Genomic DNA, 114091 nt, shown 5'->3' on the forward strand with positions numbered 1-114091 from the left:
GCCCGCCACCAGGACGGTGACGCTGCGCAGACGCGGGTCGGAAGGCCTGCGCGCCAGCAGGTAGAGCACCACGGCCAGCGCGGAGAACGCGACGATGCCCTGGGTCTCCTTGAGGTACTCCACCTACAACCACCCCAGGCGGTCCGCGAGCGACTTCGACATGCGGCGCGCCGGGCCTTCCGACGCCCGCGGCGCCACCTTGTCCAGCACCGACGCCCACTCCAGGATGATCGTCGCCACCGTCTCGGCCTCGCGCTCGTGGTCGGAGTCGTAGGAGGTGCGTCGCAACGCCCGCCGCACCGCGTCGGGTTCGAGGTCGGGGTAGAGGCCCGCGAGCAGGTCGTCGTCCTGCTCGTCGCTCGTGTGACCGGCCAGCAGGTGGCCGAGCTCGTGCAGGATGATGTGGTTCTGGTGCGCCTTCGACGTCTCCTGCTGGTACAGGATGTAGTCGGCCTTGGAGGTGGCGATCCACACCCCGTACGGGCCGGGCACCGGGATCGGGTGCGCGATCAGCCGGATCGGCTTGCCGCGCTGGTCACCGACGCGGCGGCAGAGCTCCTCGACGTCGAGCGGCGGCTGGATGTCCAGCTCGTTCAGCAGGCGGCGGCACCGCTTGCGCAAATCTCGTTCGGCCACGAGTCATCCTTCGCCGCGCTCGGCCTGTTCCTGTCGGTAGACCACGTCGAGCAGTTCCATGACCAGGCGGCGGCGGTCCGGCGACAGCTCCCCCGCGCGCATCGCCATGAGCTGCGCGTCGCTGCCCGAAGCGATCTCGTTGAGCCTGCTCTGCTCGTCCTGCAACGACTTCAGCTGCTCGTCGACCCGGTCGGTGACCTCGTCGTCGAAGAAGTAGCTCACGGGCACACCGAAGAAGCCTGCCAGTGCCTGCAGGTGCTTGAACGTCGGGTTGTCCTTCTTGGCCTTGCGCAGCTGCCAGATGTAGCTCTGGGAGATGGTCACGCCGGTCTCGGCGATGGCCGCGGCGACCTGCTCGTTGCTGTACTCCTGGCCGGAGCGGGCGGTGTGCCGGGCGAAGAGGTGGTTGAGCTTGTCAGCCAGGGACCGTTCCCCCGCCATTGCCGCCTCCCCGTCGCGCGCCGTGAGTTTCTCCACCCATGGAAAGGGCTATCTGGGTGAGTGGATTTTCACCAGTTGAAAGCCCTCCAATGGCCAACATAGACTCCGGTCCGTGCCTGCCTCAACTTCGGAGGATCTGGGAGATGGCGCTTGCTGAACGACAGGGGTCGTTTCACCGCTCGGTGATCGACGTCGTCTACAAGACCATGGACCAGCTCGCACGGACCGACTCGCCTCACGAGGTCTTCGAACTGCGCGAGCAGCTTCGTGACGCCCTGCCGTGGTGGCGCGGGCTGCTGCGGATGCACGAGCCGAACGAGCGGCATCGGTGCAGGTCGTGCCGCGCCTGGTACGGGCGGCATCGCGCGTGGCCGTGCCCGGTGTGGCGGGACGCGGTGCAGGCGCTGCACCAGCTCAACGACATGTACGGGTTCCTCGGGGCGGCGCACCCGGCCGACCCGGTGCCGGGGGAGCGGGTGGTCGTGAGTGGTCCCGGCCGCCTCGACGACCAGAACCACTCACGGTCCTCCTGACCCCGATCAGCCGATCTTGAAGCTCTGCGCCGCCGACCCGGTGCAGGTCGCCTGGACCAGCTGGACGCCGTCGGCGGAACTGGCCGGCGCCGACAGGCACTTGTTCGAGTGCCGGGCCGTGATCGTCGAGTAGCCGTCCGCGCCCGTGGTCACCCGCCACTGCTGGTTGGTGCCGCCACCGTAGGTCCAGAGGTGGATGCCGGCGTTGTCGGCGGTGGACACGTTGCTCACGTCCAGCACCTTGGCCGGGTCGTTGCGGTACTCGACGCGGGAGTAGCCGTCGGTCGTCGCCACCGCGCGGAAGTTCTGCGCCGTGGTGCCGTTGCAGGTGTACTGCTGGACGACGGTGCCGTTGTTCACGCCCGCGGCGGCGGCGTCGACGCACTTGCCGTTGCCGCGGTTGACGACCGTCTTCCACTCACCCTGCGGCGGCGGGGTGCCGCCACCGCCCAGCCACAGCAGGCTGTCGATGAGGAAGTCGTTCTGGGTGGGGCTCGCGAACGTGGACGACAGCGGCCGGTTCGCCGCGTAGTCCATGGCGTTGTGGCCGAAGTTCGCGTAGATCATCTTGTAGTTCTTGTTGGTCCACATGATCGGGTAGTAGCCGCTGCGCCACTGCTGGTTCGGGTCGGTGCCGAGCGGGAAGCTCGACGGGTCGACGCTCGCCAGGACCTGGATGCTCGGGTTCTGCCGCAGGTCGCGGTCCCAGCTGTACCACTCGCTGACCGCCGACGTGAACTTCTCCGGCAGGCGCAGCGTCGAGGGGTGCGTGCGGGTCTCGACCTTCAGCACCGCGGTGGTCGGGCCCCACGTGTTGCTGACGAAGTTGCCCTTGGCCAGGAACGTGTTGTGGTACCACGGCCACTCGGCGGCGTTCTGGGTGAACGCGCTGACGTGGAAGCCGAAGAACCCGCCACCGGCCTCGATGTAGCGCTGGAAGCCCGTGCGCGCCGCGGCCCCGGTGGGCGCGTCGTCGAGGAAGATCACGACCTGCGCCTGGGCGGGTGTGAGCGTGGTGAGCCGGTTCCAGTCACGGGTCGACTCGTAGGTGAAGCCGTTCTCCTGGCCCGCGCGGGTGAGCCAGGGGTTCGCCTCGTTGACGAACGCGATGTGCGCCGCGTCCCAGGTGCCGTTGTAGAACGCGAGGACCTTGAACGGTGCCGCCTGTGCCGAGCTCGTCGCCGAGAGGGAGACCGGGACGAGGGTGGCGGCGAGCATTGCCAGCAACGCCAACAGTTTTCGAGCCATTCGGGTACACACCTTCGTCTAGCAGGGGTTGCGCGCCCGAAGATCATCGTAGGGAAGGTCTAGACCTGTTGGGGACCGGGACGTTCACAGAATTCTTTTGCGCCACAACAGGAACCCGCCGAGCACGGCGAGCCCGCCCAGGGCGGCCACCACCGCCGACATTCCGAACCTCGTTGCGCTGGAAGGAGGTTGTTCGGCACTCGACGCAACGGGAACGGGTCGCGGGATGCTCGAACTCGGCGTGGCCGGCTTGGCCGACGGCGCCGCGGAACTGGTCTGGGCCGGAGGCGCCGCCTTCACCGGTGGCGCCGCGGCGGGTGCGGGCTGGGCCGCCGGCGTGACGGGCTTCGCGGGTGCCGCGATCTCCACGTCCGTGCACGAGTAGTAGGTGTCGGGCGTGTCCGTGTTCTGCCAGACCGTGTAGATCAGGTGGCGTCCGGTGCGGTTCTTCGGCAGCTGCACCTTGAACTCGTACGAGCCGTTGACGAGCGGTGGAGAGGGCACGTTCAGGAACTGGTCGAGGTCCGCCCACCGCAGCGGCTGGTTCGGCGAGTAGCCGTCGCGCGTCACGTAGAACCGGAACGAGCCCTGGTGCGGGATCGTCGCCTTGTACGTGAAGTCCGTGCTCTTCAGCTTCGTCGCCGGCCAGGCGGCGGACGGCAGGTCCAGCCCGCCGTACCTCGCGAGCCCGGCGCTGCACAGCTTGCCGTCCGGAACCTTCTGCGCGTCCTGGCCGCGCACGTTCGGGAGCCGGATGTTGTCCCACTCCGTGGACGGCAGCCCCGCCGCGATGGCGCTGCGGCAGGGCGGGGATGATGCTGTGGGTTGACCTGGCGAACACAGGAAAGCCCTGCTCGCGGGGTCGGTGGGCGCGCCATGAGCGTGCGCGGGAACCACAGAGAGCATCATGAGCAGCGATAGCACGCCCAAAAGGCGAAACACAGGCACCTCCCCTGTCCTTCTAGGGGTACGCGTGCCAGACCCAAGTCGTTCACGGAAGATGTATTGACATGTCCTTCGCTGATGAGGTGTCCGCGGCCGCAGCCCGGCTCGGTGGTGTCGCACGCACGACGCCGCTGGAGGTCAACCAGCGGTTGTCCGAGAGGACCGGCGCGCGCGTGTGGTTCAAACGCGAGGACCTCCAGGTAGGCCGCTCGTACAAGCTGCGCGGCGCGTTCAACCTGCTGTGCCAGACCGAGTTCGCGTTCGGCGGCGCGGTCTGCGCGTCGGCCGGCAACCACGGCCAGGGCATGGCGTACGCCTGCCGCCGCCTGGGCATCGAGGGCCGCGTGCACGTGCCGCGGACCACCCCGCGCCAGAAGCGCGACCGCATCCACGCCCTCGGCCAGGGCATGGTCCAGCTGGTCGTGGACGGCGACACCTACGACGACGCGGCCGCGCTGGCCAAGGAGTACGCGCAGAGCACGGGCGCGACCCTGGTCCCGGCCTTCGACGACCCCCGCACGGTCGCGGGCCAGGGCACCGTCGGCCTGGAGATCGTCCAGCAGCTCGGCGGCGCCCCCGACGTGGTCGTGGTGCCCATCGGCGGCGGCGGACTGCTCTCCGGCGTCGGCACGTGGTTCAAGGAACGCTTCCCGCGCACCCGCATCATCGGCGTCGAGCCGGCCGGTGCCGCGAGCATGATCGCCGCCATCCAGGCGGGCGGCCCGGTGACGCTGCCCGAGGTCGACTCGTTCGTGGACGGCGCCGCGGTCCGCCGCGCCGGCGACGTGACGTTCCCGATGGTGCGCGACAGCGGCGCGGAGCTGCTCACGGTGTCCGAGGGCGCGGTCTGCACGGAGATGCTGGAGCTGTACCAGATCGACGGGATCATCGCGGAGCCCGCGGGCGCCCTGGCCTCGGCCGCGCTGCTGGAGGAGATCTCCGTCGCGCCGGACTCGACGGTCGTGTGCCTGCTGTCGGGCGGCAACAACGACGTGTCGCGCTACGCCGAGATCGTCGAGCGTTCGATGATCCACCGCGGCCTGAAGCACTGGTTCCTGGTCGAGTTCCCGCAGGAGCCCGGTGCGCTGCGGAGGTTCCTCGACGACGTGCTCGGCAAGGACGACGACATCGTGCAGTTCGAGTACATGAAGCGGGACAACCGGGAGACCGGGGCCGCGCTGGTGTGCATCGAGCTGGGGCGCCGCGAGGACTACGACCTGCTGTGGGGGCGGATGAAGGAGTCCCCGCTCAAGATCCAGCACGTGGAGCCGGGGTCGACGGCGTACCGCTTCCTGATCTAGTGGCGCGACTCGGAACGTTGGCGAGGTGATCCACGCTCAGCAGGGCGCCTCGCGGCGCCGCCCCATCCAGTACGAGGACGTGGGGGCGGCACCACGATGCACCCGTCTGACCGCGCATTCCCCCGGCAACGTTCCGAGCCACACCACTAGTAGAGCGTCGCGGCTATCTCTTGGGATAGCGATGGCGGCAGGTTGCTGATTTTCGATCATGAAGATCGCGCTCTCATGGCTGTCACCTGCGCGGTTGGCGGTAGTTGGGGTGATCAGCAAACGTTTGCGCCGGCAGTTTTCTGCCGCCAGCTCGGCGGCGACGTGCGTGAGCGCGCGACCATCCGGGCTTCGGTAACGACCGACCAGGCCGCCCAGCCCCGTGCGCGACTCAACGCAGCACAGCTAAGCCGCGACGCTCTACTAGGCCGTGCTCACGCGGTGCAGCACGGCGCCGGTCGCGACGTCGATGATCTCGACCAGGTGAGGTGACCGCTGCACCGCCACCCACGGCAGCTCGTAGTGGCGGGTCACAGGACCGTTGAACTCGACGACCGTGCGCACGTCCTCCGCGGTCCGCGCCCGGATGACGCCGTTCGCACGGGTCAGCAGCGCGGGCCGCTCGTGGATCTCGGTCAGCCCCAGCACGTCCTCACCGGTTGGCACCGGGACGACCCTGTCGTCCCCCTTGTACCCCCACACCGTCCAGCCGGTGTCGCGCAGCCCCGCGATCCAGCCGCCCGGTCCGAACAGCACCTGGCCCGCACCGTCGAGCCTGGTGTGGAACGGAAAGCTGTCAGGCTGGTGCAGCTTGGAGTTCGACGGTTCGAGCAGCACGTGGCCGGGGGACCAACGCAGCTCCCACCACTGATCGGCGCGGCGGAAGTAGACGCGGACGTCCCAGAACTCGACCGAGTGGAGGTAGAGCGGCGACAGGTCGTGCTCCGCCTCGTCCGCGACGCTGAAGTCGATCGGGATGCGCAGCTTGGTCAGGTCCGTGTCCCCGTCGCCGACGTGGTGCACCAGCAGTTCGCCGTCGACCTCGATCAAGGCGATCAGCGCGTTCAGGTGTGACTTGGACACGTAGGTCGCGGCCAGGACCGGGCCTGGCAGCCGGAGCCAGGCGGTGGGCAGGCCGAGTCGCCACAGCACCAGTTCGTCAGGCTCGTTCCCCCGCGCGAGCAGGAACGGGCCGGGGCTCGGCATGACGGGGAATCTCAGCGTCGCACCCTGTGCTCCGGCTTCCAGCAAGCGTCGGCATTCCTCTTCGGACGGGGGCTGGAACTCGAACCGCGTCTCTCCGACTGTCACGCGAACGGCTCCGCCCGGGCTCTCGGCCACGGTCGCGATGCGCTCGCGGGGCTGCTTCTCGCCCTTGAGGAAGGTGAGGCCGGGAGAAGGTTCTTCCCGGGAGAGCAGCCACCCGTGGTCCGGCAGGTACCCGGAATGGTTGGTGACCGGGACGGGGTGCACGCTCCTGCCCACTCGCTCCAGCGCCACGAGCACCGCCAGTCGCATCAGGTCCAGCCGCGCCGACGAGTCCGGCAGGTCGTCGAGGAACACCGGGATGTGCGGGTAGCGCGGCTCCGGGAGCACCGCGGCGATCGCGTCCACCGCCGCGTGGAACGCAGGTCCTTGGTCCACTCCGGACAGTGCGTGCAGCTTCATCAGCGTCCCCCCAGACGTCGTGAGGGACTGATCTTCTCAGAAGAGGGGCGTGCCGGGCACCCCGTTCGCGGAATGCCCGGCACCTAGCGGGTACTACGGCCTGGGAGGACAGACCTTCCACGCGAAGTGGTAGGTCGTCTCGATCGATCCGTCGGTCGAGTCCATCGCGATGAAGCTGGTGAGCTTCTTGTCGGACGTGCCCGCCATGACGCGCAGCTCCGTGTTGATGTTGAAGTTCCGCTTCTCACCGCACGGGTGGTAGACGATGGCGGCCACGTCGGTCGTGTCCGTCGCCTGCCAGTCGTCGCTGAACGGGCCCTTGTAGTTGTGCTGCTTGTACTCGGTCTGCGACATGCCCTGGAAGTAGTAGTTGGCCTTCTCCAGGGCCGTGGCGCCGCGTTCGAGGTGCGCGAAGCCGCGGTAGTCGGTGGACGCGATGCCGTAGGTGAAGCCGGACGGCACGTTGACGCGCAGGTTCAGCTGGCAGTTCTTGCGGAAGTCGGTGGGCAGGGCCTGGGGCCCGACCTGCGCCATGAACTCGCTGTAGGTGACGGTGAACGCCTTGTTGTCCGGGCTGACGGCCACGGCCGCGGTTCCCGCCCGGCAGCCAGAGCCGTTGATGGTCACGACGTCGATGGTGATGTGGTCCGGAGGCGGGGTGTCACCGGGGGCCCCGCCGGGCGGGACGATGATGGTCGACATCGCGAACACGGCCGCGGCCAGTGTGTTGAGCATGGGGCACCTTTCCGTCTGGGGTCCAAGGAAATGAACGGGCGGCGGCAATCGGTGCCTGGATCAGCAGCGCTTCCAGGAGAACTGGTACTTCGTGCTCACACTGCTGTCCGTGGAATCCATCGTCATGAAGCTGTTCGCCTTTGACGCGGTCCCCGCGTTCACGCGCAGTTCGGTGTTGATGTTCAGGTGCCGGACTTCTCCGCAGGGCGCGTAGATGATTTCCGAGACCGTCGCGCGGTCGGTGGCCTGCCAGTTGTCGCTCTTCGGGCCGGTGAACGTGTGCGTGCGGCTCGCACTCTGCGACATGCCTTGGAAGTAGTAGTTTCCCTTCTCCGCGCCCGTGGCGCCCTGCTGCAGGTTGGCGAATCCGCGGTAGTCCGCCTGGGCGATGCCGAACGTGAAGCCCTGCGGGTAGCTCACTCTGATGTTGAGCTGGCAGTTCTTGCGGAAGTCGGTGGGGCCTGAGCCCTGACCGGCCTGGGCGAGGTACTGGCTGTACGTGACCGTGAACGCCGTGCGGTCGTCCGCGGCCGCGACGGCCGCGGTGCCGGCGGGACAGCCGGATCCGTTCACGGTGACGACGTCGATCGTCACGAAATCAGGAACATCGGATGCTGCGTGGGCGGCCGGCGCGGTCAGGACCGCGGACAGCGCGAGGGCAGCAGCCGCCACCGTTTTCAGCATGGCCAGCCTTTCTAAACATGACTGCGGTAGCGGCGGCGGAAATCAGACGATATCGGAAACTCTGCGTGGTGACGGGCCGCCGAATGGGTGACTGAATTCGGCGGGAACGCATTGATAAATGCACGACCAATTGCACGGACGAAATCTTCGGCCGTGCGCGAACTATGCTCACCCACGGTGTGCCGAATTGACCTGACGATTGTCTGACGATCGCCGCCGGCTGCTCCGGACGAGTGAGGGGCGCCTCTCCCCGGCCCGGGAAGAAGCGCCCCTCGTCCAGCGTTGATACTGACGACTTCGTCCGAACCGATGAGGAGTGCGCCTGATGGCTCCCGACCAGCTGACCGTCTACTCGACCTCGTGGTGCGGCTACTGCCGGATCCTGAAGAGTTCGCTCGACCGCGAAGGCATCGAGTACGTCGAGATCAACATCGAGGAGACGCCCGGCGCGGCCGACTTCGTGATGAGCGTGAACGGCGGCAACCGCACGGTGCCCACCGTCCACTTCCCGAACGGCTCCGCGCTCACCAACCCGTCGCTGGCCCAGGTGAAGGAACAGCTCGCGGCTTAGGGCTGCTCGTACAGGGACGCCGTGGTCGACTGACCGTCCAGCGTCTCGCGGAGGATGTCCGCGTGGCCCGCGTGCTGCGCGGTCTCCCGGATCAGGTGCAGCACGATCCGCCGGATCGACATGGGCCGCGGGTCCTGGTCCCAGGGCGCGGAAGGCAGCGGCACCAGCTTGTCGAGCGAGGCGGTGCGCACGGCCTCATCGGTCGCGCGCACCGCCTCGTCGTACGACGCGAGCAGTTCCCTGAAGTCGTCGCCCGTCCAGGTGTACTGGTCGAAGTCCAGCATTCCCGGTGGGGGCAGGGGCTGTTCGGTCAGGATGTGAGTCCAGCCGCGCTCACACCAGGTGAGGTGCTTGAGCAACCCACCCAGCGTGAGCTCGCTGACCGTCGTGCGCTTCACCGCTTCGGCGGCGGTGAGACCCCGCATGGTGACGCGGAAGGTCCTGCGCTGGTCGTTCAGCTCGTGCAGCAGATCGTTGAGCTCCATGGTCATGCAGTGAAGCTATGACCGAACTAGGACCGCTCGAGTCCTAGTGAGGCCGGCCACTAGCAGTAGAGGTTCGCACCCGTCGGCACGCCGAGGATGCCGGTGAACCGCTGGTAGTTGGAGACGCGGCTCTGGACCTGCGCCGGGTTGCGGCCATCGCACTCCAGCGAACCGTTGATGCTGCGGATCGACTGGCCGAAGCCCGAGCCGTTGGTCATGGCCGCGTGTCCGGTCATCGGGCCGGGCCCGTTCTGGGTCATCCAGTACCAGATGCCCGTCTTCCACGCGATCTCGGCTCGCTGTGCCACCAGGTGCGGGTAGAGCAGCAGGTTCTCACCGATGTAGTCGCCGGCGGCCTTGTAGTTGAAGTTCCACGACAGCTGGATCGGACCACGGCCGAAGTACTTGTCGGCACCGGCGGGGCAGCCGTAGGGCCTGGTCTCGTCGCAGTAGTCCCCGGTCTGGTTGATCTCCTCGACGTACCGGAGACCGCCGGTCTCGTGGGAGATGTTCGCGAGGAACGCCGCCGCTTCCTGCTTCGACACCGTGTCGCCACCGGTCTTCGCGAAGGCCGGGAACGCGCTCAGGGCCGCGACGAGGCCGCTGTAGGTGTAGAAGCCGTTGCGGGACGCCGGCGGGAACATCTGGTCGAACTGGGTTTGGCTGACGACGAAGCCGCCACCACCGCCTCCGCCACCGTCGCAGCTGTGCGGTTCCCAGAACCAGGTGGAGACCGTCGGGTCGTAACCGGGGTTGTCGTGCTCGGCGATGTAGTAGGAACCGTTGTACCGCACGATGTTGCCGGTGTAGTACTGCCGGCCCGCGACCCAGTCCGTGGCACTGGTGCAGGTGCCGCCGCCACCACCTCCACCGCCGCCGTCACAACTCGTCGGCTCCCAGTACCAAGTGGAGATGATCGGGTCGTAGCCGGGGTTGTCGTGCTCGGCCACGTAGTACTGACCGTTGGTGTACTTCACGATCGAGCCGGCCGTGTACCACGTGCCCGCTGCCCAGTTGGTGAACGAGCAGGCCTGTGCGGACACTTCCGCCTGTGCTGACGCGGTCGGTGCGATGACGGCCATGGTCGCCGCCATCGTCACCGCCGCGAGAGACGCCAGAATTCGTTTTCTCAGCAAGGTCACTCACTCCTGGAGTCTTTGCGCCCGGAGGATCAGGTGTGTGAACAACGCTGAGGTTGGCATCGGTGGTTCAGACCAGTCAAGGGTCTAGACCTTTTTCGTCACCAGCAGTACAGGTTCGATCCCGTTGCGGCACCAGCGGCCACTTCGTGTTATCGCTCTCACGGTGGCAGGCAACCGGTTCGTCAGGAGCCGGAGCCGTACGGGCGGGTGATGATCTCCAGCGCGTGACCGTCCGGGTCGTTCCAGTAGACCCCGCGTCCGCCGTCGTTGCGGTTGATCTGCTGCGGCTGGGAGTGGAACGGGTCGGCCCAGTGGTCGAGGCCGCGTTCCTGGATGCGGCCGAAGATCTGGTCGAACTCCTCCTCGGTCACGAGGAACGCGTAGTGCTGCTCGGTGATCGGGCCTTGTGCGGTGATGTAGTCGAGGGAGACGCCGTTGGCGACCTCGACGACGAGGAACGGGCCGTAGCGCACCGGGTCTGGCAGGCCGAGCAGTTCGGTGAGGAAGCGGGCGGAGCGGTTCTGGTCGCTGGCGTGGACGATGGTGTGGTTGAGCTGTACGGGCATGGGTCCTGCTTACTCGCGTGTCAGCGAGTTGTCAGCGGGAATGTCGATGATCACCTGCATGAAGAGGGCAATCATCGGCATCGCGTTCGTGCTGCTCGGATTCGTGTTCCCCGGTGTGGCCAACGCCGAGACGCCGCCCGGTTGCGCGAGTGCCGCGCAGATCGGGTCGACCGGGTACGTCAAGTGGCGTGGCGACAACATCGCGTCCGTGAAGCAGTTCGCCGGGTGCGGCTCGAACTACTCCTACGTCTACGTCTGGGAGAGCTTCCGTGCCACCGGTCGTCACTGGGGCACGCAGACCGCGATCGCCGTCTACGGCAGCGCCGGTGACAGCACGCCGGACTCCTACAAGGGCGGCAACAGCAGCCAGTTCGCCCCCGTCGAGCTGTGGGGCAAGCCGGCCGCCACCCTGTCCAAGTGCACTGCCGCCTACGGCATGATCAGCGTCCAGCAGGACGACAACTTCACCGCGTTCTCCAGCAAGCGCTGCTAGGTCCTGGACAAAACGAGACAGGAATCGGCAACGCCACGGCCAAAGCGCGCATCGCCGCACGCCGGTGGGTGACGGGGCGGCGACGATCGGGCAATACTGCCTTCCATGCGGACACTGGTTGTAGCGGGGCTGTTACTGGGTCTAGCAGTCCCCGCGCACGCGGCACAGGTCGACGAGGACCCTTCGTCGTTGGTGAACCCCTTCGTGGGCACGCAGAACTTCGGCAACACCTTCCCCGGCGCCTCGGTGCCGTTCGGAATGGTGCAGGTCAGCCCTGACACGGGAGGTCAGGGCGGGTACGACTACAAGGCCACCTCCATCTACGGCTTCTCGCAGACGCACCTGTCGGGCGTGGGCTGCGGCGTCATGGGCGAGCTGCCGGTCATGCCGACGGTCGGGTCCGTTGACAACGTTGACATCAACGCCTACAAGTCGGACTTCAGCCATTCGGACGAGGCCGCGCAGCCCGGCTACTACCGCGTCGGCCTGCCGCGCTACGGCGTGAACGCCGAGCTCACGGCCACGCAGCGGACCGGCTGGCAGCGCTACACGTTCCCGTCCTCCGGCGCGGCGAACGTCCTGTTCAACACCGGACGGTCGAACCAGACGGTGCTGGACTCGGAGATCCACGTCGTCGGTGACAGAACCATCGAGGGCCGGGTGCGCAACGGCCGGTTCTGCGCGGGCAAGGACGAGCACACCGTGTACTTCACGGCCACGTTCGACCGCCCGTTCGCCTCCTTCGGCGCGTGGCGCGGGAGCGTTCCCACGCCGGGAGTCCGGGACGCCGCCGGAACCGGCGGGAACGGCGCCTGGGTCACGTTCGACGCGACCGCCGACCGTGATGTCGTGCTGAAGCTCGGCCTGTCGTACACCGGCATCGAGGGCGCGCGGAAGAACCTCGCGGCGGAGGCTCCCTCCCACGACTTCGACGCCGCGGTGGCGGCCGCCAAGGACGTGTGGAAGAAGCAGCTGGACGCCGTGCGGGTGTCCGGCGGGCCGCGGGACCGGCAGGTCGCGTTCTACACCGCGCTCTACCACTCGGTGCTGCACCCGAACCTCGCCGGCGACGTCGACGGCAGGTACATGGGCTTCGACGGGAAGGTGCGCACGGCGTCGGGTTACACGCCGTACCAGAACTTCTCGCTGTGGGACACGTACCGGCCGCAGAACCAGTTGCTGCAGATCCTGGAACCGAAGGTCGCCCGTGACGTCGCACTGTCCGTCGTGGCCAGCGGGCGCGACGGCGGATGGTTGCCGCGCTGGGCGCTGGCGTCGTCCGAGACCAACATCATGACCGGCGACCCGGTGACGCCGTTCCTCGTCGAGGCCTGGTCGAAGGGCCTGCTGAAGGGGTACGAGGAGGAGACCTACAACCTGTTGCGCGCCAACGCCACCTCGCTGCCTCCCGCGGACTCGCCCTACAACGGACGCTCCGGTGTCACCTACTACTCCGATCGCGGGTACATCCCGTCCGGCCTGGAGCTGGGCAAGGACTGCGCGCACAAGGGCGGCGACAACGACTGCGTGCACCCGGCGTCCGCGACCCTGGAGTACTCGGCGGCGGACGCGTCACTGGCGCTGATGGCCAAGGGGCTGGGCAAGAAGGCCGACGCGCGCATGTTCGCGGATCGAGGCCAGTGGTACCGCAACCTGTGGGACTCGTCGATCGGCCAGTTCCGGCCGCGCACCACCGCCGGCACGTGGCTGACGCCGTACAACCCGGTCGACGCGTCGCACCAGTTCCACGAGGGCGGTGCCTACCAGTACCAGTGGCTCGTGCCGCAGGATCCCGCCGGACTCGTGTCGCTGATGGGTGGCCGTCGTGAGACGGAGAAGCGGCTCGACTCGTTCTTCGCCTACGACAAGCTGCTGGTCGACCCGGCCGGCACCGCGCGGCACGACTGGATCACCGAGCCGTACGACTACTACGGCAAGCCGACCTACAACCCGAACAACGAACCGGACCTGCTCGCGCCCTACATGTACCTGTGGTCGGGCACGCCGTCGAAGACCGCGACGGTCGTGCGGGCGGCGATGACGTTGTTCACGACCGGTCCGGACGGCATGACCGGCAACGACGACCTGGGCACGATGTCGGCCTGGTACGTCTTCTCGTCGCTGGGCCTCTACCCGACGTTCAACGGCGCGGACTTCCTGGCCCTGTCCTCGCCGCAGTTCGAGTCCGCGACCGTCCGGATCGGACAGCACGGCTCGCAGGGCGGGACCCTGAACGTCTCGGCGCGAGGGGTGTCCGACACCAACCGGTACATCAAGAGCGTGTCGTTCGGCGGTCGTGACGTCCGCAAGACGTGGTTGTCCTGGACCTCGTTGCAGCGCGGCGGAAAGCTGACGCACGAGGTGTCGGCGAAGCCTTCGTCGTGGGGCACCGGCCGCGGGGACGAGCCGCCGTCGCTGAACGACGGCAACGCGGACTCGCGCCGGGCGTTGTCGGCGTCGTTGCGGAACTCCGAGATCGTGGTGCCGACGTCGGACTCCGCGCAGTCGCTCACCTTGCAGCTCGACGTGCTGGCCCAGTCGCCCGGCGCGACGTCCGTGCGGCCCGTCGTCACCGCTCCGGACGGCTGGAAGGTGAGCGGTGCCAAGCCGTTCGTGATCGTGTCGCGGCACCTGCCGACGCAGAGGACGGTGCCGTTGACGCTGTCCGTGCCCGCCGGTGTGGCCGCGGGCTCGTACGAGGTGTCGGTGCAGGTCGAGTCGGTGACGGTGAAGGCCGTCGTCGAGGTGAAACCGGCGGCTGTGTGCGCGTTCTCGTCGTGTTCGGTGGATGTCACGCCGGAGCTGAACCACGACGGCACCGCCACGGTCGCAGACTCCGCCTCGGGCAACTTCGACGGTGGCGGCTGGAGTTACGACGCGGCACTGCTGCCGTCGGCCGGGCCCGTGACGTGGGGCGGCATCACCTACCAGGCGCCTGATCCCACCGGCACGGCGCCGAACTTCGTGGAGGCGCACGGGCAGGCGCTCCTGCTGCCCAGCGGCCAGTTCTCGTGGCTGCACGTCGTGGGCTCGTCGCACAACGGACCCGTGTCGGCCGGCTTCACCGTCTGGTACACCGACGGCACCTCGGCCGAGGTCTCGGCGTCCATCTCGGACTGGGCGGGTGGCGGCCCGACCGTGCTGGAGATGCCGCACCGCATCAAGGCGGGCCAGGGCGTGGACGGGCCGCCGGTCCGGTTGTTCGGCCAGTCGCTGAGGCTGGACGCCACCAAGACCGTTCGTTCGGTCACGCTGCCCGACGATCCGCGGGTGGAGCTGTACGCGCTGACGCTGGCGTGACCGGCGCTGGTCGAGGTGCCCCCTTGATGAGCCGTTCCGCGGGCACCTCGACCAGCCGGTACAGCAGCCACGCCCCGAGCATCGACACCACGAACATCCCGAGCGCCGCGGCCAGCGGGAACGCGTGCACGTCGAGGAACTTCTCGCTCACCCGGATGACGATCTGGTGGACCATGTAGAACGCGAACGACACGGTGCCCAGCCACACCATCCACTTCGAGCGCCACGGCGAGGACCTGCCGGTGAGGTCGGCCACGGCGGCGGCCGGGATGAGCAGCGCCAGCGGGACGACGGTGCCCGCGACGTAGGGGAACGACGCCGGCAGGTACCAGGAGCCGACGTACGCGACGACGAACAACGCGGTCGCGGGCCAGAGCCCTACTCCGATCCACTTCCCTTGTTGGACCACTCGGGCCATTGCCATTCCCAGGATGAACTCCAGTGCGCGCACTGGCGGGAAGACGAACACGAACCAGTATTCGAGCGGTCCTGGCATGGTTAGTGCAATCGCCGGAACGGTGATGATCGCGATCGTTGCCGCCGATGCGACCAACCACGGTCTGCGCATCTGCCACTTGATGAGCAACGGGAAAGCGAGGTAGAACGCCAATTCGCACGACAACGACCACGCGGGAGTGTTCAGGCTGAAGTAGACGTTCTCGCCCGGAAACCAGGCCTGGACCAGCGACAGGTTCGCCAGCGCCGTCGCAGGGGTCACCGCGGCGGCCGCGACCAGCACGACGAGCCAGGTCGCGACGTGGTTGGGGAAGATCTTCGCCACCCGGCGCCGCCAGACGGTCACCGGCGGGGTGCCCGGCCTGGCGGACCAGGTGAGCACGAACCCGGACAGGATGAAGAAGAAACTCACCCCGGTCGCACCTTGACGGAACGGCACGTCCAGATAAGGCCACAAGCCTGCCGCGTTGATGTGGAATCCGAACACGATGAACGCCGCGATGAATCTCATCCCGGTCAGCGAAGGCAATCGCCTCAGGTTCGCTTCCGTCCCATGGTTCTGCACGACGGTGGATTCGGCCGGATATCTGCCGTTGTTACAGCATTGCGCCGAATGGAAGAATCATTCGTGGCATATTCTTTGCAGGTGTGGAATAGTTGTTTCCGTGCAGCGGCTCAAGAGCGGTGAGCGGTCCCGCGTCTGGGTGGACGGGAACCGGATCATCAAGCAGGTGGTCGGTGATCAGGCGGCGTTCGAGCGCGAGGTCACCGCGCTCCGGCTCGCCGAGCACACCGGCGTGGTGCCGCGTGTCCTCGACGTCGACCACGAGAAGCGGACCGTGGTGCTCGAACGGCTGCGCTCCGACCCGTTCGGGGAGGACTGGGTGATCGCCTACGCCCGAGGCCTCGCCCGTCTGCACATGGCCACCGGACCGGAGCACGCCGGGCTGCTGCCACGCCAGGTGGTCCCGGACCCCGTCCCGTTCCTGCGGTTCGTGCGGGCGCTGGAGGTGGAGATCGGGGGCGCCGAGGCCGAGCTGGTGTTCGAGGACTCCGGGAAGTTCGACCTGCTGCACGGTGACCCGTGTCCCGGCAACGACATGTACTCACCGCAGGGCGCGAGGTTCGTCGACTTCGAAGGCGCGGCACTGGGCGACGGGCTGACCGAGGTCGTCTACCTCCGCATCGGCTTCCCGACCTGCGCGACCGTCAGCGAGACGCCCGGGGAGCTGCGGGAAGCCGCCGAGCAGGCCTACTTCGAGGAACGCGGCTTCACGGCCGGGCTCGAAGACGCGTGCGTGCGGTGGTTCGTGAACGGCGACGCGCTGGTGCAGCGCTCCGAGCGGGACGGGACCGACCACCTCGCCAGGGCCGTCGACGAGGACTGGTTCTGGTACAGCACGACCGCACGTGGCCGGCTGATGTTCCGGGCGCGGGTCGTGGCGACGTTCACCGAGACCCACCCGGAGATGAGCGCGCTGGCGCGGCGGTTGCTCGACCGGATGGGCCACATCTGGGAACCGCAGCCGATCGAGACCCGCCGCACCCACGTCTCATGACCAGGCGGACAGCTTCAACCCCGAGGTGAACGACCGGTCGACGCCCGAGATCGGGTCCACGAAGGACAGCGTGTGGGCGAGCAGCTGCAACGGCGAGGAGAAGTCGTCGAGCGGACGGTCCCGCAGCACCGGGTAGAAGTCGTCGTTCACGATCGGCACACCGAGCCCGGACATGTGCAGCCGCAGCTGGTGGGTGCGGCCGGTCAACGGCTTCAGGTGGTAGCGGCCCAGCGCGCCACGATGCTCCACGAGGGACACGTGCGTCTCGGCGTTGGGCTCGCCGTCGACCTCGAACGCGGTGATGATGCCGCGTTCCTTGATGATCCGGGAGCGCACGACGCGGGGGAGTTCCAGCGCGGGGTCGTACGGAGCGATCGCCTCGTACTCCTTGCGCACCAGCCGGTCGCGGAACATCGTCTGGTACTTGCCGCGCAGCTCGCGGCGCACCACGAACAGCACCAGCCCGGCCGTGACGCGGTCCAGCCGGTGCGCGGGGGAGAGGTCCGGCAGGCCCAGTGAGTCGCGGAGCTTCACGAGCGCGGTCTGCATGATGTGCGCGCCGCGCGGGATCGTCGCGAGGAAGTGCGGCTTGTCGGCGACCACGATGTCGTCGTCCTGGTGGACCACGCCCACCTCGAACGGGACCGGCACCTCCACGGGCAGGTCGCGGTGGAACCAGATGTAGGAGTCCGGCACGAACGGCGCGTCGGCGCCCAGCGGGCCGGCGACACCCCAGATCCGTTCCTCGGCCAGCATCTCGTCGATGCGCGCGGCGGCCACCCGCGGCAGACGTTCCACGAGGTGGTCGCGCAACGACGGCCAGGTGCCCTCGGAGGGCAGCTTCAGCCGGGCCGCGTCCAGGCCGTGGCGCTGGGGCAGAGGGGAGGAGGGTTTGCGTCTCATCGCACCGGCCAGTCTAAATGTTCGGAAAAACCGAACGATATACCTCGCAAACGTTCGCTGTACTGAATGGACTGAGGAACCGAGACTGGACGCATGGCGGTCTTCCTGGTCCTCGGCTCGGTCATCTCACTTCAGTTCGGCGCGGCGTTCGCGAGCCAGCTCTTCGGGCAGATCGGCGCGCCGGGTGCCACGGCGCTGCGGCTCGGCATCTCGGCGCTGATGCTGGCCGTGGTCGCCCGGCCGAAGATCCGCCAGGAGACGATCGTGCTCGGGCTGACGCTGGCCGGCATGAACGGCACGTTCTACCTCGCGCTCGACCGGATCCCGCTCGGCGTGGCCGTGACGATCGAGTTCCTCGGGCCGCTCGGGCTCGCGGCGGTCCTCAGCAGGCGGCCCAGGGACTTCGTGTGGGTCGGGCTGGCGCTCGTCGGCATCGTCGTGCTGGGCGTGCGCGAGTACACCGGCGCGAAGCTCGACCTCATCGGCGTGGCGCTCGCGTTGTTCGCGGCCGCGTTCTGGGCCTGTTACGTGCTGGCGGGACGCAAGGTCGCGACCGCGGGGCTCGGCATCGGCGGCGTCGCGGGAGCCAGCCTCATCGCGGCCGCGCTCACCCTGCCGTACGGGCTGTCGGCGGCCGGCGCCACGCTGTTCGACCCGAAGATCCTGCTGCTGGGCACGCTGGTGGCGCTGATGGCGTCCGCGATCCCGTACGCGCTGGAGATCAAGGCGCTCAGGACGCTGGAGCCGGGCACGTTCGGCGTGGTGCTCGCGCTGGAACCCGCCGCGGCGGCGCTCGCCGGGGCGGTGCTGCTCGGCCAGCACCTGAGCGTGATCTCGTTGTGCGGCATGGCCCTGGTGATCACGGCCGGGGTCGGAGCGGCGCTACGGACAGCGCCAGCGCCTCGCGGAACGCCCGCACAGCGGGATGCTGACCTCGTCCTGCCCGTGCCGCAGTGAACAGCAGCCGGGACATCGGCACCGGCAGGTCGTGCAGGTCGACGGTGATCTCGCGGTCGTACCAGATGAGGTCGGGCAGCAACGCGACCGCGAGGCCCCGCTCCACGAACCGCAGCTTCACCAGCACGTCGGTCGAGGAGGAGCGCACGTCGGGTTCGTAGCCCTGATGACGGCACCAGTTCACGTTGAACGTCCGCTGCGGGAAGCCGGCGGGCTCCATGATCCACGGATGCGTGCCGGCCTCGGAGACCGGCAGTCCACGTGGGACGGCCAGCCGGATGGGGTCCCGGACCAGTTCCCGGTACTCCAGCCCGGCGAGCCTCGCCTCCGGCTGGTCCGGCCACTCCTCCACGAACACGAGGTCGAAGTCCCTGGCGTGCAACGCGGAAAGCGCTTCCGCCGGGTCGAGCACCTGGAACTCGATGCGCAGTGACGGATGCTCGTCCCTCATGCGGGCGAGCGTCGCCGGGATCAACGCCAGCGCCGCCGTCTGGAACGTCGCGACCCGCAGCGTGCCGGTGATCTCGTGCAGCGACGCGGCGACCTCCGACTCGGCCTGGTCCAGGCGGGCGAGCACCTCTTCGGTGTGCCGCACCAGAATTTCGGCCTGAGGGGTGAGCTTCACCCGCCGCCCGACCGGTTCGAGCAGGGGCACCCCGACCTCGGTCTCCAGCAGCGACAGCTGCTGCGACACCGACGACGGGCTGTAGTTCAGCGCCTGCGCGACGGCGGCGAGCGTTCCCCGCTGGGAGAGCTCGCGCAGCAGTCGCAGACGATGGAGGTCGAACATCCGATCATTATCGGCTACGCTCCCGATACCGCCCCCTGAGAAAACGTGCTGTCTTCAGCACGCTTTGAGGAGGTATCGGTATGTCCAAACGACTCCGCGGTGTCGCGGGGATCGCGCTGGCGACCGGTCTGCTCGTGTCGGTCTCACCGGCACAGGCCCAGGTCGAGACGGGTCCGTGGACCAGCTACTCGCCGTCGTTCACCGTTCAGGAACGCGGCTGTGGCAACGTCAGCAACCTGACGTTCCAACTCACCTGCTCCACCGCGAGCGGTGACCAGCGTGCCGAGCGGCGTTACGCCACTTACACCGGCGGCACGCGCCAGTTCGAGGGCAGCTTCCGGATCACGAGTCTCGGCGGCACCCGCATCAGTCTCAAGCAGACGTTCCGGGAGGCCCCCACCGCGGGACCGTTCTGGATGCTCGCCGTGGAACGCGGCGGACGGCTCTACGCCGTGCACGGGGGCGACACCATCGCCACCGGTGCGACCGTGGGGACGACCGTGCGCGTGAACACCGTGCACAACACGGCCACGGAGCACCGCACGTACATCAACGGCTCGCGTGCGCACACCTACGCGAGTTCCGGTACGAGCTTCTACGACAAGTTCGGCGCGTACAGGACCTCCAGCGGCCAAGGACCTGCCACGGTCACCTGGAGCAACATCCGGTTCTGGCGCAAGTGAGCCGTCTTCTTTGACCAGAAGCGGCTTGCCTTCGGTACTCCTGCTGTTCCTGGCTGCCTGTGGCCAGGAACAGCAGGACCCCGTGCTGACGTCCGAGCTGACCTCGCCGATCGACGTGACGCTGCACTGGCGTCCGGAGGCGGGGTCGGCCGGGCAGGTCGTCGAGTACGCGAACACCCGGGACGGCGACTACACGATCCTGGAGTTCGCCTCGGCGGCGAAGAACACCTACGAGCATCCGGACCTGATCCCGGAAACCGAGTTCTACTACCGGGTCCGGCCGTACACCGGACCTGCCTCGGCCACCGTGGACGTCGTGTTACCCCCTGGCGACGACGTGCCGGAGATCGAGGGACCGGACTGGACCGCGCCGGTCAAGGCCGGCGGGGGCAAGGCGCCGGTGGCCTCGCCCGAGGCGGCGGCATCGGAGGTGAAGGCGGAGGTGAAGCACGCCAACGGGATCCTGTTCACCTGGCAGGACCGTGCGTCCGACGAGGACGGGTACCTGATCGAGGTGAGGCCCGCGGGCGCGGCGGACTACCGCGTCGCCGTGCAGCTCGACCCGGACACCACCTCGTACGGGGTGATCACACTTCCAGACGAGAAAACCGCGACCTATCGGGTGCGGGCGTTCCGGTTCGGATCACCGTCGAACCTGACGCACCAGACGACGGGAAAGGCCTGAGCGCCTGTCTGGCACTCCACGCGCTCGCGGCTAGAAGCAATGCCGCGAGCGCGTAGGGCCAGGTCGTTCTCTCCGTGACGGCCAGTGCGGCGTTGATCATGGCGAGCAGGCCGAACACGCTGCTGAGCAGCCACCAGGTCAATCGGTCTTCAGGCGAGTGAGCAGTCATTCGGGTGGGCTACCCGTTCTCGACCTCTTTCACACCTTCTTCCTCTTCTTTTTTCTCACCGCGCCGGCGCATGAACGAGAAGCCGGGGATGCCGAGGATCGCCTGGCGCATGTCGCTGGTGACTTCGAGCAGCTGGTGCACCTCCGGGCCGACCTTGTCCAGGGTCGCGAGGATCGGCAGGATGTCGCTGATCAGGTGCTCCGTCAGCACCGGCAGCTCGTCGACCAGCTTGATCGCGGCCTCGACCTCGTGCGGGGAGAGCTCGTCCACGAACCGCTTCGCGAGCGGCTGGGCCTGCTTGGCGAGCGGCTCGTACATGGCGATCAGCTCGCCTGCCGTGTGCGCGGTGTGGCCGGCGGTCGTGACGACCAGCCCGGCCCGTTCGGCGACGTCGCTCGCGCTCGCCGTGATCGCGCGGACCTCGTCGACGGCCTTCTCCGCGTCCGCCACGACATTGGCGGTGCGGTCCACCAGTGTGCCGGCCTTCGCGACGATGCCGTCGACGGAGTCGATCGTGCCGTTGACCTTGCGGACGAGCTGTTCGACCTCGCCGAGCAGGCTCAGCACGCGGGCCGGAACGGCCGCGACGGCCACTGTCGTGCCGAGGGCGGTGTTGAGCGCCTGCTTGGCAAGTCCCATGCCGGGGATTTCCATGCGTCCACTCTGCCTTACGCGTTGGTCGGGTTGGGGGAACGCCATTCGGTTTTCAAAACTGTCAGACCCCGCGATTACCGTTCCTGATGTCTGCCAGCCGGCTGACCGGGCGAACCGGGAACCATGCGCCGCCCGAAGTTGTCAGAGCCGGGGGCTAGCATGCCCGGCGGGCGAGGGGAGGGCGCGTTATGTCTTGGTGGCACCGGATCAGACGCATTATCTCCGGTGGAGGGCGGGAATCGGCGAGTTTCGTCGCGGCACTGCTGGGTGTTCTGGTGCTCGCGGGCGCCGCGCTCGGGCAGGGCATCTCCCGCACGTCGGTCGCGGTGTCGGACGGGCTCACCTGGCTCGGTGACGACCAGCGCGGCGAGGTCGTGCAGATCAACCCCGGTTCGGGCAAGCCGCAGACCCGGTTGCAGATCAGCGGCCCCGACTCGCAGCTGGAGATCGCGCAGGAGGACGGCCGGCTGATCATCCTGAACCGGCGCACCGGCGAGATCACCGTCATCGACCTGGCGACGCTGCTCGCCTCCGGCCGCCGGCAGGCGCCGCCCGGAGCGACGAGCAAGGTGCTGGTGTCGAACGGGATGGTGTTCGTCGTCGACCGCGCGACCGGCACCGTGCACACCGCCGACCCGCTGACGCTGGCCGACGTCGGGCAGACCTGGCAGGCCGGTCAGCCCCTCGCCGACGCCGTCGTGGACGAGCGCGGGGTGCTGTGGCTGGTCGACCACGGCGGCACGTTGCGGTCGCTCGACTGGTCGGACGACGAGGAGCGGTTCGAGGAGCGCTCGAAGCGCCAGGTCACCGGAGCCGGGCCCCGCACCGTTCTCGTGCCGCACGACCAGGGCGTCACGCTCATCGGTCTCGACGGCGGTGTCGTCGTGCGCGACGGCACGGGGGAGGACGTGAACTCGTCCACCGACCGCTCGGACGCCGAGGTGATCGCCGCGCAGTCCTCGCCGATCGACCTGGTGCCCGCGTCGGTGCCGTCGTCCTCGGTCGTCGTGCTGGTCGTCGGCCGTGACGTCCTGCGCGTCGACGTCGGCGCGATGGGGTGCCCGAAGCCGGGGCGGCCCGCGGTGTTCCGCGACAAGGTCTACGTGCCCTGCAAGGGATCCGGCAAGGTCATCATCCTCGACCGCGGCGGCAGCCGCGGTGGCGACGACGTCCGCACGTCCGGTGGCGCCGACCCCGAGCTCGTGTTCGACGACGGCCGGTTGTTCGTGAACGTGCCGGGCTCGTCCTCGGGCGTGCTGGTCGACGCGGACGGCGCGACGCGCTCGCTGACGATCCGCAGCCCCGAGCTCCCGGTGAAGGACCCGGACCGCTCGCCGCCTCCGTCCGTGCCGCCGCCTCCGCCGCCGAACCCCGACGAGCCGCAGAAGCCGCCGCGCAACAACGGCAACAACGGCAACGGCTCGACGACCGAGGTTCCACCACCGCCGTCGGTTCCTTCCACGCCGCCCTCCGCCGGCAGCGCGGCTCCGGCCGCGCCCGCCGGGGTGACGGTGCGGGAGAAGTCGCGCACCGCTTCCGCCCTCGTCGTGACGGTGAGCTGGACCGCGGCCGTGTCGGCCGATCCGGTCGTGGGCTACACCGTCGCGGGCTCCGGTTCGTTCAGCGGTGGCTCGGTGTCGGCGCAGTCGGCCGGTACCTCCGCCGATCTTTCGGTGCCGTGCGCGGGTTCCACGTTCTGCTCGGGCGGCAGGCTCGACGTGACGGTGCGCGCCTCGACGGCGTCGACGGCCGGTGCCGCGGGCATGGCCGCGTTCACGGTCACGCCGCCGCCCCCGAACAACCCGCCGCCCAACAATCCGCCGCCGACCACGACCACCACGCCTCCGCCGCCTCCCCCTCCGCCGGTCACGACGACGACCACGCCTCCGCCGCCTCCTCCGCCGCCCTCGCTGCCGAGCGCGGGTGCCGTGGTGATCTCGTCGATCACGGGTGTGCGCACGAACCCGACCCGGCGGGTCACCCTGGCGCCGCCCGCCGACTGGGCGAGCCACAACGGGCGCTGCGAGGTCGTGAACAAGACGTACGGGTTCTCCGTCGGAATCCCGTGCAACGCGACGTCGGCGACCATCGACGTGGACGAGGGCAGCAACGCGATCGTGGTGCGCGCCTTCGCGGCCTCCGGAGCAGGCCAGGTCGACTCGGCGCAGAAGAACGCGCTCTTCACCTACGACGAGTGCGCGGGCAAGCCGAGCTGCATCCCGCGCATGGCGCCGGCCGGAGCCGGTACCGCGCCGATGGGCGCGGGCGGGCTCGGTCTGCTGGCGTGCGCGTTCCTGCTGCGCATCGGTGTCCGTCGTGGAGAAGAGGAAAAGTGATCGACACCGGTGAGGTCTCCGCCTTCCGCGACCTGCACACCCGTCTCGCGGACGCGGTCGAGAGCGCCGTGCGCGGCAAGCGCGACGTGATCGACCTCGTGCTGGTGGCGATGTTCGCGGGCGGTCACGTGCTGCTCGAGGACGTGCCCGGCACGGGCAAGACGACGCTGGCGCGTGCCGTCGCGGGCGCGCTGGGCGGGGTGTCGCGGCGCGTGCAGTTCACGCCCGACCTGCTGCCGTCCGACGTCACGGGCACCTCGGTCTACGACCCGCAGACGGGCCAGATCCGGTTCCGGCCCGGTCCCGTGTTCGCGAACATCGTGCTGGCCGACGAGATCAACCGCGCGGCGGCCAAGACGCAGTCCGCGCTGCTGGAGGTCATGGAGGAGCGGACCGTCACGATCGACGGCGTCGGGCACGCCGTGCCCGACCCGTTCCTCGTGGTGGCCACGCAGAACCCGATCGACCTCGACGGCACGTACCGGCTGCCCGAGGCGCAGCTCGACCGCTTCATGCTGCGCACCTCGATCGGCTACCCGTCGGTCGAGGACGAGCTGGAGGTGTTGCGTCCCGGCAGCGGTGCGGGCCGGATCGCCGACGTGCGCACGGTGTCGTCGCCGCGGGAGATCAGTGCGTTCAGCGCACGGTTGCAGCTGCTGCACGTCGCCGACCCGATCCTGCAGTACATCTCCGCGCTGGGCACGGCCACGCGCACCGACGAACGGCTGCGGCTCGGCACCTCGACGCGTGGCCTGCGGACGCTCGTGCGCTGCGCACAGGTGTACGCGGCGTCGAAGGGGCGGCATTTCGTGGTGCCGCAGGACGTTCAGGACATCGCGGACCCGGTGCTCGCACACCGGCTGGTGCTGACGCGCGAGAGCGTTCTGTCGGGCGTCACGACGTCCGAGGTGCTGGCCGACGTGCTCTCGCGCGTGGCCGCGCCCAAGCCCGCGACGCAATGAGACTCACCGTGCGCGGCACCGGAACCGCGGTGCTGGGCCTGCTGATGCTCGGGGTCGGCCTGTGGTGGCGGTACGCGGGCATGGCGGCGTTCGGCCTGGCGCTGACCGCACTGGTCGTCGCCTCGATCGTCTCCGTGCTGGTCGCGTCGCCGCTGTCGGTCTCGCGCACGGTCCGCCCGCGCACGGTGCCGCGGCTGGCGCGGTGCAGCGGCAGGCTGGAGCTGTTGTCCACCGGTCGCTGGCCGGTGGCGCTGGACGCCGTCGACGTCGTGGCGGGCTCGCCGATGGACGTCGACGTGCCGTTGCTGGCACCCGGCGCGGTCGAGGCCGTCGACTACGCGATCCCGACCGAACGGCGCGGTGTGTTCGACGTCGGTCCGTTGACGTTGCGGCGCAAGGGTCTGGCCGGTCTGGCGCAGGCACGCACCGTGCTGGGCGAGGTCGTCCAGGTGCGGGTGGTCCCGCGCGTGCTGCCGGTCAGGGGCCTGCCCTCCGGTGCCCGCCGGGGCCAGGTCGGCGCCGACGAACGCGTCGAGCGCGGCGGTACCGACCTGGTGGGGCTGCGGGAGTACGTGCCCGGCGACGACCTGAGGCGCCTGCACTGGGCGACCTCCGCGCGCACCGGCACGCTCATGATCCGCGAGGACGCCGACCCGGCCCGTCCGCACCTGGCCGTGCTGCTGGACGACAGCGCGTCCTCGTACGCGGAGGAACAACGCTTCGAGGAGGCCGTCGAGGTGGCGGCGTCGCTCATCACCTCGGCCCTGGACCAGGGGCACCCGGTGCGGCTGCTGACGTCGTCGGGCGGCACCGACATGGAGGAGCAGCAGGACTCGGCGCCGATCCTGGCCGCGCTGGCCGACCTCGCGCTGCGGGACGTCGACGGCCGGCCGACCGTGCCGGTGCGCGACCTCGACGTGGTGGCCGTGATCAGCGGGACCTCGGTGCCGGCCCTGGTGCTGGAGGCGGGACGGGCCGCGTTCGGCGTGGTGCTCGTGGTGGACGAGAAGCGGCCGGTGAGCGCTGCCGGGTCGGTGCTGGTGGTCAGCGGGTCGCGGGCGGAGGACCTGGTCGACTCGTGGAACGCGGTGGTGGCGCGGTGAGCAACTCCCTGCTGAAGTACGGCTGGGTCACCGCCGTCCTCCTCGTCGGCGCCCTCCAGCTCTCCCAGGCCTGGGACGGCGCCACCCTCTACTTCGGACTCGCCGCGCTCGCCGGATTCGCGGCCCTGCCGCTGAAGCGGATCGTCCCGGCCGGACTCGCCGCCCTCGCGGTCATGGTGCTCGCGCTGACGGGCGGGTTCTTCCTGGCCCGCGGCGCGTCCCCGGACCGCGACCCCACGTGGGTGCTGCTCGACACCGTGCCGAGGCTGCTCACGGCGGCCCGTCCGGCGCCCGCGACACCCGAACTGCTCGTGCCCGGCCTGCTGCTGATCATCGGCGTGTCCACCGGCATGGTGCTGTCGGTGACCAAGCGCGGCACGGCGTTGTTCGTGCCGGCGCTCGGCGCGGCCACGCTGTACGTGTCGGCGGCGTTGCTCACCACCGGCCGTGCGGACCGGTACGGCCTCGTCGCGCTGACGCTGGTCGTGGTGCTGGCACTGGGCTGGCTGATCATCGACCGGCGCGGGCCGGTGCTGCCGCCCGCAGTGCTCGCCACGGCCCTGGCCGCACTCACATTGCTCGCTTTCGTCTTACCCACCAACGGTTTCGAGCCGCGCAAGCTCGTCACGCCACCGGTCACCGGCATCGACATCTCGAACCCGCTGCCGCAACTCGCCGCGTGGGCGGCGCAGGGGGACACGGAGCTGTTCCGGATGCGCGGGCCCGAGGTGCCGGTGCGGCTGGTGACGCTGAGCCGGTACTCGGGCGCGTCGTGGGAGGCGGCCTCGACGTACGGGCCGCTCGGTGTGGTCGACGCGCCGGACCTGCCGACCGGCGGGAAGTTCCAGGACGCCAGCGCGGACCTGCGGATCACCGGACTGCAGGGGGAGTGGCTGCCGGGCGTCGGGAAGCCGCAGGCGGTGTCCCTGAGCAACGCCATGGTCGATCCCGACACCGGGTCGCTGGTCGTGGCCGAAGGGCTGAAGGCCGGGCTGAGCTACACGGTGCGCGGCGTCGTCGAGACCCCGGCCGACACGGATCTCGTCGAGGCCCAGGTCCCTGCCGCCGCAACGAAGTACACGGCGTTGCCGCGGTTGCCGTTCACGCTGGCCGAGTACGCGCGGCAGGCGACGCAGAACGCGCGCACGCCGTACGAGAAGGCCGTGGCGCTGGAACAGGTCGTGCGCCTCAACCGCAGGCCGGACGCCGAGGCGCCGGTCGGCTCGTCCTACGCGCGGCTGGAGACGTTCCTGTTCGGAGCGGCGGGCGAGTCCGGTGCGGGAGCGGGGACGGCGGAGCAGTTCGCGTCGGCCTACGCGGTGCTCGCACGCTCGGTCGGGTTGCCGACACGGGTCGTGGTCGGGTTCCAGCCGGTGCCCGAGCAGAACGGTGAGCGGATCGTGCGGGCCGCGGATGCCACCGCGTGGCCGGAGGTCTACTTCAGCGGGTGGGGCTGGGTCGCGTTCGATCCCGTGTCCGGCAACGGAAGCGGGCCGAGCGCCGCCTCGAAGCGCGAGGTGCTGAACCGGCTCGCGTCGACCACCGCGAAGCCGCCGCCGACCTCGCTCGCGTCGGTGCCGCCGCTGGTGCAGCCGACCGCGGTGCGCGACGACCGGGCCGCCGCGCCGCAGGCTCCGAAGGGTTTCCCGTTCTGGGCGTTCACACCGGTGCTGGTGCTCGTCGCACTGTTCGTGGCACGGACTTCGCGCCGCGTCAGGCTGCGCGCGGCCGGTCCGGTCGGCGCGTGGAACGAGGTGCTGGACTCGTTGCAGCTCGCCGGGCTGCGGCCGAAGCCGAGCCGGACCGTGCCGGACGTCGCGCGCGAGTGGGGTGAGGCGGGCGCACAGCTGGCCGTTCTGGTCGACCAGGCCGCGTTCGCACCGCGGCCGGTCGAGCACGAGAACAGCTGGCGGCTGGCCCGGCAGGTGAAGAAAGCGGTGCGGCGCAAGGCTTCCTGGTGGCGCAGGGTCGTCTGGGCGGTCGACCCGCGGCCGTTGTTCCGGCGCTGACGGATCAGCGGACGACCTGTGCGGGGATGCAGTTCTTCCCGGTGACCTTGAACAGCGCCTCGCACAGCGCGGGAGCGGTGTCCGACGGGAACGGGCCGAGCCAGATGAACTGCGTGAACCGGGTGTCCTCCGGAACGATGACCGGGCAGACGTCGTCGCGTCTGCTCAGCAGCGCGGTTTGGCCGCGCAGCGCCGGGTTCGCGCTCTCACGGTGCCGCACCCACATCGTCTCGTAGTCCAGCAACACCCTGACCTCGCTCTCCGGCATCGCGCCTTCCAGCGAGTGCAGGACGAGGACGGACGAACCGGGGTCGCACGGCATGTCCGTGTATTCGAGCTGATCGGGCACGGCGGGCGTGGTGGTGGTGACACCGGTGTTCTGATGGGACTGGGACTGGAGGTTGCCGCCGATCAGCATCCCGATCCCGATGCCGACGACGAGCGGAACGGCCGCCAGCACGAGTGTTCGGCGCTTTCGCCCACGAGCGAACATCGGTGGGCCGGCATAACGAGCGCTCTGCACCGGGGGACCGTACGCCAGTTCGTGCACCCGCAACAACATCGGTCCGGAACATTCAGTTCCTGTTGGCACAGACCTTTGCGGAGCTGCCGCGTTCGCCGTTGTAGCCGAGCGCCGCGATCTGGAAGCAGCGCCGGTCGCCACCACCGTCCTCGACGACGTACTTCGTGCCGCCACCCGTCACCGTCGTGAGCGCGTTCGGCTTGGTACCGGTCACGTCGACCACCACGAACTGGGCCTGGCCGTCGCTCGGATCGGTCCACTCCAGCTCGATCGACCTGCCCTTGTACTCGGCGCGCTTGAGGACCGGGACGAACTTCGGGTCGGTGTTCGGTGACGGCCCCGCGTCGGCGGAGTCCGACGTCGGCACGGGCGGTGTCGTTGTCGTCACGGGTGGTTGAGCCTGCTGACCGCCGTTGTCCCGGTTGAGGACGATGCCCGCGGCGAGCCCGCCCGCCACCGCGATCACGGCCAGCAACGCGAGGACAGCGCCGCGCTTGCTCTTGCGGACCGGCGCCGTCATCGGTTCGACGGGAGGGAGGTCCACGCTCGGCAGCACCGCGACCGGAACAGGACGCGGAGGTGGTGGCGGCGGGACGAGGTCGTGCTGCCGGTAGGTCAGGTCTTCGAGCCTGCCCCGCCACGAGTCGTCGCGCTCGGGCTCGGGTTCCGGTTCGGGTTCCGGTTCCGGCTGGAAGCCGCGCGGGCCGAAACCGGGTGCCTCGGTCGGGCCCTCCGGGTAGAAGTCGGGGCGTTCGCCCAGCATCGCCGTCGCGTCGGGGTCCACAGTGGACAGCACGGTGCCGGAGTTGGCCGCCATCAGCGCGTCGCGCAACTCCAGTGCCGAACCGAAGCGCTCGGCCCTGTCCTTGCGCAGGCAGCGGTCGATCACGGCGACCAGCCACGCCGGCACGTCGAACCGGGTGAGCGGCCGGGGTTCGCCGCTGCTGACGCGGCCGACGTAGGACAGCAGCGTGTCCTCGTCCGGGTTGTCCGAGGCGAACGGCGGCTTGCCCTCCAGCAGCGTGAACAGCGTCGAGCCGAGCGACCAGACGTCGTCGGCGAACGACGGGGTGGCGCCCTCCAGCATCTGCGGGGCGGCGTGCCGGTAGCTGACCATCTGCAGCGACGCGGAATGCCCCGCGTCGGCGCCGCGCGCGATGCCGAAATCGGCCAGCACGTACGAAGTCGGGAGCACCAGGACGTTCTGCGGTTTCACGTCCCGGTGCAGGATGCCCTGGCCGTGCGCGAACGCCAGCGCGTCCGCCACCGCGATGCCCGCCGCCACCACGTCCTGCACGGGCAACGGGCCCATGGCGCGCAAACGGTCGTGCAGCGAACCTCGTTCGTAGAACTCCATGACGATGCACGGGCGGCCGTCCGGCAGTGTGCCCGTGTCGAGCACCGTGACGATGTGCGGGTGCTGGCGGCCGAGTTCGACGGTGATCGCCAGTTCGCGGCGGAACCGCGCGACCGTGGCCGGGTCCGTCACCTGCAGCACCTTGACCGCGACGTCGCGGCCCAGACCGTCCTGGCGGGCCCGGTAGATCGTGCCCTCGCCGCCCTGCGCGATCACGCGGAAGGCGCTGAAGCCGGGCAACGCGATCTCGGGCGCCTGCGCGGCGCTCTGCGCGGGCGCCCAGGCCATCAGATCGTCGTCCACCGGCGAATCCTATCCCGGAGCGAGGGGGTCACCGCTGAACGTTCGTCGGGAAAGGCGTGGAGGGTTCGAATCAGTCGGTGATCACTTTCACCTGGAATCCCAAGGACTGCAGCATTCCGGTGAGCATCACCCGCGTGTTCTCCTCGGCGCGGGTGAGCAGCTCCGACTGCTTCGCCGCCTCCGCCAGCTTGGCCTCCGCGGCGACGTAGAACCGTTGCTGGTCAGGAGGTCCCGCCAGCGCCTGCAGGTCGTTGATCAGGCCGCGTTCCTGGCTGAAGACGTACGAACGGTCGTGGTGCAGGTTCGGTTTGTCCAGCTGTGCCTTCGGCACGCGCAGCTCGACGGTCTTCCCATCCGCCGACACGACCAGCCCGTCGTCCTTCAGCGTCCCCAGGTCCACGAAGGCGTTGACCGACCCGGCCGCGACGAAGAGCGTGCGTTCACCCGCCAGCGCCGCGGGTACCCACTTGACGTCGTTCTCGATGTCCAGCACGACCTGGAACTCGCCGGCCGCGGCGTGGTACTGGCTCAGATCCCGCACCGATTCGAGCATGGCGGGCTGGCTGCGATCGATGGATTCGTCACCGAAGGGCCTGAATTGGCCGAAGACGTACACCGCCGCACCGAGGAGAATGACTACGGCCGCGACCACAGTTCCACGCATCACCCAGCGCCTGTCCACCGCGTTGGAGTACCCGTGAGGTGATGCGCGCACACGGTCCGTATGGGCTAATCGACCCGTGCGGAATCAGTTCCGTGTCCACGTGGTTGGCTTTGGACGAGACGAGAGCGATTGATCAGGAGGCGTGCGGTGGACCCGGAGAACCTGTACGAGGTGGACTCGGAGGTGCCGGACCTGACAGGTGCGGTGCTGCTGCACCACTTCGAGGGCTTCATGGACGCCGGCGCCGCGGGCCGCCTGCTCTCCGAACACCTGCTCGAGACGCTGGAGAGCCGCGTCATCGCGCGTTTCGACGTCGACGGCCTCATCGACTACCGCTCGCGCCGCCCGCTGATGACCTACGCGACCGACCACTGGGAGGACTACGCCGCCCCGGAACTGGTCGTGCACCTGCTCTGGGACAGCGCGGGTCACCCGTTCCTGCTGCTCAAGGGCCCGGAGCCGGACCGCGGCTGGGAGGCGTTCATCCAGGCCGTGCGTTCACTCATCGACCGCTGGGGCGTGCGTCTGACCGTGGGCTTCCACGGCATCCCGATGGGCGTGCCGCACACACGGCCGTTGAACGTCATCGGCCACGCCACCCGCCCTGAGCTGGTCTCGGAGTACCAGCCGTTCTTCAACCGCGTGCAGGTGCCGGGCAACGTCTCCGGACTGCTGGAGTTCCGCCTCGGCCAGGCGGGCCACGACGCGATGGGCTTCGCCGCCCAGGTGCCGCACTACCTGGCGCAGTCTCAGTACCCGACCGCCGCCGTGACCCTGCTCGACGCCCTGGCCCGCGCCACCGGCCTCGCGCTGCCCATCGGCTCGCTGGTCGACGCCGCCCAGGCCGCCGACGCCGAGATCCACCGCCAGGTCGCGGAGTCGGAGGAGGTGGCCCAGGTCGTGGAAGCGCTCGAGCGGCAGTACGACGCGTTCATCCAGACTGTCGGCAACACCGACCTCCCCAGCGCGGACGAACTGGGCGCCGAGTTCGAACGGTTCCTGGCCGAGCAGCAGCGTCCGCCGGACCACCTGTAGGAGCTTGTGATGGCCACCTGGGACGACGTGCACCGGATCGCCACCTCCATGCCTGATGTCACGGAGCGGGTGCGCGAGGGTGTCGTCGACTGGAGGGTCAAGGACAAGCTGTTCGTCTGGGAACGGCCGCTGCGCAAGACCGACCTCTCGGCACTGGGCGCCGCGGCGCCGTCCGGGCCCATCCTGGCGGCCCGCGTGCCCGACCTGGGAGCCAAGGAGGCCCTGCTGGCCTCCGATCGTTCGGTCTACTTCACGACGCCGCACTTCCACGGGTATCCCGCGATCCTGGTGCGGCTGGAGCACATCGAGGTGGGGGAGTTGGAGGAGTTGATCGTGGAGGCATGGCACGCTCGGGCACGGCGCCGGTGACGCTGACGAAGTGGATCCGCGAGGTCGCGGACGAGCCGTTGCTGCTGACAGGTGATCTCCTGGCCCAGGCGGAGGAGAACACCTGGTCGCTGGGCAGGGCCAAGGGGGAGACACCCGTGGCGGCGGAGGTGGTCGCCGCGTTCGAGGAGACCGCGCGACGGCTCGGTGAGCGCGTGACCGCGATGGAGCGGACAGCGACCTTCTACGTCTGGTACGACGCGCAGGCAGGGCACTTGAAGTGTTCGACGAGCTCGGCGAAGAAGGACGCGCTGCCGTTCGGCGCCAAGGTCGATCCGGACGCGACGCTCGCGGCCGTCGTCGGCGGTTACCTCGCCGGCGCCTCGCCGGCAGCGGACGAGGATGTCGTCCTTCCCGTGTGGACCGCCGAGGTCGGGCTCTAGTGGAGTTCCTCTATTACCACCGGGATCGGCCCGGTTCGATGCCGCTGCGCTCGGCCCTGGTCGAAGAGCACTGGTCCTACATGGACGGGTTCTCCCTCATCGCTCGCGGCCCGACGTTCGCGGACGGCGTGCTCACCGGCAGCGTGCACGTCGTCGACGTGCCGGACGCGGCGGCGGCCCGTGCGTTCGCGTTCGAGGAGCCCGTCTACCAGGCCGGTGGCTACCGGGACGTGCTGGTGCGCAGGTGGCGCAACGTGCTCGGGCGCACGATGTGGGATTTCCCCGGCGGCCGCGAGGGTGGCGGCCACCTGGTGCTCGGGTTCGGCTCCGGAGAGCCCGCCGACCTCGTCCCTGCGATCCCGGAGGAGCTGATCGCGTACGGGCCGATGCTGTCCGATGACGGTGCCGCCTGGCTGGGCACGGCGGCGCTGGTCAGGTCGGCCGACCCGGCGGCAGTGCTGACCCTCGACCGGTACGACGCGGTCGAGGTCCACGAGTGGGAGTTCGGCAGCCGACGCTAGTAGAGCGTCGCGGCTATCTCTTGGGATAGCGATGGCGGCAGGTTGCTGATTTTCGATCATGAAGATCGCGCTCTCATGGCTGTCACCTGCGCGGTTGGCGGTAGTTGGGGTGATCAGCAAACGTTTGCGCCGGCAGTTTTCTGCCGCCAGCTCGGCGGCGACGTGCGTGAGCGCGCGACCATCCGGGCTTCGGTAACGACCGACCAGGCCGCCCAGCCCCGTGCGCGACTCAACGCAGCACAGCTAAGCCGCGACGCTCTACTAGTAGCTGACGAACCGGTAGTGCAGGCCGCTGCTCGACTCCAGCCACTCGCCGACGCTGACCGGCTCACGATCCACGGCGGGGGCGAACGTGTCGCCCTCGAACGACTCGCGGATCTCCGTCACCTCGACGCGGTCCGCGAACGGCAGCGTCGCCGCGTACACCGCAGACCCGCCCATCACCCACAGGTCACCGGTGACGTCCGCCAGAGCCTTCTCCAGCGAGGAGAACGTCTCCGCACCCTCCTGGGGAGTGCGCGACAGCACCAGGTTGCGGCGGCCCGGCAGCGGGCGGAAGCGCGGCGGCAACGACTCCCAGGTGCGGCGTCCCATGAGGACGGCCGAACCCGCGGTGATCTTCCGGAAGCGCTTCATGTCCTCGGGGATGCGCCAGGGGATGGCGTTGTCGCGGCCGATCACGCCGTTCGCGGCCTGCGCCCAGATCAGCCCGATCACACCGCCACCGGAGCCTTGATGCCGGGATGCGGGTCGTAGCCCTCGATCGTGAAGTCCTCGTAGGCGTAGTCGAACAGCGAGGCCGCGGGAGCCAACTTCAGCGTGGGGAACTCGCGCGCCTCGCGGCTGAGCTGCAGCTCGACCTGCTCGACGTGGTTGTCGTAGATGTGGCAGTCGCCGCCGGTCCAGATGAAGTCGCCGACGCCGAGACCCGTCTGCGCGGCGATCATGTGCGTCAGCAGCGCGTAGGAGGCGATGTTGAACGGCACGCCGAGGAACAGGTCCGCGCTGCGCTGGTAGAGCTGGCAGGAGAGCTTGCCGTCCGCCACGTAGAACTGGAAGAACGCGTGGCACGGCGGCAGCGCCATGTTCGCGATCTCGCCGACGTTCCACGCGGAGACGATGATCCGGCGCGAGTCCGGGTTCGTCCGCAACGTCTTCAGCACGTCGGCGATCTGGTCGACGTGCCCGCCGTCCGGGGTGGGCCACGAGCGCCACTGCACGCCGTAGACCGGGCCGAGCTCGCCTTCGGGCGACGCCCACTCGTCCCAGATGGACACGCCGTGCTCCTGCAGCCACTTCACGTTGCTGTCGCCGCGCAGGAACCACAGCAGTTCGTAGGCGATCGACTTGAAGTGCACGCGCTTGGTCGTGATCAGCGGGAAGCCCGCGGCGAGCGGGTAGCGCAGCTGGTGGCCGAAGATGGACCGCGTGCCGGTGCCGGTGCGGTCCTCCTTGCGCACGCCCTCTTTCAGGACGTGGCGGAGCAGGTCTTCGTACTGCGTGTCGGGCATGCCCGCACCCTAACTCCAGCGGTTGAACGCCGTCAGCTCCGACACGTCCCGCCGCACGGCCACGGAGAACCTCTCGGCGGGGTGTCCGAGCGGCACCATCGCGGCGATCTCCCACCGGTCGGGCACGCCGAGCAGCTCCAGCGTCTCGGCGTGGTGCACCCTGATGACCGTGGTCAGCGTGGTGCCGAGGCCCAGCGCACGGGCGGCCAGGCAGAAGTTCTGCACGGCCGGGTAGACCGACGCGTGCACCGGCCCGATGTCGATGCCGTCCACCAGCGACGGCAGGCGCGGCATGAGGAAGAACACGATCACCGGCACGGACGCGAGGGTGTCCGCGAGGTGGTTCGCGGACCGGCCGATCCGCAGGCCGACGGCGTCGGTGCGCTCCGGTGCCATCTCGGTGTAGCGGGTGAACGCGCTGCGGTACAGCTTGCCCAGTTCGGTGCGCACATCCGGATCGGTGACGACCAGGTACCGCGTGGGCTGGACGTTGCCGCCGGACGGCGCCTGCTGGGCCGCGCGCAGGCACGTCCACACGTCGTCCTCGGCGACGGGCTCACAGGTGAAGCGGCGGATCGCCCGCGTGGTCATGATCGCTTCGAGGGCGTCCATCAGAACCTCGTCATGTCCGGGCCGAGGCCCAGCTTGAGCATCGAGTACGTCTCCAGCATCCGGCGCGACACCACCGTGTGCTGGGCGGCCACGTGCGCGTCGCGCAGGCAGCGCTGCAGGGCGGACGACTCGAACACCGAGCTGCCGCCGCCCGCCGCGAACGCCTTCTGCGTCACGTCGGTGGCCTCGCCCGCGGCGAACGAGCAGGCCAGCCGCAGTCGTGCCTTCACCGCGTCCGGGGCGGCCTCACCGTTCACCGCGTGGTCCCAGGCCACGCTCAGCGTGTCGTGCAGGAACGCCGTCGCGGACGACAGCCGGGCCTCGATCAGCGCGAGCTCGATCTGCACGCCGGTCTGCTCGGCGAGGCGGGTCGTCGCGTACTGCGGGGTCTTCTCGGCGGCCAGCGCCTCGATCTCGTCGATCGCGCGGCGGGCCACACCCAGGCACACGGACGCGACGCCCGCCGCGAGGAAGCTGAAGTACGGGAACACGGTGATCGGGCCCTCGATGCCGGGCGTGATGCCGATCGGCCGCACCGCGCGCCTGAACGGCAGGAACGCGTCCGTGAGAGAGAACTCGTGCGAACTGCTCGCGCGCAGGCCGGCGGAGTGCCACGTGTCGTGGATCGTCACGTCCGAACGCGGATACACGGCGAGACGGGGACCGACAGGCGTGAAGGTGCCGCCGATGACCCACGACGCATGGGTGACTGCGCTGCCCCAGCCCCAACGGCCGGTCACGCGGTAGCCGCCGTCGGTCTCCACGGCTTTGCCCAACGGCGCCGCGGTGCCCGCGATCAACGCGCGCGGATCGCTGAACACCTCGTCGGCGGCGTCCACCGGCAGGTACCAGGCCAGCGACGACGAGATCGTGGTCGTCATCGCGGTCCAGCCGGTCGAGGCGTCCGAGCGCGACAGCTCCTGGATCTCCCGGCTCCACTCGGGCAGGCCGAGTTCGGCGCCGCCGTAGCGCTTCGGGGCGATCAGGCGGTGCACGCCGTGGTCGATGAGCGCGGCCAGCACCGGTTCGGTGAGGGCGCGCTGCTGCTCGGCCAACGGCGCCTCGGCGCGGATCAGAGCGTGGAGATCCATGCGCGCGATCTTGCTCCAGCGGCTACAGCTTGGCGAGCGCCTCAACGAGTGGCTTCAGCTCAGGAGCGCCGGAAGCTTCATCGAGGGAGTCGGCGAGCACCTGGTCGTGCGTGGGACGGGCGAGCGCGAGCAGTTCGTGGCCCTTGTCGGTGACCTCGGTGTAGATGCCGCGCCGGTCGGTCGGGCAGAGGTAGCGCGCGAGCAGGCCGCGGTCCTCGAGCCGCGTGACCAGGCGAGTCGTGGCCGACTGGCTGAGCACCACGGCGTTGGAGAGCTGGTTCATCCGGAGGTGGAACCCGTCCTGGCGGTTGAGGACGTCCAGAACGGTGTACTCGCTGACCGAGAGGGCGTGTGCCTTCTGCAGCGCTCTCTCGAGGCGGTCCTCGATGCGCGCGTGCAGCGCCGCGAGCGTGCGCCAGCCCTGCGCGCGCGCCTGGACGGCGTCGTCGTCCAGTGACATAGCTCAACCCTTCTCGAATAGACAGCGTGTGCAACTATTGCGTACGCTTGTAATCGTCTTCAGCAAGTCTACCGGGGAGAGACATGGATCTGTCGGGACGCACGGCACTTGTGACGGGCTCCACCGCGGGCATCGGCTTCGCCGCGGCGGAGGGCCTGCTCAAGGCGGGTGCCACCGTCGTCATCACCGGCCGCACCGAGGAGCGGGTGGCCGAGGCCGTCGGCAAGCTCAGCGCCGGCGGTGACGTGCGCGGCGTTGCGGCGGACCTCGCGACCGCCCAGGGCGCGGCCGGCCTGGTCGGCCAGGTGCCGGACGTGGACGTGCTGGTCAACAACCTGGGGATCTACGGCGCGAAGCCGGTCTTCGAGATCGACGACGCCGAGTGGCAGCGCTACTTCGACACCAACATCATGTCCGGTGTCCGGCTGGCCCGGCACTACACGCCGCGCATGGTCGAGCGCGGCTGGGGCCGGGTGATCTTCGTGAGCAGCGAGTCCGGCGTCTTCACGCCGACCGAGATGGTCCACTACGGCATGACGAAGACCGCGCAGATCGCGATCTCGCGCGGCATGGCCCAGGAGGTCAAGGGCACCGGCGTCACCGTGAACTCGGTGCTGCCCGGCCCGACGCTGACGCCCGGTGTCGAGGAGTTCATCCGCGACCGCGTCGGCGAGGGCGGCGAGGCCGAGTTCGTCCGCACCGAACGCCCCACGTTGCTGCTGGGCCGCCTGATCCGCCCCCACGAGGTCGCGAACCTCATCACCTACGTCGCGTCGGACCTGTCGTCCGCGACGACCGGAGCCGCTTTGCGCGTCGACGGTGGCACCGCCCCGACGCTCATTCCGTAAGCACTACCGTGAGGATCTCGCTTTGAACACCGTGAAGCTCAACAACGGCGTCACCATGCCCCAGCTCGGTTTCGGCGTCTGGCAGGTGCCCGACGCGGAGGCCACCCCGGCCGTCGCGGAGGCGCTGAAGGCCGGTTACCGCAGCATCGACACCGCCGCCGCCTACGGCAACGAGGCCGGCACCGGTGCGGCCATCGCCCAGTCGGGCCTGGACCGCGACGACGTCTTCGTCACCACCAAGCTCTGGAACGACGACCACGGCTACGACGCGACGAAGCGCGCGTTCGACGAGTCGCTGCGCAAGCTCGGCCTCGACGTCCTCGACCTCTACCTGATCCACTGGCCGACCCCGGCGCGCGACGACTACGTCGACACCTGGAAGGCGTTCGTCGAGCTGCAGAAGGAGGGACGCGTCCGCGCCGTCGGCGTCTCCAACTTCCAGCCCGAGCACCTGCGGAGGCTGATCGACGAAACCGGTGTCACGCCGGCGGTCAACCAGATCGAGCTGCACCCGTACTTCCAGCAGAGCGAGCTGCGCGCGTTCCACGCCGAGCACGGCATCCAGACCGAGGCCTGGTCCCCGCTCGGCCAGGGCGGCGAGCTGCTCAGCGATCCCGTCGTGCAGAAGATCGCGCTCGCGCACGGCAAGTCGGCCGCGCAGATCGTGCTGCGCTGGCACCTGCAGATCGGCAACGTCGTGATCCCGAAGTCCGTGACGCCGTCCCGGATCCAGGAGAACATCGACGTGTTCGACTTCGAGCTGCCGCAGGCCGAGGTCGAGCTGCTGTCCACTTTGGACCGCGACGGCCGCATCGGCCCGCACCCGGACGAGCTCAACTAGTTCAGGGAAGTACGAAGCCCCGGCCCGCGTCAAGCGGTCCGGGGCTTCGCCGGCAACGGGCCAGGAAGTGCTGTGGCCGCCGACCTTCACCGCGTGTTCCGGCGCTCAGCAGGGCACCTCGCGACACCGGCCCCACACCCCCACATGCCCGATATGAGGGCGTGGGGCCGGCGCCGCGATGCACCCGTCTGACCGTCGAAACACGGGGCAAAGGCCGACGGCCACAGCACTTAGGCCCGCATGACTGTGGCGATCGGGATCCGCGCCGCCCGGATGGCCGGGATGAGCCCGCCGAGCACACCGGCGACGAGACCCGCGATCACGCCGGCGACACCTGCCTCCCAGGGGAAAGTGGTGCCCTGCAGCGACGGGAACCTGCTGCCGAACATCATCAGCGCCACCTGCAACCCGGCGGCACCCGCGCCGATCGCCAGCGCGGCGGTCAGCAGGCCGGTCAGCAACGTCTCCGCGAGCACGATGCCCGCGAGCAGCATCCGCGACATGCCCACCGCGCGGCGCAGAGCGAACTCCTCGACGCGCTCGCCGACCGTGGCCAGGCCGACGTTCAGGATGCCCGCGACACCGATGAGCAGCACCAGGAACGCCATGCCGAGGAAGATCAGTCGCATGATCTTCAGCTCGGACTGCATGCGCTCCTTGGAGTTCACCGTCTGGAAGTGCATCTGGTTCTGCTGCAGGCCCGCGCCGGCGAGCTTCGCCTTGATCAGCTGCTGCAGGTCGTCGGTGCCCGGCTGCAGGTAGAGCTCCAGCTGGGTGCCGCCGCCGCGGAACTTGTCGGCCTCGGTGGTCGCGGCGGCCGACGGCATCCAGGTGCGCAGCTCGTCGAGGCGCATGTACACGCGCGGCTGCATGTTGCCGTCCTGCACGACGCCGATGATCTGCGGTGACACGTGGTGGGTGGCGCCGTCGATCATCATCTCGCCGGGGACGCGGTACTGCTTGAGGCCCTTGGCGGCCTCCTCGTTCAGCACGATCCGCGGCGCCAGCGACGGCGCGGTGCCGAACTCCAGCCAGGTGCCGGAGACGGGGCGGAACGGCTTGAACGGGCGGATGTCGCCGGTCAGCGCGACCATGCTGACCTCGATCGCCTGGCCGGCCGGCTTCTTCTCCTCCTGCTTCTGCTCGGTGCAGGTGCCGTTGGAGTCGCAGTACACCATCGGGCCGGAGTAGTCGCCGCCCCTGCCGACGTACTCGAACGGCATGCCGCCCTCGTTGATCGGCCGCACGCCCGGCTCGCCGATGATCGCGCGAGAGCTGATCATCGCGACCGCGTCGGAGCGCCCTTTCAACGTGGACTCGACGATGCCCGGCGCGCCCTTCTCGCCGGGGACGTAGCCCATGATCGTGCCGTCCTTGCCGGCCTGGAGCTCGACGTCGGTGAGCATCGCGCGTTCGGCGATCTCGGACCCCGCCTGCACGGCCACGACGGCGAGGACGCCGAGGAACAGCGAGACCATCGAGAGGAACGTGCGCAGTTTTCGGGCGCGGATGCCCTGTCCGCCGATGACCAGGGCGGACCGGAACTTGCCGGAAAGCATCAGTTGAACCGCCCGTCGCGCAGCTCCATCACGCGGCCCATCTTGGCGGCGTGGTCGTGGTCGTGCGTGACCAGCACGAGGCCGCAGCCCTGCCTGGTCGTGTTGAGCAGCACCTCGACGACGAGGTTGCCGGTCTCGGTGTCGAGCGCGCCCGTGGGTTCGTCGGCGAGGATGATGCGCGGCTGCCGCACGAGTGCGCGGGCGATCGCCACGCGCTGCTGCTCACCGCCGGAAAGCCTGGTGGGCTTGGACTTCGCGAGGTGCGCGATGCCGACCTGCTCCAGTGCCTCCATCACCTGCTGCTTGCGCTTGCGCCGCGCCGACCAGCCCTGGCCGTTCACCAGTGCCATCGCCACGTTCTGCGCCGCGGTGAGGTGCTTGAGCAGGAAGAAGCGCTGGAACACGAACCCGAACTCCGCGCTGCGCAACGCCGCCGCCCTGCGTTCGGGGAGCTTCGTGATGTCGTTGCCGTGCAGGAAGTACTTGCCCTCGTCGGCGCGGTCGAACAGGCCGATCAGCGACAGCAGCGTCGACTTGCCGGAACCGGAGCGGCCGAGGATCGCCACGCTCTGTCCAGGGTGGACGGTGAAGTCGACACCGGACAGGATGGTGCGCGGTTCCCCTTGCCCCTTCAGGACTTTCGTGATGCCGTTGAGCTGGAGCAGCGGTGCCTGGACCTGCACCGTGGGTTGTTCGAAGGACTGCGTCATCACGGTCCCGTCGGCTTGGTCTGGTCGCCGCCCTGCTGCTGGCCCTCTGGCAGGTTCGGGCCCGGCACGGCGAGCTCCTCGTCACCGGTGAGACCGGACTTGACCTCGATGACCTTGCCGTCGGTCAGGCCCAGCACCACGTCGATGGTGCGGCGCGAGCCGTCGGGCTGGATGACGTCGACCTTGCCCTTGCCCTGCTGACCCGCCACGGCCTCGACCGGAACGACCAGCGCCTGCGCCGACTTGCCCGTGGTGACCTCGATCGACGCGGTGGCGCCGTTGATCATCTGCACGTCCGCCGGCGCCGTGCACACGATGCGCAGGCCGGTGGAGGCACTCGGCTGCTGCGGCTGCTGCTGGGGTTGTTGCGGCTGCTGCTGCGGCTGGTCCTTCTTCTCGTCCTTGGTGTCCGGCGTGACCGGCGGCTTCTCCGGGACGGTGCCCTGCGGCAGCGCGGCGATCGTGCCGAGCACGGCGCACGGGAACGGGCCGGGCCCGTTCTTGATCTGCACCACGACGTCGGTGAGAGCGCCGTTGATCTTGTAAGCCTGCTGGCCGTCGATGTCGCCGACGATCGCGTAGCCGACGTGCTTGGCCGACGCGATCGGCATGCCCGCCGTCACCGTCGCCTTGTCGTCGACGAGCCGGCCGCTGAACGTGGAACCCGCCGGGACCTCCACGTAGTTCGGCTGCTGGTCCTTCCACACCGTCGCGACCCGGATGGGCTTCGTCGGCGTGCCGTTGGGCGCCGGGACGTCGAAGTACCGCACCTGCCCCGCGACCGGCGCGACGAGCCCGAACGTCGGGTTCATCTCGACCTTGCCGGAGATGCTGAGCTTGGTGGTCAGGTCCTGCCTGGTGGGCTTGACCTTGGTCATCGGCGTGCCCCGCGGCGCCAGCTCCGGATTGGTCTGTTCCGGACCTGACGGACTGCACGCCGCCACGGCCACCGTGACCAGCGCGCACAGCGGCGCGAGAACAATTTTGCGCACGAACGTCCCCCATGTCGTTTCGACCAACCTACCGATAAGGACACCTGAAACGTCCTGGAGGTTGCATCGGTCTTTCGGCCGATGCCCATCGACGTTTCGGCCCTGATCGAAACGTCGACGTCCCAGCGCCGGTGGCGTGGGCGGAAAGCGCTTACGTCCGGGCTGATGGCCGTCCGAACGGCGTCAGCGCGGAGGTGCGAAGGCGGCGTCAGCGGCCCAGCGCGGCGGCGTAAGCGGAAAGCGCTTCACGGTCGGGCTGGCCGGTCTTCGCGATGAGCGAGGCCACGTGCTTTTCCACCGTGCGCGGCGAGATGTGCAACCGCGTGCCGATCGCCTTGTTGCCCATTCGGTCAGCCAGCAGCACGAACACCTCGAACTCGCGGACGGTCACGCCGTGCCCGCGCAGCTGTCGCGGCACCTGGTCCGTGCCGCTGCGCCGCTGCTGCACCGGTGCTCCCGCCTGCCGCAACAGGCCCCGGCACGCCGATGCCACCGCCGGGATCGTGGCCTGGTGGAAGTACTCCTCGGCGGAACGCAGCCAGGACACCGGATCGCCCCACCCCGCCGCCTCCTGGGCCACGAGTCGCCGGCCGAGATGACGGGCCAGCGGATACGGTTCCGCGGCCTCCTGGGCGCGCTGGAAGGCTTCCAGGGCCTCGGTGCAACGGTCGTCGCGGCCGAGGAGGACGGCGTGCGCCAGTTCGGTGAACTGGCGGTTCCACCGCATTCCCGAGGCGGACGCCGCCGTCAGCGCGTGGTAGTCCGACCAGCCGAACCGGCCGTCGAGCACGCCGAGCAGCACCCGCATGCCGTGCGTGCCGGACAGGTGGAACGTCGTGGGGTTCTGCGACTCCAGCGCGAGCGCGTGGTCGAGCTCCGTCATCGCCAGCGCGTGGTTCTCCTCCAGCAGCGCGCAGAACGCGCGGGCGAGCCCGAAGCACAACGGGTACTCCTGCGCCCCGTTCTTCGCGACCGCCTCGAACTCGCTGATGGCGTCCTCGGTCTCGGCGCGGTTGCCCCGGTGTCCGGCCAGCACCGCCTTCGTCATCAGCAGGTAGCGGGTGAGCGCGTGGAACCGCAGGCGCGTGGTGGTGCGCAGGCACCGCTCGATCTCCCCGGCGGCCGCGGCGTGGTCGCCGGTCAGCACCGACTGCAGTGCGAGGATCGCGTCCACGTTGTGCGCCACCGTGATCGCGCCCGCCCGGCACGCCTCGGCGTGCGTCCGGCCGAGGGACGCGGTGCTGCCGTGCTGCAGCCATTCGTTGCCCGCCAGCCGGACCAGCGCGTAGACGTGCTGGATCGGCATGTGGTGCGTGCCCGCGAGAGCGAGGGCCTTGCCGAAGCAGGCGTTCGCCTCGTCGATGTCGTGCTCGCGCGCGATGATCCCGAGCAGCTGCCAGGCCTCGCACGCCACCGTCGGCAGTCGTGCCCGGTCCGCCGCCAGTGCCGCCTGCCGGGCGAGGTGCGCGGCGGACGAGATCCGGTCGGCGCTCGGGATGTTCAGCGTGAGGTACGCGGAGTTGACGTCCAGCTGCGCGGCCAGCTCGTCCGGTGCGTCCGGGCCGAGCAACGTCCGCGCGATGCGCACCTGTTCCACGCCTTCGGTGAACCAGCCGGCGAGGTAGGCGACGCGGGACAGTCGCGTGTGGAGCTTCGCGCGCAGCGAGGCGTCCAGCCCGTGGAGGTCGTTGATCTGCAGGGCGAAGGCGCGTTCGAACTCGCCGGTCTCGGCCAACGCCGGCAGCAGCGTGTCGAGGACCTCGGCGCGGACCACGACGTCGTCGGTGAGCAGGCTTTGCGCCCGGTCGAGCAGCGTGACCGCCGACTCCGCCGCCCCGCCCGCCAACGCCCGCCTGCCCGCCTCGGCGAACAGAAGTCCCGCCTGCGTCCGGGATCCGGCGTCGAACCGCAGCTTCGCGACGAGCGGGCACCAGTCGCCGGGCAGGCCGGGATGCAGGTCCTCGACCGCGTCGGCCGTGCGCGACGACAGGTCCACGCGGTCGGCCGGGGTCAGCTGGGCCAGCAACGCGTCCGCGGTGAGCGGGTGCCGGAACGCGTACCAGTCGGGGGCGGGCTCGTCCGGGGTCACCAGTTGCGCGGCCACTCCCGCGTGCAGGTGGCTGAGCAGCTCGCGGTCGTCGATGCCGGTGACCTTCTGCACCAGGGAAAGCGGGAACCGGTGGCCCAGCACCGCCGCGATGGACAGCACCTCACGGCCCTGCGGCCCCAGCCTGTCCGTGCGGTGCGCGACGCTGCGCACGAACGCGGCCGGCACGGGCAGCTTGAGCTCGCCCAGCACCTGCCAGCCGTCCGCTCCGGCCACGAGCAGGCCGCCGCTCACCATGCCGTGCAACAGTTCCTCGATGACGAACGGGTTCCCGGCGCTGTCCGTCCACAAGCGATCGACGAGTTCCGCCGGGACCAGCGCGCTGTCCAGGCAGGCGACCGTCATCTGGCCGACCTCGTCCTGCGAGAGCCGGTGCAGCTCCACCAGCCTGCCGGAGCCGCGTTGCACCATCCTGTGCACGAGTTCCAGCGCGTGGCCGGGTTCGGTGCGGATCGTGGCCAGCAGCAGAACCGGCTGGTCCTCCAGGTTGTCCGCCAGGTACTCCACGACCGCGAGCGTCTCCGCGTCCGCCTCGTGCAGGTCTTCGAGCACGAGCAGGCACGGCGTCTTGCGCGCGACGGACGCGAGCAGCCGCAGCACCGCCTCGGCCAGCACGACGACCGACTCCGTCGTGGACCGGTGGTCGTGCCACTCCGGGATCAGCGTGCCCAGCACCGGTTTGTACGGACCGAGCGCGGAGTCGTCCGGGGGTTCACCTCGGAACAGGCCCAGCAGGGCCTCCGCGATGGGCCGGAACGGCACCATCGGTCCGATCGTCGTGCCGCGCCCTTTGAGCACCCGCATGCCCTCGTCGTACGCCTGGCCCGCCGCGTACCGGGCGAGCCGCGACTTGCCGATTCCCGCCTCACCGGTGAGGAAGACGGCGCCACCGCGGGACTGGCGGGTGCGCGCCAGCGCCCCGGTGACGGCCGTGATCTCGCGATCACGGCCGACCACTTGGGGCGCTCGGGTCTGCATGTCTGGACACTAACGGTCCTGTGCGGTTCGCCGTATCGCCTGCCAGGCGTATTCGTGGCGAAAGTGTCCCTACACGACGCTCACCGTGGTGTCCGAGAGGGCGGGCGTGAGCGCCACGAACGCGCTCGTCGCCATGGTCAGGCCCATCAACGCACGGGCGCGTGCACCCACGGCGGTCTTCGGCGCGAGCTCCATCTCCCCGATCGCGTGCTCGGCCGGTTCGGGCTGGTCGGCCGTGCGGTGCAGGGATTCGTTCATCGGGTGGACTCCTCTGTGTCGGGTGACGCTTGCAGTAGCAGGACTGACGGGATCGCGAACCCGTGCCGCAGCAGGCCGTGGCCGATGCCGGCCAGGCCCGTGAGCAGCCCGGGGGAGGGAACACCGCCCGGCGTGGCGCACCGCGCACCGTGTTCCTCCAGTGCGCCCAGCAACAACGCCACACGGCGGGTCGCGGCGCTGGGGTGGTGGACGGCCAGTGCCTCGACGACGCCCAGTTCACCGTGGCAGAGACTCATGTCCCGCAACGGTTCCCTGGAGGCCAGCAGACCGGCCAGCCGCTCGTCGTCACGGGCGAGCGAGACGCCGGCCAGACCCGTGCACCAGCCGGTGTCGGTCGGGTCGATGGTGTCGCTCTCCAGGAACGTCCGTGCGGCCACATCAGATATCTCGTCACGAACCGTTGCCGCGTAACGCCTCAGCGCCCATCCGATTCCGGCATCGCCGCGCGCGAAACCATCCGCGGGGCAAATGGCGCCACGCAGGGCGGTGGCGTAGCGGTCGGCGAGCGCGAGGGCCTCAGGCGTGCCCACGGACAGCATCGCGGCCAAGGAGCCGGCCACGCCGTCCACGACGGTGAAAGACGAATCTTCCTCGGGCATCAGCCGCACGGCCTGGGTGAGCAGCGCGGGGTCGAGGTCGAGCAGCCGCGTGAGGCGGGCCAGCCCGTGACAAATGCCGCCGAGGCCGTGGATTCCGCCCCCGACCGCCGTGACCAGTTCCGGTTCCGAGGCGAACATCTCCAGCAACGACGGCAACGGCCGCAGCGCGTCGCGCGCGAAGTCGACGTACCGCGCGGCGCCGGTCAGCGCGCCCAGTTCGGCGAGGAACAGCGCCACACCCGTGTAGCCGTTGGTGAGACCGGCGCCGAGCGGCTGCACCGACCAGTGCCGGTCGTCGATCAGTTCGAGCCCGAGCCAGTTGACCCGGTCCTCACCGGTGACGGCGTGCGCCAGGATCTGGTCCGCGATCCCGCACGCGGCGACCAGCAGCCGGGCCGGATCCGGGTCGACCGGCGCGACGTGACCGGGCACCGCGACGCCGCTGTGGTGCGACACCGGCCGCGGCCGCGACGCCAGCAGCGCCGTGATCACCCACTGCTGGTCGTGCCGGTCGACCTCGCTCATCGCCAGGACCTTGCGCGTCACGGCGTGCAGTCCGGGCTCCGGCAGCATCCCCGGCAGCCGGAGCCCGGACGCGGTCCACAGGTCGGTCGACCCCGGCCGGCACGTGAACAGCGGCACGTCACCGCGCCACAGGTCGGACACCTCGAACGGCACCAGCCGGTCGAGCAGCGGATCGTCGGCCACGAGCACACCGAACGCCAGGTCGCGGTCCAGCGCGTCGGCCAGCACGGACGGATGCGTCGACTCGTCCAGCAACCGCGCGTACTGCCGCGTCGCACGCGCCACGAACCGCACTTCCTCGTTGACGCACTTCCGGATGAGCTGCAGCAGCTCGTTCCTGTGCGCCACTATCGCGTCGTAGCCCGCGCGGAACCCGGCCAGCAGCGAGTCCTGGTAGTCGGCGGGTTCGGCGGGGATGCCGCCGAGCAGCGGCCTGTTCGACGCCCCCGGCGCCGTCTTGGGGCGCCTGACCAGCCGCATCCGGTCGGTGCCCGCGTCGGCCCAGTCGACCGCGTTCAACGGCGACAGCACGCCGTGGTCGCCGCCGACCCCGGACACGTCCGCGACCCCGTTGTCGCCCATCAGCACGTGGGGGAGCAGGGCCGTGCGGTGCACCGAACGCACCAGTGCGCGCGTGGCGGGGTCCGCGTCGGGCGGTGTCAGCGTGGGGTGGAACAGCGTCTCGACGTCCACGAGGACCGGCTGGTCGCCGCACGCGATGAGGTTCTCGTAGTGCATGTCGGTGCCGTCGACCGCGTAGAGCAGGGCGAGCAGCGCGCCGAGCCGCTGGTAGAAGTCGGCGACCCCGGCCACGTCCGCGCACGGCTCGTGGGCGATGTGCTCGATCCACCCGTAGCCGTCGCGGGGGAGGAGCTTCGGCGCCCGCAGCTCGATTCCTGTTCGCGTGGAAAGCCACGCGAGCTGCTCGGTGAACCGCGCGTGCAGTCCGAGCGGTCGTGGCCGGTAGACGAGCCGCCGGCCGGACTCGAAGGTCAGGACGGCGACGGTCCGGCCCTGCTGGTGCGCGTCCCCCTGCCCCGTCTCGATGGAGATCAGCGCACCGGGGTCCGCGTTCGCGAAGATCGTCCGGACGATCTTCGCCCGGTCGCGGGTGAACCGCGACGACAGCTCGTGGTGCGTGGACACCGCCTGCTCACAGGCCTGCGCGAGCAACCTGGCCAGCACCGGGTAGCGGTTGAAGACGGACGAGAGGTTCAGCGTGCGCGTGAACTCGGTGAACCTCTCGGCGCTCGTGGGGCTGGTCAGCGTGTCGCGCGCCTCGTGCAGCTCCAGCACGAGCGTGCGCGCCGCGATCGCCACGAGCCGGCGCCCCAGCTGCTCGGCGAAGGCCGCGTCGAACGGAGGCGCGACCTCCGTGCGGGACGCGTCGATCAGCGGGCGCAGGGCGTGGGCGAAAGCCGCTGTCCAGCTCTCACCGGTGCTGGTCTCGGCCGCGGAGGTCACGCGGCCAACCTCGCACGCGCGGGCGGGCGGCACATGGGGACCAATCCCCCAGATTTGCGCGCGGACGTGAATATGGGGGTTCGCCACCCATGTTTCGCCGCCCGATCGCCCCGAGACTCGGAGTCCGAGGAGGGGACGGGCATGAGGGAGTTCGGAGAACTGCTGCGCACGCACCGCATCGGCGCGGGCCTCACCCAGCAACAGCTGGCTGACTTCGCGATGGTGAGCGTGCGGGCCATCCGCGACCTGGAGTGCGGCCGCACCCGCTCACCGCGGGCGGAGACGGTGCGCCTGCTCGCGGACGGGCTGCGGCTCGACGAGGAGAGCCGCGCGGACCTGCAGCAGGCAGGAGGGCGTGCCGCCGGCCGGTCCACGGTGGCGCCACCCGCGCCGGCCGGGCCCGGCGGGCTGATCGTGGGGCGGGAGGCGGAGGCTGCGGCGCTCGCGGCATCGCTGACGGAGGGACGGCCGGGCGCCGGTCACGCGGGGCAACGGCTGGTCACCGTCACCGGGGTCAGCGGCGTCGGCAAGACCCGGCTGGCCCTGGAGGTCGCCGGCGAACTGCACTTCCGGCACGGCTGGTCTGTGCTGTGGCACCCGTCCCAGTCGGTCCCGTCGATCAACGACGAGCAGGACACCGTCCTCGTCACCGACCGCCGCCCCGACCCGTGCCTGCTGGATGCGCATCCGCGGCTGCGGATCGTCGTCACGGCGCTGGCGCCGACCGAGTTGCCCGGCGAGCTGGTGTTCCCGCTGGGCGCGCTGGCCGACGACGCCGCGGTGCGGTTGCTGCTCACGCACGTGCACCGGGTGCGGCCCGCGTTCAGGCCGGAGCCGGCGAACCAGGCCGCGCTCGTGGGCCTCGTCCACGAACTGGACGGGCTGCCGTCGGCGCTGGAGTTCGCGGCCGGGTGGTTCATGGTCTACTCGCCGCAGCACCTGCTCGAACGGCTGCGGTCCAACCCGCTCGACCCCACGTCGGCACACCTGCGCGACTCGCTGCGCCGTTCGCTGTCCACTTTGGACGTCGACGGGCGCGAGCTGCTGGTGCGGATGGCCGAAGGTGAGGATCCGGGGCACAGCCCGTACGTCAGGGACCTGTGCGTGCGCGGGCTCGTTCGTCGCACCGGATCACGGTACGAGGCGCTGAACCTCGTGCGTGCGGCGGTGCTGGAACCGGTGTCAGGGCCGCACCTCGCCGGAGGCGTGGCCCTGACCTGGCCCGTCTAGCGACTCAGAACGCTGCGGTCAGGCACGCAAGGCGGTCACCGGCGGTGCCCGCCTTGCCGTGCTCGGTGCTGGTGTGCGCGGCGTGCACGACGACCGAGTTCGCCTCGCCCTTGCGGAACTCCCACTTCACCGTCGCCGTGCCGGTCGCGGCACCCTGCGCGTCGGTGGTGAAGTCCAGCCAGATCTCGTTCTCGGCGTTGGCGAACTGCGGGTCGACGCTCGGCGACACCGGGTCCTTCGTGTTCTGGTAGTGCGGGCCCGAGTCGGCCGGCTTGGCACCGCACGGCTTGGTGTGCACGTGCGAGCCGTACTTGGTGTTCGGCAGCAGGCCCGACACCTTCAGCTCCACCGTCGTCTGTCCATTCGCGACGAACGAGCCGGTGGAGAGCTTGGCTCCCAGTGGGATTCGCGCGACGTCGTACGTGATGCCTTTCGGCTGGTCACCGGAGGCCGCGGGTGCGGCCACGTCGGTCTCGGCCACCGGCTTGACCGCCGGTGCGGAGGGCGGCGCGGCGGGCGGAGCCCCGCTCGAACAAGCGGCCAGCCCTCCGGCGAGCAGTACGGCACCCACGAGGGTCGCCACAGTCGTGCGCATGTTTCTCCTTGAGTCAGCTGCGTTCCAGGTTCCCATCCCCTCCACGTCCACGATCGGGTGACCGGTTCAGTTCGAGCGAGACGAGCTCCGTGAACGCGTCTCGGTAGGCCGCGCACAGGTGGTAGTCGCCGTGGGTCTCCACTTTGTCCGGTGACCCGTCCGTCTCGTTCGCGCGACGGTCGAGGTCGTTGTCCTCCCAGCCGTGCACCGGGAAGCCGAGGTAGTCGGTGCGTCGCCACAGGTTGATCCAGCTCGGCCCCAGCAACGACGCCAGCCCGCACTCCGGTATCTCGCCGGGCTCCCGGCGCCACGGATCGCACGAGAACATCGCGCCCGCCCGCACCGGCGGCGTGCCCAGCACGGCGGGCCCCAGCAGTTCCGGGAAGATCCGCCCGAAGTAGGGCCGCAACTGCACGCCGTACGTCAGCAGCTGGACCCGTTGCAGATACCCGGCGGGCAACGCGTACAACGCCGCCACGGCCAGCACCGCGCCCAGACTGTGCGCGGACAGCACCACGCGATGATCGGGCGACTCGTCCAGGAACTCACGCGAACGATCGGCGATCTCCGGCACCGCGCGCTCGGCGTAGCAGGGCGGCGCGAACGGGTGGGCGGTGCGCGGCAGGAAGCACATCAGGTCCCACAGCAGCCCGAGCGGCCGCCGGTTCGTCAGCATCCCGGCGCCGACGAACGACCCGATCACCGCGACCCCGGCGAGCCCGGTCACCCAGTCGCCCTTGCCCACCACCCACGTGACGGCGGACGACTGACCCCAGTCCGGCGAGGCGAACGTCAGGTAGCAGGTCAGCAGCAACGCGAGCACGCCCAGCACCGACAGCACCCCGGCCACGTTCTCGGCCCGGTGCGTCACCGCGACCACGTGCCGCGCCCGCACGACGAGCGCCTCGCCCTCTCCGTCCAGCACCGCGGGCGTGATCAACCGGGACAGCAACACGAAGGCCTGCAGGAGAACCAGCAACACCAGCGGGACCAGCGCCACGGCGAACGCCGCGCTGAACCACGAGTAGAACACCGGTGCCCGCAGGCCGGTGCCGACCCAGCCGCGGAACGTCAGCACCAGCACCGTCGCCATCATCACCGACGACACGAGCGACAACCCCAGCAGCACACCGGGTCCGGCGCCGCGCCAGGCCTGCCACTCGTCACCGGCACGCGGCCGTGCCCGCCACGCCAGCACCCCGCCGAACACGGCGGCACCGATCCAGGCGAGTGAGACCCAGTGCGTGGCGACCATGCAGGCCACGAACAGCACGAGCAGGACCAGCGGTCCCTTGGCGTCGTTGCGCCGCCAGGACCACGCCGCCAGCACCGACCCCAGCAGCGCGACGGTCACCGCCGGCGGTCCCCACGTCGTCAGCCACAACGGCCTGTCGAACGCCGGCGCGATCGCGTACAGCCCGAACCCGTGCGCCACCAGCACGATCACGGACGAGATCATCAGCAGCCACGACCACAGGCCGCCCTGCTCGGTCGACGGCACGTCCGGGCAGTCGGTGGCCGTCACCACCACCCGCGCCATCACCACGGCCAGGACTGCGGCGGCGAGCACGGACAGCACCAGGAAGAACACGTGCTGCCACACCTGCGTGCTCGTCGCCAGCACCACCACGCAACACCCGGCCGAGAGGTGCAGCCGCGTGAGCCGGCGGATCCGCGGGCTGCCCTTCCACATCGACGCCCGGCTCAGCATCACGCCTTCCCGCCGCTGCGGTGTGCGCACGGACGTCATCTCGTACCTGCTGCGCGACAACGAGGTCAGCGCCAGCAACCCGAGCAGCAGCAACACCGGCACGGCGGACGCGGCCAGCACCCGGACGTGGCGGGCGGGATCACCCAGCACGTCCAGGAAGTCCGGCAGCCGCTTGCACGTGGTGCCCGGCAGCGAACACTGGACCGCGTAGACGTCGATCGCCACCTCGCACACCGCGAGCACCAGCAGCACCGTCAGCCCCAGCCCGAACAGCCGCGTCGAGGCCGCTCCGCGCCCGGCGTTCCACCACACCATCCGCCGCGCCGGGGGAACCGAGTCGTCGGGCAACTTCCGGGACCAGTACGCGACGTTCGCCAGCCCGAACGGCAGCAGCAGCGCCCACCCGACGCGCCCCAGCGCGTTCGCGAGCACCGACGGCACCCCGCTGCCCGGCACACCGGGGCTGCTGCGCGCCATGCCGCCCCACGAGTACGCCTCGCGCCGCACGCCGGCGGGCACCTGTCCGGGGTGATCCGGTGGGACGTCGGCGAGCCTGTCCGGTCGCGGGCGCCAGAAGCTGCCGAACCGATCGCCGCGGAACTGCTCGACGGCGTGGTCGGGAAGAGCCAGCATCGCGTCCGGGGGCGTGTTGTTGACCCCGTGGATGCGCAGTTCCAGGACGGGTGAAGTCATCGCCGGCCTCCCCTTTACTCCAGTTGTCGTCAACGAAACTGCTCCAGTTAGCGGCCGAACGGGTGAAAAAGGTGTATCCAGGCGCCCTGGAAAGCCTCTACTGAGCAAGGAGGCCCCACCATGACCACAACCGCTCACCCGAACGTCGCAAATTCCGTCGGACTCGCCGAGTTCCTCGCCACCGCGGGCACGCTCACCCTGGCGCAGCGCAAGCTCATCGTCGACCAGGCGCTGATCGTGCTGGAGCAGAACTACGCGCACCTGCCTCTCAAAGTCGCGATGCACGCGGTGAATCCCGTGCAAAGACTCAGAGTCCTGAGAGCGAGACTCGAACGGCAGACCGACGCCACGGCCGAGCCCGAGTGGCAGTTCCACCGCGAGCTGTCGAGCACGTTCCACTCGGTGCGCGACCTGCACACGAACTACCTGCTGCCGGCGCCGTTCGCGGGCAAGATCGCCTTCCTGCCGTTCCAGCTGGAGCGCTGCTTCGCCGAGGACGGCACCGAGCAGTACCTCGTCGCCCGCACGGTCGCCGGTTTCGACGGCCTCGCGGCCGGTGCCGAGGTGACGCACTGGAACGGCACGCCGATCGCCCGCGCGGTCGCGTTGAACGGCGCGGTCTTCGCCGGCAGCAACACCGCCGCGAACCTCGCCCGCGGCCTCGAGTCGCTCACGTTGCGCCCCTTGGTGATCCAGCTGCCGCCCGACGAGGACTGGGTCGTCGTGACCTACCGCGACGAGACCGGCGTCGCGGGGGAGATCCGCGTCGACTGGCAGGTCACGGAGAACCTGCCGCCCATGACGGACGTCGACGAGCTGTCGCCGGCGGCGGCCGCCCAGGGCGTCGACCTGGACTCCGACGAGAAGGCGCGCGCCAAGAAGTTGTTGCACGCGCCCAAAGTCGTGCAGGCCGAAGCCTCCGGTGGCGCGGTCGCGATGTCCGCGCAGGACGTGCCGACGACGATGCCGGGCGTGTTCCGGGCCCGCCCCGTCGTCACGCCGTCCGGCACGTTCGGGCACCTGCGGATCTTCACGTTCAGCGTCGACGACCCGGACGCGTTCCTCGCCGAGTTCGTGCGGCTCGCGGCCCTGCTGCCGCAGAACGGGCTCATCGTCGACGTGCGCGACAACGGCGGCGGCCACATCTTCGCCTCGGAGTTCCTGCTGCAGACGATGACGCCGCGGCCCGTCGCGCCGGAGCCCGTGCAGTTCCTGAGCACGCCGCTGAACCTGCGGATCTGCCGCCGCCACGCCGAGGACCCGACCGGCCAGATCAACCTCGGCCCGTGGTTCCCGTCGCTCGACAGTTCGACCGAGACGGGGCAGGCGTTCTCCTGCTCGCACACGATCACACCGGTCGACGGCGCGAACGCCGTGGGCCAGACCTACCACGGCCCGGTCGTGCTGATCACCGACGCGCGCTGCTACTCGGCCACCGACATCTTCGCCGCGGGCTGGGCCGACCACGACCTCGGCCCGATCCTCGGCGTGGACGACAACACCGGTGCGGGCGGCGCGAACGTGTGGACGCACGGGCTGCTGTCGACGCTGCTGAAGATCCCGGCGCCGGTCGACGCGGAGTCGCCGTACAAGCCGTTGCCCAACAAGGCGAACATGCGCGTGTCGATCCGCCGCACGTTGCGCGTCGGCAAGCTCGCCGGCACGCCGGTGGAGGACCTGGGTGTGCGCCCGACGCACCAGCACAAGGTCACGCGCGCGGACCTGTTGCAGGGCAACGTGGATCTCCTCGCACGAGCGGGAGAGCTGTTGCAGGAGCAGCCGGTGCGGCGGCTCGGGGTGGCGGTCGCGGGCACGACCGTCTCGCTGGACACCGTGAACCTCGACCGGGTGGACGTCTACGTCGACGGCCGCCCGGCGACCTCGCTGGACGTGACCGACGGCGCGCACACCGCGACGCTGGCCGCGACCGGGCGCGAGGTGCGCGTCGAGGGTTTCGCGGACGGGCAGCTGGTGGCCGCGCGCAAGGTCACCAGCTGATCGAGCGGGCGCTTCCGGTGACTCCATGACCGGAAGCGCCCGCTCTCACTTCTTGCTAGCGGGTGAACGTGTACGCGCGGTCGGAGGCCACGGCCGCCAGCTGCGCCTCGGTGCCCGGCGTCCAGCTCTGCGCCCAGACCACCTCACCGTTGCGGCGGAAGTTCCACGCGATCGTGATGCCGTGCTGGTCGTTCTTGGTGAAGACCGTCACGCCACCGCGGTGGTCGCTCGCCCTGCCGGTGCACTTGTCCCGCTCGCAGAGCTGCCTGGGCGACTCCTGGAAGAAGCCCGGAGCGTTGACCTGCATGAACACCGTGTTGCTCTGGCCGTCGACGGTGAACCCGGTCCAGTTGGTCACGTACTGCATGTCGTCGAACAGACCCTCGGCCTCGCCACCCCAGTTGCCGGGCGAGACGTCCTGCGCGCCGCGGAAGACCTTCGGGAAGGTCTGCTGCTGGCGCGCGGAGAACCCGGCCGTCTGCTTCTCCAGCTCCGCCTTGGTCTTGTGGACCGGCGTGACGTCCTTCGGCGGCCACACGAGATCCCCGGAACCCGATGCCGACGCCGATGCCGTGCCCGCGAGACCGATCAGTGCGAGGCCCGTCAGGGCAGCCGCCATCACCTTGCGCATGCGCATTTGTTGAATCCCCCTGTGAGTACGTGCTTGCACAGAGTGAGACGCCGAATGATCACCTGAGGTTGCGTCGGGCTACGGCCAACCCTGACGGCCTTCAGCCAACCTTGACGGCCTTCAGCCGACCCTGCCCTTCCGCCCGCGGGGCAATACGCCTCGCTCTCGCGCCTTGGCCACCCACTTCCGCACGGTCTTCGGCGACACGTGCGCTAGTTCAGCGATGGTTGGCGCTGGATGAAGGCCCTTGAGGATGGCGAGCCGATAGGCCGTAACGACGGTCTCCAAGAACTCGCGGGTGATTCGGCTGCCGGCAGGTGGAGTGATGATGGGGAACTCCTCAGCTTCCACATCGACGCCTTCGCTCTCTCTTGCCGCAGGAGCCTGTTTCACGGTCGAGTTGCGGAACTGCGCGAACCAAGCCTCTGCCACCCAGTTCTGCATGGCCTCTTGAATGCCCTGTTTGCGACGCCAGCTGCCGCCCTTGAGCGGTCCCCCGCAGGTGTCACACGACCGACCGTCGTGGGTCGAACCTCCCCAAGAGGTGGCGTAGTGCCTTGCGAGTCGCCGGAGATCAGGCCCCGGAATCCCGAGGCGGCTCTCCAAGTGATCTTGTTCGCTCACTACGACCGACGCAAGCAGGTTGGCTGGCAATCCGCGGACTGCATCTGTTGGGAGAGGCTCACCTGCACCATCGAGGTAGAGCTCGTACAAACGCCAAGTGCCATCGACATGTTTGCCGAAACGTGCGTAGACCGCACCAGGAAGGCCCGCACCGTTCAGACGGACCCAGCCGCCATTTCCGTATCCGATCAGCACAGGGGTAAGTCTGTGCCTTAGATGGGTAAGTTTGGGAGTCTTACCCCTCTAACGGGTCAACTACCGTCGGTCCTGCAGTGCCTTGAACGCACGACCGTTGATCGGAGTTGGACGTGATACTGGTACTCCTCGCCCTTGCGGTCGTGGCTCTTCCGACTTTGATCGCGGTATGCGGTTCCGTCGTACCGCAATCTGCCAGGCGCCGACGTGACGCATTGCGTGCTCTGGAACTGCTGACGCGGAACCCACGAGTCAAGCGATCTCGGCGTGAACTGAACTGAGGTTGCGTCGGACTACAGCCAGCCGCGCCGCATCGCCTGGACGCCCGCCTGGAACCGGGTCTGCGCGCCGCACCGGTCCATCAGCTGCCGCACCCGCCGCTGCACCGTGCGGGGCGCGAGCCCCAGCTGCCGTGCGATCGACTCGTCGGTCAGCCCGGCGGCGAGCAGCCCCAGCAGGTTCGGGTCCACGTCGGCCGCCGCCGCGTAGATCCCGCCAGGGCTGAACGGGATCCCCTTGTCCCAGTACAGCTCGAACGTCGAGCGCAGCACGTCCAGCAACGCGGACGGCCGGATCAGCAGCACCTTGTCGACGATGTCGCCGTTCACGACGGGGAGCACCGCCGCGTGCGTGTCGATCACCGCGAGCTTGAACGGCAGCGTCGGCGTCACGCGGGCGCGTTCGCCGGCCGCGACCAGGTCGATGATCTCGGTGACCCGGCCGGGGATGTCGACGGCCGAGCGGTCGTAGACGACCCGCCACTGCACGTCCCGTTCCCGCGTCTCGTCCTCCAGAGCGACGTGCTGGCCCAGCGGCGTCACGTACGGCGGCTGGTCGAGCACGCAGACCTCCCCGCGGGCGCCGCGCAGCAGGGCGTGCCACAGCTCGCGGACAGCGTCCACACCGGACACCACCTCGACGAACGCGTTGTCCGCCAGTTCCTCGTCGCGGTTGCGCAGGTACAGCTCCATCAACGGGCCGATGTCCGCGCGGGCCCGCCGGTTGGCCTCCTCACGCGCCGCGATCAGCGCCTCCACGGCCAGGTCCGGCGCCACGGCCTGCCACACGTCACCGGGCAGGTGCCGGACCAGGCCGAGCTCCCGCATCTCCTCCAGCACCGGGACCGCGACGCCGATTTCGTCCGTCGTGCGGCTTCCACCCGTTACCAGAAGCTCGTAAACGGCCGTTAGCTCCGGTGCGACGCCCAAGTGTCCGAACACGGCCACATTGTGCGCCATTCGGCGCAGTACCCCTGTCGTGAACACGCCAGTGTCGTCAAACGGACTCCACTAGACCTGTTTTCGCAGGTGTGGCCCGGCTTACCGTCCTCCCACCTCCGCAGCCGGTTCAGAACACTGACGCCCTCAACGGCACGCGAAGGCCCCTGCGTGGAAGGACCTCACGTGAACGGATTGCGACGCACGAGTGTGTGCGCCGCGGCAGTTTCCGCCGCCGTGCTCAGCGTTGTCGCCCCATCGGCGACCGCAGCCCCCGCCCAGATCCAGTCCCAGCCGGACTCGACCCAGGTGAACCGCCCCTTCGAGCGGCTGATCGTCGGCTACAAGCCCGGCACCGCCGAAGCCTCGTCCGACTCCGCTGCCTCGGACGACGCCCGCAGCAAGGGCAAGTCCGTGCACCGCCGCATGGCGAGTGGCGCGGTCGTCGTCGACCTCGGCGCGAAGACCACGAACGCCGACAACACGATCCAGGCGTTCAAGAACGACCCGAAGGTCGCCTACGTCGAGCCGGACCTGCTGATGCAGCCGTTCGCCGACCCGAACGACACCGACTACTCCCGGCAGTGGGACCTCTTCGAGGCCACCGCGGGCATGAACGTGCCCAGCGCGTGGTCCAGCACCACCGGCTCCGGTGTGACCGTCGCGGTCATCGACACCGGCTACGTCGCGCACAGCGACCTGGCGGACCGGGTCGTCGCGGGGTACGACTTCGTCTCCGACGCGGCGCGTGCCCGTGACAACAACGGCCGCGACTCGAACCCGGCCGACCAGGGTGACTGGGCGGCGCGCGGCGAGTGCGGCACCGACGCCAACGGCAACCCTGTGCCCGCGCAGGACAGCAACTCCTCCTGGCACGGCACGCACGTGGCCGGCACGATCTCCGCGTCCACCAACAACGGCAAGGGCATCGCGGGCATCGCCTACGACGCCAAGATCCAGCCGTTGCGCGTGCTCGCCAAGTGCGGTGGCGCCACCTCGGACATCGCCGACGCGATCACCTGGGCGTCCGGCGGCACGGTGAGCGGCGTGCCCGCGAACCAGACGCCCGCCAAGGTCATCAACATGTCGCTGGGCGGTAAGTCCTCCTGCTCCACGACGTACCAGAACGCGATCAACGGTGCCATCAACCGCGGCTCCACGATCGTCGTCGCCGCCGGCAACTCGAACGACAACGCGTCGCTCTACACCCCGGCCAACTGCTCCGGCGTGATCACCGTCGCGGCGTCGTCCCGTGAGGGCAACCGGACGTTCTACTCGAACTACGGCACCCGCATCGACATCGCGGCGCCCGGTGGCGAGACCCGTCGCGGCACCGACACCCCCGGCACCATCACCACGCCGGAGAACGGCATCTGGTCGACGCTGAACGCCGGCACCACCGTCCCCGGTGCCGAGAACTACAAGCCCTACCAGGGCACGTCGATGGCCGCCCCGCACGTCGCGGGCCTCGCGGCACTGCTGGTCGCCAAGAAGCCGTCGCTCACGCCGGCCCAGGTCAAGGACCTGATCAAGACCAACGCCCGTCCGCTCCCCGGCACCTGCTCGGGTGGCTGTGGTGCCGGTCTCGCGGACGCCGCGAAGACCGTGGCCGCCCTCGACACGACTCCGCCGCCCTCCGGTGGTCTGGAGAACACGACCGACGTCGCGATCGTGGACCTCGGCACCGTCACGTCCTCGATCAGCTCCACGGTGACGGGCAACGCCTCCTCGACCACCAAGGTCGGCGTGGACATCGTCCACTCCTACCGCGGTGACCTGGTGATCGACCTGATCGCGCCGGACGGCACCGCCTACCGGCTGAAGAACTCGTCCTCTTCGGACAGTGCCGACAACGTGGTGGCGACCTACACGGTCAACGCCTCGTCCGAGGTCGCGGCGGGCACGTGGAAGCTGCGGGTCCAGGACGTGTACTCCGGTGACACCGGGTACATCAACGCCTGGAACCTGACCCTGCGATAGCTCCACGAGTTCGCCGAGGGGCGGCGCCTCCCAGCCTGTTTCTGGGGGAGCGCCGCCCTTTCACGTGTTAGCGACTTCCTGTTCGCGGGTAACGTCGCTGACATGGCCACACTGGTGACTTTTCACGCCCATCCCGACGACGAGTGCATCGTGACCGGTGGCGTGATGCGCAAGGCGTTCGAGGAGGGACACCGCGTCGTGCTCGTCGTCGCGACGCGAGGCGAGGCGGGGGAGGTGCCCGACTTCCTGGAGGAGGGCGAGGAACTCTGGCAGCGCCGGGTCGTGGAGACGCATGCGGCGGCGGACCTGCTGGGGGTCGCGCGCGTGGAGTTCCTGGGGTACCGCGACTCCGGGATGATGGGCGACGAGCTCAACGACCAGCCCGGTTCGTTCTGGACCGCGGACGTCGAGGAGGCGGCGCAGAAGCTCGCGGCGATCCTCGTCGAGGAGGACGCGAAGGTGTTCCTGACCTACGACAGGTTCGGCGGTTACGGGCACCCGGACCACATCCAGGCACACCGGGTCGGCATGCGCGCCGCCGAGATCGCGGGCACCCCGGCCGTCTACCAGGCGCTGGTGCGCGAGTCGGAGTTCCGCGAGGCGTTCCGGAGGGCGGACATCGAGGAGCCGCCGCCGCTCGGCGAGGGCGCGGTGCCCGAGTCGGAGATCAACGTCGGCGTCGACGTCTCGAAGTACCTGGAGGTGAAGCGGCAGGCGATGCGCGCGCACGCCTCGCAGATCCCCGAGAAGTCGTTCTTCCTGGCGCTCGACGAGCCGACGTTCGCGCACGCGTTCGGCACCGAGTGGTTCATCCGCGAGGGCCACGAACCCGCGACCGCGCTGGACCTCTAGCAACGACGAACGGGGGCGGTCCGAAGTGGACCGCCCCCGTCGATGGTTCAGCTAGTTCACGCGCTGCGGCGGCGACGCAGGAACAGCAGGGTGCCGGCACCGGCGCCCACCAGACCCAGACCCGAGAGCAGCAGCCACGTCGGGGACGCACCGGTCGCCGCGAGGGGCGGTTCCGGAGCGCTGCCGCCGGGGGCGGCCGGGGTGGTCGACGGCGGGACCTCGGAGGACGAGGGCACCTCCGGGGCCGTGGTGGCCGGCGGCGTGGTGGTCGTCGTGGTCTCTTCGGTCTTGGTCGGCGGCTTCTGCACGCACGGCTGGTCGACCGTGTACGTCTTGAACTTGTCGAAGTCCTGGCCCTTGGCCTTGTTCGTGTCGTAGGCCTTCACGTCGACCGTGAACTTGTGGGCGACAGTGCCGTCCAGACCCTTGAACGTCTTCGTCCAGGTGGCGCCGAACTTCTCGGTCTCCTTCCCCTTCTCGGGGATGAGAACCGTGTCACCGTCCTTGACCACGACGGTGTTCCGCTTCTCCGGCGCGAACTGCGTCAGATCCACGTGGAGAACGACGTCCTTGCCGTCGCACTTCGCGTACCCCGTGGCCGTGTGTGCACTAGCCGGGGTGGCCATGGCCAGCATGACCAGGCCTGCGGTAGCGGTCACCGCGAACGCGCCCAGAACTCTCCTTGCCAACGAATCTCTCCTGCTCTGTTTGATGCGTGGCGGGTCGAGCAACATTCATGATCTGAATCACCCGACCGGGTGAATCGCGTCACGCTAACAACACAGAGCGTTCGAAAGGTCACTGTATGACAACGCTACGGTGTCACCACGGAAAGATCCTCATGTTTTCTGTTAGGCCGATCGCGCCCGCGACCAGCCGCATCTGTTCCACGCCGCGCACGTCGGCGTCCAGCAGGCGCGGCGAGCAGATCATCACGGCGAGTGTCTGGGCGCGGGAGAGTGCCACGTTCAGCCTGTTGCGTGATAGAAGAAAGTCCAGGCCACGGGGCAGGTCCACGGTGGACGACGACGTCATGGACATGATGACGGCAGGTGCTTCCTGACCCTGGAAGCGGTCCACGGTGCCCACCCGCGTGCCCTCGAACCCGGCCTCGGCCAGCCTGCGCCGGATCACCCGCACCTGCAGGTTGTACGGCGCCACCACGAGAATGTCCGCATCGGTCAGTTCGCGCGTTTTGCCGTTGTCCGTCCAGGTGCGACCGACGATCGCGCGCACCGTGTCCACCACGGCCTCGGCTTCCTCGACGGACGACGTGATGTTGTGCCGGTGGTCGACCTCGCGCAGGTAGATCCCGGGCTCGATGCCGGAGATCGACCGGTGGGCGGCCGTTTCGTGCGAATGGAGCAGCCCGGCGTAGGAAAGTTCGGACACGGGACGGCAGACCGCCGGGTGCATCCGCCGCGTCTCGGCCAGGAAGTAGCCCAGGTGCGGAGGGATCACGTCGGCGTCGCCGAGCAGGTGGCCCAGTGCCGAGGCGTCCGAACCGGGCGGGTGCACGCCCTGCACGACCTGCGGCAGCTGCTGCGGATCGCCCAGCAGCACGAGGTTGCGCGCGGCCGTCGCCACCGCCACCGCGTCGGCCAGCGCGAACTGACCGGCCTCGTCGATGATCATCACGTCGAACGGCTGTGCCTTGATCACGGCGTTGGAGAACGTCCACGCCGTGCCGCCGACCAGGTGACCCTGCGGGTGCTCCTCACGCCACTGGGCCAGTGCGCCGTTGCTCTTCGGCTGGTCCCACGGAAGGCCCTCCTCGGGCTTCTTCTCCTTGGGACGCTTGGCCATCGGGATGTCGGGATCCACTGAGGACAGCACGTTCTCCACGGCCTTGTGCGACGTCGAGGTCACCGCGACGGTCTTGCCCTGGTCGATCAGGTGCCGCACGAGCTTGGTCGCGAGGTACGTCTTGCCGGCGCCGGGCGGTCCCTGTACGGCGAGCGTCCCGCCGTCGAGCTGGTCGACGGCCTTGATCACGGCCTGCACCACGTCGTCGTGCTGCGGCAACGGTTGCACAGGCGGTGTGCGCAGCAACAGGTCGATGCCGGGGTTGCGGGGGAGCAGCGGCAGCAGGCCGACGGCCTGCTCGGCCAGTTCTGCGACGGCCTCGTCCTTGGGTGACGCGGGTACCGGACTGCCCGGCAGCACGGCGATCGGCAGTTCGGAGTGCTCCTGCGAGTTGCTCTCGGTCAGCACCAGCTCGTACGGGTTGTCGTCGGCCACCACGGCGTTGCGCGTCACGTTGCCGGGGTAGAGCAACCGGACCTGCTCGCCCGAACCGAACGGGTGCGGGCGTTCCGGGTCGATCCGCGCGTGCACCTGCCGCTTGTGCGTCCGGACCCGCCCGGCCGGAGGCACCCAGTCCTCGGCCTTCAGCGTGATCGGCACCGCGCAGTTCGAATCCGTCTCCAGATCGGAGATCGGCGCGAGGGCCTGCCGGAAGAAGTCACCCCACGCCGGACTCGCCTCACGCCGGTGGTAGCCCACCGTCGCCGCGAACAGGTCATGCCCTTCCGCCAGCAACGGCTCGGTCAACGCCGCCATCCGGCGCGCCCGCTCGGCCGCCTTCTCCAACGCAGCCTCGTCGCGCTCCTGCGGCGGCGTGGTCTCGATCTCGCGCTCGACCTTGATCCGCACGAGCAGATCCCGGAGTCCGCGAGTGGGGACCTCGTCGTCCAGCAACGGCTTCAGCGCGGGCAGCGTGTACTCCCGAGTGGACACCCGCAGCACCCGCCGCGTCAGCGCGCCGAGATCGACGCAGCGCCGCACCAGTTCGTCCACTTCGGACTCACGCGTCGCCGTCCTGGCGGCCCGCCCGGCGAGGTCGTGCGGCGTGAAGTGGTAGACCGTGCCGACCGGCGTCCGGTCGACGAACTCCTCGAACGTCCCCTCCCAGCCCGGCGTCCGGAACGTGTCGCCGTCGACCTCCAGGAACACGTCGTCCTCGGCGGGCTCCGGCAGGTTCGCCAACGCCTCCGGCGCCACGACCTCGTAGGTGATGACGCCCGTGCGTTCCTGCTGCACCTGGAGCCGGGCCTGCGCGGTCAGCGCCGTGAAGCTCGCCGGAGACAACGTCGCGGGCCGCTCCTCGGTCACCGCAAGCGCGTCGATCGTGTCAATGCCGGCTGAAACCAGCTTCCGCCGCTGGTCGGCGCGAAGCCCGGCCACCAACGACAGGTCCCGCGCCTCCTCACGACCGGAGGCGCAGTGACGAGCGAACCGGCACCCGGTGCAGGCCGCCCGCACATCACCCCACGACCGCTTCGGTGCCGGTGAGGGCTTCGCGAGCCGCGTCCGAAGGCGCCCCACCAGGGGAACGAAGTCGGCGACGCGGAACGACGTCCGCCGGCCGTCGACGATCAGGTGCGCCCGAGCGGCACCCAGCGCCTGCGCCGCCGCGACCAGCGACAACACGGCCAGGGGAGTGGCGTCCGAGGCCTCGTCGCACGGCTCGTAGCCGTCGGCCGTGCGCACGAGGGTCTGAGCGGTGCAGTGGAACACCCCGTCGAAGAACACGGCGTGCTCGATCAGGTCCTTGCCTGACCGCATCTCCGCGGCCGTCCGGGCAGCGGCGAGGTGCAGTTCGGAGGGGTCGCCACGCCGTTCGTCACGAGCGAGGAAGCTGCGGTGCTCGCATTCGAGCAGGTCGACGAGATCGGACGGGCTGGCGAGCATGGCTGCCGATGCTAGCGCCGCCCCCTGACAGAACGGGCGTGCGACCCGCGTTCATCCCCGACTCGCGGGTCGCACGCCCGCACCATCAGGTGCCGCCTAGACGTTCGCCTCCACCAGGTGCAGCAAGGCCTCGTGGTGCGTGTTCGGGTAGTCGTGCGGCCGGAACGGACGTGTCTGCGCCCGCACCAGCGCCGCCGCCGCGGCCAGCTCGCCGGTGCGCACCTCGGTGTCGCGGTGCAGGAACGGGAAGTGCGGCTCCCGGACCTCGTCGGGCCACAGCAGCGTGTGCAGCACCAGCACCCCGTGCTGCGGCCGGATGGCCGCCAGCGTTTCCTTGCCGCGCAACGCGAACTTCACGATCGCGGCGGTCTTGGTCCGCTCCAGCGTCTCCCGCAGCAGCACGTAGGACCGCACGGCCAGGTCGTCCGGCTCCAGGTAGTAGCTGCGGTGCAGCGCGACCGGGTCCACGTCGACCTGCGGCGCGAACTGCTGCACGTCGATCACGCCGTCCTCCGGCGCCGGCAGGTCGCCCGGGTCGATCTGCACGATCCGGCCGTCGTCGAGCTCGTAGCCCCGCCCGATGTCCTCCGGCGCCAGCCGCAACGAACACTCGCCGCACACCTGCTGGTGGCGCACGCGGCCGCTGTCCTCGCGGTGCACCAGGTGCACCTTGCTGCGATGTTCGGTGGCCGCGGACACCAGCCGCACCGTCATCGTCGTCATCCCGAACCGAAGTGCTCCCCGCCACACAGTCCTCATGACAAATGAGTACTCGAACAGGTGTTCAAATAGACCTGTGACCTGACGAAAGGGCTCGTTCGGGTGCGTCCGACGGGTACCTCGGACACGTGTGTCACCAAAAACACTTCACCGTGACATTCCTAGAAGCCGAGTTGGTGAGGTGGGGGGACCGGGGGATAGCGCGGGCGGGGAGGGAAAACACCCGGGGGGGGGGGGGGGGGGGGGGGGGGGGGGGCCGGGGGGGGGCGGGGGGGGGGGGGGGGGGGGGGGGGCGGGGGCGGGGGGGGGGCCGGCGGCGGCCCCCCCCCCCCCCCCCCCCCCCCCCCCCCCCCCCCCCCCCCCCCCCCCCCCCCCCCCCCCCCCCCCCCCCCCCCCCCCCCCCCCCCCTTTTCACGCAGAAGACGGCATACGAGATGAAGCGGACCGTCTCGTGGGCTCGGAGATGTGTATAAGAGACAGAGAAAAGCGCTCGCGTGTCGACACCTCACCAGGGGCTGGGCGCGTAGTCCTTCAGGAAGCAGCCGTACAGGTCCTCGCCGGCCTCGCCGCGCACGATCGGGTCGTACACCCGCGCCGCGCCGTCGACCAGGTCCAACGGGGCGTGGAAGCCCTCTTCGGCGAGCCGCATCTTCATCGGGTGCGGGCGCTCGTCGGTGATCCAGCCCGTGTCGACGGCCGTCATCAGGATGCCGTCGGACTGCAGCATCTCCTCGGCGCTGGTGCGCGTCAACATGTTCAGCGCGGCCTTCGCCATGTTCGTGTGCGGGTGCCCGGAACCCTTGTAGGCGCGGGAGAACTGGCCCTCCATCGCCGAGACGTTCACCACGTACTTGCGGCGGTACGACGACTTCGCCATCGAGGCGCGCAGCCGCGAGATCAGCAGGAACGGCGCCGTCGAGTTGCAGAGCTGCACCTCCAGCAGCTCCACCGGGTCGACCTCGTCGACGTTCTGGATCCACGAGTTGACCGCCGCGGTGTCCGGCACCAGGCCGCCCGCGTCGATGTCCTTCGAGCCCGCCATCAGCGCCAGCGTCGTCACCGAGTGCGCCTCGGGCACGGCGGTGCCGGGCAGCGCGAGCTGGCCGTGCCCGCCGAACGAGATCAGCTCGGGACGGCGGGCGTCCCCGGTCAGCGCCTCGTGCTCGGCGTTCGCCAGCGGCGCGTACGCCCCGGGGGACCGGCGCACGGTCTGGGCGGCGTTGTTGATCAGGACGTCGAGTGGTCCGCGGGACGCCACCTCGTCGGCCAGCGCCAGCACCTGGGCCGGGTCGCGCAGGTCGATGCCGACGATCTTGAGCCGGTCGATCCAGTCGGCGGCGTCGGGCATCGAGGCGAACCGCCGCGCCGCGTCCTTGGGGAACCGGGTGGTGATCGTGGTGTGCGCACCGTCACGCAGCAGCCGCAGCGCGATGTACATGCCGATCTTCGCCCGCCCGCCGGTCAGCAGCGCGTTGCGGCCCGACAGGTCCGTGCGGGCGTCGCGCTTGCCGTGGTTGAAGGCGGCGCAGGCGGGGCAGAGGTTGTGGTAGAAGGCGTCTACCTCGACAAACCTCGTGCGGCACGTGTAGCAGGACCGCGCGCGCAGCAACGTGCCCGCCGTGGCGCCCTGAGCGGTCGACACGAGGGGAAGCCCCTGCGTCTCGTCGTCGATGCGGTCCGGCGACCCGGTGGCCGTCAGCGCGGTGACGGCGCGGTCGTTGGCCACGATGGCGGCCTTGCGCTCGGTTTTGCGGAACTTCTTCGCGGCCTTGAAGATCTTCGCGGTGGCCCGGCGGACGCGCACGGCGTCGTCGTGTTCCGCCGGCAGGTCCTCGACCTGGGCAAGCACGCGCAGGCAGACTTCCAGCTCTGCGGGGTCGATCGAGGTCATGAGCAGCGATTTTACGCGTTGAGGGGTGGTGGTCCGGTGACCGGGCCTGAACTGCTGGTGCTGTGGGACATCGACAACACGCTGATCTCGGCGCGCGGCTTCGGCGGACTGATGTACCGCGAGGCGTTCCAGAGCGCCTTCGGCAGGCAGCTCAGCGGCCCCGTCGACCTCGGCGGCCGCACCGAGGTCGACATCATCGAGGAGACGCTGCGCCTGCACGGCATCGAGCACACGGAGGAGGCGGCCCAGCTCCTCGCCAACGCGCTGGCGAACTCCTTCGAGGCCAGGCGCGCCGAGCTGCCCGGCCACGGCGAGGTGCTGCCGGGAGCGCTGGAAGCCCTCCAGCACTTCGCGGACGACCCGCGCGTGCACCAGGGCGTGCTGACGGCGAACCTCAGGAGCGTGGCGCTGATCAAGCTGGAGGAGTTCGGCCTGGCGCACCTGGTCGACTGGGACGTCAGCGCGTTCGGCGACGAGCACGCCGACCGGGCCGAGCTGGTGACGTTCGCCCGCGAACGCGCGCAGCGCATCCGGCCGTTCACCCACGACGAGGTCGTGCTCATCGGCGACACGCCGCACGACGTGTACGCGGCGACGAAGGCGGGTGTGCGGCTGGTCGCCGTGGCCACCGGGCGCAGCGACGCGGACGACCTGCGCCGGGCCGGGGCCGAGACCGTCCTCGACGACCTGGCCGACCTCGGCGAACTGACCCGGCAGGTGTGGAGGAGCGCGCCGCAGGGAAACCGCACGGCATGAATCCCGAAGCACCCGAAGCGGACGTGCAGGAGCAGCTGCGCGAGGTCGTTCCGCACGAGCCGGTCGAGACGTCGGACACGCCGCTGGAGGCGAACGAGGCCGACGCCCAGGAGCAGCGCCGGGAAGTCCCCGTGGACGACGAGGATGAGGTCTAACGGGCTCTGGCCCTCGATCGATCACGGCGTTATGGTGCGCGGCATGCCCACAGCAGGCGGCCCGACAGTCAAACGGCTGTCCCAGCCGGACGCCGACATCAAACCCAAGGCCCTCGGCTTGCCCCGGGGCCGCACGGTGATCTCGGTCTTCGGCTCCACAGAAGACATCGAGACGGATCTCGCCGCGAAGTTGTTGCCGGTGCTCAGATCCGTCGTCGTGACCGCGGCGCGCAACGGCGCCGTGTTCGTCACCGAAGGCACCGACCGAGGCGTTGTCCACTTGCTGGGCATGGCTTTGCAGGCGTGCGAGCAGCGCTGGCCCGTCGTGATCGGGGTCGCGCCGAGCAGCAAGGTGCACGACCTGACCGAGAGCGCCACCAACGGTCAGGTGCCGCTTGAACCCAACCACAGCGTCGCCGTCATCGTCCCCGGTTCGGAGTGGACGGACGCGACGCCGGTGCTGTTCCGCACGATCGACGCCGTGCGCCACAAGAAGCCCGTCGTCGCTCTCGTCGTCGGAGGCGAGAGCGAGCAGGAGGTCGTCGACCACCTCAGCGGCGACAACCCGTTGCTGGTGCTCGCCGGCACGGGCGGCCTCGCGGACCGCATCGCGACCGGCGACCTCACCGGTGACCTCGCGGTGCTGGTGCGCAGCGGCAAGATCTTCATCGTCCACGTGGACGAGGGTGCCGGCAAGGCCGTCACCGCGCTGGAACGGTTGCTGGGCAAGGAAAAGCCCGTCAAGCCGCCGCGGATCCTGCCCAAGCTCCGGTACAGGGCTCCCGAGGCACGGCCTCTGGTCGATCCCGGTTTCGTGGTCGCGTACCCGATGCTCGCGGACGCCATCCACGAAGCGAACCAGGTCGTCGCGCCGACGTTCCAGGAACTCGACGCGGAAGCCGACGTCGAGCAGAACCGCTACCGGCTCACGGCCGTTCTCGCGATCGCGGGCGGCCTGACGACGACGGTGTTCGCCGCGCTGCAGACGTGGCTGAAGGACACGCCGTGGCCAGGAGTGCTCGTCGTGGCGGGCGGCGCGTTCGCCGCGGCCATCACGATCGTGGCGCGCAAGCGCGAGTCGCTCGACAAGTACCTGACGGCCCGGTCACGCGCTGAGCGCCTGAGGGCGCTGTACTTCGCGCACCTCGCCGCTGTGGCGCCCGCCACGGAGGAAGAGCGCCTGGACAAGGTGGCGGACCTGGAAGCCGCGGTCAGCAACCGCAAGCACGAGGTGGTCAGGACATGAGCGACAAACTCAGGCAGGCCCAGTTCGTCGAGGCCTACCTCCGCCACCGCTTCCAGGACCGGCTCGACCACTTCGAACGCAGCCGCAAGCGCTACTCCCGTGCCCGCACGTGGACGGTCGCGCTCGCCGCGGCGCTGTTCATCGCCGCCGCCGCGGCCGCCGCGATCGGCATGGCGGACGGGCCGCGCAGGGCCATGTGGGCTTTCGTGGCAACGACTTTCGCCGCTCTGGGCACCGCCATGTCGCTGTACGAGGCGACGTTCGGGTTCCGCCGCCTGGCGCGGGAGAGTGCGACCACTTCCGTTGCGCTGCAACGGCTCGCGGTGGACGGTCCCACGCCGGACGATGTGGACGACGAACGGCTGGTCGCATTTGTGACCGAAGTGGAGTCGGTGCTGAGGTACGGCCGGTAAAGCCGGATCCCGGCTGAAATCGTTCGGGTCTGGTTTCGAGAAATCGCTTCCACGGTTAACACGCAGCGTGGGTGATCGATTACGGTAAGCACAGGTTCTGGTGTTTCGGTCACCTAGTTGTCATGATGACCAGATCCCCCGATGCGGAAGCAGGCACGACATGACTTGGGCGCGTCCCGCGATCGCCGAGCCCGAAACCGGCACCTTCGCCGAGGCCAAGGCTCTGGAAAAGGAGCACAGCACGATTCAGAACAGCAAGGCGGCACGCACCGTGGCCTGTCACGCCACGGACGCGCTCGACTGCGCCGACTTGCTGGAGATGCTCGGCCTGAGCGCCACGGAGGGCAAGGTCCGGGTGTAACCCCGCGACTGGATCCACCACTCGGCCACCAGCAGGTTCACCACGAACGACAGCCAGTTCGCGGTGGCGAAGAGCAGCAGCCCGTCCCCGTCGGGCACCAGTGCGCCGAGAGCAAGGCCCCAGAGGCGACCCGTCACGGCGGCGCCGGTGAGTGCGAATCCGCGGATCATCCAGATGCGGTGTTCGCCGAACTGGCGCCGCCGTGCCGTCTTCAGGCCGTACACCGCGCTGACGAACCACAGCACCGACAGGACCGTCAGCGGCCCGGACGACGCCAGCCCGTACAGCGACAGCTGGGCGCACGCGATGCCGAGCAACGACGACGGCAGGACCGCCGCGAAGTAGACGCGCCCCATCACCCGGTGCACCCGCGGATGGCGGGCGCGCAGGCCCGGCCAGAACTGCGATACACCCGCCAGGACCGCGACCGTTCCGGTGAAGATGTGCGCGACCAGCACGCCGTAGTGGACGGGTCCGTGCAGCGCCGGCCTCGCCTGGCCCATGTCCAGCGTGACGTACGCGCTCGCCGCGAAGATCGTTATCGCCACGCAGACCAATCCCGACACCGCCAGCCAGGCGGCGTACCCCCTCGAAGTCTTCATGCCTCCAAGGCTGTCAACGCCTTCACTCGAACGCGCTGGTGTGCGCCCCCGAGCGAGCAGTGGGGCACGCCCTACTGGGATGATGGGCTCATGCGGACGGTCGAGATCTCCGAAGAGCCGATCAGGCTAGGACAGTTCCTCAAGCTGGCGCAGCTGGCCGAGGACGGCGGGCACGCGAAGGTGCTCATCGAGGACGGAGAAGTCCACGTCAACGGCTCTGTGGAGCTGCGGCGCGGGGCGCAGCTGCGCCACGGCGACATCGTGGTCGTCGATGGTGACGAGGTGCGCATTTCCGTTCGGCCGTAAGGTATTACTCCGTTCAGCGGTAAGTACATGCACAAGCGCAGTCGATCAGACTAGGGCCTGAAGACCTGATCTGAACGATTACCTCGGGACATACGTAACCTTTATGTCCCTTGTGGACATCCGGAATCGTCTTGCGTCGCCACGTTTTCGCTACCGTGAGACGCGCGTCACGTCCGGTATTCGGGCATCGGGAAACTTTTTTCCGGGGTCTGTAACGCGGATGCCGGAACATACGAATCACCGGTTGCGAGCTTCGGCGGCCGAGCCTGAACGACGGCCTTGCCGAAGATCACGAAGTCCGAAGTTTGAAGGTCCTCGGGGTGACCTGCGTTCGTGCACGTCCGGAATCGCCGCTGAGCCGGGGAGATCAGAACGATGAGTGAGCAGGTCCGCGCCACCCGTGACGTCGACGGGTTGCGCTCCACGCTCAACACGCTGTCGGAACACAGACAGACCCATCCACCCGTAGCGCGCTGGGAAAGTCGCTACCGATATGCCGTGATCACCGCCGATGTGCTGACCGTCGTCCTGGTCGTCATCGCCGTCGGCGCCGTCATGAGCATGCGTCACACGGCCTTCGGCCCGCTTTCCCTTGCATTGCTGGACATACTCACAGTAGTTGTCGTGGTCGGTTCGCTCGCCATCAACCGCGTGTGGACACCGACCGTTCTCGGCCAGGGAGCCGAGGAGTTCCGAAGACTCGGCCGGGGTTTGTTCGGTGCCGTCGTGGCGCTCGGCCTCGGAGCGCTCGCCGTCGACATCCCCGGCGCCCGCCTGTGGATCTTCGTCGTAGTTCCCGCGATCGCACTGGTCGCGTTTCCCATGCGCTACCTCCTGCGCCGCCCGCTGCACCGCGGCCGCAGTGAAGGACGATTCCTGCTCTCGGTCCTCGCCGCCGGCAACCTGGACACCGTCGAGGACCTCATCCACCGCACCAAGCGCGTAGCCCACCTGGGCTGGCGCGTGGACGCGATCTGCACGATCGACGGCCGCGGCCGCTCCGGCACCGATGTCGACGGCGTGCCCGTCGTCGGCCAGCTGCGCGAGCTCGCCGAGCACGTCCGCCGCGGTGGGTACCGCATCGTCGCCGTCACGCCCGACGCCTACTGGACACCTCGCCGTCTCCAGCAGCTCGCGTGGGCGCTCGAAGGCTCCGGTGCCGAAATGGTCGTGTCGCCCGGTCTCATGGAGGTCGCCGGCCCACGACTGCACATGAGCGCGGTGCTCGGCATGCCGCTGCTGCGTGTGAGTGAACCGGCGCTGAGCGGATTCCGCCGTCTGGTCAAGGAAGTCGTCGATCGCGTCGGAGCGTTCGTCCTCCTGGTCCTGCTGGCACCGCTCATGTTCGCCGTCGCGGCGTTCGTGATGATCGACAGCCGCGGTCCCGTGTTCTACCGCCAGAAGCGCGTCGGCAAGACCGGTGTGCCGTTCACGATCATCAAGTTCCGCACGATGGTCACCAACGCCGACGTGTTGCGCGCCAGGCTCGCCAGCGTCGACGAAGGCAACGGCGTGCTGTTCAAGATGAAGAAGGACCCGCGCATCACCAAGGTCGGCACGTTCCTGCGCCGCTACTCGATCGACGAGCTACCGCAGCTGTTCAACGTCCTCGCGGGCAGCATGTCGCTCGTCGGCCCGCGTCCGCCGCTACCGGAGGAGACCGCGAAGTACTCCTCGGACGTGCGGCGCCGCCTGCTGGTGAAGCCCGGCCTGACCGGTCTGTGGCAGGTGAGCGGACGGAGCGATCTCTCGTGGGAGGAGTCGATCCGCCTCGACCTGCGCTACGTCGAGGACTGGTCGCTCGCACTCGACCTCGTGATCATGTGGAAGACCTTCCGTGCCGTCTTCGGCGGCCAGGGGGCCTACTGATGGGGAACCAAGACGTGATTGGCCTTGCTGTCATCGGTGCCGGGTACTGGGGGCCGAACCTCGTTCGCAACGCCCAGGCCACGCCGGCGCTGCACCTGCGCTACCTGTGCGACCTCGACGTGGAGAAGGCCCAGCGCGTGCTGGGCCAGTACTCGACGGTCCGTGCCACCGCGTCGCTGGACGAGGTCCTCGCCGACCCGGACGTCCACGCGGTCGCCATCGCCACCCCCGCCGCCACGCACCTGCCCGTCGCCCTCGCGGCGCTGGAGGCCGGCAAGCACGTCCTCGTGGAGAAGCCCCTCGCGGCCAACTTCGAGGACGGCCTCAAGCTCGTCGAGACCGCCGAGCAGCGCGGCCTCACGCTGATGCTGGACCACACCTTCGCCTACACGTCGTCGGTGCAGCACCTGCGCAAGATCATCCGCGGCGGCGACCTCGGTGACATCCAGTACATCGACTCGGTGCGCATCAACCTCGGTCTGGTGCAGCCGGACGTCGACGTGCTGTGGGACCTCGCCCCGCACGACCTGTCGATCTTCGAGGCGATCCTGCCCGACGACGTTCGCCCGGTGGAGGTCTCGGCGCACGGCTCCGACCCCATCGGCGCGGGCGTCGCGTGCGTCGGCCACCTCACGGTGCGGCTGTCCAACGGGGCGATCACGCACGTGCACGTGAACTGGCTGTCGCCGACGAAGATTCGCACGATGGTCATCGGCGGTTCGCAGCGCACGGTCGTGTGGGACGACAACAATCCCGCACAGCGACTGTCCATTTACGACCGGGGTGTCGACCTCTCCCCGGAGCAGCAGAAGATCTCCTACCGCACCGGCGACATGGTCGCGCCGGCGTTGGTGGAACGCGAGGCGTTGCGGTCGATGATGGCGGAGTTCGCCGCGTCCATCTCCGAGAAGCGCGCGCCGCTGACCGACGGCCGCGCGGGTCTGCGCGTGCTGGCGGTGCTGGAGGCGGCGTCGGAGTCGCTGCGCTCCGGCGGGGTCTTCGTTCCCGTTCAACAAGTCGAAGGCAGGGTTTCTTGATGTCGGCCTCCCAGGATCTGGCCCAGAAGGATCTGGCTCAGCCGATCACCGGTCAGCGCGCGCTCGTCACGGGCGGCGCCGGAACCATCGGTTCGTCGGTCGTGGACCAGCTCGTCGAGGCCGGCGCGGCCGAGGTCGTCGTGCTGGACAACTTCGTGCGCGGACGCCGGGAGAACCTGGACTCCGCGCTCGAGTCCGGCGTCGTCCGCATCGTCGAAGGTGACATCAACGACAAGGCGCTGGTGCGCGAGCTGACCGAGGGCAAGGACCTCGTCTTCCACCTCGCCGCCATCCGCATCACGCAGTGCGCGGAGGAACCTCGCCTGGCGCTGGAGTGCCTGGTCGACGGCACGTTCACGATCCTGGAGGCCGCCGCGGCCGCCGGGGTGAAGAAGGTCATCGCGTCGTCGTCGGCGTCGATCTACGGTCTCGCGGAGTCGTTCCCCACCAACGAACGGCACCACCCGTACAACAACGACACCTTCTACGGCGCCGCGAAGGCGTTCAACGAAGGCATGTTGCGCAGCTTCAAAGCCATGTACGACCTCGACTACGTGGCGTTGCGCTACTTCAACGTGTACGGCCCGCGGATGGACGTCCACGGTCTGTACACCGAGGTGCTCATCCGCTGGATGGAGCGCATCGTCGACGGCAAGTCGCCGCTCATCTTCGGCGACGGCGCCCAGACGATGGACTTCGTGCACGTGCACGACATCGCACGCGCCAACATCCTCGCGGCCAAGGCGCCGGTCACGGACACGGTGTACAACATCGCGTCCTCCCAGGAGACCTCGCTCAAGGAGCTCGCCCTCGCGTTGCTTGCCGCGATGGACTCCGACCTGCCGCTGGAGCACGGCCCCGAGCGCAAGGTGAACGGCGTGACGCGCCGGCTCGCCGACATCAGCCTCGCGGCCACCGAGCTCGGGTGGAAGCCCGAGATCGAGATGGACGGCGGTCTGCGCGACCTCGTCGCGTGGTGGCGTGCCGAGAAGGCCGCCGCCGAGCAGAACGCCGGGTAACACCCCCGAAAGCCGCGGCCGCGGCGCCGCCGACACCCCCAGGTCGGCGTGCGCCGCGGCCGCACCCCCAGCCAGGGCGTCTGCAAGTACCACCAACTCGCAGTCGGTGGTACTTGCAGACGCCTGAACAGCACCCCAGTTGGAGCGTTCGCAAGTACTACCGGCTCGCAGTTGGTGGTACTTGCAGATGCCAGACCCACCACCGATGAAGGGCAGTACCAGTGATTCCGGTTATGCGGCCGTTGCTCGGTGAGGAAGAGGCGCTCGCCGCCGCCGAGGCCGTCCGGTCCGGCTGGGTGGCGCAGGGCCCCCGAGTCCGGGAGTTCGAAGAGGCGTTCGCCGCGTCGGTCGGCGCGAGCCACGGCGTGGCCGTGTCGTCGTGCACCACCGGCCTGCATCTCGCCGTGCACCTGCTGGGCATCGGTCCCGGCGACGAGGTCGTCGTGCCGTCGTTGTCGTTCATCGCCACCGCGAACGCCGTGCGCTACACCGGCGCGACCCCCGTCTTCGCCGACGTCGAGGCCGGGACGGGCAACATCAGCGCATCCACAGTGGAACCGGTGCTCACCGAACGCACCCGCGCGGTCATGGTCGTGCACCAGGCCGGTGTGCCCGCGGACGTCGACGCTCTCAAGGCGTTCTGCGAACCGCGCGGCATCGCGGTGATCGAGGACGCGGCCTGCGCCGCGGGCTCCACCTACAAGGGCAAGCCGGTCGGCACGAACGCGCTGCTGGCCGCCTGGTCGTTCCACCCGCGCAAGCTCCTCACCACCGGTGAGGGCGGCATGGTCACCACCGACGACCCGGACTGGGCCGTTCGGCTCAAGCGCCTGCGGGAACACGGCATGAGCGTGTCCGCCGCGGACCGCCACAACGGCGGGTCGGCCGTCATCGAGCAGTACCTGGAGACGGCGTTCAACTACCGGATGACCGACATCCAGGCCGCCGTCGGCCTGGTGCAGCTGTCCAAACTGGACGCGATCATCGCTCGTCGCCGTGAGTTGGCCGCGCGATACCACGAGTTGCTGGCGGACACCGGCCTCACCGCGGTGATGGACCCCGAGTACGGCACGACGAACTACCAGTCGTTCTGGGTCTGGCTGCCCGAGGGCGCGGACCGTCAGGAAGTCCTTGCGGGCCTTGCCGAACGCGGCGTGAGTGCACGGCGCGGAATCATGGCGTCACACCTCGAACCCGCCTACGAGGGTCACCCCTGCGCGGAACTGCCGGTGACGGAGGCCTTCACGGCCCGGACGCTGATCCTTCCGCTCTTCCACGACATGACCGAGTCCGAACAGGACACCGTCGTGTCAGCGTTGTCGGAAACTCTCCACACATCCCGGTTGACCGTGCGTGGTTGAAAAGTAAAGATTCAACCCCCACAGGAACATTTTTGTGTTGACACGTAACAGTTTTAACCAGATCGCCGACGTTCGGAGTAGCAGCCCTGTGCTGTCCAGCGTAGTGCGCGGATCACACACGGTAACTCCGTCCGAGAGGTGAAACCCAATGGTGGCTCAGCAGTCGCGTCTCGTGCGGGTGCTTGTGATCACGGCATTAATCGCATCGACGATGTTCGTGCTCGGCGTCTTCAACCCTCCGAAGGCCAACGCCGCTCCGTGTGACTTCCCCGTCACCAACAAGGTCGCGTGTGAGAACACGCAGACCGGGGCGGACAACTGGCAGGCCCAGTACCGGGACGACGCGATCCTCGGGTACACGACGGACATCAGCTACAACATCGGCCAGACCGTCAGCTTCAAGATGCTGACGTCGGCCTCCTCGTACAAGCTCGACATCTACCGGATGGGCTGGTACGGCGGCAAGGGCGCCCGGTACATGGGCACGGTCAACCGCAACACGCCGCAGAACCAGCCACCCTGTCTGCGGGACACGCCGTCCGCGCTCATCGACTGCGGCAACTGGGCCGTGTCGGTCACCTGGAACATCCCGTCCACCGCGGTCTCCGGCATCTACTACGTGCGCATGACGCGCAACGACACCGGTGCCCAGAACGAGATGGCGTTCGTCGTCCGCGACGACAGCTCGACCTCGAAGATCTTCTTCCAGACCTCCGACGCCACCTGGGTCGCCTACAACCGCTACGGCGGCAACAGCCTCTACTTCGGTGACGGCCCCGGCCAGGGCGGCAGCTCGTACAAGGTCAGCTACAACCGCCCGTACACCGGCGGTGACGGCGACGAGAACTTCATCTTCAACGCCGAGTACCCGATGCTCAGGTTCCTGGAGCGCAACGGGTACGACATGAGCTACACGACCGACGTGGACTCCGCCCGCCGCGGCAACCTGATCAAGAACCACAAGGTCTTCATGGCGGTCGGCCACGACGAGTACTGGTCGAACGAGCAGTGGAACAACGTGATGGCCGCCCGTGACGCGGGCGTGCACATGGCGTTCCTGACCGGCAACGAGATCTTCTGGAAGACGAAGTGGGAGAAGAGCATCGACTCCTCCCAGACCGACTGGCGCACCATCGTCTGCTACAAGGAGACGAAGGGTGCCCAGAACGACGGCGAGAACACCTGGACCGGCACGTGGCGAGATCCGCGCTACAGCCCACCTCAGGACGGCGGCAAGCCCGAGAACGCGTTGCTCGGCAACATGTTCACGGTCAACGGCCGGCGTGACGACGCGCTGCAGGTCCCGGCCGCGTACGGCAAGATGCGGCTCTGGCGCAACACCGACCTGGTGAACCTCGCCGCGGGCACCACGTACACGTTCGAGCCCGGCACGCTGGGCTACGAGTGGAACACCGTGTACGACAACGGCTTCCAGCCCGCCGGCGTCGCGCAGATGTCGCGCACGACGGTCAACCTGGACGGCTACTACGCCCTGAAGAACTACGGCGACGAGTACGGCTCCAGCACCGAGACGCACGCGATCACGTACTATCGAGCGCCTTCCGGCGCCCTGGTGTTCGGTGCCGGCACGGTGCAGTGGGCGTGGGGCGTCGACGACGAACACGCGTTCCCGACCAACACGCCGACATCGGACAAGCGGATCAAGCAGGCGACGGTCAACTTCCTCGCGGACATGGGCGTCCAGCCCTACCAGCTGTGGGGAGCCGACCAGCTCGTCATCTCCGGTGCGATCAACGACAACGCGGCACCCGGCGTGCAGATCACGACCCTGCCGGCGCAGTCGACGGTCGGCCAGCCCTACACCTTCAGCGGCACCGTGATCGACGCCGCCGGCAAGGTCGCGGGCGTCGAGGTCTCGACCGACGGCGGCACGCGCTGGCACTACGCCAACTGGCAGGCCGGTCAGACGTCGTGGAGCTACACGTACACGCCGAACCAGTCCGGCACGGCACAGCTCAGGGTCCGCGCGGTCGACGACTCGCTGAACCTGTCCACGCCCGTGTCCGCCACGCCGAGCGTCACCGCCAAGACCTGCCCGTGCGGCATGTTCTCCGGCTCGGAGGTCCCGAAGGTCGCTTCGGCCAACGACAACTCGCAGCTCGAGCTCGGCGTGAAGTGGCGCGCCGCGAGCAACGGCTACGTCCGCGGCGTGAAGTTCTACAAGGGCACCGGCAACACCGGCACGCACACCGGCAGTCTGTGGTCGAGCAACGGTGACCTGCTCGCCACCGGCACCTTCACCAACGAGAGCCCGACGGGCTGGCAGACGCTGCTCTTCCCGCAGCCGGTCGCGGTGAACGCGAACACGACCTACATCGTGTCGTACTACACGCCGACCGGGCGCTTCGCCTACGACACCGGCGGGTTCTTCCAGCAACAGGCCTACATGGAACCCATCACCGGCCTCAAGTCCGGTGTGGACGGACCGAATGGCGTATTCCGCTTCGGCGCCGGCTTCCCGAACCAGACGTTCGACCACACCAACTACTGGGTCGACGTGGTGTGGGCGACGGACCCCGGTCCCGACACCCGCGCGCCGATCCAGAGCGCGATGTCCCCGGTGGCCAACGCCGGATCCGTCGCGCTGAACACCACGGTGTCGGGCACGTTCGACGAGAACGTGACCCTCGCCTCGGCCCAGGTCACGGTGACCGGTCCGTCGGGTGCGGTCACGGGCACCAAGTCGATCTCGAACGACGCCCGCACGATCACGTTCACGCCCTCGGCACCACTGGTGGCGGCCACGGCCTACACCGTCACGATGAGGGCGGCGGACGCGGCGGGAAACCTGTCCTCGCAGGCGAACTGGACGTTCACGACAGGCTCGCCGCGCCCGGCGACCTGCCCGTGCACGGTCTGGGACGACTTCGCGGCACCGGCGGTGATCGACGCCGGTGACACGAGCCAGGTCGAGGTCGGCACGAAGGTCCGCTTCGACGGCAAGGGCGAGGTGCTCGGCGTCCGCTTCTACAAGGGCTCCGGCAACACCGGCACGCACACCGGCTCGCTGTGGACCTCCACGGGTCTGCTGCTCGCGACCGGCACGTTCACCGCGGAGACGACGTCCGGCTGGCAGAAGCTGATGTTCAACTCACCGGTCCAGGTGCAGGCGAACACGACCTACGTCGTCTCGTACAACGCCCCGAACGGCCGGTACTCGGTCACCTCCGGCTACTTCAACGGCCAGGAGGCGAGCTACCAGTCGCTGCACGCGTTGCAGAACGGCGCGGACGGCGGCAACGGCGTCTACAAGTACGGCAGCGGGTTCCCGAACAACTCCTACAACGCCACGAACTACTGGGTCGACGTCATCTACCGCAACGGCCTCAACGGTGACACCACGCCGCCGACGATCACGAACCGCACGCCGGCCGTGAACGCGACGAACGTGGGCCTGCAGACCGCGCTGACGGCGACGTTCAGCGAGCCGGTCGACCCCGCGTCGGCGCAGATCTGGCTGAAGGACCCGAAGGGCGGCAAGCTGTCCGGCTCGGTGTCGCTGTCCGGCGACCAGAAGACGGTCACCTGGACGCCGTCCGGCAAGCTCGTGCCCGGCACGCAGTACCAGGCGCGCGTGGGCATCGCGGACGTCAACGGCATCGCGATGACGGCCGCCGCGGAGTGGACCTTCACGACCACGACCACGACAACCGCGACCTGCCCGTGCTCGCTCTTCAGCACGGCGACGGTGCCGGACGAGACGTCGGCCGACGACTCGGGCGCGTACGAGCTGGGTGTCCGGATCACCCCGACCCAGTCGGGCCAGATCACCGGTGTCCGCTTCTACAAGGGATCCGGCAACACCGGCACGCACACCGGCAGTCTCTGGAACTCGAGCGGTCAGCGCCTCGCCACGGGCACCTTCACGGGTGAGACCGCGACGGGCTGGCAGACGCTCACGTTCTCGCAGCCGGTGATCGTCAGCTCCGGCCAGACCTACACCGCCTCGTACACGACGACCACCGGGCACTACGCGGTGAACGCCGGGTACTTCGGGACGGGTCCGGTCAACTCCGGTCCGCTGACGGCGCCGCAGGAGACGAACGGCGTGTTCACGCCGGGCAGCGGGTTCCCGACCATGACGTACGGCTCCGGCAACTACTGGGTCGACGTGGTCTACCAGCCCAACGCGGACAACGTCGCTCCGGTGGCGCAGTCGCACACGCCGCTGAGCGGCGCGTCCGAGGTGGCACTGAACTCGGTGATCACCGTGTCGTTCGACGAGCCCGTGGATCTCAACTCGGCGCAGTTCGACGTCACCGACCCCGGTGGCGCGAAGATCGCCGGCACGCGGGCGCTCTCGCCGGACAGCAGGATGATCACGTTCACCCCCGCGGCCAGGTTCGCGGCGTCCACCGTGTACTCGGTGACCGCCAAGGCCGCGGACACGTTCGGCAACATGATGGCCAACCCGGTCACGTGGTCGTTCACGTCGGCGACGACGCAGACCTGCCCGTGTTCGCTGTTCAGCGCGGCCACCGTTCCGACGGTGACCTCGGCTGACGACAACGGCGCGTACGAGCTGGGCGTCAAGTTCACGTCGAGCACGAACGGGCAGATCACCGGCGTGAAGTTCTACAAGGGAGCGGGCAACACCGGCACCCACACCGGATCGCTCTGGTCCGCGGACGGCCAGCGCCTGGCCACCGGCACGTTCTCGAACGAGACCGAGTCCGGCTGGCAGACGCTGACGTTCACGCAGCCGGTGGCGATCACCGCCAACACGACGTACACGGCGTCGTACACGACCACCACGGGTCGCTACGCGGTGAACGCCGGCTACTTCGGCTCGGTGACCTCGCCGCCGCTGGGTGCCGCACCGTCCGCCGGTGTGTTCACGGCCGGGTCGGGCTTCCCGACCACGACCTACAACGGTGGCAACTACTGGGTGGACGTGGTGTTCCAGTGATGCACCTGTGACCGCAAGGCCACTGCTGTTCATCGGGGCAGGTGGACTCGCTCGCGAGACTCTCGCGGCGGTCCGCCTCCTCCCGGAGACGTGGAACCCCCTCGGGGCGCTCGACGACTCCACCGCCCTGCACGGCACCCTGATCGACGGGGTGCCCGTGCTGGGCGGGCTCGACCTCCTGGCTGATCATCCGGACGCGGCCGTCGTGCTCTGCATCGCGAGTGCGCGGCGGTCGCTGGTCCGGCTGGACGTGGCCAGGAAGCTCGACCTGCCGGACGAACGATGGGCGACCATCGTGCACCCGGCGGCCGTGACCTCCGGTGCTTCTGTCGGCGCCGGAACGATTCTGCTCGCGGGAGTCGTCATCACGACCCCGCTCGCGCTGGGACGGCACGTGGTGGCCATGCCACAGGTGCTGATCACCCACGACGACGTGGTGTCGGACGGCGTCACGTTCGCCGGTCGCGCCTCGCTCGCGGGGTCGGTGCACGTGGGGGAGGCCGCGTACCTGGGACAGGGAGCCCTGGTGCGCGAGGGAGTGAAGATCGGCGCCGGTGCCGTGATCGGCATGGGAGCCGTTGTCCTGCAGGACGTTCCGGCAGGAGAGACGTGGGCCGGCGTGCCGGCCCGCCCGTTGCGTGGGGAGAGCGCGTGATCGAGATTCCACTGGTGGACCTGCGTGCCCAGCACGAGCAGGTGGCCGACGAGGTGGCCGACGGCTGGGCCGAGGTGCTCAAGACGACAGCCTTCATCAACGGCCCCCAGGTCGCCCGGTTCGAGTCGGAATTCGCCGCCTACCAAGAAGTTCCGCACGCCATCGGTGTCGGCAACGGCACCGACGCCATCGAGCTGGCGTTGCGCGCGCTGGGCGTCGGCCACGGTGACGAGGTCGTGCTGCCCGCCAACACCTTCATCGCCACGGCCGAGGCCGTCGCCCGCGCCGGTGCGACGCCCGTGCTCGTGGACTGCGTGGACGACACGCTGCTGATCGACGTCGACCAGGTGTCCTCTGTGGTCACCTCGCGCACCAAGGCCGTTGTGCCGGTGCACCTCTACGGCCAGGCCGCGCCGGTCGAGCTGCTGCCGCTGGGCCTGCCGGTCGTCGAGGACGCCGCCCAGGCCCAGGGCGCGCGCCGCAACGGCGTCGCCGTCGGTGGCCTCGGTGCCGCCGCCGCGACCTCGTTCTACCCCGGCAAGAACCTCGGCGCGTACGGCGACGGCGGCGCGGTGCTGACGACGTCGGACGCGATCGCCGAGTCGGTGAAGCTGCTGCGCGAGCACGGTTCGCCGCGCAAGTACGAGCACCCGGTGCTCGGTTTCAACAGCCGCCTCGACACGCTGCAGGCCGTGGTGCTGTCCGCGAAGCTGCGCCGCCTGGAGGGCTGGAACCAGGCCCGCCGCACCGCCGCCCAGCGCTACACCGAGCTGCTCGCCGACGTCGAACGGGTGAAGCTGCCGGTCGTGCTCGACGGCAACCTGCCCGTCTGGCACCTCTACGTCGTGCGCGTGCCGGAACGTGACCGCGTGCTGTCCGCCCTGCACGCCGCGGGAATCGGCGCCGGCATCCACTACCCGACGCCGCTGCACAAGACCGGCGCGTTCGCCCACCTGGACGGCTCGTACCCGGTGGCGGAGACTTCGGCCGGGGAACTGCTGTCGCTGCCGCTGTTCCCGGAGATCACCGAGGCCCAGCAGACGCGCGTGGCCGAGGCGTTGAAGGAGGCGCTGCGATGACCGGAGTCCGCGTGCACCCCAAGGGGCTGTGCGAGTCCGAGGACGTTGGCGACGGCACGCGCGTGTGGGCGTTCGCGCACGTGCTGCCGGGCGCGCGCGTCGGCCGTGACTGCAACATCTGCGACGGCGCGTTCGTCGAGTCGCGCGCGGTGCTGGGCAACAACGTGACGGTCAAGAACGGGACGTTGGTCTTCGACGGCGTGACGTGCGAGGACGACGTGTTCCTCGGCCCGAACGTGCTCTTCACCAACGACCTGCGCCCGCGCGCCCACGTCAAGAAGACCGGCGACGCGCTGGAGACCACCCTGGTGCGGCGCGGGGCCACGTTGGGCGCCGGTGCGATCGTGGTGTGCGGCACCGAGATCGGCGAGCACGCGTTCGCCGCGGCCGGTGCGGTCATCACGAAGTCGGTGCCCGCGCACGCGTTCGTGGCGGGCAACCCGGCCGTGGTGAAGGGCTGGGTCTGCGCCTGCGGGGTGCGGCTCTCAGACGATCTGTCGTGTCCCGAGTGCGGTATCCGGCACGAGGAGACCCCGGACGGCCTGAAAGCCGTCTGACATCGCGTTCAAGGCCGTCGAAGCAATGCTTCGGCGGCCTTTCGCGCAAAACCCGGACGCGCGGCCGCAGGACTTGTAACGTCCCGGCGATGCATTTGCTCACCACCGCGCAACAGGACCGGTTGCGGCACCTGGCGCGCCGCAGTCCGGCGTTCATCGGCATGAGGATCGCCGTCCACGAGGACCACGTCGAGGTCAGCCATCCGGAGCAGCTCGAGCTCGGGTTCGAGTCGCTTTCGGCGGCACTGGCCGGCACTCCGGCCGACGAGTGGGCGGATCTGGTCGACGACCACTTCCGGCGGGCCATCGCTCTCGGGACGGCGGACGGTGCCGACCTCGAAGGGCCGACCGATCTGGTGCTCCAGCGCACCTACCTGCGCCTGGCCACCTCGGACAGCGGGGTGTCGGAGGTCGCGTCCTACGCCGACGAGATCACGCCCGGCCTGCTCCGGGTGCTCGCCTTCGACCGGCCCGACTCCATCGTGGTCATGAAGGACGAGCACGTGCTCCGGCACGGTCTCGACCAGCTCTACGACGCCGGCGCGGACAACCTGGCCAGGGAACTGCCGGACCAGTTCCTCGAGGGCGACGGCGTCTACTACCTGCAGGGTTCGGACTACGTCGGCTCCCTGGTGCTGATCATCCCGTGGGTCATCGAGATGGTGACCGGGGTGGCCGACGCGCCGCACGGCGCACTGGTCGCGATGCCCGCCCGCGACCAGTTCGTCTTCCACGTCATCCGGGACCGCGACACCGCGGGCGTGCTGGCGGCACTGGACGAGGTCGGGCGGCTCGCCGCCGAGTGCCACGCGAACAGCGCGTACCAGCTCAGCTCGCGGGTGTACTGGTGGCGGCCCATGCCCGTGGGCGGGCTCGAAACCGTCGGCCACCACAACGGCGCGGGCATGGTCACCTACTACTCCGACGACTTCGAGGACCTGCTCTTCACCGTGGGACTGGAGTACGGAACCGGGTGAGCCGGTTATTCGGGCTCCCAGGCCACGAGCCGGTCGAAGACGCGCAGGTGGTCGCCCTCGCCCTTCAGGTCGTCCGCGGTCTTGCGGCCGTAGAAGGACAGCACCAGGTCGCTCGCCGTGGCGCTGAACGTCGCGTCGGCCGTGCCTGGGACGTCACTGACTCGGGCGCCCTCGGCGTCGAGCGTCACGCGCCAGGAACGGCCCTCGGTGGCGTGGTAGTCGACGATCGTGGGTTCATGCGGCCACGGTGACGTCGTCGCGACGCAGGTCGTCTGGAACTCCTCCACGCCGTCGAGCGCCACCTCGGCCGGCAACGGTTGCGGGGCGCCGATGGTGAGCTGGGCGTCGTAGGTGTGGACCGCGATCTCCTGGAGCTGGTGGCGGGCGGCGGTACCGGTGGTCCGCGGCGACTGGAAGTCGCTCCACCACGCCCAGCAGCCGCGGTCCGGGCCGGACTCCTTCAACGCTTCCACCAGCAGCCGCGACGACTCGGTCATCCACGCCACCAGGTCCTCGCGCGGTGCCACGGCGGGGGTGCGGGCCGGGGGAGCGTCGGCCGGGCCCGCGGTGACGATCTCCGCCCACTTGCGGCGGCCGTCGCCCAGGTGCTGGACCAGGTCGTAGAGCGTCCAGCCCGGGCAGGACGGCACCGGTGCGTCGAGGTCGGGTGCGGCGGCGATGGCGGCGCAGAAGGCGGCGGTCCGCTCCTCGATCAGTCGCAGCAGGTCGGGGAACGCCAGAGTGTTGTGCACCGCCGCTGTCTATCACCGTGTCCGGCGGCTGGACAGCGAGTTTCGGTGTAGCGAGCCGGTTGCGGCCGACGACAACCAGGTGTGACGGAGCGCGAGGAGAGCTGGCTGCTGGAGGAGTACAAGCTGCTGTCGGCTCACTACTTCCACGAGGACCAGGTCTACTTCCGCATGGGCGGCCTGCTCATCACGTTGAACGGTGCGCTGATCGCCTTCTCGGCGACGTCGGCCGGCGTTCCCCGGTTGCCCGTGGTGATGGTCGTGCTGTTCGCCGCGTTCGGTTTCGCCCTGACACTCGGCTGGATCGCGATGCTGTGGCGGATCCGGGCGGTCCGCCAGGTCGCGAGCAATCGCATCGCCGAGATCGAGGCAGCCCTGGAGTCGACCTGGACGGCGGCGGTACCGTCGCCCCGGATCCGGCTGCGCCTCCAAGAACGGATGGCCGGGCTGTCCCGGCGCCTGCCGTCGAGGTTGGTCGCGAGCGTGCCCGCCACCGTGCTGTTCCTGATGGTTCCGGTCGTGGCGGCCGCCTACTGGGTCTGCCTGCCGTTCTGGCGGTGAGCGAGCTCCGTTTTCACCCGAACGAGCCGTTCTATGGAGTTCCTTCAACGCTTACGGTCCAAGAGCATGACTGCGATCATCTCCACCGCGTACAGCCGGGATCTGGGCGACGAACTGCGCAGGCTGCGCGAGAACAACACCAGTTTCGGAGGCCGCGCGATGGCCGCCCAGCTGGGGTGGGACCCGAGCAAGGTCTCGAACATCGAGACCGGCAAGGCCCGCCCCACCGAGGTCGACCTCGCCCAGTACCTGGCGACGTGCGGGAAGGGCATCGAGTTCCTGCAAGACTTCACCAATCGGTACCGGCACGCCTTCGACCTGTACTTCGCCCAGATGCCGGAGAACCTGCGCACGCTCGCCATGGTCGAGGCGATGGCCACGAAGATCTTCAGCTACGAGGTCTTGTCGATCCCTGGCCTTCTGCAGACGGAGGCCTATGTGCGTGCGCTGTTCATGGACGCCGACTGCGAATCGATGGAAGCCATCGAGAAAGGCGTCGAGGTCCGCATGGAGCGGCAGAACATCTGGCGGCGGCCGTACCGCCCCGATTGCGTGTTCTACGTGCACGAACTGGCTCTGCGGTTGCGGATCGGCGACGCGCGGACCATGGAAGACCAGTACCTGCGTCTGCTCTTCAACGCCGACCTCGTCCGGATCGTGCCAGCGAACGCCGTTCGCCTCGCGCTCAGGACCCCGCTCCAGCTGTTCGAGTTCGGCAAGGCGTCGCCTCTGGCCTACGTGGAGACCGATCTGGCCAAGGTGTTCGCGCAGGAGCCCTCAGCCGTCACGTCGAGCAGGAAGCTCTTCGCACAGTTGGATGCGGTAGCCCTGGATGAGGAACAATCTCGGAACATGCTGGCGGAGTACGTCAGCAGTCTTCGAGAGGATCTTCATGACCAGCGAACGGACTTGGCGTAAGAGCTCCTACAGCGGCAACACGACCGATAGCGCCTGCGTTGAAGTCGCCCTGTCCGACGCTGCCCTGGTGCGGGACTCGAAGAACGCGAGCGGTGACGTCCTCGCGTTCTCCGCCCCTGCCTGGCGCAGCATGCTCAGCTGGCTGGACTGACCTCGGCCGCCTTGCGCACGGCGGCCTCCTGTCTGGCTATGCGCAGCAAGGCGCCGGACACGCCGATCAGCATGAACGTCATGCCGGTCGCGACGCTGAACGCGAGCTCGTCGAACGTGGCGGCGCCCAGCGCGGACGTCAGCATCGCGGCCACCAGGCACATGGCGATGCCGCGCACGCCCTCGTCGCGGGACAGCGCGCGGGCCCGCAGCGCCGCGAAGATGGCGCCGAGGAACAGCAGCACGAAGGCGATCAGGCCCAGGTAGCCGTTCTCGATCATCGTCAGCAGGTACTGGTTGTCGAGGATCGTGTACTTCGAGGGCAGGAAGGTGCCGAAGCCCCTGCCCAGCCACGGGTGTTTGGCGATCTCCAGCCAGGCTCCGTCGTAGTCCTTGGTGCGGCCCTGGAACGACGGGTCGTCCTCGATGTTGGAGAACATCGAGGTCACCGTGCCGAACAGGCCCGGCACGACGATGGAGGCGCCGCCCAGGAACACCGCGCCGATGCCGAGCAGCGGCAGGCCTCGTTCGCGGGGCAGCAGGATCGCCATCACGACGCCCGTCACCACCAGGCCGATGATCGCCGTGCGGGACAGCGACAGGATCGCCATCAGCGCCAGCAGCGACAGAGCGGTCCACCAGCGGCCGACGGGCTCGCCGCGGTCCTTCGCCTGGAACACGAAGTGCGCGGCGAACGGCACGCCCAGCACGCAGACCAGACCGAACTCGATCGGGTGGTTCACGGTGCCGGCCGGGCGGAAGAAGATCGACCGCGACTCCAGCGCCGAGTAGCCGTTGTCCTGCACGCGCAGGCCCGGCAGCGTGATGTACGACGCGAGGTCGAGGCCCAGGCCGAACTGGAACAGGCCGACGAACGCGCTGACCGTCAGGCAGCCCACCATCACGCGCAGCGCACGGCTCAGCCTCTCGCCGCTGCGCACGGCGTCGCACACGAACACCGCGAGCGCCGCCATCGACACGATCCTGATGAGCGCCGAGTCCGACACCGACAGCTCGTCGATCGGCAGGTAGCGCCGCGTCGCGAGGGCGTACGTCATCAGGTGCAGGATCACGTAGATCGCGAGGATCGTGCGGACGGCGTTGCGGCCCTTGGCGAGGCCGAGGTGGTCGACGAGGTGCGCGGCGAACCAGAGCACCGCGAGGCACATCGCCACGAACAACGCCGGGGGCAGCGTGATCGGGACGAACGCGATCGTGAACCGGGCCGGGACGACGAGCAGCGCCACCATGTAGAAGATGAGCAGAGTGGCGCCGTCGGCTCGCTGGGCGGTCAGTCGTCTTTCGTCGGCCATGCCGGGTTCGGGGGCTTGGGGGCGGCGATGATGACGGTCTTCTGATGCGCGTTCGGCACACCGGGAGGCGTGGGCCGCTGCGGTACGCCCCCGTTGCCGTTGACCGGCGGGTTCGGCCGGACCGGGGGAACGGGGGCCGGCGTGGTGTCCTTCTCGGACGGTGCCGGGTCCTTCGCGTCCTTGTCCTTGCCGTCCTTGCGGCGCTTGGCCTTCAGCAGGATCGAGTCGGCGGCGAACGTGGAGGCGAGGGTCAGCAGCAGCAACACGACGGTCGCCGCGCCGACGTACCGGACCTTGCCGCCGATCTTGGCCGAGGCCGTCGTCGGCTTCACGAGCACCTGCGCGGTGATGAACGTCTGTTCGGGCGCGCTCAACGCCTTCTGCTGCGCCGCGAGCTCCGCCACGGTCTTCTCGAGCACCTTGCCGACGAGGCCTTCTGCGGTCTCGGCCGAGTCGGCCTCGGTCGTGATGAACAGCAGCGGGCCGCCGACGGGACCCGTGTTGGCGGTGTAGACGGCCGTGGAGCCCTCACCCGCCAGCTCTTCCGCCGTCTTCGGGTCGCCGAGGATCTGGGTGAGGATCTGCGCGGTGGTGGTGAGGCTGCCGTCGAACTGCAGCAGCGGGTTGACCCTGACGACGTCCTCGGGCTTGGTCTTCTCCGAGTACCGGCCGCCGGCCGCGGGGGAGGTGAGGACCAGCACGCCGCTCGACTCGTACCGCGTGGGGACGGTGATGTAGACGGAGAGCGCGAGGACACCGGTGAGCAGCACTGCGGGAAGGGCGATGTACCACCGCCGCCGCAGCACTCGTACGGTTCCCCAGAAGTCCATCAAAATCCCCGATCCGCGGCTCGGTCTTGCGAACGCAATGTTCGTAGGGTATCGCCTGCTTTGAAAATCGGGGTGAGCTGCCAACTGTTACAGGCCGTAGCTGACGAGCGATGAAGGAGAGGAATCCAGGAGGCAACATGCGTGCAGGACGACTGACCGTGACCATCGCGGCCATTCTCGTGGTCATCGGTGGGACAACGGCTTACGTCGTCACGGCGGCCACCGACGCGAACCGGCCGGCGGGCGCCGAACAGGTGTCCCAGGCCAAGATCGGCGATCTTCTCTTCGTCGATCTCGCGGGTGGTCAGAACCGGGTCGAGAAGCTCGCCGACGGCGGCGCTCGCACCCCGACGGAGCTGGTCTGCCAGCGGTTCTACGTCGCCGGTGGCACGAGCGTGTGCCTGAAGCTGTCCGGTCCCGGCCCGACCTACTCGGCCGTGGTGAGCCGCGACGGCAAGCCGGTCAGGACCATTCCGCTGCCGGGCATCCCGAGCCGCGCGAAGGTCTCGCAGTCCGGGAACGTGGTGTCCTGGACCAGTTTCGTCACCGGCGACTCGTACTCCGTGCCCGGCGGCTTCTCCACCCGCACCGGTTTCCACGACCTGCGCACGGGGGAGACGGTCGAGTCGCTCGAACACTTCGCCGCCACTGTGGAGGGTGCTCCGCACACGGCCAGTGACGTCAACTACTGGGGTTTGACGGTGGCTTCCGATGACAGGACCTTCTACGCGACGCTCGCCAGCGGCGGTTTCACCTGGCTGGTGAAGGGCGACCTCACGACCAAGTCGGTGACGACGTTGCGACGCGACGCGGAATGCCCGTCGCTCTCGCCGGACGGCACGAAGGTCGCGTACAAGAAGCGCATCGGCCGCCTCGGGCCGTGGGACCTCGCGGTGCTCGACCTCGCGACCAACACCGAGACGCGGCTGCCCGGCACGGCCGGCATCGACGACCAGGCGACCTGGCTCACCACCGGTGAGCTCGCGTTCGCCGCGGTGCCCAAGGACGCCAAGCTCCCCGCCGTTCACGTGGTTCCCGCCGACGGCTCGCAGCCCGCGAGGGTGCTGATCTCCGACGCCACGTCGCCGTCTCCGGTGATGTGACGAACGTTCCCCCGAGTCATGCGGCGAGTTCGCGGCGGAGCACCTTTTCCAGCTCATGTCCTGCCGCATCCCAAGAACGTCCCTCCACACTGGACGCGGCCGCACGGGCGACCGCGTCGAAGTCCGGCGATGTGACCACATCGGACAATGCACGCGCCAGTGAGTGCGGGGTGGGCGTCGCGTACCGGACGTGGTCGTTGTCCAGGACTACGCGGTTGAAGTGCGCATCGTTCACCACGGGGACGCATCCGGCCGCGAGCATCTCGTGCGGCACCAGCGACACGTTGGTCATCGACAGTGACAACCCGGCGAAGCAGCGGTTGTAGATGGCGTTCAGGTCGTCCGGCGTGACCAGGCCGTGGTCGAGGAACTGCGGCCCGAGGTCGCCGATCTTCTCGCCGTAGACGTGGATCTTGAGGTCGGGGTGCTTCTCGGCGAAGACCTCCAGCGCGAGCACACCGAGCTCGAACGCGCGCCGCGGTGCCTTGCGCCGCGCGTAGAAGACGATGCCGTCGCGCTTCTCGTCTCCGAGCCGGTACCTGTCGGCGTCGCAGCCGAAGTCGAAGTGGTCGGCCGGCATGCCGTGCTCGTCGCGCACCTTGTCGGCGAGGAACCGGCCGGCGGTGAAGCCGTGCATGCCCATCCGGTAGGTGTTCTCCGCCAGCGCGTAGAGGCCGCCGGACGGGTAGAACCACGGTTCGTAGTCCTGCACGAGGTAGAACCTCTTGCCCGCGCAGGGGTCGTTGAACGCCGGGTACGCCGTGATCCACGCGGTCGCGAACACCGCGTGGGCGTCCGCCATCCCGTCCGTCACGTCGTGGATCGAGCCCTTGAAGAACGGGAACGCCGCGCGGACACCGGGCTCGAGGTCGGTGACCGTGTTGCCGAACGTGTCGTACAGGTAGAGCCGGCACTCGTGCCCGAGCGACTCGAGGTGCCGGATGAGCCGGAACATCGTGGTGTGGCCGCCGGAACCCTTCGACGGGGGAGTGGTGACCCAGTTGACGACGAGCCTGCCGTCGTGGGGGATCGGCGGGATCACCACGGGCTTGCGCGCCTCGACGTCGGCCTTGCGGACGTCGTCGAGCCGCACGGGCAGTTCCTCGCCCTCGGCACCGAGCCTGCGGGTCGCGGCGGTCAGCAGCCGGACGCCGAGCTGTTTGGCGCCCTGCTCGCGGACGATCTTCGTGACCTGCCTCAGTCGTCTCACGCGCTCGCCCTCTTCTTCAGCACCGCAAGGATTTCGTGTCGCATCGGGAACACCACGAGCGCATAGGCGAGACAGGACAGCGCGCCGCCGACCAGGATCTGCAGCACCTGGCTGTCGATCGTGTTCCGGACCGCGAGCACGACCGCGACCATCAGCACGCCGCCGAGGAACGGCCGCAGCAGACGCGTGCCGAGCGCCCCGGCGCGAATGCCGTAGGGCTTGAAGGTGATCAGGTACGCGGGCGTGATGACCAGCACCGCGACGACCACGTGTGCCGCCGCGACGCCCCGGATGCCGTCGAGGTGCGCGCCCAGCGCCAGCAACGGCACCAGCGCGCCCAGCCAGACCAGGTGGATCACGAGGATCGCTCGCGACCGGCCCGCCGAGGCGAGGAAGTCGTAGCCCAGTTCGAGGGCGACCCGGACCGCGCCGAGCAGCACCAGCAACGCCAGCGCGGTCGCCGCGGGAGCCCAGCGCTCGCCGTAGACGACGCGGATGAGCGGTTCGGCCAGGGCGGCCAGGAGCACGCACGCGGGGACCGTCACGAGCGCCAGGAGTCCGAGGGCACGTCCGAACGACTTCTGGAAGAGCTCCGGATCCTCGCGCACCTTGGAGAACGCGGCCAGTGACACGCTCCTCACCGGGGCGCTGAACGCCGCCACCGGCCAGCTCGCGAGGTTGAACGCCAGCAGGTAGAAGCCGAGCGGGATGGTGCCGAGCACCGCGCCGACGACGATGTAGTCGACGTTCATCACGCCGAAGATCAGCAGGCTCGACCCCGCGAGCGGCAGGCCGAACGCGAGCAGTTCCTTGGCCTGGGCCGGATTCCAGCCCGGCCGGAACCTGTCCTTGGTGAGCCAGAACATGATGACCGCGGCGGAGAGGTTCTGCGCGATCCGCTGCCACGCGAGGCTCCACGCGCCGAAGCCCATGAACGCCAGCACGACGGCGACAGCCGTGCCGCACACGAACGCGGCGGTGTCGGCGTAGAACTTGTGGTCCTGCCGGAAGTTCCGCTGCATCATCGCGCCGGGCACGGCGGTCGCGCCGGCGATGATCAGGGCGATCGACATGAGCTGGATGACCCCGGCGGCCTCCGGCGCGTCCATGGCGTTGGAGAACCAGGGCGCGCCGACCGCGCAGATCAGCGCCAGCAGCGTGCCGGACGCGAGGGACAGCGTCGTGACGGTCGGCGCCATCTCGTCGATCGGGCCGTTGTGGCGGACCAGCGCGGCGCTGACGCCGAGCTCGGAGACGCTCAGCACGATGTTGAGCACGACCAGGGCGACCGCGAACACACCGAACTGCTCGGGTGCGATCAGGCGGGCCAGCAGGATGCTGATGCCGACCGCGGAGAGGCGTTGCAGCAGCGAGTTGATCGCGCTCCAGCGGATCGCCGAGGAGACCTTGCCCTCGAGCTGACCCGTGTCCTCCTGCGTCGTCACCACTCGCCCCGCCACTTCCACCGCTGAGTTCCGACGAACAACTTCGCCCTCTTGTAGGCGTGTGGCGCGAGGAAGAGTTGCGTGCGGTTGAGGAAAGACGGGCTGAACTTCTGGCGTCGCAACAGAGCGCGATGCTCCGGTAGCTCTTCGAGGTCCGGATAGGTCTCGCGGGCGAAGTCGAGCAGTTCCTTCTCGGTGCCGTCGAGCTGGTCGCGGTCGTGCAACCGGACCGCCCGCCACAGCGCGTCGGCCGCGATGGCCTTGTGCGCCAGCGTCTTGAGCCGTGCGGGCAGGCCGGGGTTCTGCTCCAGCACGAGGTCGAACACGTCACGGCGCTGTTCGAGGTCGGCGAACACCGACTTGAACGTCGTGCGCATCATCGAGTTCTCGTGCACCCGGTAGTACGCGCCGGGCTTGCCGCTGACGTAGCCGATGTCGGACACCGCGGCGATGCGCAGCCACATCTCCAGGTCGCCGGCATGTGGCAGGTCGGAGCGGTACCCGCCGACCTTCTGCTGGACCTTGGTGCGGACCACGACCTCAGGCGAGGAGATCACGTTGCGGCTGCTGCGGAAGCGGTTCTCGATCCACTCCTCGCCGCGCCAGACCTTCGACCTCACCGGAAGCTCGGTGACCTTCGGCAACGCGTTGTGGTCGCTGTAGTAGACGACGCGGCCGTAGACCATGCCCACTTCGGGGTTCTGCTCGAAGACCTCGGCCGCGCGCTGCAACGCTCCCGGCGCCAGCAGGTCGTCCGCGGACAGCAGCACCGTGTAGTCGGCGGTCGCCCAGTCCAGCAGGCCCTCGTTGTAGGTGGCGATGTGCCCTTTGTTCACCTCGTGCCGGTAGCCCTCGACGCGCTTGTCGGCGGCCATCAGTTCGGCCATCACCTCGGGTGTGTTGTCCGAGGACGTGTCGTCGATCACAAGCACCCGCACGTCCACACCGGGCTGGTCTAGGACGCTGCGGACGCAGGCCGGCAGGAAGTGGGCGTAGTTGTAGCAGGGGATCACGACGTCCACTGTGGGAAGCGTTGGCACAACCTGAGTATCGGAACCGCCAGGCATTCGTTAGCGCCGCAACGTTTTGGTCTCACCAGGCGATGTAGGCCATGACCGGAGTAAGGGGAGTCATGGCCGACCACGTCATCCTGACGCGCTTCAACCTGCCTTCGAAGGGTGCTGAGAGTTACGTCCGGGCAAAGGAAGGATGGCTGACCGAACGCGTTGCGCTGTTCGAGCGCTACTGCCTGCCATCGGTGCTCGCACAGACGGACGAACGGACGCGTTGGCTCATCTATTTCGACCCCGAATCACCGCAATGGCTCAAAGACAGAATCGCCTCACACGGTGACGCGTACACGCCCGTTTACCGTCCGGAAGTGTCGCGGGAAGAACTGAGGTCGGACATCCGGTCGCTTTTCTCCCAGACCGGTTCCGAGCTCATCACCACGAACCTGGACAACGACGACGGCCTCGCGGCCGACTTCGTGGAACGCCTCTGCGCGGCTCCCCGTCCCACGACCACGGCGGCGTACTACCTGGTCAACGGCCTGATCAAGTCTCCTGGCGGGCTCTACCACCGGGTGGACCGGCACAACGCGTTCGTCTCGGTCCGCGAGAGCTGGGACGCGCCGGTGACGTGCTGGGCGCACTGGCACAACCACATGCACCTGCACTTCCCCGTGGTGGAGCTGGGCGGGGCGCCGGGCTGGCTGCAGGTCGTGCACGGCGGCAACGTGTCGAACCGCACACGCGGCCGGCTCGTCTCGCCAGAGCCCTACAAGGCGTCGTTCGGGAACTCGCTGGACGACGTGTCCGCGCCGGGCACGATCGCCGTGGCGCAGGACCGTCTGGTGGATCAGCCGGTCCGGTTCCTGCGCGACTCCGGGCGGGTGGCCGCCAAGAACGCGGCCATGAAGGTCCTCGGCAAGGGCGGCTTCGAGAAGATCAAGCAGAAGCTGGCGTCTCGCGGTTAAGTCCGTATGCGGCGATGAGCGTCACGGTGAGTGCTGCCAACGCCACCGTGATGCTCGTCCCGAAGCTCGAGAACTGCAGCAGCAGTCCAAAGGCGACGGACGAGACCAGACGGCCCAATGCCTGCCCCGTCTGCACCACGGAAAGCCCCGAAGCGCGCAGCGACTCCGGTGCCGTCTCGCTCACCTTCGCCGACAGCACGCCGTCGGTCGCCGCGTAGAACAGGCCGTGCAGCAGCAGTGCCGCGATCGCGACCCCCATGCCGCCCTCGGGGATGAACAGCAGCGCGTACACGCCGAGCAGCAGCGCGTGGCCGGCGAGGAACATCCGCCAGCGGCCCATCCGGTCCGACAGCTTCCCCAGCGGCGCGGCGGCGACGAGGAAGACGATCGCGGTGCCGAGCGGCAGCAGCGGCAGCCAGCCGAGCGGGATGTTCGTGGCCTTCTGCACCAGCACGTAGACGAACGCGTCCGACACGGTCGCGAGCCCCAGCATCCCGGCGGAGATGGTCGTCCGCCGGAACTGCCTGTCGGTGAGCAGGTTCAGCCCGGCCCGGAACGAGGGCCGCGGCCCCTTCGGCTTCTTGTCGGTCGGCGTGTCCCGCACGAACGCGATGAGCACGATCAACCCGATGATCGCGAACGCCGCCGACACCGCGAAGATCGGCCCCGGCACGGTCCCGATCTGGAAGAGCAGCAGGAACGTGATGAGCGGACCCAGCAACGCGCCGAACGTGTCCATGCTCCGGTGCACGCCGAACGCGGCCCCGAGCCGGTCCTCGGGCGTGGCGAGGGAGATCATCGCGTCCCGCGGCGCGGTCCGGATCCCCTTTCCCGCCCTGTCGGCCGCCATCAGCGCGCCGATGCCGAACGGAGAGGCGCCGACCAGCGGGAAGAACACCTTGGTCGCGGCCGACAGCCCGTACCCGGCCGCGGCGACGGCCTTGGGCCTGCGGAACTTGTCGGAGACGGTGCCTCCGACCAGGCGCAGCACCGCCGTGGCACCCGTGTAGATGCCGTCCAGCAGGCCGAACTGCGCGTAGCCCAGGTTCAGCGTGAACAGCAGGTACACCGGCAGGAAGGCGGTGATCATCTCCGCGGAGATGTCGGTCAGCAGGCTGACCGTGCCGAGCGCGAAGACAGTGCCCGGCAACCGCTTGCGGAAGTCGGTCTTGGACGGGCGGGAGGAGGCGACGTACACGGGTCACCCACCTGCCCCGGCAACGAAATCCCTGTTCATGGACCGTCCTACCAGCTGAGCGTTTGGCTGATGGCGTCTGCAAGTACCACCAACTCTTGATCGAATCGCACTTTTCCACTACCAACCTGTTCGACGTCGACCGAACAAGTTGGTAGTGGAAAAGTGCTTGTTGATGTTGAGTTGGTGGTACTTGCAGACGCCGTGACGACATGTGGGCTACCAGCTGAGCGTTTGGTGCCACACCTCTAGAGACAGCAGCGTCCAGATGCGCGGCTGCTCGTTGCGGTCACCCGAGTCGTGGTCGTCGAGCAACGAGCGCACTGCCGCCCGGTCGAAGGTCTTGCCCACGAACGACGTGGGCCCGGTCAGCAGGTCGTAGGCCATGTCCCGCAGGCCGTCGCGGAACCAGGCGTCGAGCGGCACCTTGAAGCCGGACTTCGGCCGGTCGACGATGTCGGCCGGCAGGTGCTGGCGCGCCACCTCCTTCACGACCCACTTGGTCGTGCCGCCGCGGACCTTCACGTTGCTGGGCAGCGAGAACGCCAGCTCGGCCACGCGATGGTCGAGGAACGGCGGGCGGAGTTCCAGGGAGGCGGCCATCGACATGCGGTCGCCGCGTTCGAGGAGGTTGTCGGCGAGCCAGGTGTGCGAGTCGGCGTAGAGCATGCGCCGCAACGCGTCCCCGCGCCCGTTCTCGTACGGCGCCAGCACCGACCTCGTCGCCGGTCCGCCGAGCAGCTCTGCCCGCTCGGACACCGTGAACGGGGCGAACCAGCCGCGCATCCGTTCGGCGTACGACGGTTCGGAGATGGCGCGCAGAGCGACGCCCAGCCGTGCCTTGGAGGCGGGCAGGGCCTTCTCCAGGCGCTTCAACGCGAACGACGGCGCGATGCCGGCGAGGCGGGTGGCTGCGGCGAAGCGGTACTTCGGGTAGCCGCCGAACAGCTCGTCGCTGCCCTCGCCGGAGAGCACGACCTTCACGTCCCTGCGCGCGAGCTCGGCCAGCCGGAACACCGCCACGTCGGCGGGTTCGGACAGCGGCGCGTCGCGGTGCCAGGAGAGCTTGGCCCAGCTGTCGCGGAAGTCGTCGGCCGTGACGATGACGTTGTGGTGCCGGCTGCCGACGAGCCCGGCGACCTTCTCGGCGTGGTGGATCTCGTCGACGCGCGGGTCGCCGAAGCCCGCGGAGAACGTGTGCAGCTCGGCGTCACCCCGTTCCCGCGCCACGAGAGCCGTGATGAGCGACGAGTCGACGCCGCCGGACAGGTAGGCGCCGACGGGCACGTCGGCGACCAGGGCGTCCCGCACGGACGCCGTGAGCGCCTCGTCCACGAGCCGCACAGCCTCCTCCGGCGTGACGGAGAGGATCTCCGACTCGCGCGGCAGCTCCCAGTACGGCTCGGTCCGCACCTGGCCCTTGGCCGTCACGACCAGGTGGTGGCCCTGCGGCACCTTCCGGACGCCTCTGACCAGCGTGTGCGGCGCGGGCACCGAACGGTGCGCGAGGTAGTCGTGCAGCGACTCGTGGTCGACCTCGGCCGCGCCGATCGCGGGCAGCAGCGCCTTGATCTCGGACGCGAACGCGAACATCGCCGAATCCGCGTAGTAGTACAGCGGCAGGATGCCGAGCCGGTCGCGGAACAGGTGCGTTTCGCCGGTGTGGGTGTCGTGGATCGCGTAGGCGAACTGGCCGCGCAGCTTGGCGACCGCGGACGGCCCGTGCTGCTCGTACAGCGCCAGCAGGACTTCGGTGTCGCCGTTCGTGCGGAACGGGTAGGGCAGCTGCGTGCGCAGCTGCCGGTAGTTCAGGATCTCGCCGTTGAACGCGATCGTCGTCGTGCCCGACGCCCCCTTCATCGGCTGCGGCGACCCGGCCAGGTCGATGATCGACAGCCGGGTGTGCGCGAAGCCGATGGAGCCGTCGGACCAGAAGCCGCTGTCGTCGGGGCCGCGGTGGTGCAGCCGTTTCGCCATCTCGGCGAGGACCTCGCGCGAGACGGGCGCGCCGTCGAACCGTCTGATGCCTGCGATACCGCACATGTCCTAGCGCTCCCCAGAAGAGGACTTTTCGGCGATCTGCATGAGCTCACGGGCACGGGAGTCCCAGGACGAGGCCAGCACGGCCGCACGGCGTTCGGCCGGGGTCTTCAGGCCGCCGTCCTTGAGAGTGAGCCGGATCTGGTCGATGAAGTCGGCCTCGCCCTTGGCGATCCGGATGACGTCGCCGTAGCGCTCGACCTCGGGGAAGTCCGTCGACACGACGGCCAGGCCCAGGGCCAGGTACTCCTTCATCTTGATCGGGTTCGCGTGCTTGATCCAGTCGTTGTCCAGCCACGGCATCAGCGCCACGTCGAAACCCGAGCCGTAGCCGGGGATCTGGTCGTAGGACCGGAAGTCCAGCCAGTGCACGTTGGGGTACTTGTCGTAGCGCTCCATCGAGCAGGTCGCGTCGCCGATCAGCACCACCGACGCCTCGGGGAACTCCTGCGCGACCTTCTCGATCAGGTCGAAGTCGACGAGGTAGTCGTCGAGGCTGCCGAAGAACCCGATGCGCGGGCCCGGAACGCTCGCGATGTCCGCGGGAAGTTCGGTGCGGCGGGTGAAGTGGTCGACGTCCACGCCGTGGTCGAGGAAGTGCGCGCGGTCACCCGTCAGCGCGGATTCCTCTTCCTGGAGAGCGCGGCTCACGTACAGCACGGTGTCCGAATTGGACAGCAGCTGGTTCTCCAGCGCGGCGATCGTGCCCTGGTCGGCCTCGGGGAACGCCGAGTGCCGGTCGGAGCGGTTGAAGATCAGGCCCTTGGTCTTCATGGGCTTCACGACGTCCCACGCGGTGGGGATCGTGGCGACGACGACCGGCGTGCCCATCCGCAGGAAGAAGCAGACCGCTTTCACCTGGGTGCGGACCAGCACGGAGTTCAGCTTGCGCAGCCACGGCTTGCCGTAGAACGGCAGGGGAGCGGGCGTCATCACGTAGAAGTTCGGCGTGTCCTCGATAGGCTGCCGCACCAGCTTCGCGACGCTCATGGCCTTGCGGAAGATCCGGCGCAGGAACTGCGTGCTCTTGCCGGGCGACGGCATCCGCAGGCCGATGCTGTTGACCAGCAACACCTTGCGGTGCTTCGCGACGCGGCGCAGCAGCTGGAAGTCCGAGTGGGCGCGGTTGTGGTACCACCAGTCCTGCGCGGAGAAGCACAGGTAGCTCGGGCCCTCGGAGGCCACTTCCTCCGGCCAGCGGCGCATGCGGAAAAGCCCCTTCAACGCGGTGCGGTGCTTCGGCGAACGCGCGCGAAGCCCTTCGTTCACGACCATGGCGAACCACATGAAGAATGCGGCGAAACGCCCGTGCAGTTCGCGGTGCAGGCGAACCTTGTTCGAGGTGAGCATCGACCACAGCCGCGCGTTCGTGGAGACCTCGCCGCCGATGTGCGTGACCACCGCGCGCGGTTCGAACCACACGCCACCGGCGCGCAACATGTACTCGGTTTCCTCCGAATAGAGGAAATAGCGTTCGTCCAAAAGGCCGTGCTTCTCGATGACTTCCCGCTTGACCAGCCACGCGCAGCCCGTGGCCCAGTCGGCGGCGTGTGCGCCCTGGTACGCCTTCGCGTCGGTGACGGTCTCGCCCAGGCCGATCCGCCCGGCCCTGGTGCCCCCGATGAGGGCTTCCGCGAGGGCGCCGACGGAGGTCGGCTTGCGGCGCAGCGAGTAGGAGAGCGCGCCGCTCTCGTCGACCAGACGGGGTGCGACGATCGGCTTGCCGGCCGCGCGGAGTGATTCCACGGCTCCCAGGTGCAACCGGATGTCGGCGTTCAGGATCAGAACGTCGTGGCCCTCGGCGGCTTTGATGCCCAGATTCACACCGGCGGCGTATCCGCCGTTGACCGGACTGCGCACGATTTCCACGCCGGGGCGAGTGGCGGCCGCCACAGTGCCGTCGGTCGAGGCGTTGTCGACGACGATCACCCTGACGTCGTCGGGCAACGAGTCCAGGCATCCCGCGATGACCTGTTCGCTCTGGTAAGTGACGATGACCACCGCGACAGGTGACCGCTCCACAACCGCTCCTCGCATTTGGGTCTCTGCGCGCTACATCGAGTGCTTTGCAACCTCCGTTACGAGATTCGCCCCATGTGTAACCGTTTTGCCCTCCAAAACGAGAACCAGAGCGTGACGTCATCGCCTCACGTGTTGATCATCGTGCAGAACCTCCCCGTACCGCTGGACCGCCGGGTGTGGCTGGAATGCCGTGCCCTGACCAACGCCGGGTACGAGGTTTCGGTGATCTGCCCCAAGGGTCCGGGTGATCCCGCTTACCAACTCCTCGACGGGGTGCACATCTACAAGTACGCTCCGCCGCCCCAGGCCGAGGGCGCGCTGGGCTATGCGTGGGAGTTCCTGTACTGCTGGGTGCGCACGGCGTTGCTGAGCGTGAAGGTGCGTGCCCGCAGGCGGTTCGACGTCATGCAGGCGTGCAACCCGCCGGACACGTACTGGGCCCTGGCTCTGCTGTGGCGGCTCGGTGGCGTGAAGTTCGTCTTCGACCACCACGACCTGAACCCCGAGGTCTTCCTGTCGCGCTTCGGCGAGCCCAAGGGCGTCGCGGGCAAGGTGCAGTACCGGATCCTGAAGTGGCTGGAGCGCCGCACGTTCCGCACGGCCGACCGGGTGACGTCGACCAACACCTCGTACCAGAAGATCGCGTGGACGCGCGGCGACGTGCCGCCCGAGCACACCACCGTCGTGCGCTCCGGCCCGGACACCACCGTGATGCGGCCTGTCGAGGGCGTGGACGAACTCCGACGCGGCGGCAAACATCTGGTGGCCTATCTCGGAATCATGGGACCGCAGGACGGCGTCGACGGCGTCCTGGAAGTCGCACGGAGAGTGGTCTTCGGCCACGGCCGCACCGATGTCAGGTTCGCGCTGCTGGGCTTCGGCGACTGCCTCGAAGACCTGAAGAAGCAGGCCACGGCCTGGAAGCTCGATCCGTACGTCGAGTTCACGGGACGGGTCGGGCCCGAACAGATCACCCGGTACCTGTCCACCTCGTCGGTCGGTCTCGGCCCGGATCCGTTGTCGCCTTTGAACGACGTGTCCACTATGAACAAGACCATGGAGTACATGGCCTACGCGCTGCCGGTCGTCACGTACCGGTTGCAGGAGACCGTGGTGTCCGCGGGCGAGTGCGCCGTGTTCGTCGAGCCGGGTGACGTCGAGGCGTTCACCACCTCGCTGCTCGACCTGCTCGACGACGCCGAACGCCGCGCGCGCCTCGGCTTCGAGGGCCGGCGCCGCTGCGAGGCGGAGCTGGACTGGCGGCCGCAGGCCGAGAACTACGTGGCGGTGTTCGACGGGCTCACCGGTTTCGCCTCGCGCGGCCCGTTCCCCGACGGCAGGCCCGCGCTCGGCGCGGGCACCGACCAGTGGGGCAACAAGATGATCGACGTGAGCGACGACGCCGTGCTCCGCGCGTTCGCCGTGACCCGAACGGGAGAATGATGTTCGTCAGAAGGATCGCTGTCGTCGGCACCGGCTACGTCGGTCTGACCACCGGTGCCTGCCTCGCCTCGCTGGGCCACCGCGTGGTGTGCGCGGACGTCGACGCGGCCAAGGTCGAGCGCCTCGCACGCGGTGAGGTCGACATCCTCGAACCGCGTCTCGCCGAACTGGTCGCCGAAGGTCTGGCCTCCGGTCGCCTGTCGTTCGTGCTCGGCGCGTCCGCCGCGGTGGCCGACGCCGAGGTCGTCTTCCTGTGCGTGCCCACGCCCATGGGCGTCGGCGGCATCGCGGACCTCGCGGCCGTCGAGTCCGTTGTGGACGAGACGCGCGACCTGCTGCCGTCCGGCACCGTGATCGTCAACAAGTCCACCGTGCCGGTGGGCACCTCGATCCGCACCGCCGAGCTGCTGCGCCGTGATGACGTCGCCGTCGTCTCGAACCCGGAGTTCCTGCGCGAGGGCTCGGCCGTGCACGACTTCCTGAACCCGGACCGCATCGTCGTCGGCTGCGACCAGCAGGACGCGGCCGAACGCGTCGCCGCCCTGTACGCCCGCCTCGGCGCGCCCACGGTGCTGACCGACGCGGCCTCCGCCGAGATGGTCAAATACGCGGCGAACTGCTTCCTCGCGATGAAGCTCTCGTACGTCAACGCGGTCGCGGAGCTGTGCGAGCGCCTCGGCGCGAACATCACCGACGTCACCGAGGGCATGGGTTACGACAAGCGCATCGGCCAGGCGTTCCTGAACCCCGGCCCCGGCTGGGGCGGCTCGTGCCTGCCCAAGGACACGCACGCGATGCTCCAGGTGGCGGACGCCGCCGACTTCGAGTTCCGCCTGCTGCGCGCCACGATCGACACCAACGAGCGCCAGCGCCAGCGGATGGTCGAGAAGGTCCGCCTGGCCGTCACCGGCAAGCGCGGCGGCTCGCTGTCCCACGTGCGCCTGGGCCTGCTGGGCCTGACGTTCAAGGCCGGCACGGACGACCTCCGCGACTCGCCCGCGCTGGCAGTGGCCGCGCTGCTGAAGCAGGCGGGCGCGGATCTCGTCGGCTACGACCCGGCACTCACCGGCGGCACGGACCTCGGTCCGGTGTCCGTTGTGGACGATCCGTACCAGGCGGCCAAGGACGTCGACGCCCTCGTCGTGCTGACCGAGTGGCCGGAGTTCCGCTCGCTCGACTGGGCGCGCCTGGCCGAGACGGTGCGGCAGCCCGTGGTCGTCGACACCCGGAACCTCCTGGACCCGGACGTCCTCCGCCGCGCCGGCCTCACCTGCACGTCGCTGGGTCGCCGCTAGTGGTGTGGCTCGGAACGTCGGCGAGATAGTCCACGCTCAGCAGGGCGCCTCGCGGCACCGCCCCCATACATCCAGTATGAGGACGTGGGGGCGGCACCGCGATGCACCCGTCTGACCGCGAATTCCCCCGGCAACCTTCCGAGTCATACCGCTAGTCCTTTTGAGACTGTCTTCGGGGCGTTCGCCGTTCGCGGCGAACGCCCCTTTGCTCACCAGCGCGGCAGATCCGGTCCGTGGTGGGTGATGCCGGCGAACAGATCGGTCTCCGGCAGCGGCGCGTTCGTGGTGTCGATCGCGCGGATGTAGGACTCCGCCGCGAACCGCTGCTGCGCCGTCAGCTTCCCGATCAGCGACTGGCTTTCGTAGCAGTGCAACGCTTTGCGCTTCACATCGGCCACCGCGGACGTGTCGACCGTGGTCGTCGCCAGGCTGTCGTGGGCTTCCAGGTACAGCTTCGCCGGAATGCCGGTCTCCTTGACCGCGTGCTGCGCGACCCGTGCGGCGTGGACGTGGTCGCGGTGCTGGTGCGGGTTGTGGTGGTCGTGCGTGACGACGACCTGCGGCCGGAAGTGCTCGATCAGAGCGGCCACCCGCCCCGCGGCCGTCTCGACGGGAATGGAGCAGAAGGCGCCAGGCGGAACCTCGCCCGTCTCACCGGAGTCGTGATATCCCAACAGTTCCAGGTCTGTGATGCCGAGCACATCGCACGCGGCGTTGAGCTGCGCCCGGCGGCGCGCCGCCACCGCCTGCGGGTGGTGGTTCAGCTCGCCGGGCTTGATGCCACCGGGCATGTCGCCCAACTCACCGCTCGTGCACGTGACGAGGACGATCCGCACGCCCTGGCGGGCGTAGTGGGCCAGGATTCCTCCGGTCGACCGCGACTCGTCGTCGGGGTGGGCGTGGACGGCCAGCAAGGTTCTCGGTCCATCGAACTGCACGCGGGGAAGTTACCTCGAAACTATTGTCTTTCCGGTGACCGACTTGCCGTCTGGCCTGAAGCCGCACGAACTCGCACAACACCTGCGCGGACAGATCGAACGCGGGCACGCGTACGCCCGCGCGCGCAAGCAGCGGTTCAGGTGGAAGTCCGTAACTGTCCGACTGACCACTTTGGTGCTTTCGGCGGTGTCGACGATCATCCTCGGCCTGCAGAACCTCGACCCCTGGACGGGAACGGCGTTCTCGCTGATCGCGGTGGTGACCGTGGTGTCCGCTTTGGAGCCGTTCTTCGCGTGGCGGTCGCTGTGGGTGCTGATGGAGGAGGCCAGCTACAAGTTCCACCGGCTGGAGGACGACCTCTCGTACTACGTGGCGTCCACTCCGGCCGACGAGGTGGACCCGGAGCGGGTGCGGGAGATGTTCGAGCGCTACCAGGAGATCTGGGACTCGCTCAGCGGGCGGTGGCTGAAGTTCCGCGACAACGGCTGAGCGGGTGCCGCGGCCGGTAGTGTCGATCTCCGCTGTCCGAGGATCAGGGGGTTTTCATGTCGGACGCTTGGGCTTTGCTGATACCCGTCACCGTCATCGTGGTGATCGTGCTCGTTGGGATCGTCTTCAAGAAGCTGCAGAAGTCCTTGTTCAGCGCGCTGGGCGCTTCCACGCCGGCGTCGGCACCCGGTGCTGCGCCTTTTTCCGGGTTCCAGCAGTCGCCGCAGGAGAGCCGGGAGGACTTCGTGCGAAGGCACTGGCAGCGCCCCGGCGTGGTGGCGGACGGCGTGACCCTGGTCGATCTCTACGACCGCATCCGGGCACTCGAGGAACGCGTCGCCCAGGCCGAGCGCCGTTCCGCGGCACCGCCTGACTGAGCCCGCGCACCGCCTGTGCCGCCGGCGGGGGCTCGGCGGCGCAGGCGGTGCGCGGGACTACGGAGTGCCCGCGGGCTTGCCCTTGGCGTCCGGCGCGCCGGCGTCGTGCAGGAAGTTGTCCTGCCACACCGCCCACTTGTAGGAGGCGCCCTTCTGGCTCACGTAGGCCGCGCCCCACCCGGTGCCGCTGAAGCGGTTGTTGATGGACTTCATGTTGCGGCCGTAGACGTTGTCGAAGCCCGACTCCAGGCCGAGCTGGTAACCGCCGCCCTCCAGGAGGTTGCCCTCGACGGTGACGTTGTCGATGTCGCCGCCGTAGGTCTGGATGAACAGGGCGCCGGTGTCGTTGCCGGTGGAGCAGTCGATGCGGTTGTTGCGGAACGTCAGGGTGCGGCCCGCGTTCTTGTCCAGCGGGAAGTCGCGGACGGTGGCGCCGTCGTTGTGCGACTCGCCGTCCGAGCGCAGGCCGCGGACGTAGTTGCCCTCGGCCAGGCCGCTCAGGGTGCTGCCGGTGTTGTAGAAGCAGATGCCGGAGCCCATGCCGCTGATGTAGTTGCGCTGCAGGGTGCCGACGCCGAGGAACGCGCAGGAGCCCGCGATGGTCTTGGCCGGCAGGGCCGAGCCGTCGATGTTCGAGTCGCGAATGGTGACGGGGGCGCCGGTGACCTGGCAGGAGTTGCTGCCGCACGGGCCGTTCGTCGTGATCAGCGGAGCCGTCTCACCGAGGTTCTTCGGGCGGATGCAGGACTTCTCGACGGTGATGTTGCCCGCGAACAGCGTCAGGGCCTGCTCGACGCGCTTGCCGGAGATCACGGTGCCGGCGGCGGGGGCGCCAGGGCCGGTGTATAGCGGAAGGGAGTCGCAGTTCAGGCCGTGCGCGGCGAGGCCGGTGTTGGCCTGGGTGAGCTTCCAGCCGGGGGAGCCGGAGGGGGCGGGGCTGTTTGCCGGGGGCTTCACGGGGCCGTTGGTGGCCGACTTCGTGGTGGAGCTGGGTGCCGCCGAGCTGCTCGGGGCGGCGGAGGAACTGCTGGGTGTGCTGGTCGAGCTGGCGCTGGTGCTGCTGTCCGCCACGGGTGTCGGTTGGGCCGCCTTGGTCGGGGAGCAGGCGGCCAGCACGATGACACCACCGGTCAGCAGTGCGGCCAATCTCAGTCTCACGGCTGGTTCTACCTCCACGCGCGTTCACGACGGGGGACCGTGAACTCGCTAATTGTGTCGTCGGCCGGTGCGGAATTTGTACAAACCCGTGCGACGGAGTTCGTACGGGGCCGTTGAACGGTCAGCACACTGCACGGCACGACGGGAGGAGTCAAGCGGATCTCCTTGCGGCGCAACATCATCTTCCGCCTCGAAGGGAATGCTCCATCCGTGTGAGCTGGTAGATCACGGTTTTATCACTGAGCCATATGGATTTTTGATGTGTGAGATCAGCGACCGGTGAAAGACGCGCGGCCCGGACCGTCCGTGAGGAAGCTGTGCACAGCGCGTGGCAGGTCCTCGGTCTCGTACAACGCTGACGCGATCGTCGTGATGTGAGCGTCGGCCTCCGGGACGCCGCCGTTCTCGAAATGCGCGAGCACCTGTTTGGTCGCGAAGTGTGCCTGCGTCGGGCCGACCGCGAGCGACAAAGCGAACTGTTCGGCCGCGAGCGCGAAGCCCTCGTCCGGAAACACGCGGTTGACGACATTCCACCGTTCGAGCGTCTCCGCGTCGTAAAGGTCGCCGGTCATCACGAACTCCTTCGCGCGGCCCACGCCCGCCCGTGCCGCCAGCCGCTGCGTGCCGCCCATCGTCGGCGTCAGGCCCACCACCTTCTCGACCAGCCCGAAGCGCGCCGACGACGAGGCCAGGATCAGGTCGCACGCCACCGCCAGCTCGAAAGCCCAGGTCAGGCACAGCGCGTGCGCGGCGAAGACGGTCGGGATCGGCAGCGCGGCGAGGCGCTGCGGCAGCAGGAGCATGCGGTCGAACAGCTGCTGCGCCTCCTCCCGGTACTCCTGCTGGGCGAACAGCGACACGTCCACGCCGCCCGACACGACCCGGCCCGAGGCGTTGACCAGCAACGCCCGCGCGTCACCCAGCTCGTCCAGGGCCTCGTGGAACTCCGCGTCGAGGTCGAGGGAGTAGAGGTTGAGCGGCGGCGCGTCGATCGTGATGATCGCGAGCTCGTCGCGGCGGGTCAGGTGGATCTTCACAGGTGGCTCACAACCAATCGCGGCGCTTGAACATCAGGTACAGGACGTAGGAGAGGCCGAAGATACCCAGCGTGGAGACCCAGACGCCCCATCTCTGCTCGAAGCCGGGGTACGGGACGTTCATGCCGTAGTAGCCCGAGATCGCCGTCGGCACCGCGATGATCGCGGCCCAGCTGGTGACCTTCTTCATGATCGAGTTGAGCCGGTTGCCCTGCACGGCGACCTCGGCCTCGCGCAGGTTCGTGATCAGCTCCCGCATCGACTCGGTCAGCTCGGCCGTGGACAGCGCGTGGTCCTTCACGTCCAGGTAGTACGGCATCATCACGTCGTCCACGAGGTCGTGGTCACGGTGCAACAGCGACCCCAACACCTCACGCATCGGCAGCGCGACACGCCTGAGCTGCACCAGGGCGCGCCTGAGCTGCAACGCCCTGCGTCCGACGTGCGGCTTCTCCTCGTAGATGTGGTCTTCCAGGTCCTCGATGTCGTCGTCGAGCGCCTGCGCGGCGGCGTAGTGGCTGTCCGCGACGTCGTCGAGCAGCCCGTGCAGCAGGAACCCGACGCCCGACGAGGCCAGTTGCGGCGCGCTGTCCCACCGCCGCTCAAGGCCCTCCAGGGCGTAGTCCTCACTCTCGCGCACCGTCACGAGCGCATTCCGCGTCACGAACACGTCGACTTCGCACGCCTTGATCTCGTGCTGCTCGTACCGGACCGCGTACACGGAAAGGAACAGGTGAGTGGGGTAGCGGTCGACTTTCGGGCGCTGCCGCTCGGAGAAAGCGTCCTCGATCGCGAGCGCGTGCAACCCCAGTTCGTCGCGCAGCAGACCTACTTCGTCTTCAGACGGCGCGCAGAGGTCGAACCACCCGACAGCGGAGTGATCTTGGAGACGCTGGGCCACCTCCGCGACGGGGAAGTCCCTGTCCACGAGTTCGCCGTTGCGGTACAAGCGGGTCCGACCCATGGGTGACAACGATACGTAGATCTACTCAGATGTGAGGTTTCGGCCCGAGTTCCCGCTACCCTCGATCCGGTGAAGGTGGACCAACCACAGCGCATTGGGGACTACCTGCTCTTGGGCAGGCTTGGTCGTGGTGCCATGGGAACGGTCTACCTGGGACAAGGCAGCGACGGACGCCAGGTCGCGGTCAAGGTCGCCCGCGCCGAGCTCGCCGACGACCCGCGGTTCCGCGAGCGGTTCCGCCGCGAGGTGCAGATGGCCCGTGCGGTCGGCAGCGCCGGCACGGCGGCGGTCGTGGACGCCGACACGCGCGCGCCCCGCCCGTGGATGGCCACGGAGTACGTGCCCGGGCCGACGCTCCAGGAGGCCATCGAACGGCACGGTCCGTTGCCGGAGCACCATTTGAGACGCCTCGCGGAAGGTCTGGCCGAGGCGCTCACCGCCATCCACCGGGCGGGCCTGGTCCACCGCGACCTCAAGCCGTCCAACGTGCTCCTCGGAGCCGACGGACCCCGCGTCATCGACTTCGGCATCTCGCGCGCGATGGAGCACACGGCGCTGACGGAGACCGGCATGGTCTTCGGCACGCCCGGTTTCCTCTCGCCCGAGCAGATCACCGGCCAGGACGTCGCCGCCCCGAGCGACGTCTTCGCCCTCGGCGCCGTGCTGGTCTACGCGGCGACGGGCAGGGGCCCGTTCGGCGAGGGCCCGACCGCGACGCTGCTCTACAAGGCCGCCCACGGCGAACCGGACATCGACGGCGTGCCCAAGCCGCTGCGGCCGCTGGTGCAGAAGTGCATGCACCGCGACCCGGCCAAGCGCCCCGAGCCGGCCGAGGTGACGCGCCTGCTGTCCCACGTCGTCACGCCGAAGCCGCCGACCAGCAAGCTGCCCGCCCCGATGACGCCCGCCGCCGCGACGTTCTCGACGTCGCGGTTCGTGCCGATGGCGTGGGGCGGCCTGAACCTCGCCGTCGCCCTGCTCGCCGCCGCGATCGCCGACCCGGCCGCACAGGCGAACGGCGCCACGCAGCTGCTGGCGCTGGCCGCGTTCTGCGTGCTCGTCGTGCGCGCGGTGCGGTACTTCAGCGCCGCCGCGCGCCGCAAGGTCGTGATCGAGATCAGCCGCGAGGGCATCGCCACGACGCGCAACGGCAAGTTCCACCAGTACTGGTGGTACGAGCTCGCACGGGTGCGCGTGGTGCCGCACAAGAAACGGCCGTGGGTCGTCGTCTGGCTGAAAGACCCGGCGCCGCGCCGCTTCTTCGGCGCGCACCACGGCGGCGTGAGGGTGTTCCCGATCGCCCACGAGCGCACCAGGAGGCGGCGCGAGCGCGACGTCGCCGAACTGCGCGCCGCCCTGGCCTGGTACCTGCCGCGGAGCTACGACGGCCGCTGATCGGTCCACTCGGACTTGACGGTGACCGAGGTCGTCACCGTGTCCGCCGGGATCTTCAGGTCGGTCGACTTGCGCTGTTCCATGCCGGTGACCTGGCCGGTCGCCGGGTCGACGGTGAACAGCGTCGTGCCGCCGTCGGCCGACACCTTCCCGTTGTCCCAGCGGACCTGGGGGGACTCGGCGATCCGGCGGTACAGCGCGGCCTTCTCCTCGTCCGTGGTGAACGGCGAGAGCATCGCGGCCGCGGCGTCCTCCAGCCTGCGCCCCGGCTCGGTGCTCAGCGGCTGTCCGGCGGTCTCCTCCTTGCACGGGGTGCTCGCGCAGAACGACTCCCACAGCGAAGGGTTGCGGGAGTAGTTGGTGAAGTCCTCGACGGGGCGCCGCGCACCCGCGACCGGCCGCTGGCCGCCGGTCGACCTGCGGTAGATGACGACCATCTCGTCAGCGGCGGTGGGCAGCCACACGACGTACTCGAACTCGATCGCCGAGGACGCGTACGGTTCGCCCACTCCCATCACCTGCCAGATGCGGTAGGTGATGCGCTGGTACTTCGCCGTCGGCTGCTGCGCCACCTCCAGCAGCGTGGCGGCCTCCTGCAACGAGGCCGCGGGCTTCACCGGCAGCGTCGCGGGAGCGTCCCGCGAGACCGGCCGCAGCAGCACCACGAGCCCGGTGATCATCACCACCGCGACGGCCGCCGCCGCGATGCCGACCCAGCGCCGCGAACGGGACCGCGGTTTCTCGGCGAACAGCTGCTCGCGCAACCGGGCCAGCCGCACGTCGTCGCTGGCCCGCACCGGGTACAGCTCGGCGAGGTCGTCGTCCAGCACGTCACGCATGTTCCACTTCCTTCAGCTTCGCGCGCAGGCGGTGCAGACGGGACCGGGCGGTGCCGGGGTTGAGGTCGAGGGCCTCCGCGGTCTCCTGCACGCTCAGACCTGCCAGTGACACGAGCAGCACCAGGTCGCGATCGGCCTGGGACATCCGGGCCAGCTCGCGGGCGATCCGGCGCAGGTGCGCGCGGGAGTCGATGCGGGTGACCACCGTGTGCTCCAGCGACTCGGCGACACCGAGGTCGACGCCGTACCGCTCGGCGGTGCGCAACAGGCGGGTCTCGCGCTTGGCGTGCCCGCGCAACAGGTTCGTGGCGATGCCGTAGAGCCAGCCGACCACACTGCCCTTCTCGGGGTCGTAGCCCTCCTCGCCGCGCATGGCGGCCAGGAAGGTCTCGCTGACGAGGTCGTCGGCCACGTCGACGCCCACCCGCCGCGCCAGATACCGGTGCAGCGGATGGGCGTGCTCGTCGAACAGCTCCGCGAACATCACGCCCCCAGTTGGCTTCTCGCGGTACCGGTGTTGCAGTGACCTGAATCACAGTGGACGGCCTTTTGATGATGGTCCCATGACCAACTGGACCGTGACGGCCGCCGAAGCCGCGCAGTCGTCGCTCAACCGCGAGTACAACGCGGAGATGATCAGCCGCTACTGGGGCCGGCCGGCGAGCGACGCCGAGATCGACGCCTACGAGCGCGACGAGCAGGACCACGACGTGCCGGTGTTCCTCGTGGCGTCGCGCGATGGCAACGATGTCGGATGCCTGGGCATGCGCTTCCTCGACAACGGTGTCGGCGAGCTGACGCGCATGTTCGTGCGCGTGCCGTTCCGCGGGCAGGGCGCCGCGTCGGCGTTGCTCGTCGCCGTGGAGGCCGAGGCGAAAGCGCGCGGCATCACGACGTTGCGGCTGGACACCCGCGAAGACCTGGTGGAGGCGAGGAGTCTGTACGCCAAGCACGGGTTCGTGGAGATTGCGCCGTACAACGCAGCCGAATACGCCGATCACTGGTTCGAGAAAAGGCTAACGTCCGCTCATCCGGTCGCGATGTCCTGAAGGGTCGGGATGACTCGCGCAGGAGGCAAGTGAAAATGCGGTTGCGTCCACTGGTGATGGCGGTTGCCGTCACCTCGGCACTGGTGGTGACCCCGGCCCAGGCGGCACCCGCCGGCCGGGTGCTCGGTTACGTCGCCAACAACGGCGGCGGAGTGTCGGTGATCGACACGGCCACGAACGCGGTGTCCACGACGATCGCTGACGGCGGTGGCACCTCCCCGTACATGGCGGCGGTCGCGTTCGACGGAACTCGCGGTTACGTGACGAACTCCGTGCAGAACACGCTGACGGTCATCGACACGCCGACCAACACGGTCGACAAGTCGGTTCCCGTCGGGACCCACCCGGCGGGCGTCGCGGTCGCCCCCGGTGGTGGCTTCGTCTACGTCACCAACTATCTGGACGGCACGGTGTCCGTGGTCGACACGGCCACGCTGACGGTCACCGCGACCGTCGCGGTCGGCTCGAACGCCGACGGCGTCGTCGTCACCAAGGACGGTTCGGCCGTCTACGTGACGCACGACATTCCTGGGCCGGGCAAGGTCTCGGTCATCGACACGACGTCCAACACCGTCGTCGCCACGATCGCCGTCGGCAACGCGGCGACCGCCATCGCGGCCTCGGCGGACGGCACGCGGATGTACGTGGTCAACAAGGGTTCGGACAGCGTCTCCGCCATCGACGTCGCCTCGCGCACCGTCGTCGGCACCGCGTCCGTCGGCTTCACGCCGCACGGCATCGCGTTGACGCCCGGCGGAACCCGCGCGTACGTGACGAACAGCGAGTTCGACTCGGTGTCCGTCGTGGACCTCACGACGATGACCGAACTGCAGAAGATCTTCGTCGGCGACCGCCCGATCAGCGTGGCTCTCACGCCGGACGGTGCGAGCGCCTACGTCACGAACTTCAACAGCAATTCGGTGTCGGTCATCGACACGGCGTCGAACACGGTCACCGGCACCATCGCCGTGGGCCAGCACCCGGTGGGCATCGCGATCAACTTCGTGCCGCCCGCCACGTCGAAGCTCGTGGCGGGGTCCGCCCAGCTGCAGTTGCGGCTCCTCGGTTTCACGGTCCGCTCGCTCGACGCGACGCTGACCGACAAGCACACCGGGGTGCCGGTCGCCGGCCAGCAGGTCGTCTTCCGCACGGTGAAGGGCAACCCGCTCTGCACCGCGACGACCAACGCGTACGGCAAGGCCACCTGTGACGCGCAAGTGTCGCTGCTGGTCGGTCTCTCCACGCTGCTGCAAGGCTTCACGGCCTCGTACGCGGGGAACAACGAGCACGGCGGTGCCTCTTCGCACGGGCACATCGCTCTGCTCTAGTGGAGTGACAGTGGTGGTGGAACTCAGCTAGGCCGCCATCGGCACGTCGAACCGGAGCGCGTCCACGTAGTCCGCACAGGACTGCCTGGACGCGACTCCGTGGACGACCTGCCAGCCGGCGGGTACCTGCAGCACCGCGGGCCAGATCGAGTACTGGCCCGCCGGGCTGACCAGCACCAGGAACATGGTGTGAGCCTGTGCGAACGGGGAAGTCATGCCCCCAGAGTGACCTGCGACACCTATGGTCCGGCTATCTCCCCGCTCAAGCTCACCCGACCGCGCGGTTCCCGATCTTGGCCCGCGTGTGATTACGTGGTGTCCGTGACTGTGGAACAGGTGGTCCTCCTGGCCGAGGACGGTTCGGCCATCGGCGTCGAGGACAAGGCAGTGGTGCACCACGCGGACACCCCGCTGCACCTGGCGTTCTCCAGCTACGTCTTCGACTCGGCGGGCAACACCGTGCTCACCCGCCGCGCGCTGCACAAGAAGACCTTCCCCGGTCTGTGGACGAACACCTGCTGCGGCCATCCCCTCCCGGAGGAGGACATGGCCCAGGCCGTGCTCCGGCGCCTGCGCGACGAGCTCGGCATGAAGGTCTCCGAGCCCGAACTGCTGCTGCCGGCCTTCCGCTACCGCGCGGAGATGGACGGCGTCGTCGAGAACGAGATGTGCCCGGTGTTCCGCGTGCTCTCCGACGACGAGCCGACTCCCAACCCGGACGAGGTCGACTCGACCGAGCGGGTTCCGTGGAGCGAGTTCGCCGCGAGCGTGCTGGACGGCACGCGCGAGATCTCCCCGTGGTCGCGTCTGCAGGTCGCCGCGCTGGTGGAACTGGGACCCGATCCGCTGGCGTGGCCGGTGGCGGACCGGGCCGGGCTCCCCAAGGCCGTGCGGCTCAGCTCACCACTCCAGTGATCCGCCGTTCTGGTACTCGATGACCCTGGTCTCGAAGAAGTTCTTCTCCTTCTTCAGGTCCATCATCTCCGACATCCACGGGAACGGGTTCTCGACCGGCTCCCACACCGGCTCCAGGCCTAGCTGTGCGCACCGGCGGTTCGTGATGAACCGCATGTACTGCTCGCACAGCTCGGCGTTGAGGCCGAGGATGCCGTTCGGCATGGTGTCGCGGCCGTAGGCGATCTCCAGCTCGCACCCCTCCGCGAGCATGGTCCGCACCTCCTTCTGGAACACGTCGTTCCACAGGTGCGGGTTCTCGATCTTGATCTGGTTGATCGCGTCGATGCCGAAGTTCAGGTGGATCGACTCGTCGCGCAGGATGTACTGGTACTGCTCGGCGATGCCGACCATCTTGTTGCGGCGGCCGAGCGACAGGATCTGCGCGAAGCCGGTGTAGAACCACATGCCCTCGAAGACCACGTAGAACGCGACGAGGTCCTTGAGGAACGCCTGGTCCGTCTCGGGCGTGCCCGTCCTGAACTCCGGGTCCTCCAGGTGCTGCGTGAACTGCAGCGCCCACGCGGCCTTGTCCGTGATGGACGGGATTTCGCGGTACATGTTGAAAAGCTCGCCGTCGTCGAGGCCGAGCGACTCGCAGATGTACTGGAACGTGTGGGTGTGCACAGCCTCCTCGAAGGCCTGCCGCAGCAGGTACTGGCGGCACTCCGGGTTCGCGAGGTGGCGGTACACCGCGAGCACGATGTTGTTGGCCACCAACGACTCGCTGGTCGCGAAGAAGCCGAGGTTGCGCTTGATCATCAGCCGTTCGTCGTCGGTCAGGCCGTCCTTCGACTTCCACAGGCCGATGTCGGCCTGCATGGAGACCTCGGTCGGCATCCACGCGTTGTTGCAGCCGGCCAGGTACTTCTCCCACGCCCAGTGGTACTTGAGCGGCAGCAGCTGGTTGACGTCGGCGCGACAGTTGATCATCGCCTTGTCGTCGACGGAGACGCGCGCGGCGCCTGCCTCGATGAGGTTCTCGGTCACTGGCAGGCCTCGCACTCGGGGTCGGTGATGGAGCAGTTCGGGTCCACTGCGACGGGGGAGACGGCGTTGAGCTTGCCGTCGGTGCCCTGCAACGTGGACTTCTCCACGTGCGTCGCGCTCTGCGTGCGCAGGTAGTACGTGGTCTTGAGGCCGCGCAGCCACGCCAGCTGGTAGAGCTCGTCGAGCTTGCGGCCGCTCGGCTGCGAGAGGTACAGGTTCAGCGACTGCGCCTGGTCGATCCACTTCTGACGCCTGCTGCCGGCCTCGATCAGCCACGAGCTGTCGACCTCGAACGCCGTGGCGTACAGGGCCTTCAGGTACGGCGGCACCCGGTCGATCGCGCCGAGGCTGCCGTCGTGCAGCTTGAGGTCCGAGACCATCCGCTCGTCCCACAGCCCGCGCTGCTTGAGCGCCCGCACCAGGTCGGGGTTGATCACGGTGAAGTCGCCGGACATGTTCGACTTCACGTACAGGTTGCGGTACAGCGGCTCGATCGACTGGTTGACGCCGGTGATGTTCGCGATGGTCGCGGTCGGCGCGATCGCCATGACGTTCGAGTTCCGCATGCCCTTGCGGGCCATCTCCCTGACCGGCGCCCAGTCCATCGTGGACTCGCGGTTCTGCTCCAGCTCACCCTCGGCGCGCGCGGCGGCCAGGACCTCGACCGAGTCGATCGGCAGGATCCCCCTGCTCCACAACGATCCCTCGAACGACGCGTAGGCGCCGCGTTCCCGCGCCAGCTCGGCGCTCGCGGAGATCGCGTAGTAGCTGATCTCCTCCATGCTGCGGTCGGCGAACTCGACGGCCTCCTGCGACGCCATTGGCGTGCCGAGCGTGAACAGCGCGTCCTGGAAACCCATCAGGCCAAGGCCTACCGGCCGGTGCTTCAGGTTGGAGTTCCTGGCTTCCGGGATCGTGTAGTAGTTCACGTCGATCACGTTGTCGAGCATCCGCACCGCGGTGCGCACGGTCTTCTCGAGCCGGGCGTGGTCGATGCCGGCCTCTGTCACGTGCCGGGCGAGGTTGACACTGCCGAGGTTGCAGACCGCGACCTCGTCGGCCGCGGTGTTCAGCGTGATCTCGGTGCACAGGTTGGACGAGTGCACGACACCGCTGTGCTGCTGCGGCGAACGCAGGTTGCACGGGTCCTTGAACGTGATCCACGGGTGGCCGGTCTCGAACAGCATGGTCAGCATGCGCCGCCACAGGTCGACGG

The 114091-nt window shown here is 69.0% G+C and carries 108 protein-coding genes (2 of these 108 cut by a window edge); 51 read left to right on the top strand and 57 right to left on the bottom strand.

Going from position 1 to position 114091, the window contains the following annotated elements; genetic code table 11:
• The 3 genes in view from SK571_RS05145 to SK571_RS05155 are tightly spaced (at most 3 nt apart) and all read right to left on the bottom strand, a layout consistent with a single transcriptional unit that may run on beyond the window.
• Positions 1-123, bottom strand: partial view of an MAB_1171c family putative transporter gene (locus SK571_RS05145; RefSeq protein ID WP_319982868.1) — the beginning only. It extends 987 nt beyond the left edge of the window; the window shows 123 of its 1110 coding nt (coding positions 1-123); it begins with the start codon at positions 121-123; the stop codon falls past the left edge of the window.
• Positions 124-636 carry an ImmA/IrrE family metallo-endopeptidase gene (locus SK571_RS05150; RefSeq protein ID WP_319982869.1) on the bottom strand — a complete coding sequence of 171 codons (513 nt, stop codon included), beginning with the start codon at positions 634-636 and terminating at the stop codon, positions 124-126. It lies immediately after the preceding gene.
• A gap of 3 nt (positions 637-639) precedes the next feature.
• Entirely contained in the window at positions 640-1077 is a 438-nt protein-coding gene (locus SK571_RS05155; protein WP_258950518.1) for a helix-turn-helix domain-containing protein, read from the bottom strand.
• Between the two features lie 143 nt (positions 1078-1220).
• On the opposite strand from SK571_RS05155, the gene SK571_RS05160 reads away from it, so the two are divergent.
• Positions 1221-1610, top strand: a complete 390-nt coding sequence (locus SK571_RS05160; protein ID WP_319982870.1) for a hypothetical protein — start codon at positions 1221-1223, stop codon at positions 1608-1610.
• Positions 1611-1616: 6 nt separating this feature from the next.
• On the opposite strand, the gene SK571_RS05165 is transcribed toward SK571_RS05160, so the two are convergent.
• Positions 1617-2858: a ThuA domain-containing protein gene (locus SK571_RS05165; protein WP_319982871.1), complete on the bottom strand. Its 1242-nt coding sequence runs from the start codon at positions 2856-2858 to the stop codon at positions 1617-1619.
• Between the two features lie 84 nt (positions 2859-2942).
• Positions 2943-3755, bottom strand: a complete 813-nt coding sequence (locus tag SK571_RS05170) for a lytic polysaccharide monooxygenase auxiliary activity family 9 protein (RefSeq protein ID WP_319982872.1) — start codon at positions 3753-3755, stop codon at positions 2943-2945.
• A gap of 113 nt (positions 3756-3868) precedes the next feature.
• Here SK571_RS05170 and ilvA point away from each other — a divergent pair, with 113 nt between their 5' ends.
• Positions 3869-5104 (top strand): threonine ammonia-lyase IlvA, encoded by a 1236-nt coding sequence (gene ilvA, locus SK571_RS05175; RefSeq protein ID WP_319982873.1) that lies wholly within the window; start codon positions 3869-3871, stop codon positions 5102-5104.
• A 411-nt stretch (positions 5105-5515) separates the two neighbouring features.
• Here ilvA and SK571_RS05180 read toward each other — a convergent pair whose 3' ends face one another.
• The 3 genes from SK571_RS05180 to SK571_RS05190 form a co-directional block, all read right to left on the bottom strand.
• Positions 5516-6760, bottom strand: a complete 1245-nt coding sequence (locus tag SK571_RS05180) for a hypothetical protein (RefSeq protein ID WP_319982874.1) — start codon at positions 6758-6760, stop codon at positions 5516-5518.
• 93 nt (positions 6761-6853) lie between these two features.
• The gene (locus SK571_RS05185; RefSeq protein WP_319982875.1) at positions 6854-7495 is read right to left on the bottom strand and encodes a DUF4360 domain-containing protein; all 642 of its coding nucleotides are present in this window, start codon (positions 7493-7495) and stop codon (positions 6854-6856) included.
• Between the two features lie 60 nt (positions 7496-7555).
• Positions 7556-8179, bottom strand: coding sequence for a DUF4360 domain-containing protein (locus SK571_RS05190; RefSeq protein WP_319982876.1), 624 nt, complete (start codon positions 8177-8179; stop codon positions 7556-7558).
• A gap of 325 nt (positions 8180-8504) precedes the next feature.
• Between SK571_RS05190 and SK571_RS05195 the strand changes: the two genes are divergently transcribed.
• Positions 8505-8750 (top strand): mycoredoxin, encoded by a 246-nt coding sequence (locus SK571_RS05195; RefSeq protein ID WP_030472806.1) that lies wholly within the window; start codon positions 8505-8507, stop codon positions 8748-8750.
• Here SK571_RS05195 and SK571_RS05200 read toward each other — a convergent pair.
• The 3 genes from SK571_RS05200 to SK571_RS05210 all read right to left on the bottom strand — a co-directional run bounded on the left by SK571_RS05200 (position 8747) and on the right by SK571_RS05210 (position 10943).
• Positions 8747-9241: a DinB family protein gene (locus tag SK571_RS05200; RefSeq protein ID WP_319982877.1), complete on the bottom strand. Its 495-nt coding sequence runs from the start codon at positions 9239-9241 to the stop codon at positions 8747-8749. The genes SK571_RS05195 and SK571_RS05200 overlap by 4 nt on opposite strands.
• Before the next feature lie 53 nt (positions 9242-9294).
• Positions 9295-10371, bottom strand: coding sequence for a glycoside hydrolase family 19 protein (locus tag SK571_RS05205; protein WP_319983154.1), 1077 nt, complete (start codon positions 10369-10371; stop codon positions 9295-9297).
• 188 nt (positions 10372-10559) lie between these two features.
• Positions 10560-10943 carry a VOC family protein gene (locus SK571_RS05210; protein WP_319982878.1) on the bottom strand — a complete coding sequence of 128 codons (384 nt, stop codon included), beginning with the start codon at positions 10941-10943 and terminating at the stop codon, positions 10560-10562.
• Between the two features lie 58 nt (positions 10944-11001).
• Between SK571_RS05210 and SK571_RS05215 the strand changes: the two genes are divergently transcribed.
• Both SK571_RS05215 and SK571_RS05220 read left to right on the top strand, forming a co-directional pair.
• A complete protein-coding gene (locus tag SK571_RS05215; RefSeq protein WP_319982879.1) occupies positions 11002-11436 on the top strand; it encodes a hypothetical protein in 435 nt (144 codons plus the stop codon).
• Between the two features lie 96 nt (positions 11437-11532).
• Complete coding sequence (locus SK571_RS05220; RefSeq protein ID WP_319983155.1) at positions 11533-14736, top strand: GH92 family glycosyl hydrolase; 3204 nt, start codon at positions 11533-11535, stop codon at positions 14734-14736.
• Here SK571_RS05220 and SK571_RS05225 read toward each other — a convergent pair.
• Complete coding sequence (locus SK571_RS05225) at positions 14684-15703, bottom strand: acyltransferase family protein (protein ID WP_406601942.1); 1020 nt, start codon at positions 15701-15703, stop codon at positions 14684-14686. The genes SK571_RS05220 and SK571_RS05225 overlap by 53 nt on opposite strands.
• Before the next feature lie 154 nt (positions 15704-15857).
• Between SK571_RS05225 and SK571_RS05230 the strand changes: the two genes are divergently transcribed.
• Complete coding sequence (locus tag SK571_RS05230) at positions 15858-16751, top strand: phosphotransferase family protein (RefSeq protein WP_319982881.1); 894 nt, start codon at positions 15858-15860, stop codon at positions 16749-16751.
• Here SK571_RS05230 and SK571_RS05235 read toward each other — a convergent pair.
• Positions 16746-17654 carry an RluA family pseudouridine synthase gene (locus tag SK571_RS05235; RefSeq protein WP_319982882.1) on the bottom strand — a complete coding sequence of 303 codons (909 nt, stop codon included), beginning with the start codon at positions 17652-17654 and terminating at the stop codon, positions 16746-16748. The two genes, SK571_RS05230 and SK571_RS05235, sit on opposite strands and share 6 nt — an antisense overlap.
• 93 nt (positions 17655-17747) lie before the next feature.
• On the opposite strand from SK571_RS05235, the gene SK571_RS05240 reads away from it, so the two are divergent.
• Positions 17748-18611 carry an EamA family transporter gene (locus SK571_RS05240; RefSeq protein WP_319982883.1) on the top strand — a complete coding sequence of 288 codons (864 nt, stop codon included), beginning with the start codon at positions 17748-17750 and terminating at the stop codon, positions 18609-18611.
• Here the strand turns inward: SK571_RS05240 and SK571_RS05245 are convergent.
• Entirely contained in the window at positions 18514-19401 is an 888-nt protein-coding gene (locus tag SK571_RS05245; protein WP_319982884.1) for a LysR family transcriptional regulator, read from the bottom strand. The two genes, SK571_RS05240 and SK571_RS05245, sit on opposite strands and share 98 nt — an antisense overlap.
• Before the next feature lie 80 nt (positions 19402-19481).
• Between SK571_RS05245 and SK571_RS05250 the strand changes: the two genes are divergently transcribed.
• Positions 19482-20084, top strand: a complete 603-nt coding sequence (locus SK571_RS05250) for a hypothetical protein (RefSeq protein ID WP_319982885.1) — start codon at positions 19482-19484, stop codon at positions 20082-20084.
• A 25-nt stretch (positions 20085-20109) separates the two neighbouring features.
• Complete coding sequence (locus SK571_RS05255) at positions 20110-20769, top strand: fibronectin type III domain-containing protein (RefSeq protein ID WP_319982886.1); 660 nt, start codon at positions 20110-20112, stop codon at positions 20767-20769.
• Positions 20770-20947: 178 nt separating this feature from the next.
• On the opposite strand, the gene SK571_RS05260 is transcribed toward SK571_RS05255, so the two are convergent.
• Positions 20948-21592 carry a hypothetical protein gene (locus SK571_RS05260; protein WP_319982887.1) on the bottom strand — a complete coding sequence of 215 codons (645 nt, stop codon included), beginning with the start codon at positions 21590-21592 and terminating at the stop codon, positions 20948-20950.
• Positions 21593-21780: 188 nt separating this feature from the next.
• Here SK571_RS05260 and SK571_RS05265 point away from each other — a divergent pair, with 188 nt between their 5' ends.
• Genes SK571_RS05265 through SK571_RS05280 form a run of 4 tightly spaced genes read left to right on the top strand, consistent with a single transcriptional unit; the run spans position 21781 to position 28002 of the window.
• On the top strand, positions 21781-23928 hold the full coding sequence (locus tag SK571_RS05265) for an NHL repeat-containing protein (RefSeq protein WP_319982888.1): 2148 nt from the start codon (positions 21781-21783) through the stop codon (positions 23926-23928).
• Positions 23925-24890 (top strand): AAA family ATPase, encoded by a 966-nt coding sequence (locus tag SK571_RS05270; RefSeq protein ID WP_319982889.1) that lies wholly within the window; start codon positions 23925-23927, stop codon positions 24888-24890. Before SK571_RS05265 ends, SK571_RS05270 begins: the two co-directional genes overlap by 4 nt.
• An 8-nt stretch (positions 24891-24898) precedes the next feature.
• A complete protein-coding gene (locus SK571_RS05275; RefSeq protein ID WP_319982890.1) occupies positions 24899-25993 on the top strand; it encodes a DUF58 domain-containing protein in 1095 nt (364 codons plus the stop codon).
• Positions 25990-28002, top strand: a complete 2013-nt coding sequence (locus tag SK571_RS05280; protein WP_319982891.1) for a DUF3488 and transglutaminase-like domain-containing protein — start codon at positions 25990-25992, stop codon at positions 28000-28002. Before SK571_RS05275 ends, SK571_RS05280 begins: the two co-directional genes overlap by 4 nt.
• A gap of 4 nt (positions 28003-28006) precedes the next feature.
• Here the strand turns inward: SK571_RS05280 and SK571_RS05285 are convergent, their stop codons facing one another.
• From SK571_RS05285 to SK571_RS05295, 3 genes are all read right to left on the bottom strand, one after another.
• A complete protein-coding gene (locus SK571_RS05285) occupies positions 28007-28564 on the bottom strand; it encodes a hypothetical protein (RefSeq protein WP_319982892.1) in 558 nt (185 codons plus the stop codon).
• A 13-nt stretch (positions 28565-28577) separates the two neighbouring features.
• The gene (locus SK571_RS05290) at positions 28578-30185 is read right to left on the bottom strand and encodes a serine/threonine-protein kinase (RefSeq protein WP_319982893.1); all 1608 of its coding nucleotides are present in this window, start codon (positions 30183-30185) and stop codon (positions 28578-28580) included.
• Between the two features lie 70 nt (positions 30186-30255).
• The gene (locus SK571_RS05295; protein ID WP_319982894.1) at positions 30256-30726 is read right to left on the bottom strand and encodes a DUF4230 domain-containing protein; all 471 of its coding nucleotides are present in this window, start codon (positions 30724-30726) and stop codon (positions 30256-30258) included.
• A gap of 270 nt (positions 30727-30996) precedes the next feature.
• Between SK571_RS05295 and SK571_RS05300 the strand changes: the two genes are divergently transcribed.
• From SK571_RS05300 to SK571_RS05315, 4 genes are read left to right on the top strand one after another with little or no spacing between them, the layout of a single operon-like run.
• Positions 30997-31884 carry a proteasome assembly chaperone family protein gene (locus SK571_RS05300; protein WP_319982895.1) on the top strand — a complete coding sequence of 296 codons (888 nt, stop codon included), beginning with the start codon at positions 30997-30999 and terminating at the stop codon, positions 31882-31884.
• A 9-nt stretch (positions 31885-31893) separates the two neighbouring features.
• Positions 31894-32253 carry an MmcQ/YjbR family DNA-binding protein gene (locus tag SK571_RS05305; protein ID WP_189156933.1) on the top strand — a complete coding sequence of 120 codons (360 nt, stop codon included), beginning with the start codon at positions 31894-31896 and terminating at the stop codon, positions 32251-32253.
• Positions 32226-32654 carry a hypothetical protein gene (locus SK571_RS05310; protein ID WP_319982896.1) on the top strand — a complete coding sequence of 143 codons (429 nt, stop codon included), beginning with the start codon at positions 32226-32228 and terminating at the stop codon, positions 32652-32654. Before SK571_RS05305 ends, SK571_RS05310 begins: the two co-directional genes overlap by 28 nt.
• Positions 32654-33175 (top strand): YciI family protein, encoded by a 522-nt coding sequence (locus SK571_RS05315; protein WP_319982897.1) that lies wholly within the window; start codon positions 32654-32656, stop codon positions 33173-33175. The genes SK571_RS05310 and SK571_RS05315 overlap by 1 nt, the downstream gene beginning before the upstream one ends.
• A gap of 261 nt (positions 33176-33436) precedes the next feature.
• Here SK571_RS05315 and SK571_RS05320 read toward each other — a convergent pair whose 3' ends face one another.
• The 5 genes from SK571_RS05320 to SK571_RS05340 are packed head-to-tail and all read right to left on the bottom strand — an operon-like array spanning position 33437 to position 36849.
• The gene (locus SK571_RS05320) at positions 33437-33892 is read right to left on the bottom strand and encodes a dihydrofolate reductase (protein WP_319982898.1); all 456 of its coding nucleotides are present in this window, start codon (positions 33890-33892) and stop codon (positions 33437-33439) included.
• On the bottom strand, positions 33889-34686 hold the full coding sequence (locus SK571_RS05325; protein ID WP_319982899.1) for a thymidylate synthase: 798 nt from the start codon (positions 34684-34686) through the stop codon (positions 33889-33891). The genes SK571_RS05320 and SK571_RS05325 overlap by 4 nt, the downstream gene beginning before the upstream one ends.
• Before the next feature lie 9 nt (positions 34687-34695).
• The gene (locus tag SK571_RS05330; RefSeq protein ID WP_319982900.1) at positions 34696-35298 is read right to left on the bottom strand and encodes a nitroreductase family protein; all 603 of its coding nucleotides are present in this window, start codon (positions 35296-35298) and stop codon (positions 34696-34698) included.
• Positions 35298-36389 carry an acyl-CoA dehydrogenase family protein gene (locus SK571_RS05335; RefSeq protein ID WP_319982901.1) on the bottom strand — a complete coding sequence of 364 codons (1092 nt, stop codon included), beginning with the start codon at positions 36387-36389 and terminating at the stop codon, positions 35298-35300. The genes SK571_RS05330 and SK571_RS05335 overlap by 1 nt, the downstream gene beginning before the upstream one ends.
• Positions 36390-36411: 22 nt before the next feature.
• The gene (locus tag SK571_RS05340; protein ID WP_319982902.1) at positions 36412-36849 is read right to left on the bottom strand and encodes a MarR family winged helix-turn-helix transcriptional regulator; all 438 of its coding nucleotides are present in this window, start codon (positions 36847-36849) and stop codon (positions 36412-36414) included.
• A gap of 83 nt (positions 36850-36932) precedes the next feature.
• Between SK571_RS05340 and SK571_RS05345 the strand changes: the two genes are divergently transcribed.
• Together SK571_RS05345 and SK571_RS05350 are read left to right on the top strand one after the other, a co-directional pair.
• Entirely contained in the window at positions 36933-37697 is a 765-nt protein-coding gene (locus tag SK571_RS05345; RefSeq protein ID WP_319982903.1) for an SDR family NAD(P)-dependent oxidoreductase, read from the top strand.
• A gap of 55 nt (positions 37698-37752) precedes the next feature.
• Entirely contained in the window at positions 37753-38538 is a 786-nt protein-coding gene (locus SK571_RS05350) for an aldo/keto reductase (protein ID WP_319983156.1), read from the top strand.
• 230 nt (positions 38539-38768) lie between these two features.
• On the opposite strand, the gene SK571_RS05355 is transcribed toward SK571_RS05350, so the two are convergent.
• The 6 genes from SK571_RS05355 to SK571_RS05380 all read right to left on the bottom strand — a co-directional run bounded on the left by SK571_RS05355 (position 38769) and on the right by SK571_RS05380 (position 47751).
• The gene (locus SK571_RS05355) at positions 38769-40097 is read right to left on the bottom strand and encodes an ABC transporter permease (RefSeq protein WP_319982904.1); all 1329 of its coding nucleotides are present in this window, start codon (positions 40095-40097) and stop codon (positions 38769-38771) included.
• Positions 40097-40807, bottom strand: coding sequence for an ABC transporter ATP-binding protein (locus SK571_RS05360; RefSeq protein ID WP_319982905.1), 711 nt, complete (start codon positions 40805-40807; stop codon positions 40097-40099). The genes SK571_RS05355 and SK571_RS05360 overlap by 1 nt, the downstream gene beginning before the upstream one ends.
• Complete coding sequence (locus tag SK571_RS05365) at positions 40807-41799, bottom strand: efflux RND transporter periplasmic adaptor subunit (RefSeq protein WP_319982906.1); 993 nt, start codon at positions 41797-41799, stop codon at positions 40807-40809. The genes SK571_RS05360 and SK571_RS05365 overlap by 1 nt, the downstream gene beginning before the upstream one ends.
• 208 nt (positions 41800-42007) lie before the next feature.
• Positions 42008-44884, bottom strand: a complete 2877-nt coding sequence (locus tag SK571_RS05370; RefSeq protein ID WP_319982907.1) for an AAA family ATPase — start codon at positions 44882-44884, stop codon at positions 42008-42010.
• A gap of 69 nt (positions 44885-44953) precedes the next feature.
• Positions 44954-45142 (bottom strand): hypothetical protein, encoded by a 189-nt coding sequence (locus tag SK571_RS05375; protein ID WP_319982908.1) that lies wholly within the window; start codon positions 45140-45142, stop codon positions 44954-44956.
• Positions 45139-47751: a type 2 lanthipeptide synthetase LanM family protein gene (locus tag SK571_RS05380; RefSeq protein WP_319982909.1), complete on the bottom strand. Its 2613-nt coding sequence runs from the start codon at positions 47749-47751 to the stop codon at positions 45139-45141. The genes SK571_RS05375 and SK571_RS05380 overlap by 4 nt, the downstream gene beginning before the upstream one ends.
• A 141-nt stretch (positions 47752-47892) precedes the next feature.
• Between SK571_RS05380 and SK571_RS05385 the strand changes: the two genes are divergently transcribed.
• Positions 47893-48981 (top strand): helix-turn-helix domain-containing protein, encoded by a 1089-nt coding sequence (locus SK571_RS05385; protein WP_319982910.1) that lies wholly within the window; start codon positions 47893-47895, stop codon positions 48979-48981.
• 4 nt (positions 48982-48985) lie between these two features.
• Here the strand turns inward: SK571_RS05385 and SK571_RS05390 are convergent, their stop codons facing one another.
• Together SK571_RS05390 and SK571_RS05395 are read right to left on the bottom strand one after the other, a co-directional pair.
• Entirely contained in the window at positions 48986-49576 is a 591-nt protein-coding gene (locus SK571_RS05390; RefSeq protein ID WP_319982911.1) for a superoxide dismutase family protein, read from the bottom strand.
• Between the two features lie 13 nt (positions 49577-49589).
• Positions 49590-51980 (bottom strand): hypothetical protein, encoded by a 2391-nt coding sequence (locus SK571_RS05395; RefSeq protein ID WP_319982912.1) that lies wholly within the window; start codon positions 51978-51980, stop codon positions 49590-49592.
• Between the two features lie 120 nt (positions 51981-52100).
• Here SK571_RS05395 and SK571_RS05400 point away from each other — a divergent pair, with 120 nt between their 5' ends.
• Positions 52101-53978 carry a S41 family peptidase gene (locus SK571_RS05400; RefSeq protein WP_319982913.1) on the top strand — a complete coding sequence of 626 codons (1878 nt, stop codon included), beginning with the start codon at positions 52101-52103 and terminating at the stop codon, positions 53976-53978.
• A 55-nt stretch (positions 53979-54033) separates the two neighbouring features.
• Here SK571_RS05400 and SK571_RS05405 read toward each other — a convergent pair whose 3' ends face one another.
• From SK571_RS05405 to SK571_RS05415, 3 genes are all read right to left on the bottom strand, one after another.
• A complete protein-coding gene (locus SK571_RS05405) occupies positions 54034-54615 on the bottom strand; it encodes a hypothetical protein (protein ID WP_319982914.1) in 582 nt (193 codons plus the stop codon).
• 114 nt (positions 54616-54729) lie between these two features.
• Entirely contained in the window at positions 54730-55428 is a 699-nt protein-coding gene (locus SK571_RS05410) for a hypothetical protein (RefSeq protein ID WP_319982915.1), read from the bottom strand.
• Positions 55429-55721: 293 nt separating this feature from the next.
• A complete protein-coding gene (locus tag SK571_RS05415; RefSeq protein ID WP_258950478.1) occupies positions 55722-56648 on the bottom strand; it encodes a LuxR C-terminal-related transcriptional regulator in 927 nt (308 codons plus the stop codon).
• Between the two features lie 183 nt (positions 56649-56831).
• On the opposite strand from SK571_RS05415, the gene SK571_RS05420 reads away from it, so the two are divergent.
• Positions 56832-58625, top strand: a complete 1794-nt coding sequence (locus tag SK571_RS05420) for a S8 family serine peptidase (protein WP_319982916.1) — start codon at positions 56832-56834, stop codon at positions 58623-58625.
• Positions 58626-58727: 102 nt separating this feature from the next.
• Complete coding sequence (locus SK571_RS05425; protein WP_319982917.1) at positions 58728-59477, top strand: PIG-L family deacetylase; 750 nt, start codon at positions 58728-58730, stop codon at positions 59475-59477.
• Between the two features lie 56 nt (positions 59478-59533).
• On the opposite strand, the gene SK571_RS05430 is transcribed toward SK571_RS05425, so the two are convergent.
• The 4 genes from SK571_RS05430 to SK571_RS05445 all read right to left on the bottom strand — a co-directional run bounded on the left by SK571_RS05430 (position 59534) and on the right by SK571_RS05445 (position 65781).
• Complete coding sequence (locus SK571_RS05430; RefSeq protein ID WP_319982918.1) at positions 59534-60166, bottom strand: LPXTG cell wall anchor domain-containing protein; 633 nt, start codon at positions 60164-60166, stop codon at positions 59534-59536.
• A gap of 133 nt (positions 60167-60299) precedes the next feature.
• Positions 60300-63170: a bifunctional RecB family nuclease/DEAD/DEAH box helicase gene (locus tag SK571_RS05435; RefSeq protein WP_319982919.1), complete on the bottom strand. Its 2871-nt coding sequence runs from the start codon at positions 63168-63170 to the stop codon at positions 60300-60302.
• A 96-nt stretch (positions 63171-63266) separates the two neighbouring features.
• On the bottom strand, positions 63267-63929 hold the full coding sequence (ku, locus tag SK571_RS05440) for a non-homologous end joining protein Ku (protein ID WP_319982920.1): 663 nt from the start codon (positions 63927-63929) through the stop codon (positions 63267-63269).
• 466 nt (positions 63930-64395) lie between these two features.
• Positions 64396-65781 (bottom strand): SDR family NAD(P)-dependent oxidoreductase, encoded by a 1386-nt coding sequence (locus SK571_RS05445; RefSeq protein ID WP_319982921.1) that lies wholly within the window; start codon positions 65779-65781, stop codon positions 64396-64398.
• A gap of 36 nt (positions 65782-65817) precedes the next feature.
• Here SK571_RS05445 and SK571_RS05450 point away from each other — a divergent pair, with 36 nt between their 5' ends.
• From SK571_RS05450 to SK571_RS05465, 4 genes are read left to right on the top strand one after another with little or no spacing between them, the layout of a single operon-like run.
• Positions 65818-66537, top strand: a complete 720-nt coding sequence (locus tag SK571_RS05450; RefSeq protein WP_319982922.1) for an HAD family hydrolase — start codon at positions 65818-65820, stop codon at positions 66535-66537.
• The gene (locus SK571_RS05455) at positions 66534-66692 is read left to right on the top strand and encodes a hypothetical protein (protein ID WP_319982923.1); all 159 of its coding nucleotides are present in this window, start codon (positions 66534-66536) and stop codon (positions 66690-66692) included. Before SK571_RS05450 ends, SK571_RS05455 begins: the two co-directional genes overlap by 4 nt.
• A 43-nt stretch (positions 66693-66735) precedes the next feature.
• Positions 66736-67938, top strand: a complete 1203-nt coding sequence (locus SK571_RS05460; RefSeq protein WP_319982924.1) for a DUF4231 domain-containing protein — start codon at positions 66736-66738, stop codon at positions 67936-67938.
• On the top strand, positions 67935-68351 hold the full coding sequence (locus SK571_RS05465) for an SLATT domain-containing protein (RefSeq protein WP_319982925.1): 417 nt from the start codon (positions 67935-67937) through the stop codon (positions 68349-68351). The genes SK571_RS05460 and SK571_RS05465 overlap by 4 nt, the downstream gene beginning before the upstream one ends.
• A gap of 279 nt (positions 68352-68630) precedes the next feature.
• Here SK571_RS05465 and SK571_RS05470 read toward each other — a convergent pair whose 3' ends face one another.
• Positions 68631-69314, bottom strand: a complete 684-nt coding sequence (locus SK571_RS05470; RefSeq protein WP_319982926.1) for a DUF2306 domain-containing protein — start codon at positions 69312-69314, stop codon at positions 68631-68633.
• A 90-nt stretch (positions 69315-69404) separates the two neighbouring features.
• Here SK571_RS05470 and SK571_RS05475 point away from each other — a divergent pair, with 90 nt between their 5' ends.
• The 10 genes from SK571_RS05475 to SK571_RS05520 all read left to right on the top strand — a co-directional run bounded on the left by SK571_RS05475 (position 69405) and on the right by SK571_RS05520 (position 83104).
• Positions 69405-69620, top strand: a complete 216-nt coding sequence (locus SK571_RS05475; protein WP_319982927.1) for an RNA-binding S4 domain-containing protein — start codon at positions 69405-69407, stop codon at positions 69618-69620.
• A gap of 375 nt (positions 69621-69995) precedes the next feature.
• A complete protein-coding gene (locus tag SK571_RS05480) occupies positions 69996-71489 on the top strand; it encodes a sugar transferase (RefSeq protein WP_319982928.1) in 1494 nt (497 codons plus the stop codon).
• A gap of 14 nt (positions 71490-71503) precedes the next feature.
• Complete coding sequence (locus SK571_RS05485; protein ID WP_319982929.1) at positions 71504-72526, top strand: Gfo/Idh/MocA family protein; 1023 nt, start codon at positions 71504-71506, stop codon at positions 72524-72526.
• The gene (locus SK571_RS05490; protein ID WP_319982930.1) at positions 72526-73545 is read left to right on the top strand and encodes an NAD-dependent epimerase/dehydratase family protein; all 1020 of its coding nucleotides are present in this window, start codon (positions 72526-72528) and stop codon (positions 73543-73545) included. Before SK571_RS05485 ends, SK571_RS05490 begins: the two co-directional genes overlap by 1 nt.
• Before the next feature lie 221 nt (positions 73546-73766).
• Positions 73767-74906 carry a DegT/DnrJ/EryC1/StrS family aminotransferase gene (locus SK571_RS05495; protein WP_319982931.1) on the top strand — a complete coding sequence of 380 codons (1140 nt, stop codon included), beginning with the start codon at positions 73767-73769 and terminating at the stop codon, positions 74904-74906.
• A 148-nt stretch (positions 74907-75054) separates the two neighbouring features.
• Positions 75055-79836 carry a DUF4082 domain-containing protein gene (locus tag SK571_RS05500; protein ID WP_319982932.1) on the top strand — a complete coding sequence of 1594 codons (4782 nt, stop codon included), beginning with the start codon at positions 75055-75057 and terminating at the stop codon, positions 79834-79836.
• Positions 79837-79843: 7 nt separating this feature from the next.
• Positions 79844-80491 carry a NeuD/PglB/VioB family sugar acetyltransferase gene (locus tag SK571_RS05505; protein ID WP_319982933.1) on the top strand — a complete coding sequence of 216 codons (648 nt, stop codon included), beginning with the start codon at positions 79844-79846 and terminating at the stop codon, positions 80489-80491.
• Positions 80488-81570: a DegT/DnrJ/EryC1/StrS family aminotransferase gene (locus SK571_RS05510; protein WP_319982934.1), complete on the top strand. Its 1083-nt coding sequence runs from the start codon at positions 80488-80490 to the stop codon at positions 81568-81570. The genes SK571_RS05505 and SK571_RS05510 overlap by 4 nt, the downstream gene beginning before the upstream one ends.
• Positions 81567-82127, top strand: a complete 561-nt coding sequence (locus SK571_RS05515) for an acyltransferase (protein ID WP_319982935.1) — start codon at positions 81567-81569, stop codon at positions 82125-82127. The genes SK571_RS05510 and SK571_RS05515 overlap by 4 nt, the downstream gene beginning before the upstream one ends.
• 89 nt (positions 82128-82216) lie before the next feature.
• Positions 82217-83104, top strand: a complete 888-nt coding sequence (locus SK571_RS05520; protein WP_319982936.1) for a hypothetical protein — start codon at positions 82217-82219, stop codon at positions 83102-83104.
• 5 nt (positions 83105-83109) lie between these two features.
• Here the strand turns inward: SK571_RS05520 and SK571_RS05525 are convergent, their stop codons facing one another.
• The gene (locus SK571_RS05525; RefSeq protein WP_319982937.1) at positions 83110-83856 is read right to left on the bottom strand and encodes a maleylpyruvate isomerase family mycothiol-dependent enzyme; all 747 of its coding nucleotides are present in this window, start codon (positions 83854-83856) and stop codon (positions 83110-83112) included.
• 81 nt (positions 83857-83937) lie between these two features.
• Here SK571_RS05525 and SK571_RS05530 point away from each other — a divergent pair, with 81 nt between their 5' ends.
• From SK571_RS05530 to SK571_RS05540, 3 genes are all read left to right on the top strand, one after another.
• On the top strand, positions 83938-84414 hold the full coding sequence (locus SK571_RS05530; protein ID WP_319982938.1) for a RipA family octameric membrane protein: 477 nt from the start codon (positions 83938-83940) through the stop codon (positions 84412-84414).
• 66 nt (positions 84415-84480) lie between these two features.
• Entirely contained in the window at positions 84481-85332 is an 852-nt protein-coding gene (locus tag SK571_RS05535; RefSeq protein ID WP_319982939.1) for a helix-turn-helix domain-containing protein, read from the top strand.
• Positions 85307-85483, top strand: coding sequence for a DUF397 domain-containing protein (locus SK571_RS05540; protein ID WP_319982940.1), 177 nt, complete (start codon positions 85307-85309; stop codon positions 85481-85483). The genes SK571_RS05535 and SK571_RS05540 overlap by 26 nt, the downstream gene beginning before the upstream one ends.
• Here SK571_RS05540 and SK571_RS05545 read toward each other — a convergent pair.
• On the bottom strand, positions 85467-86795 hold the full coding sequence (locus SK571_RS05545; protein ID WP_319982941.1) for an O-antigen ligase family protein: 1329 nt from the start codon (positions 86793-86795) through the stop codon (positions 85467-85469). The two genes, SK571_RS05540 and SK571_RS05545, sit on opposite strands and share 17 nt — an antisense overlap.
• Positions 86774-87625: a YveK family protein gene (locus SK571_RS05550; RefSeq protein ID WP_319982942.1), complete on the bottom strand. Its 852-nt coding sequence runs from the start codon at positions 87623-87625 to the stop codon at positions 86774-86776. The genes SK571_RS05545 and SK571_RS05550 overlap by 22 nt, the downstream gene beginning before the upstream one ends.
• A 137-nt stretch (positions 87626-87762) precedes the next feature.
• On the opposite strand from SK571_RS05550, the gene SK571_RS05555 reads away from it, so the two are divergent.
• A complete protein-coding gene (locus SK571_RS05555; protein ID WP_319982943.1) occupies positions 87763-88728 on the top strand; it encodes a TolB family protein in 966 nt (321 codons plus the stop codon).
• Between the two features lie 16 nt (positions 88729-88744).
• Here the strand turns inward: SK571_RS05555 and SK571_RS05560 are convergent, their stop codons facing one another.
• The 3 genes from SK571_RS05560 to SK571_RS05570 are packed head-to-tail and all read right to left on the bottom strand — an operon-like array spanning position 88745 to position 92405.
• A complete protein-coding gene (locus tag SK571_RS05560) occupies positions 88745-89938 on the bottom strand; it encodes a rhamnosyltransferase WsaF family glycosyltransferase (protein ID WP_319982944.1) in 1194 nt (397 codons plus the stop codon).
• The gene (locus SK571_RS05565; protein ID WP_319982945.1) at positions 89935-91383 is read right to left on the bottom strand and encodes a lipopolysaccharide biosynthesis protein; all 1449 of its coding nucleotides are present in this window, start codon (positions 91381-91383) and stop codon (positions 89935-89937) included. The genes SK571_RS05560 and SK571_RS05565 overlap by 4 nt, the downstream gene beginning before the upstream one ends.
• Entirely contained in the window at positions 91380-92405 is a 1026-nt protein-coding gene (locus SK571_RS05570) for a glycosyltransferase (RefSeq protein WP_319982946.1), read from the bottom strand. Before SK571_RS05570 ends, SK571_RS05565 begins: the two co-directional genes overlap by 4 nt.
• 110 nt (positions 92406-92515) lie before the next feature.
• Here SK571_RS05570 and SK571_RS05575 point away from each other — a divergent pair, with 110 nt between their 5' ends.
• Positions 92516-93361: a glycosyltransferase gene (locus SK571_RS05575; RefSeq protein ID WP_319982947.1), complete on the top strand. Its 846-nt coding sequence runs from the start codon at positions 92516-92518 to the stop codon at positions 93359-93361.
• Here SK571_RS05575 and SK571_RS05580 read toward each other — a convergent pair.
• From SK571_RS05580 to SK571_RS05590, 3 genes are all read right to left on the bottom strand, one after another.
• Positions 93333-94559, bottom strand: a complete 1227-nt coding sequence (locus SK571_RS05580) for an MFS transporter (RefSeq protein ID WP_319982948.1) — start codon at positions 94557-94559, stop codon at positions 93333-93335. The genes SK571_RS05575 and SK571_RS05580 overlap by 29 nt on opposite strands.
• A 216-nt stretch (positions 94560-94775) precedes the next feature.
• Entirely contained in the window at positions 94776-96599 is a 1824-nt protein-coding gene (asnB, locus tag SK571_RS05585) for an asparagine synthase (glutamine-hydrolyzing) (protein WP_319982949.1), read from the bottom strand.
• A 3-nt stretch (positions 96600-96602) separates the two neighbouring features.
• A complete protein-coding gene (locus tag SK571_RS05590; protein WP_319982950.1) occupies positions 96603-98618 on the bottom strand; it encodes a glycosyltransferase in 2016 nt (671 codons plus the stop codon).
• Between the two features lie 111 nt (positions 98619-98729).
• On the opposite strand from SK571_RS05590, the gene SK571_RS05595 reads away from it, so the two are divergent.
• A complete protein-coding gene (locus SK571_RS05595) occupies positions 98730-100061 on the top strand; it encodes a glycosyltransferase family 4 protein (protein WP_319982951.1) in 1332 nt (443 codons plus the stop codon).
• On the top strand, positions 100061-101356 hold the full coding sequence (locus SK571_RS05600; protein WP_319982952.1) for a UDP-glucose dehydrogenase family protein: 1296 nt from the start codon (positions 100061-100063) through the stop codon (positions 101354-101356). The genes SK571_RS05595 and SK571_RS05600 overlap by 1 nt, the downstream gene beginning before the upstream one ends.
• A gap of 209 nt (positions 101357-101565) precedes the next feature.
• On the opposite strand, the gene SK571_RS05605 is transcribed toward SK571_RS05600, so the two are convergent.
• A complete protein-coding gene (locus tag SK571_RS05605; protein ID WP_319982953.1) occupies positions 101566-102294 on the bottom strand; it encodes a PIG-L deacetylase family protein in 729 nt (242 codons plus the stop codon).
• Between the two features lie 34 nt (positions 102295-102328).
• On the opposite strand from SK571_RS05605, the gene SK571_RS05610 reads away from it, so the two are divergent.
• The gene (locus SK571_RS05610) at positions 102329-102784 is read left to right on the top strand and encodes an SLATT domain-containing protein (protein ID WP_266034511.1); all 456 of its coding nucleotides are present in this window, start codon (positions 102329-102331) and stop codon (positions 102782-102784) included.
• 56 nt (positions 102785-102840) lie between these two features.
• Positions 102841-103161, top strand: coding sequence for a hypothetical protein (locus SK571_RS05615; RefSeq protein ID WP_319982954.1), 321 nt, complete (start codon positions 102841-102843; stop codon positions 103159-103161).
• 57 nt (positions 103162-103218) lie between these two features.
• On the opposite strand, the gene SK571_RS05620 is transcribed toward SK571_RS05615, so the two are convergent.
• The gene (locus SK571_RS05620) at positions 103219-104118 is read right to left on the bottom strand and encodes a right-handed parallel beta-helix repeat-containing protein (RefSeq protein WP_319982955.1); all 900 of its coding nucleotides are present in this window, start codon (positions 104116-104118) and stop codon (positions 103219-103221) included.
• Positions 104119-104128: 10 nt separating this feature from the next.
• On the opposite strand from SK571_RS05620, the gene SK571_RS05625 reads away from it, so the two are divergent.
• Positions 104129-104362, top strand: coding sequence for a hypothetical protein (locus SK571_RS05625; protein ID WP_319982956.1), 234 nt, complete (start codon positions 104129-104131; stop codon positions 104360-104362).
• A gap of 226 nt (positions 104363-104588) precedes the next feature.
• Here SK571_RS05625 and SK571_RS05630 read toward each other — a convergent pair whose 3' ends face one another.
• Positions 104589-105356, bottom strand: a complete 768-nt coding sequence (locus SK571_RS05630) for an enoyl-CoA hydratase/isomerase family protein (protein WP_319982957.1) — start codon at positions 105354-105356, stop codon at positions 104589-104591.
• Positions 105357-105363: 7 nt separating this feature from the next.
• Positions 105364-106320, bottom strand: a complete 957-nt coding sequence (locus tag SK571_RS05635) for a magnesium transporter CorA family protein (RefSeq protein WP_319982958.1) — start codon at positions 106318-106320, stop codon at positions 105364-105366.
• A gap of 69 nt (positions 106321-106389) precedes the next feature.
• Here SK571_RS05635 and SK571_RS05640 point away from each other — a divergent pair, with 69 nt between their 5' ends.
• A complete protein-coding gene (locus SK571_RS05640) occupies positions 106390-107715 on the top strand; it encodes a serine/threonine-protein kinase (RefSeq protein WP_319982959.1) in 1326 nt (441 codons plus the stop codon).
• Here SK571_RS05640 and SK571_RS05645 read toward each other — a convergent pair.
• Entirely contained in the window at positions 107700-108554 is an 855-nt protein-coding gene (locus SK571_RS05645) for a hypothetical protein (protein ID WP_319982960.1), read from the bottom strand. The genes SK571_RS05640 and SK571_RS05645 overlap by 16 nt on opposite strands.
• A complete protein-coding gene (locus tag SK571_RS05650; RefSeq protein ID WP_319982961.1) occupies positions 108547-109038 on the bottom strand; it encodes an RNA polymerase sigma factor in 492 nt (163 codons plus the stop codon). The genes SK571_RS05645 and SK571_RS05650 overlap by 8 nt, the downstream gene beginning before the upstream one ends.
• Before the next feature lie 79 nt (positions 109039-109117).
• Here SK571_RS05650 and SK571_RS05655 point away from each other — a divergent pair, with 79 nt between their 5' ends.
• Both SK571_RS05655 and SK571_RS05660 read left to right on the top strand, forming a co-directional pair.
• Entirely contained in the window at positions 109118-109603 is a 486-nt protein-coding gene (locus SK571_RS05655; RefSeq protein ID WP_319982962.1) for a GNAT family N-acetyltransferase, read from the top strand.
• Positions 109604-109638: 35 nt separating this feature from the next.
• Positions 109639-110931 (top strand): YVTN family beta-propeller repeat protein, encoded by a 1293-nt coding sequence (locus tag SK571_RS05660; RefSeq protein WP_319982963.1) that lies wholly within the window; start codon positions 109639-109641, stop codon positions 110929-110931.
• A gap of 27 nt (positions 110932-110958) precedes the next feature.
• On the opposite strand, the gene SK571_RS05665 is transcribed toward SK571_RS05660, so the two are convergent.
• Positions 110959-111147: an MbtH family protein gene (locus tag SK571_RS05665; protein ID WP_319982964.1), complete on the bottom strand. Its 189-nt coding sequence runs from the start codon at positions 111145-111147 to the stop codon at positions 110959-110961.
• A gap of 111 nt (positions 111148-111258) precedes the next feature.
• Here SK571_RS05665 and idi point away from each other — a divergent pair, with 111 nt between their 5' ends.
• Positions 111259-111846, top strand: a complete 588-nt coding sequence (idi, locus tag SK571_RS05670; protein ID WP_319983157.1) for an isopentenyl-diphosphate Delta-isomerase — start codon at positions 111259-111261, stop codon at positions 111844-111846.
• Here the strand turns inward: idi and SK571_RS05675 are convergent.
• Both SK571_RS05675 and SK571_RS05680 read right to left on the bottom strand, forming a co-directional pair.
• Positions 111832-112818, bottom strand: a complete 987-nt coding sequence (locus tag SK571_RS05675) for a ribonucleotide-diphosphate reductase subunit beta (protein WP_319983158.1) — start codon at positions 112816-112818, stop codon at positions 111832-111834. The two genes, idi and SK571_RS05675, sit on opposite strands and share 15 nt — an antisense overlap.
• Before the next feature lie 53 nt (positions 112819-112871).
• Positions 112872-114091, bottom strand: the 3' portion of a protein-coding gene (locus SK571_RS05680) for a ribonucleoside-diphosphate reductase subunit alpha (RefSeq protein ID WP_319982965.1). The gene runs 1135 nt beyond the window's last position; only the last 1220 of its 2355 coding nucleotides appear in the window; the start codon falls outside the window, past its right edge — the gene reads right to left on this strand; its stop codon occupies positions 112872-112874.

The sequence above is a fragment of the Lentzea kristufekii genome (genome assembly GCF_033949925.1).
GTDB classification, from domain to species: domain Bacteria; phylum Actinomycetota; class Actinomycetes; order Mycobacteriales; family Pseudonocardiaceae; genus Lentzea; species Lentzea kristufekii.

Excerpts from the sequence above, each read along its gene's own strand:
- asnB (WP_319982949.1), bottom strand. The coding sequence starts at position 96,599 with ATGTGCGGTATCGCAGGCATCAGACGGTTCGACGGCGCGCCCGTCTCG.
- SK571_RS05675 (WP_319983158.1), bottom strand. The coding sequence starts at position 112,818 with ATGATCAACTGTCGCGCCGACGTCAACCAGCTGCTGCCGCTCAAGTAC.
- SK571_RS05200 (WP_319982877.1), bottom strand. The coding sequence starts at position 9,241 with ATGACCATGGAGCTCAACGATCTGCTGCACGAGCTGAACGACCAGCGC.
- SK571_RS05465 (WP_319982925.1), top strand. The coding sequence starts at position 67,935 with ATGAGCGACAAACTCAGGCAGGCCCAGTTCGTCGAGGCCTACCTCCGC.
- SK571_RS05500 (WP_319982932.1), top strand. The coding sequence starts at position 75,055 with ATGGTGGCTCAGCAGTCGCGTCTCGTGCGGGTGCTTGTGATCACGGCA.
- SK571_RS05390 (WP_319982911.1), bottom strand. The coding sequence starts at position 49,576 with ATGCGCACGACTGTGGCGACCCTCGTGGGTGCCGTACTGCTCGCCGGA.
- SK571_RS05545 (WP_319982941.1), bottom strand. The coding sequence starts at position 86,795 with ATGGCCGACGAAAGACGACTGACCGCCCAGCGAGCCGACGGCGCCACT.
- SK571_RS05285 (WP_319982892.1), bottom strand. The coding sequence starts at position 28,564 with ATGTTGTTGCGGGTGCACGAACTGGCGTACGGTCCCCCGGTGCAGAGC.
- SK571_RS05375 (WP_319982908.1), bottom strand. The coding sequence starts at position 45,142 with ATGAACGAATCCCTGCACCGCACGGCCGACCAGCCCGAACCGGCCGAG.
- SK571_RS05155 (WP_258950518.1), bottom strand. The coding sequence starts at position 1,077 with ATGGCGGGGGAACGGTCCCTGGCTGACAAGCTCAACCACCTCTTCGCC.
- SK571_RS05615 (WP_319982954.1), top strand. The coding sequence starts at position 102,841 with ATGTCGGACGCTTGGGCTTTGCTGATACCCGTCACCGTCATCGTGGTG.
- SK571_RS05240 (WP_319982883.1), top strand. The coding sequence starts at position 17,748 with ATGGCGGTCTTCCTGGTCCTCGGCTCGGTCATCTCACTTCAGTTCGGC.
- SK571_RS05540 (WP_319982940.1), top strand. The coding sequence starts at position 85,307 with ATGACCAGCGAACGGACTTGGCGTAAGAGCTCCTACAGCGGCAACACG.
- SK571_RS05445 (WP_319982921.1), bottom strand. The coding sequence starts at position 65,781 with ATGACCTCGATCGACCCCGCAGAGCTGGAAGTCTGCCTGCGCGTGCTT.
- SK571_RS05475 (WP_319982927.1), top strand. The coding sequence starts at position 69,405 with ATGCGGACGGTCGAGATCTCCGAAGAGCCGATCAGGCTAGGACAGTTC.
- SK571_RS05225 (WP_406601942.1), bottom strand. The coding sequence starts at position 15,703 with ATGAGATTCATCGCGGCGTTCATCGTGTTCGGATTCCACATCAACGCG.
- SK571_RS05480 (WP_319982928.1), top strand. The coding sequence starts at position 69,996 with ATGAGTGAGCAGGTCCGCGCCACCCGTGACGTCGACGGGTTGCGCTCC.
- ku (WP_319982920.1), bottom strand. The coding sequence starts at position 63,929 with ATGAGGACTGTGTGGCGGGGAGCACTTCGGTTCGGGATGACGACGATG.
- SK571_RS05260 (WP_319982887.1), bottom strand. The coding sequence starts at position 21,592 with ATGGAAATCCCCGGCATGGGACTTGCCAAGCAGGCGCTCAACACCGCC.
- SK571_RS05405 (WP_319982914.1), bottom strand. The coding sequence starts at position 54,615 with ATGCGCATGCGCAAGGTGATGGCGGCTGCCCTGACGGGCCTCGCACTG.
- SK571_RS05435 (WP_319982919.1), bottom strand. The coding sequence starts at position 63,170 with ATGCTCGCCAGCCCGTCCGATCTCGTCGACCTGCTCGAATGCGAGCAC.
- SK571_RS05235 (WP_319982882.1), bottom strand. The coding sequence starts at position 17,654 with ATGAGACGCAAACCCTCCTCCCCTCTGCCCCAGCGCCACGGCCTGGAC.
- SK571_RS05645 (WP_319982960.1), bottom strand. The coding sequence starts at position 108,554 with ATGCGTGACGTGCTGGACGACGACCTCGCCGAGCTGTACCCGGTGCGG.
- SK571_RS05165 (WP_319982871.1), bottom strand. The coding sequence starts at position 2,858 with ATGGCTCGAAAACTGTTGGCGTTGCTGGCAATGCTCGCCGCCACCCTC.
- SK571_RS05185 (WP_319982875.1), bottom strand. The coding sequence starts at position 7,495 with ATGCTCAACACACTGGCCGCGGCCGTGTTCGCGATGTCGACCATCATC.
- SK571_RS05425 (WP_319982917.1), top strand. The coding sequence starts at position 58,728 with ATGGCCACACTGGTGACTTTTCACGCCCATCCCGACGACGAGTGCATC.
- SK571_RS05635 (WP_319982958.1), bottom strand. The coding sequence starts at position 106,320 with ATGGGTCGGACCCGCTTGTACCGCAACGGCGAACTCGTGGACAGGGAC.
- SK571_RS05340 (WP_319982902.1), bottom strand. The coding sequence starts at position 36,849 with ATGTCACTGGACGACGACGCCGTCCAGGCGCGCGCGCAGGGCTGGCGC.
- SK571_RS05455 (WP_319982923.1), top strand. The coding sequence starts at position 66,534 with ATGAATCCCGAAGCACCCGAAGCGGACGTGCAGGAGCAGCTGCGCGAG.
- SK571_RS05385 (WP_319982910.1), top strand. The coding sequence starts at position 47,893 with ATGAGGGAGTTCGGAGAACTGCTGCGCACGCACCGCATCGGCGCGGGC.
- SK571_RS05665 (WP_319982964.1), bottom strand. The coding sequence starts at position 111,147 with ATGACTTCCCCGTTCGCACAGGCTCACACCATGTTCCTGGTGCTGGTC.
- SK571_RS05195 (WP_030472806.1), top strand. The coding sequence starts at position 8,505 with ATGGCTCCCGACCAGCTGACCGTCTACTCGACCTCGTGGTGCGGCTAC.
- SK571_RS05660 (WP_319982963.1), top strand. The coding sequence starts at position 109,639 with ATGCGGTTGCGTCCACTGGTGATGGCGGTTGCCGTCACCTCGGCACTG.
- SK571_RS05600 (WP_319982952.1), top strand. The coding sequence starts at position 100,061 with ATGTTCGTCAGAAGGATCGCTGTCGTCGGCACCGGCTACGTCGGTCTG.
- SK571_RS05395 (WP_319982912.1), bottom strand. The coding sequence starts at position 51,980 with ATGACTTCACCCGTCCTGGAACTGCGCATCCACGGGGTCAACAACACG.
- SK571_RS05160 (WP_319982870.1), top strand. The coding sequence starts at position 1,221 with ATGGCGCTTGCTGAACGACAGGGGTCGTTTCACCGCTCGGTGATCGAC.
- SK571_RS05370 (WP_319982907.1), bottom strand. The coding sequence starts at position 44,884 with ATGCAGACCCGAGCGCCCCAAGTGGTCGGCCGTGATCGCGAGATCACG.
- SK571_RS05655 (WP_319982962.1), top strand. The coding sequence starts at position 109,118 with ATGACCAACTGGACCGTGACGGCCGCCGAAGCCGCGCAGTCGTCGCTC.
- SK571_RS05520 (WP_319982936.1), top strand. The coding sequence starts at position 82,217 with ATGCATTTGCTCACCACCGCGCAACAGGACCGGTTGCGGCACCTGGCG.
- SK571_RS05310 (WP_319982896.1), top strand. The coding sequence starts at position 32,226 with ATGGCACGCTCGGGCACGGCGCCGGTGACGCTGACGAAGTGGATCCGC.
- SK571_RS05190 (WP_319982876.1), bottom strand. The coding sequence starts at position 8,179 with ATGCTGAAAACGGTGGCGGCTGCTGCCCTCGCGCTGTCCGCGGTCCTG.
- SK571_RS05355 (WP_319982904.1), bottom strand. The coding sequence starts at position 40,097 with ATGCTTTCCGGCAAGTTCCGGTCCGCCCTGGTCATCGGCGGACAGGGC.
- SK571_RS05215 (WP_319982879.1), top strand. The coding sequence starts at position 11,002 with ATGAAGAGGGCAATCATCGGCATCGCGTTCGTGCTGCTCGGATTCGTG.
- SK571_RS05245 (WP_319982884.1), bottom strand. The coding sequence starts at position 19,401 with ATGTTCGACCTCCATCGTCTGCGACTGCTGCGCGAGCTCTCCCAGCGG.
- SK571_RS05345 (WP_319982903.1), top strand. The coding sequence starts at position 36,933 with ATGGATCTGTCGGGACGCACGGCACTTGTGACGGGCTCCACCGCGGGC.
- SK571_RS05490 (WP_319982930.1), top strand. The coding sequence starts at position 72,526 with ATGTCGGCCTCCCAGGATCTGGCCCAGAAGGATCTGGCTCAGCCGATC.
- SK571_RS05555 (WP_319982943.1), top strand. The coding sequence starts at position 87,763 with ATGCGTGCAGGACGACTGACCGTGACCATCGCGGCCATTCTCGTGGTC.
- SK571_RS05325 (WP_319982899.1), bottom strand. The coding sequence starts at position 34,686 with ATGCCCGACACGCAGTACGAAGACCTGCTCCGCCACGTCCTGAAAGAG.
- SK571_RS05335 (WP_319982901.1), bottom strand. The coding sequence starts at position 36,389 with ATGGATCTCCACGCTCTGATCCGCGCCGAGGCGCCGTTGGCCGAGCAG.
- ilvA (WP_319982873.1), top strand. The coding sequence starts at position 3,869 with ATGTCCTTCGCTGATGAGGTGTCCGCGGCCGCAGCCCGGCTCGGTGGT.
- SK571_RS05250 (WP_319982885.1), top strand. The coding sequence starts at position 19,482 with ATGTCCAAACGACTCCGCGGTGTCGCGGGGATCGCGCTGGCGACCGGT.
- SK571_RS05350 (WP_319983156.1), top strand. The coding sequence starts at position 37,753 with ATGCCCCAGCTCGGTTTCGGCGTCTGGCAGGTGCCCGACGCGGAGGCC.
- SK571_RS05265 (WP_319982888.1), top strand. The coding sequence starts at position 21,781 with ATGTCTTGGTGGCACCGGATCAGACGCATTATCTCCGGTGGAGGGCGG.
- SK571_RS05400 (WP_319982913.1), top strand. The coding sequence starts at position 52,101 with ATGACCACAACCGCTCACCCGAACGTCGCAAATTCCGTCGGACTCGCC.
- SK571_RS05305 (WP_189156933.1), top strand. The coding sequence starts at position 31,894 with ATGGCCACCTGGGACGACGTGCACCGGATCGCCACCTCCATGCCTGAT.
- SK571_RS05360 (WP_319982905.1), bottom strand. The coding sequence starts at position 40,807 with ATGACGCAGTCCTTCGAACAACCCACGGTGCAGGTCCAGGCACCGCTG.
- SK571_RS05535 (WP_319982939.1), top strand. The coding sequence starts at position 84,481 with ATGACTGCGATCATCTCCACCGCGTACAGCCGGGATCTGGGCGACGAA.
- SK571_RS05460 (WP_319982924.1), top strand. The coding sequence starts at position 66,736 with ATGCCCACAGCAGGCGGCCCGACAGTCAAACGGCTGTCCCAGCCGGAC.
- SK571_RS05180 (WP_319982874.1), bottom strand. The coding sequence starts at position 6,760 with ATGAAGCTGCACGCACTGTCCGGAGTGGACCAAGGACCTGCGTTCCAC.
- SK571_RS05210 (WP_319982878.1), bottom strand. The coding sequence starts at position 10,943 with ATGCCCGTACAGCTCAACCACACCATCGTCCACGCCAGCGACCAGAAC.
- SK571_RS05650 (WP_319982961.1), bottom strand. The coding sequence starts at position 109,038 with ATGTTCGCGGAGCTGTTCGACGAGCACGCCCATCCGCTGCACCGGTAT.
- SK571_RS05575 (WP_319982947.1), top strand. The coding sequence starts at position 92,516 with ATGGCCGACCACGTCATCCTGACGCGCTTCAACCTGCCTTCGAAGGGT.
- SK571_RS05470 (WP_319982926.1), bottom strand. The coding sequence starts at position 69,314 with ATGAAGACTTCGAGGGGGTACGCCGCCTGGCTGGCGGTGTCGGGATTG.
- SK571_RS05515 (WP_319982935.1), top strand. The coding sequence starts at position 81,567 with ATGACCGGAGTCCGCGTGCACCCCAAGGGGCTGTGCGAGTCCGAGGAC.
- SK571_RS05330 (WP_319982900.1), bottom strand. The coding sequence starts at position 35,298 with ATGGACGCCCTCGAAGCGATCATGACCACGCGGGCGATCCGCCGCTTC.
- SK571_RS05550 (WP_319982942.1), bottom strand. The coding sequence starts at position 87,625 with ATGGACTTCTGGGGAACCGTACGAGTGCTGCGGCGGCGGTGGTACATC.